This is a genomic window from Mycobacterium paraterrae, from assembly GCF_022430545.2.
GTDB classification, from domain to species: Bacteria; Actinomycetota; Actinomycetes; order Mycobacteriales; family Mycobacteriaceae; genus Mycobacterium; species Mycobacterium paraterrae.
In genome coordinates this window covers 4,736,814-4,852,156 of the sequence record NZ_CP092488.2, presented here as the reverse complement: position 1 = coordinate 4,852,156, position 115,343 = coordinate 4,736,814, and the positions used below count along the sequence as shown (strand labels likewise).

The 115,343-nt window shown below is 64.9% G+C and carries 97 protein-coding genes, 2 tRNA genes and 3 rRNA genes (2 of these 102 cut by a window edge); 61 read left to right on the top strand and 41 right to left on the bottom strand.

Translation table 11 applies throughout. The annotated features are described in order from the left end of the window. Together MKK62_RS23320 and MKK62_RS23315 are read right to left on the bottom strand one after the other, a co-directional pair. On the bottom strand, window positions 1–373 hold the 5' end (the start) of the coding sequence (locus MKK62_RS23320) for an adenylate/guanylate cyclase domain-containing protein (protein WP_240263487.1). It extends 953 nt beyond the left edge of the window; 373 of the gene's 1,326 nt are visible here — the first part of the coding sequence; the start codon lies at window positions 371–373; its stop codon lies beyond the left edge, outside the window. 77 nt (window positions 374–450) lie between these two features. Continuing rightward, entirely contained in the window at window positions 451–879 is a 429-nt protein-coding gene (locus MKK62_RS23315) for a DUF732 domain-containing protein (RefSeq protein WP_240263488.1), read from the bottom strand. 568 nt (window positions 880–1,447) lie between these two features. Between MKK62_RS23315 and MKK62_RS23310 the strand changes: the two genes are divergently transcribed. Together MKK62_RS23310 and MKK62_RS23305 are read left to right on the top strand one after the other, a co-directional pair. Further along, window positions 1,448–2,488: a hypothetical protein gene (locus MKK62_RS23310; protein ID WP_240263489.1), complete on the top strand. Its 1,041-nt coding sequence runs from the start codon at window positions 1,448–1,450 to the stop codon at window positions 2,486–2,488. 129 nt (window positions 2,489–2,617) lie between these two features. Next, window positions 2,618–3,433 (top strand): hypothetical protein, encoded by an 816-nt coding sequence (locus tag MKK62_RS23305; RefSeq protein WP_240263490.1) that lies wholly within the window; start codon window positions 2,618–2,620, stop codon window positions 3,431–3,433. A 637-nt stretch (window positions 3,434–4,070) separates the two neighbouring features. On the opposite strand, the gene MKK62_RS23300 is transcribed toward MKK62_RS23305, so the two are convergent. Next, complete coding sequence (locus MKK62_RS23300) at window positions 4,071–5,264, bottom strand: phage major capsid protein (RefSeq protein ID WP_240263491.1); 1,194 nt, start codon at window positions 5,262–5,264, stop codon at window positions 4,071–4,073. A 509-nt stretch (window positions 5,265–5,773) separates the two neighbouring features. Here MKK62_RS23300 and MKK62_RS23295 point away from each other — a divergent pair. Then, window positions 5,774–5,968: a hypothetical protein gene (locus MKK62_RS23295; protein ID WP_240263492.1), complete on the top strand. Its 195-nt coding sequence runs from the start codon at window positions 5,774–5,776 to the stop codon at window positions 5,966–5,968. A 646-nt stretch (window positions 5,969–6,614) separates the two neighbouring features. After that, entirely contained in the window at window positions 6,615–7,448 is an 834-nt protein-coding gene (locus tag MKK62_RS23290; RefSeq protein ID WP_240263493.1) for an SUR7/PalI family protein, read from the top strand. A gap of 237 nt (window positions 7,449–7,685) precedes the next feature. Here the strand turns inward: MKK62_RS23290 and MKK62_RS23285 are convergent, their stop codons facing one another. From MKK62_RS23285 to MKK62_RS23255, 7 genes are all read right to left on the bottom strand, one after another. Beyond that, window positions 7,686–7,898, bottom strand: coding sequence for a hypothetical protein (locus MKK62_RS23285; protein WP_240263494.1), 213 nt, complete (start codon window positions 7,896–7,898; stop codon window positions 7,686–7,688). 87 nt (window positions 7,899–7,985) lie between these two features. Then, window positions 7,986–8,582: a hypothetical protein gene (locus MKK62_RS23280; RefSeq protein WP_240263495.1), complete on the bottom strand. Its 597-nt coding sequence runs from the start codon at window positions 8,580–8,582 to the stop codon at window positions 7,986–7,988. Window positions 8,583–8,728: 146 nt separating this feature from the next. After that, entirely contained in the window at window positions 8,729–9,202 is a 474-nt protein-coding gene (locus tag MKK62_RS23275) for a helix-turn-helix domain-containing protein (RefSeq protein WP_240263496.1), read from the bottom strand. Window positions 9,203–9,279: 77 nt separating this feature from the next. After that, window positions 9,280–9,765, bottom strand: coding sequence for a hypothetical protein (locus tag MKK62_RS23270; RefSeq protein ID WP_240263497.1), 486 nt, complete (start codon window positions 9,763–9,765; stop codon window positions 9,280–9,282). A 745-nt stretch (window positions 9,766–10,510) separates the two neighbouring features. Beyond that, window positions 10,511–10,711 carry a helix-turn-helix transcriptional regulator gene (locus MKK62_RS23265; protein WP_240263498.1) on the bottom strand — a complete coding sequence of 67 codons (201 nt, stop codon included), beginning with the start codon at window positions 10,709–10,711 and terminating at the stop codon, window positions 10,511–10,513. Window positions 10,712–10,855: 144 nt separating this feature from the next. Next, a complete protein-coding gene (locus MKK62_RS23260; protein ID WP_240263499.1) occupies window positions 10,856–12,172 on the bottom strand; it encodes a tyrosine-type recombinase/integrase in 1,317 nt (438 codons plus the stop codon). Window positions 12,173–12,266: 94 nt separating this feature from the next. Further along, window positions 12,267–12,343 (bottom strand) — tRNA-Leu (locus tag MKK62_RS23255). Window positions 12,344–12,433: 90 nt separating this feature from the next. Here MKK62_RS23255 and MKK62_RS23250 point away from each other — a divergent pair. Then, a complete protein-coding gene (locus MKK62_RS23250) occupies window positions 12,434–13,054 on the top strand; it encodes an ANTAR domain-containing response regulator (protein ID WP_434085115.1) in 621 nt (206 codons plus the stop codon). Window positions 13,055–13,095: 41 nt separating this feature from the next. Here the strand turns inward: MKK62_RS23250 and MKK62_RS23245 are convergent, their stop codons facing one another. From MKK62_RS23245 to MKK62_RS23235, 3 genes are read right to left on the bottom strand one after another with little or no spacing between them, the layout of a single operon-like run. Further along, window positions 13,096–13,494, bottom strand: a complete 399-nt coding sequence (locus MKK62_RS23245) for a VOC family protein (RefSeq protein WP_240263501.1) — start codon at window positions 13,492–13,494, stop codon at window positions 13,096–13,098. Between the two features lie 2 nt (window positions 13,495–13,496). After that, window positions 13,497–14,699 carry a lipid-transfer protein gene (locus tag MKK62_RS23240; RefSeq protein WP_240263502.1) on the bottom strand — a complete coding sequence of 401 codons (1,203 nt, stop codon included), beginning with the start codon at window positions 14,697–14,699 and terminating at the stop codon, window positions 13,497–13,499. Further along, window positions 14,699–15,142, bottom strand: coding sequence for a Zn-ribbon domain-containing OB-fold protein (locus MKK62_RS23235; protein ID WP_240263503.1), 444 nt, complete (start codon window positions 15,140–15,142; stop codon window positions 14,699–14,701). The genes MKK62_RS23240 and MKK62_RS23235 overlap by 1 nt, the downstream gene beginning before the upstream one ends. Window positions 15,143–15,316: 174 nt before the next feature. On the opposite strand from MKK62_RS23235, the gene polA reads away from it, so the two are divergent. From polA to coaE, 3 genes are all read left to right on the top strand, one after another. Next, window positions 15,317–17,980, top strand: coding sequence for a DNA polymerase I (gene polA / locus MKK62_RS23230; protein ID WP_240263974.1), 2,664 nt, complete (start codon window positions 15,317–15,319; stop codon window positions 17,978–17,980). A 152-nt stretch (window positions 17,981–18,132) separates the two neighbouring features. Beyond that, on the top strand, window positions 18,133–19,572 hold the full coding sequence (gene rpsA / locus MKK62_RS23225; protein ID WP_240263504.1) for a 30S ribosomal protein S1: 1,440 nt from the start codon (window positions 18,133–18,135) through the stop codon (window positions 19,570–19,572). Window positions 19,573–19,649: 77 nt separating this feature from the next. Next, complete coding sequence (gene coaE / locus MKK62_RS23220) at window positions 19,650–20,858, top strand: dephospho-CoA kinase (RefSeq protein WP_240263505.1); 1,209 nt, start codon at window positions 19,650–19,652, stop codon at window positions 20,856–20,858. Here coaE and MKK62_RS23215 read toward each other — a convergent pair. Genes MKK62_RS23215 through MKK62_RS23205 form a run of 3 tightly spaced genes read right to left on the bottom strand, consistent with a single transcriptional unit; the run spans window position 20,842 to window position 22,497 of the window. Further along, window positions 20,842–21,255, bottom strand: a complete 414-nt coding sequence (locus MKK62_RS23215) for a hypothetical protein (protein ID WP_240263506.1) — start codon at window positions 21,253–21,255, stop codon at window positions 20,842–20,844. The genes coaE and MKK62_RS23215 overlap by 17 nt on opposite strands. A 17-nt stretch (window positions 21,256–21,272) precedes the next feature. After that, complete coding sequence (locus tag MKK62_RS23210) at window positions 21,273–21,776, bottom strand: DNA polymerase ligase N-terminal domain-containing protein (RefSeq protein WP_240263507.1); 504 nt, start codon at window positions 21,774–21,776, stop codon at window positions 21,273–21,275. Window positions 21,777–21,828: 52 nt separating this feature from the next. Then, window positions 21,829–22,497, bottom strand: a complete 669-nt coding sequence (locus MKK62_RS23205) for a LuxR C-terminal-related transcriptional regulator (protein ID WP_240263508.1) — start codon at window positions 22,495–22,497, stop codon at window positions 21,829–21,831. 113 nt (window positions 22,498–22,610) lie between these two features. Between MKK62_RS23205 and MKK62_RS23200 the strand changes: the two genes are divergently transcribed. Together MKK62_RS23200 and MKK62_RS23195 are read left to right on the top strand one after the other, a co-directional pair. After that, entirely contained in the window at window positions 22,611–22,766 is a 156-nt protein-coding gene (locus tag MKK62_RS23200; RefSeq protein WP_240263509.1) for a DUF6131 family protein, read from the top strand. Window positions 22,767–22,872: 106 nt separating this feature from the next. Next, complete coding sequence (locus tag MKK62_RS23195; RefSeq protein ID WP_240263510.1) at window positions 22,873–23,445, top strand: hypothetical protein; 573 nt, start codon at window positions 22,873–22,875, stop codon at window positions 23,443–23,445. Here MKK62_RS23195 and MKK62_RS23190 read toward each other — a convergent pair whose 3' ends face one another. Both MKK62_RS23190 and MKK62_RS23185 read right to left on the bottom strand, forming a co-directional pair. Continuing rightward, a complete protein-coding gene (locus MKK62_RS23190; RefSeq protein WP_240263975.1) occupies window positions 23,446–23,880 on the bottom strand; it encodes a ribonuclease FAU-1 family protein in 435 nt (144 codons plus the stop codon). A gap of 72 nt (window positions 23,881–23,952) precedes the next feature. After that, on the bottom strand, window positions 23,953–26,580 hold the full coding sequence (locus MKK62_RS23185; RefSeq protein WP_240263511.1) for an ATP-binding cassette domain-containing protein: 2,628 nt from the start codon (window positions 26,578–26,580) through the stop codon (window positions 23,953–23,955). 299 nt (window positions 26,581–26,879) lie between these two features. Here MKK62_RS23185 and MKK62_RS23180 point away from each other — a divergent pair, with 299 nt between their 5' ends. From MKK62_RS23180 to MKK62_RS23170, 3 genes are read left to right on the top strand one after another with little or no spacing between them, the layout of a single operon-like run. After that, entirely contained in the window at window positions 26,880–28,919 is a 2,040-nt protein-coding gene (locus tag MKK62_RS23180; RefSeq protein ID WP_240263512.1) for a serine/threonine-protein kinase, read from the top strand. Window positions 28,920–28,960: 41 nt separating this feature from the next. Next, the gene (gene uvrB, locus MKK62_RS23175; RefSeq protein ID WP_240263513.1) at window positions 28,961–31,120 is read left to right on the top strand and encodes an excinuclease ABC subunit UvrB; all 2,160 of its coding nucleotides are present in this window, start codon (window positions 28,961–28,963) and stop codon (window positions 31,118–31,120) included. Further along, entirely contained in the window at window positions 31,120–32,517 is a 1,398-nt protein-coding gene (locus MKK62_RS23170) for an MFS transporter (RefSeq protein ID WP_434085114.1), read from the top strand. Before uvrB ends, MKK62_RS23170 begins: the two co-directional genes overlap by 1 nt. 13 nt (window positions 32,518–32,530) lie before the next feature. Here the strand turns inward: MKK62_RS23170 and MKK62_RS23165 are convergent, their stop codons facing one another. Next, window positions 32,531–33,250, bottom strand: a complete 720-nt coding sequence (locus MKK62_RS23165; RefSeq protein ID WP_240263515.1) for an MgtC/SapB family protein — start codon at window positions 33,248–33,250, stop codon at window positions 32,531–32,533. A gap of 18 nt (window positions 33,251–33,268) precedes the next feature. Further along, on the bottom strand, window positions 33,269–34,831 hold the full coding sequence (locus tag MKK62_RS23160) for a glycosyltransferase family 39 protein (protein ID WP_240263516.1): 1,563 nt from the start codon (window positions 34,829–34,831) through the stop codon (window positions 33,269–33,271). A 313-nt stretch (window positions 34,832–35,144) separates the two neighbouring features. Between MKK62_RS23160 and MKK62_RS23155 the strand changes: the two genes are divergently transcribed. Continuing rightward, complete coding sequence (locus MKK62_RS23155) at window positions 35,145–35,585, top strand: universal stress protein (RefSeq protein WP_240263517.1); 441 nt, start codon at window positions 35,145–35,147, stop codon at window positions 35,583–35,585. Between the two features lie 24 nt (window positions 35,586–35,609). Here the strand turns inward: MKK62_RS23155 and MKK62_RS23150 are convergent, their stop codons facing one another. Together MKK62_RS23150 and MKK62_RS23145 are read right to left on the bottom strand one after the other, a co-directional pair. Continuing rightward, on the bottom strand, window positions 35,610–37,124 hold the full coding sequence (locus MKK62_RS23150) for an Hsp70 family protein (protein ID WP_240263518.1): 1,515 nt from the start codon (window positions 37,122–37,124) through the stop codon (window positions 35,610–35,612). Window positions 37,125–37,303: 179 nt separating this feature from the next. Next, window positions 37,304–37,981: an MBL fold metallo-hydrolase gene (locus tag MKK62_RS23145; protein WP_240263519.1), complete on the bottom strand. Its 678-nt coding sequence runs from the start codon at window positions 37,979–37,981 to the stop codon at window positions 37,304–37,306. Window positions 37,982–38,082: 101 nt separating this feature from the next. On the opposite strand from MKK62_RS23145, the gene uvrA reads away from it, so the two are divergent. Further along, window positions 38,083–41,001, top strand: a complete 2,919-nt coding sequence (gene uvrA, locus MKK62_RS23140; RefSeq protein ID WP_240263520.1) for an excinuclease ABC subunit UvrA — start codon at window positions 38,083–38,085, stop codon at window positions 40,999–41,001. Here uvrA and MKK62_RS23135 read toward each other — a convergent pair. From MKK62_RS23135 to lysX, 4 genes are all read right to left on the bottom strand, one after another. Further along, a complete protein-coding gene (locus MKK62_RS23135; protein ID WP_240263521.1) occupies window positions 40,998–42,155 on the bottom strand; it encodes a winged helix DNA-binding domain-containing protein in 1,158 nt (385 codons plus the stop codon). The genes uvrA and MKK62_RS23135 overlap by 4 nt on opposite strands. Before the next feature lie 17 nt (window positions 42,156–42,172). Next, window positions 42,173–42,418: a PspA/IM30 family protein gene (locus MKK62_RS23130; RefSeq protein ID WP_240263522.1), complete on the bottom strand. Its 246-nt coding sequence runs from the start codon at window positions 42,416–42,418 to the stop codon at window positions 42,173–42,175. A gap of 18 nt (window positions 42,419–42,436) precedes the next feature. Then, a complete protein-coding gene (locus MKK62_RS23125) occupies window positions 42,437–43,897 on the bottom strand; it encodes an alpha/beta hydrolase (protein WP_240263523.1) in 1,461 nt (486 codons plus the stop codon). Between the two features lie 61 nt (window positions 43,898–43,958). Beyond that, window positions 43,959–47,288 carry a bifunctional lysylphosphatidylglycerol synthetase/lysine--tRNA ligase LysX gene (gene lysX, locus MKK62_RS23120; protein WP_434085113.1) on the bottom strand — a complete coding sequence of 1,110 codons (3,330 nt, stop codon included), beginning with the start codon at window positions 47,286–47,288 and terminating at the stop codon, window positions 43,959–43,961. A 390-nt stretch (window positions 47,289–47,678) separates the two neighbouring features. Between lysX and infC the strand changes: the two genes are divergently transcribed. Genes infC through MKK62_RS23100 form a run of 4 tightly spaced genes read left to right on the top strand, consistent with a single transcriptional unit; the run spans window position 47,679 to window position 49,719 of the window. Next, window positions 47,679–48,272: a translation initiation factor IF-3 gene (gene infC, locus MKK62_RS23115; RefSeq protein WP_240263976.1), complete on the top strand. Its 594-nt coding sequence runs from the start codon at window positions 47,679–47,681 to the stop codon at window positions 48,270–48,272. A gap of 27 nt (window positions 48,273–48,299) precedes the next feature. Beyond that, window positions 48,300–48,494 (top strand): 50S ribosomal protein L35, encoded by a 195-nt coding sequence (gene rpmI, locus MKK62_RS23110; RefSeq protein ID WP_240263525.1) that lies wholly within the window; start codon window positions 48,300–48,302, stop codon window positions 48,492–48,494. Window positions 48,495–48,546: 52 nt separating this feature from the next. Further along, window positions 48,547–48,936, top strand: coding sequence for a 50S ribosomal protein L20 (gene rplT / locus MKK62_RS23105; protein ID WP_240263526.1), 390 nt, complete (start codon window positions 48,547–48,549; stop codon window positions 48,934–48,936). A 9-nt stretch (window positions 48,937–48,945) separates the two neighbouring features. Next, window positions 48,946–49,719, top strand: coding sequence for a TrmH family RNA methyltransferase (locus MKK62_RS23100; RefSeq protein ID WP_240263527.1), 774 nt, complete (start codon window positions 48,946–48,948; stop codon window positions 49,717–49,719). Between the two features lie 14 nt (window positions 49,720–49,733). Here the strand turns inward: MKK62_RS23100 and MKK62_RS23095 are convergent, their stop codons facing one another. Beyond that, window positions 49,734–50,783 (bottom strand): oxygenase MpaB family protein, encoded by a 1,050-nt coding sequence (locus MKK62_RS23095; protein WP_240263977.1) that lies wholly within the window; start codon window positions 50,781–50,783, stop codon window positions 49,734–49,736. Window positions 50,784–51,010: 227 nt separating this feature from the next. On the opposite strand from MKK62_RS23095, the gene MKK62_RS23090 reads away from it, so the two are divergent. Both MKK62_RS23090 and MKK62_RS23085 read left to right on the top strand, forming a co-directional pair. Beyond that, entirely contained in the window at window positions 51,011–51,952 is a 942-nt protein-coding gene (locus MKK62_RS23090; protein WP_240263528.1) for an adenylate/guanylate cyclase domain-containing protein, read from the top strand. Window positions 51,953–51,961: 9 nt separating this feature from the next. Further along, window positions 51,962–52,765 (top strand): rhomboid-like protein, encoded by an 804-nt coding sequence (locus tag MKK62_RS23085; RefSeq protein ID WP_240263529.1) that lies wholly within the window; start codon window positions 51,962–51,964, stop codon window positions 52,763–52,765. Here the strand turns inward: MKK62_RS23085 and MKK62_RS23080 are convergent. Both MKK62_RS23080 and MKK62_RS23075 read right to left on the bottom strand, forming a co-directional pair. Then, window positions 52,762–54,093: a M1 family metallopeptidase gene (locus MKK62_RS23080; RefSeq protein WP_240263530.1), complete on the bottom strand. Its 1,332-nt coding sequence runs from the start codon at window positions 54,091–54,093 to the stop codon at window positions 52,762–52,764. The two genes, MKK62_RS23085 and MKK62_RS23080, sit on opposite strands and share 4 nt — an antisense overlap. Continuing rightward, entirely contained in the window at window positions 54,090–57,986 is a 3,897-nt protein-coding gene (locus MKK62_RS23075) for a Pls/PosA family non-ribosomal peptide synthetase (protein ID WP_240263531.1), read from the bottom strand. Before MKK62_RS23075 ends, MKK62_RS23080 begins: the two co-directional genes overlap by 4 nt. 174 nt (window positions 57,987–58,160) lie before the next feature. On the opposite strand from MKK62_RS23075, the gene pheS reads away from it, so the two are divergent. From pheS to argH, 10 genes are all read left to right on the top strand, one after another. Continuing rightward, on the top strand, window positions 58,161–59,183 hold the full coding sequence (pheS, locus tag MKK62_RS23070; protein WP_434085112.1) for a phenylalanine--tRNA ligase subunit alpha: 1,023 nt from the start codon (window positions 58,161–58,163) through the stop codon (window positions 59,181–59,183). Continuing rightward, window positions 59,183–61,669 (top strand): phenylalanine--tRNA ligase subunit beta, encoded by a 2,487-nt coding sequence (gene pheT, locus MKK62_RS23065; protein WP_240263532.1) that lies wholly within the window; start codon window positions 59,183–59,185, stop codon window positions 61,667–61,669. The genes pheS and pheT overlap by 1 nt, the downstream gene beginning before the upstream one ends. A gap of 151 nt (window positions 61,670–61,820) precedes the next feature. Then, window positions 61,821–62,864, top strand: a complete 1,044-nt coding sequence (gene argC, locus MKK62_RS23060; protein ID WP_240263533.1) for an N-acetyl-gamma-glutamyl-phosphate reductase — start codon at window positions 61,821–61,823, stop codon at window positions 62,862–62,864. Continuing rightward, window positions 62,861–64,075, top strand: a complete 1,215-nt coding sequence (gene argJ, locus MKK62_RS23055) for a bifunctional glutamate N-acetyltransferase/amino-acid acetyltransferase ArgJ (RefSeq protein ID WP_240263534.1) — start codon at window positions 62,861–62,863, stop codon at window positions 64,073–64,075. The genes argC and argJ overlap by 4 nt, the downstream gene beginning before the upstream one ends. Window positions 64,076–64,230: 155 nt before the next feature. Beyond that, window positions 64,231–65,100 carry an acetylglutamate kinase gene (argB, locus tag MKK62_RS23050; RefSeq protein ID WP_240263535.1) on the top strand — a complete coding sequence of 290 codons (870 nt, stop codon included), beginning with the start codon at window positions 64,231–64,233 and terminating at the stop codon, window positions 65,098–65,100. Then, on the top strand, window positions 65,097–66,287 hold the full coding sequence (locus tag MKK62_RS23045) for an acetylornithine transaminase (RefSeq protein ID WP_240263536.1): 1,191 nt from the start codon (window positions 65,097–65,099) through the stop codon (window positions 66,285–66,287). The genes argB and MKK62_RS23045 overlap by 4 nt, the downstream gene beginning before the upstream one ends. Next, a complete protein-coding gene (gene argF / locus MKK62_RS23040; protein WP_240263537.1) occupies window positions 66,284–67,210 on the top strand; it encodes an ornithine carbamoyltransferase in 927 nt (308 codons plus the stop codon). The genes MKK62_RS23045 and argF overlap by 4 nt, the downstream gene beginning before the upstream one ends. Then, complete coding sequence (locus tag MKK62_RS23035; protein WP_240263538.1) at window positions 67,207–67,701, top strand: arginine repressor; 495 nt, start codon at window positions 67,207–67,209, stop codon at window positions 67,699–67,701. The genes argF and MKK62_RS23035 overlap by 4 nt, the downstream gene beginning before the upstream one ends. A gap of 26 nt (window positions 67,702–67,727) precedes the next feature. Beyond that, the gene (locus tag MKK62_RS23030; RefSeq protein WP_240263539.1) at window positions 67,728–68,954 is read left to right on the top strand and encodes an argininosuccinate synthase; all 1,227 of its coding nucleotides are present in this window, start codon (window positions 67,728–67,730) and stop codon (window positions 68,952–68,954) included. Next, window positions 68,944–70,356 (top strand): argininosuccinate lyase, encoded by a 1,413-nt coding sequence (gene argH, locus MKK62_RS23025; protein WP_240263540.1) that lies wholly within the window; start codon window positions 68,944–68,946, stop codon window positions 70,354–70,356. The genes MKK62_RS23030 and argH overlap by 11 nt, the downstream gene beginning before the upstream one ends. A 4-nt stretch (window positions 70,357–70,360) precedes the next feature. Here argH and MKK62_RS23020 read toward each other — a convergent pair whose 3' ends face one another. Together MKK62_RS23020 and MKK62_RS23015 are read right to left on the bottom strand one after the other, a co-directional pair. After that, window positions 70,361–72,661, bottom strand: coding sequence for a putative bifunctional diguanylate cyclase/phosphodiesterase (locus MKK62_RS23020; protein ID WP_240263541.1), 2,301 nt, complete (start codon window positions 72,659–72,661; stop codon window positions 70,361–70,363). A gap of 178 nt (window positions 72,662–72,839) precedes the next feature. Beyond that, the gene (locus tag MKK62_RS23015) at window positions 72,840–74,618 is read right to left on the bottom strand and encodes an ABC-F family ATP-binding cassette domain-containing protein (RefSeq protein WP_240263542.1); all 1,779 of its coding nucleotides are present in this window, start codon (window positions 74,616–74,618) and stop codon (window positions 72,840–72,842) included. A 248-nt stretch (window positions 74,619–74,866) separates the two neighbouring features. Between MKK62_RS23015 and MKK62_RS23010 the strand changes: the two genes are divergently transcribed. Together MKK62_RS23010 and MKK62_RS23005 are read left to right on the top strand one after the other, a co-directional pair. After that, window positions 74,867–77,833 (top strand): acyl-CoA synthetase, encoded by a 2,967-nt coding sequence (locus MKK62_RS23010; protein WP_240263543.1) that lies wholly within the window; start codon window positions 74,867–74,869, stop codon window positions 77,831–77,833. A 14-nt stretch (window positions 77,834–77,847) separates the two neighbouring features. Continuing rightward, complete coding sequence (locus MKK62_RS23005) at window positions 77,848–78,060, top strand: Trm112 family protein (protein WP_240263544.1); 213 nt, start codon at window positions 77,848–77,850, stop codon at window positions 78,058–78,060. On the opposite strand, the gene MKK62_RS23000 is transcribed toward MKK62_RS23005, so the two are convergent. From MKK62_RS23000 to MKK62_RS22990, 3 genes are read right to left on the bottom strand one after another with little or no spacing between them, the layout of a single operon-like run. Beyond that, a complete protein-coding gene (locus MKK62_RS23000; protein ID WP_240263545.1) occupies window positions 78,026–78,643 on the bottom strand; it encodes a TetR/AcrR family transcriptional regulator in 618 nt (205 codons plus the stop codon). The genes MKK62_RS23005 and MKK62_RS23000 overlap by 35 nt on opposite strands. Further along, on the bottom strand, window positions 78,640–79,458 hold the full coding sequence (locus tag MKK62_RS22995) for an ABC transporter permease (RefSeq protein ID WP_434084986.1): 819 nt from the start codon (window positions 79,456–79,458) through the stop codon (window positions 78,640–78,642). The genes MKK62_RS23000 and MKK62_RS22995 overlap by 4 nt, the downstream gene beginning before the upstream one ends. Beyond that, window positions 79,404–80,156, bottom strand: coding sequence for an ABC transporter ATP-binding protein (locus tag MKK62_RS22990; protein WP_240263546.1), 753 nt, complete (start codon window positions 80,154–80,156; stop codon window positions 79,404–79,406). The genes MKK62_RS22995 and MKK62_RS22990 overlap by 55 nt, the downstream gene beginning before the upstream one ends. A gap of 59 nt (window positions 80,157–80,215) precedes the next feature. On the opposite strand from MKK62_RS22990, the gene MKK62_RS22985 reads away from it, so the two are divergent. The 17 genes from MKK62_RS22985 to xerD all read left to right on the top strand — a co-directional run bounded on the left by MKK62_RS22985 (window position 80,216) and on the right by xerD (window position 99,999). Beyond that, window positions 80,216–80,827 carry a DNA-3-methyladenine glycosylase gene (locus tag MKK62_RS22985; protein ID WP_240263547.1) on the top strand — a complete coding sequence of 204 codons (612 nt, stop codon included), beginning with the start codon at window positions 80,216–80,218 and terminating at the stop codon, window positions 80,825–80,827. 53 nt (window positions 80,828–80,880) lie between these two features. Beyond that, a complete protein-coding gene (gene tyrS, locus MKK62_RS22980) occupies window positions 80,881–82,155 on the top strand; it encodes a tyrosine--tRNA ligase (protein WP_240263548.1) in 1,275 nt (424 codons plus the stop codon). Window positions 82,156–82,534: 379 nt separating this feature from the next. After that, window positions 82,535–84,067: ribosomal RNA gene (locus MKK62_RS22975) — 16S ribosomal RNA — on the top strand. Between the two features lie 330 nt (window positions 84,068–84,397). Continuing rightward, window positions 84,398–87,512 (top strand): 23S ribosomal RNA (locus MKK62_RS22970). Between the two features lie 87 nt (window positions 87,513–87,599). Further along, window positions 87,600–87,712 (top strand): 5S ribosomal RNA (rrf, locus tag MKK62_RS22965). The 16S, 23S and 5S rRNA genes sit together here, the layout of an rRNA operon. A 237-nt stretch (window positions 87,713–87,949) precedes the next feature. Then, window positions 87,950–88,546, top strand: a complete 597-nt coding sequence (locus MKK62_RS22960; protein WP_240263549.1) for an LLM class flavin-dependent oxidoreductase — start codon at window positions 87,950–87,952, stop codon at window positions 88,544–88,546. 74 nt (window positions 88,547–88,620) lie between these two features. Next, window positions 88,621–89,442 carry a tetratricopeptide repeat protein gene (locus MKK62_RS22955; RefSeq protein WP_240263550.1) on the top strand — a complete coding sequence of 274 codons (822 nt, stop codon included), beginning with the start codon at window positions 88,621–88,623 and terminating at the stop codon, window positions 89,440–89,442. 1 nt (window position 89,443) lies between these two features. Beyond that, window positions 89,444–90,433 carry an HAD-IIA family hydrolase gene (locus tag MKK62_RS22950; protein WP_240263551.1) on the top strand — a complete coding sequence of 330 codons (990 nt, stop codon included), beginning with the start codon at window positions 89,444–89,446 and terminating at the stop codon, window positions 90,431–90,433. Between the two features lie 52 nt (window positions 90,434–90,485). Beyond that, entirely contained in the window at window positions 90,486–90,695 is a 210-nt protein-coding gene (locus MKK62_RS22945; protein WP_434085127.1) for a hypothetical protein, read from the top strand. Window positions 90,696–90,703: 8 nt separating this feature from the next. Continuing rightward, window positions 90,704–91,525, top strand: coding sequence for a TlyA family RNA methyltransferase (locus MKK62_RS22940; RefSeq protein ID WP_240263552.1), 822 nt, complete (start codon window positions 90,704–90,706; stop codon window positions 91,523–91,525). Continuing rightward, on the top strand, window positions 91,522–92,445 hold the full coding sequence (locus tag MKK62_RS22935) for an NAD kinase (RefSeq protein ID WP_240263553.1): 924 nt from the start codon (window positions 91,522–91,524) through the stop codon (window positions 92,443–92,445). Before MKK62_RS22940 ends, MKK62_RS22935 begins: the two co-directional genes overlap by 4 nt. Before the next feature lie 2 nt (window positions 92,446–92,447). Continuing rightward, entirely contained in the window at window positions 92,448–94,229 is a 1,782-nt protein-coding gene (recN, locus tag MKK62_RS22930) for a DNA repair protein RecN (protein ID WP_240263554.1), read from the top strand. Between the two features lie 105 nt (window positions 94,230–94,334). Then, window positions 94,335–95,528: a putative cytokinetic ring protein SteA gene (gene steA, locus MKK62_RS22925; RefSeq protein ID WP_240263555.1), complete on the top strand. Its 1,194-nt coding sequence runs from the start codon at window positions 94,335–94,337 to the stop codon at window positions 95,526–95,528. 12 nt (window positions 95,529–95,540) lie between these two features. Beyond that, window positions 95,541–96,491: a copper transporter gene (locus MKK62_RS22920; RefSeq protein ID WP_240263556.1), complete on the top strand. Its 951-nt coding sequence runs from the start codon at window positions 95,541–95,543 to the stop codon at window positions 96,489–96,491. A 184-nt stretch (window positions 96,492–96,675) separates the two neighbouring features. Continuing rightward, a complete protein-coding gene (gene pyrG, locus MKK62_RS22915) occupies window positions 96,676–98,436 on the top strand; it encodes a CTP synthase (protein ID WP_240263557.1) in 1,761 nt (586 codons plus the stop codon). Further along, complete coding sequence (locus MKK62_RS22910; protein ID WP_240263558.1) at window positions 98,429–99,055, top strand: NUDIX domain-containing protein; 627 nt, start codon at window positions 98,429–98,431, stop codon at window positions 99,053–99,055. Before pyrG ends, MKK62_RS22910 begins: the two co-directional genes overlap by 8 nt. Next, window positions 99,052–99,999, top strand: a complete 948-nt coding sequence (xerD, locus tag MKK62_RS22905; RefSeq protein WP_240263559.1) for a site-specific tyrosine recombinase XerD — start codon at window positions 99,052–99,054, stop codon at window positions 99,997–99,999. The genes MKK62_RS22910 and xerD overlap by 4 nt, the downstream gene beginning before the upstream one ends. Here the strand turns inward: xerD and MKK62_RS22900 are convergent. After that, window positions 99,996–100,751 (bottom strand): O-methyltransferase, encoded by a 756-nt coding sequence (locus tag MKK62_RS22900; RefSeq protein ID WP_240263560.1) that lies wholly within the window; start codon window positions 100,749–100,751, stop codon window positions 99,996–99,998. The genes xerD and MKK62_RS22900 overlap by 4 nt on opposite strands. A 243-nt stretch (window positions 100,752–100,994) precedes the next feature. On the opposite strand from MKK62_RS22900, the gene MKK62_RS22895 reads away from it, so the two are divergent. Genes MKK62_RS22895 through MKK62_RS22865 form a run of 7 tightly spaced genes read left to right on the top strand, consistent with a single transcriptional unit; the run spans window position 100,995 to window position 107,153 of the window. Further along, complete coding sequence (locus MKK62_RS22895) at window positions 100,995–101,858, top strand: ParA family protein (RefSeq protein WP_240263561.1); 864 nt, start codon at window positions 100,995–100,997, stop codon at window positions 101,856–101,858. Continuing rightward, on the top strand, window positions 101,855–102,664 hold the full coding sequence (locus tag MKK62_RS22890) for a segregation/condensation protein A (protein ID WP_240263562.1): 810 nt from the start codon (window positions 101,855–101,857) through the stop codon (window positions 102,662–102,664). The genes MKK62_RS22895 and MKK62_RS22890 overlap by 4 nt, the downstream gene beginning before the upstream one ends. Next, window positions 102,661–103,416, top strand: coding sequence for an SMC-Scp complex subunit ScpB (scpB, locus tag MKK62_RS22885; RefSeq protein ID WP_240263563.1), 756 nt, complete (start codon window positions 102,661–102,663; stop codon window positions 103,414–103,416). The genes MKK62_RS22890 and scpB overlap by 4 nt, the downstream gene beginning before the upstream one ends. Then, a complete protein-coding gene (locus tag MKK62_RS22880) occupies window positions 103,413–104,168 on the top strand; it encodes a pseudouridine synthase (RefSeq protein ID WP_240263564.1) in 756 nt (251 codons plus the stop codon). The genes scpB and MKK62_RS22880 overlap by 4 nt, the downstream gene beginning before the upstream one ends. Then, window positions 104,165–104,896 carry a (d)CMP kinase gene (gene cmk, locus MKK62_RS22875; protein WP_434084985.1) on the top strand — a complete coding sequence of 244 codons (732 nt, stop codon included), beginning with the start codon at window positions 104,165–104,167 and terminating at the stop codon, window positions 104,894–104,896. The genes MKK62_RS22880 and cmk overlap by 4 nt, the downstream gene beginning before the upstream one ends. Before the next feature lie 27 nt (window positions 104,897–104,923). After that, window positions 104,924–106,327, top strand: coding sequence for a ribosome biogenesis GTPase Der (gene der, locus MKK62_RS22870; protein WP_240263565.1), 1,404 nt, complete (start codon window positions 104,924–104,926; stop codon window positions 106,325–106,327). A 49-nt stretch (window positions 106,328–106,376) separates the two neighbouring features. Then, window positions 106,377–107,153: a sulfite exporter TauE/SafE family protein gene (locus tag MKK62_RS22865; protein ID WP_240263982.1), complete on the top strand. Its 777-nt coding sequence runs from the start codon at window positions 106,377–106,379 to the stop codon at window positions 107,151–107,153. Window positions 107,154–107,157: 4 nt separating this feature from the next. On the opposite strand, the gene MKK62_RS22860 is transcribed toward MKK62_RS22865, so the two are convergent. After that, a complete protein-coding gene (locus MKK62_RS22860; protein WP_240263566.1) occupies window positions 107,158–107,838 on the bottom strand; it encodes a DUF3060 domain-containing protein in 681 nt (226 codons plus the stop codon). A gap of 64 nt (window positions 107,839–107,902) precedes the next feature. On the opposite strand from MKK62_RS22860, the gene MKK62_RS22855 reads away from it, so the two are divergent. Next, entirely contained in the window at window positions 107,903–108,928 is a 1,026-nt protein-coding gene (locus MKK62_RS22855; protein ID WP_240263567.1) for an NADP-dependent oxidoreductase, read from the top strand. Here the strand turns inward: MKK62_RS22855 and MKK62_RS22850 are convergent. Together MKK62_RS22850 and MKK62_RS22845 are read right to left on the bottom strand one after the other, a co-directional pair. Beyond that, window positions 108,925–109,335, bottom strand: coding sequence for a VOC family protein (locus MKK62_RS22850; protein WP_240263568.1), 411 nt, complete (start codon window positions 109,333–109,335; stop codon window positions 108,925–108,927). The two genes, MKK62_RS22855 and MKK62_RS22850, sit on opposite strands and share 4 nt — an antisense overlap. A gap of 5 nt (window positions 109,336–109,340) precedes the next feature. Further along, on the bottom strand, window positions 109,341–109,790 hold the full coding sequence (locus MKK62_RS22845; RefSeq protein ID WP_240263569.1) for a helix-turn-helix transcriptional regulator: 450 nt from the start codon (window positions 109,788–109,790) through the stop codon (window positions 109,341–109,343). Between the two features lie 87 nt (window positions 109,791–109,877). On the opposite strand from MKK62_RS22845, the gene MKK62_RS22840 reads away from it, so the two are divergent. Further along, a tRNA-Pro gene (locus MKK62_RS22840) sits at window positions 109,878–109,954 on the top strand. 105 nt (window positions 109,955–110,059) lie between these two features. On the opposite strand, the gene MKK62_RS22835 is transcribed toward MKK62_RS22840, so the two are convergent. The 3 genes from MKK62_RS22835 to MKK62_RS22825 all read right to left on the bottom strand — a co-directional run bounded on the left by MKK62_RS22835 (window position 110,060) and on the right by MKK62_RS22825 (window position 113,007). Then, window positions 110,060–110,698, bottom strand: coding sequence for a DUF5995 family protein (locus MKK62_RS22835; protein ID WP_240263570.1), 639 nt, complete (start codon window positions 110,696–110,698; stop codon window positions 110,060–110,062). A 132-nt stretch (window positions 110,699–110,830) separates the two neighbouring features. Beyond that, window positions 110,831–111,721, bottom strand: a complete 891-nt coding sequence (locus MKK62_RS22830) for a tachylectin-related carbohydrate-binding protein (RefSeq protein WP_240263571.1) — start codon at window positions 111,719–111,721, stop codon at window positions 110,831–110,833. A gap of 302 nt (window positions 111,722–112,023) precedes the next feature. Next, a complete protein-coding gene (locus tag MKK62_RS22825) occupies window positions 112,024–113,007 on the bottom strand; it encodes an Acg family FMN-binding oxidoreductase (RefSeq protein ID WP_240263572.1) in 984 nt (327 codons plus the stop codon). A gap of 390 nt (window positions 113,008–113,397) precedes the next feature. Between MKK62_RS22825 and MKK62_RS22820 the strand changes: the two genes are divergently transcribed. Both MKK62_RS22820 and MKK62_RS22815 read left to right on the top strand, forming a co-directional pair. Beyond that, a complete protein-coding gene (locus MKK62_RS22820) occupies window positions 113,398–114,273 on the top strand; it encodes a universal stress protein (RefSeq protein WP_240263573.1) in 876 nt (291 codons plus the stop codon). Beyond that, window positions 114,270–115,343: the start of a phosphoketolase family protein gene (locus MKK62_RS22815; RefSeq protein ID WP_240263574.1), read on the top strand. 1,350 nt of this gene lie beyond the right edge of the window; the window shows 1,074 of its 2,424 coding nt (coding positions 1–1,074); the start codon lies at window positions 114,270–114,272; the stop codon falls past the right edge of the window. The genes MKK62_RS22820 and MKK62_RS22815 overlap by 4 nt, the downstream gene beginning before the upstream one ends.

Genomic DNA, 115,343 nt, shown 5'->3' with positions numbered 1-115,343 from the left:
GCAACCCCGAGCCGGTGCCGACGAACCAGCAGATAGCGAAAATCGACAGGTAGGCGGTGCAGATGAAGGTCAACGGCGGGATGAGCTCGCCGAACCGATGCAGGAGCGGGACCGAGGCGTAGATCGCGGCACCGACGATGTTGATCACGCCCGTCCACCACAGCGTGGGGGCCGAGAAGACCTGTACGAAGCCGAAACCGGCGCTGATGAACACCGCCATGGCCGCGGTGAGGTTCAGAATGCGGCGACGACGCTCGATCCGCTCGGCATAGACCTGATTGCGGGCGCGCGGTAGTTCTCGCGCTGCTGCTACACAATCCGGTGTTCGCCGCGAACCTGCTGGTTGTTGGGCGGCGCACCGCTTAGCCACCACTGCAAAAGCGTAACCGCTGAGCGGAAGCCTGTGGGAATTCTGGCATCAAGTCACGGCCGCAGCGCAGGCCGGGGGACCTACGCGTACGGCGGAAGCTCGGCTCGATGGCTCGGGCAGTAGATGTTCACCGATGCGGTGATGAATCTAATCGCGGTTCGGGTGACGCGATCGGCGTAAAGGTGCAGGGCTGGATTGTCCGCGTACGCACGGTCCGTCTCGGCGGTGACCAATGTGTCCATCGGACTGCCGCTATTGAGTGCGGCGCAGATTTGATGAGCTCGGGCAACGACGCCCGGCACCTCGCCGGCACCAGTGGGCGGAATCTGTTCTTGTTCGAGTAACGCCAAGAACTGGTCCTGCTGGCTTGGGTCCGCGCATGCGGTGCCCGGGCACCACATTGCCGCACTCAGCATCAGTGCGGTGCTGGTGAGAAGGTTTGCGAGGCTCTTACCACCCAAGCGCACGTCAGCGTGGTAGCCCCGGGTCCAAATTGCCAGCAGAGACACGATCGGAATGCTAGCGGGCGGCCCCGAAAACCGCGCGAGTGCTGCTACAGCGGTGGTGCCCTCGGTGAGATTCGAACTCACACTGGACGGGTTTTGAAATAGCCCTTCGACGGCAGAAACAGCCTCTGGACTGCGCATACGGCACTTTTAGCCGTTGTTGGATAAGTGTTTGCTGTAGCTGGTCATTGCCGTGAAAAATGAGCTGATCAAGAGCAGGATTCAGTACTTGTCACTGTTGGTAGCTATTAGCCAGATGTGGGTGCGGTCTGGTGAGCTGCGGACTGGCTGCGGACTGGAGCGGTCCGGCGTGCTGTGCGCGGCTGGCTTGCGGAGTAGCGTCGGAACGGACCCCAACCCAACTACGACAGCCCCCGGTTCACGCCGGAAAGCTTTCGTATGCGGCTACCCGATCACCGCGCTGAGGGTGCTCCCGGCCTAGTTTTCGCTGCTTCAGCATCGAAAACATGCTGCTCCGAGGTTAACACCGGCTAAGGCACGTGATTTACAAACCGCAGGCGCTGTGTGAGTCGCAGAATCGCGCACGGCCCCGCGTATAGCGTGTGTGGACATGCGGGAATTGATCGCAACAGGTTCGCCAGGAGTCACCCAGAGTTCGGGCGCAACGATTCCGCAGTGGTTGGTAGACCTTGGTCCGCTGGGGCTAAGTGCCGTCGTCGGCGGTGTTGTGGTCGCGGCCCTCAACCATTTCCTCACAAGTCGCCGGGAGCACCGTAAGTGGATGCGTGAGCTACAAGCCGATACAAACCAAAAGTTCTACGAAGCGATAAGCACGGTCACTGATCTAGTCGGACACGACGTATCGAAAGCAATACACTTCGGCAAAGATGAAATTTTACAAGATTGCTCAGAATTGATGGCCGATCATCTCGTTAAGTTGGGCAATGCTTTCGCCGCGCTGATGGTTGTCGCAGAAGCGAACATCAAGACGTGCGCGGAAACAATTATGGAAACCTTACCGGATTTGGCATTATTGGCGATACCTCGGCCGGCGCACGTTAACGAGGCCTCGAAAAATCAACTCGCGGCAATGCTCGACGCAAGGACAGGACTTGCCGCGCATATATTACTGGTCATGCGGCGCGAGGCTGGTCTGGTCGGTTGGGCGCAGTGGCGACTACGCATGGAGCTGCGAACAGGCAAGGCGCTCCGGCTCGCAAAGATCCGGACAAAGCTGGCATTGGATCTTACAGAAGAAGACGAGCCGGGCGGACCTCCTACACCTTTCGGACTTCTCGAATGGTGGAAGGTGCGGGCGCTCGCGAGTTCGGAATTACCTTCCTCCGTGCAAGATTATAGATCAACTAATAACCCATACCGTGTCGATATAAAAGGAATAGCGCCCTTACCTTTGCCGCAAAGTCAAGCCGTGCTTATCAAAACGGTCGATTCGCCGTGGAGATTCGGGTTGGCGGATGGCCTTAGTGCGATTCTCGAAGATCGGTTAATGGCTGACGCGTGCCGCATAGTGACGGGTCACGGAGTCGTATTTCCACCCAAGCTGCGGCCGCAGCACGAACCCTTGGTCTCTGGACTCGATGTTTGGGTCTGGGCCGGGGTGGAAGATGGTACGTCTGAAAGGCTGAAATGACGGCAGATCGGCTTGTCTGCTGGCTGACCTATCATTAAGAGCGTCTCCAGGCCGAGATGCTGCATCTTCTGCGGTCGCGCCAAAGGCGATCTTGCAGATCCCGGAGACGCATCGTCGTACAAAGTTGACATGACAAAAGAGCACGTTTTTCGCCAGTCGTGGCGAGGCAGTACCGTTGATATCAGCTTTGTTCCGCGCGATCATCCACTGTACGAACGTAACTTCACTCGGTACAACATCGACGGATCGATTAGGTCGGCGCATCCTGATCCGGTGTTTGAACTAACAGTTAAGGGAGTTTGTAGCTACTGCAACAATGGTTGGATGAATCGCCTGGACTCCGTGGTGGAACCATGGGTTTTTGATCCATATGCTGAGGAATCGCAGTGTGACCCTGTGCAATTCCGCCGATGGGCAATAAAAATCGCGCTTCTTAGATCGCACCGCGAGCACCGCCTAGTCCCGCAGCCAGGCGACTTGAGGAAGCTCTACGACGGCGACGACATAGCTGACTGGCGAATATTTGTTGGCCGCATGGCACTACCTACCCACTCTCATATTTTCGTCGGCTTCGGACCGACGGACAATGTCCAGGGCGGTCGATTGTTTGGCATCACCCAGGTATCGTGGTCGCTCGGCCATACGATAGTTATTGCCCTGCGGCTGGCGGAAAAGGACCTAGCGCCGACGTGGTTCAAGATGTTCAAGCGGGCGAACCTCGAACACGGAATTTTGGTAGCCGAAGTGCTACCGACTGCCAAGCGACTTCCTAGTCTGGAGACGCTCCCCGAACTCCTGCTTAACCAAGTGGAATCGTTGACATGGTTCTACAGCACCAATCCGGCATCTCCGATACATGAGTGGGTCCGGCGGGTTGAGAGTGGTTTTCGTCAGGCGGCCGAGGATGCAGGCGTTCCGGTTCGTGAGCACTACGGTGAAGCTTGAGCGAGGCCGGACCAGGAGCAATCGCAACTTCTGACCCGGCCTCCGGGCACGGGGACAGGAGAAGAACCCGTGCAATGCCCGCGCTGCAACCTCAGTAGTGCGCTAGCGGGCAAAGTTGGTACTCCAGGAGCGGGCTATGCCAACCTCGGCACGGGGTTTAGGAAAACCCGCCCCCGGAGTTTTGTCTGGCGAATGACTGCGAGTAACACCCGATTCGCCGTCTACCCCGCCCTCTGAAAGGCACACCCGATAAATGTTGGCGGGGGAAGTTTGGTGACCGACGCCCAGGTCCCAGCTAGAGTCCGGGCGTCGGCCTGTCGCAACCAATTGCTGCGACTCGCGTCCGCGGCAACCCGAGTCAAAGGTCCCCGACGCGGTTCCCTGTCCCCGAGGGCACGGAGATGAGGGGAAACCTATTCAGCTTCAGTGACCCATTGGTTGACTAGCCATTCTTGAGCTAGTGCTTCGGGTACTTCGGCGATTTGATCTGGGAAATATCTCGCGCCCTCATGGCAGACGAGAAACGGCTTTAACACCTTCACCCGTTTGGGTTTGTCGGATACGGTGGCCGGCTCGGGCTGCTCATTGATTTCGAGGTCTTCGAGGTAGGCCAGATCAGGACGTGGTTTACGAGGTGTCATGGCGCGGTGGGCAGGTTGGAAATAGCCAGCACTGCGCTTGGACGTTCGACGGCCAGGACAAGGCGCTCCTCCATGACAATACGGGCGATGTTTCGGGTGAAATCATCGTTCGTCTGTCCGGCGTGGGTGGTGATGCCTTCTCTCAGGAGGACTCGTCCGAACTTGGTCGTGTCGAGGATCAGCCCGGTGCCTGCGGCAATGCTGGTGGTGACCAACACTCTGACGCCGAACAGTTCCCGAGCGCCCTGGTCGGTGGGGTCACCGATCAAGAAGTTGCCCAGGGTGTTCTTAAGCCGCCGCAGGGCCGAGAACGAATTCGGATGCAGCACAATGAGATTCGCCTCGGCGAACGCTGAACCAGTGCGAAGCTGGGTGATCGCCATCTCGATGGAGTCCAGGGCCGTGACGTTGGTTCCGGTGTCCGCGGAGGCATCGTGAGTCAAGATGCCCGAGGTCGAGAGAAACCCGGTCATGTGCCCGCCGGTTCCCGATCCGGTCAAGAGTTCGGAATTCTCGACATCCCCGATTTGACGGATAACTTCCTGCTGGGCGTAGCCGTAGAACGTGGGGTAGTCGGCAATCGACTCGTACGAGATACCGACGTGTGCAGCCAGCTTGATGGCCGTCAACGTCTGCTCCGTGGTGTTCAAAACCACCTCGGGCTTCAAGGCACCTTCAGCAACCGGGGCCGGAGCGCCGGTAGTCGAGTTGTGAACGATGATTTCGTAACTCGGAGCAGTGATGCTCTGGACGGGAAGGTAATCCAGCAAACGGTTTTCGTGCAGCTTCTCCAGGATGCCGGGCGCAAGCTGCGGAGGGATCAGACTCTCAACGGTCGAGAATGCCTTGACGCTCACACTCTGACGCTTTTGCAGCGCGTCATAAATGCTCTTGACCGAATTCTCGGAGAATCGCAGAGGGTTAGCCTCCGCGCCGAGAACGATTTCAGCCGGTGCATGTCCGTTGGTGCTGGAACGGTCCGCGCCGAAAGCCTTCAGCTTGGCATTCTTACCGGTCAGGTCGGAACGCGACTTCTCCCAATCGAGATGGTCGCATTCGTCAAGCCACTTCTGCATTTCTGCTTCGAGGGTTTTAATCTCGGCTTGAGAGGTGGCATTATTGAGGCGAAGATCAAGCGACTTGCCTCGGGCCTTTAATTCGGCCTCTTTTCGTTCTAAAACATTATTCACTTGTTAGTTAGTTTCTTATTCAGAGGGATGTTGAATCTCTGAACGGGACCGTTTGGTGCGGTTCAGTTCGGCATCGGTTCGCCGGGCGCGGGGCACATCGGCGGGGCCGAATTACCCCAGCTGGGGTAATTTCAGCGCGGCGTCAGTGAGCGGCGAGCGGGTGAACGTTCAGCCGGTGAATGTCTCCAATTGGAGACATTCGAAGTCTTTGGGAAATGCCCGTATTGGCGCCCAGCGTCCACGCTGAGCGATTTTTAGGCTTGTCTACGGTTTGGGTACCGGGGCGGCGCGGTAAGTTGTCAGGATGCAAAGCCCTTGGACGCGACTGCTACTGGCCGTTGTGGTGGGGCTGATGGTCAGCGGGCACGGACACAGAACGATGCATGTCGCCCTGGTCGTGCTAGCCGGTTTTGCCATCGTGATAGCTCTGGTCGGGGTCGGCCTACATCTCCTTGGCCGGGACTAGCGTCACTAACAGGTAATCGGTTGCGCGGCGGTAGGTTGCAGACATGGCGGATCGACTGTTCGGCAACGTCGAGAGTGTGTTGGCGCGGTGGATCATGTCGTTGCTGGTCCTGTGCATGGCAGTCGTCAGCGCCTTCGCGTGGATGCGTTGGGGCGACGGGGTTTTCGTCATCGGAACCTTGTTTATGGGATTCCTCGGCCTCGCGGGAGTGGTGCGACTGGTCAGGCAGCGTAACTAGCGTTTCGTCGTACCGGTGTAGCTGTCGTGACACGGTTTGCAAAGCCCGCGGCCGTGCTCGGGGTCGTTGGGGTCCAGGTGGGCGGCGACCAATTCTCGCCGGGACATCGGGAAGTGATCGGCCACGGTGGCCGGCGCATCCTCGCATACCACACACCATGGGTCGCGCTCCAAAACGGCTGCCCTAAAACGCTTTCGGTGTTCGCGGTCGTAGCCGCGCTGGGTTGCCGAAGGGCGGCGTTGGCGGTCATACTGGCGGAGATGGTCTGCACATAGGCCCCCGCGTTTCACGGGCCTTCCGCACCGCGAACACGGACGGGGAGGTTTCTGCATATGTCCTTCCAAAAGTTTGCTTTGCTGCCCTAGGCACATGTTTCAATAACGTGCTTCAACGGCTAAAGCGCCCAATGGTGGGTAGGGATGGCATCCCGGTGGAGAATCGGATGCACCCCCGCCACCCGTTTGACCAGCGGTCATGCCGTATCTAAGAGACGACCGGGGTCGGGCGCTAGTAGCTCGGCGGTAGATGTGAGGGCAACGAATTGGCCCCGTGCTGTACGTGCGGTCCTCTACGATCCGCCATATCGCATCGAGAGTTGTCGGCCAGCTCACCAGGGGTGCGCAATGATCGGTCGGAAGGAACGACGTTGAATCCGCAATACGGCAATTACGGTGGTCCGCCGATGCCACAACCTCCCGCGCCTCAGCGGCCAACCGAAGGTGAGAACACGGTAGGAATTATTGCTCTTGCCGTTAGCATTCTTGGTTTAGTCTTTGCTTGCGTCAAGGGCGTGCTAATTGTCGGATGGATTTTGCTTCCGGTCGCATTCATTCTCGGCATTGTGGCGCTATTTAAGTCTGGAAGAGCCAGATGGACTGGCATTGTTGCAATAATCGTGTCAGTGGTCGGAGCGATAGTCGGTGCGATTGTTTTCGCCACGGCTGTCACTGATTCGATTCATTCTGCGTTCGGTGGATCGAGTTTGTCGGCATCCCAACCCTTACCATCGTCTCCGACTGATGCTTCGTCGCCGACAACCAGCGTTGTTGCTGGCGCGGACAGTCCAAAGGGCAGCAGGGAAAACCCGTTCAAAATCGGGGAAACCGTCTCGAATCACGATTGGAAGATACGGCTGGGGGTACCGCACGAAGCCTGGTCCGAAATCTCGGCCACAAACGAGTTCAACGATCCGCCAAAAGCGGGCATGGAATTTTGGATGGTTCCGGTCACCGCTGAGTACACGGGCAATGCGACCGGAAATGTTCAATTCGGCGTGACAGTCAAGTTTGTAGGTTCGGACAATCGGACTTATGGAGACAGCTGTGGAGTCATTCCCAACCCGCTAAGTGATGTCGGCGATCTGTACAAAGACGGTGTTGCTAATGGGAATACCTGCGTGGCTGTTCCTGCTGGCGCAGATGGACTTTGGACGGTATCAACCGGGTTCATCGGCACGCCCGCCTTTTTCACGGCGAGGTGAGACGCTCGCTCTAGCGCGAGGAGGCGTCTGCACGATTTTCATCATGGAACGTCGCAGCTACAAGCTGTGGATAACGCTGAATGTGGGGCCTATCGCTGGCGAAGTCAGCCAGCCGGTCAATCTCGTTGGGAGACAGGATCATCAGCGAACGCGGGCCGCGGACGCAAACCGTCCCATCGGCACGTCGGTGTGCGGTGATTGGCGTGCGGAGCTTTTCACTGATCGTGGCGGTGTCGGTCACTTGAGTTCAGAGACCGCGATCAGCGTCCGCATCAGCGTGACGCATAGTTCGCGGGCGGTCTCGACGGCCATCGGAATGATGACGCTCTCGCCGCGGTGGGGATCGACTTTGAATGCTATGGCCTGACCGTATTGGGTGCTGGGGTCAACGAGCACGTCGATGAATTCGGGGAAGATTTGTCTGTGGTCCTCGGACTTAATGATGTTCAATTGTTAGGCTTTCGTTTGTAGGTATTCAGGAAATCCTTTTCCTATCTATCGGGGGATGTTGGTAAATTAATCTACCTGCGGAAATGGTTACGGCGAATGGGAAATTGTATAGCCGTGGTCGCCCCAATCGAGTTCGGCGAGTAGGAAACGGTTACCGCCGCGCAACCGCGGGCCGTCGTTTAACATCGTTGATCGCAGGGGGCGGCGCGGATAGTCGGGCATCCCGACGCCGTGGTGTAGCGAGTATGTGTTGTCGGTGGGGTAGGTCGTCGGGGCGTCGGTGCAACGTAGACAGATGCGGTTACCGGTCCCCCACACGCTCACAGATGGCTCGCCTAGCCGCCGTGCCACTAGCAGCGCGCAGTCGGGATCAACGTAGTGAAGTGGATGGCCGTGGCGGCAGATCACTTGTGGGCGTAGGCGTTCGGGGAATACGGCGGGGAATAGCTCGTCCGCAACGTGGTAGCGGCGCACGCTCCCGTCGCACGACAGCGACACCCGCCCGCGATCGGGCTTGAGGTGCTTTGCGCTAAGCCAGCGCGTCGTGCCGCCCTTGCAGGGTACCTCGCGGGGAAGGCTCCACACATCGAGTTCGATGCCGAGGATGTAGGTCGGCCAGCCGGGGATAGGCCGGTAGCCCGCGCTCTGCCACGCCTGGTTATTAGTTGAGGTCTGGAGGTTCACTGTGAGAATTCATTCCATCTGGGAAGCAAACAGTCGAGTAATCGAGAACGTGATGTTCATGCATCAATGAGCTTTTCCTAATCCGTGCGACGACGTTTCTTGAGTCGTCCGATAGAGGAGAATCAGCACGGAAGGGGAGAAACTTTTCAACCGTGCGCGCTGCACACATGATCTGGTAAATGATCTGATAGTTGATCTGGTGAGTAATGATCTGGTGGGGGGTTACCGGCTGGCTGTTGAGAGCGCCATTTCTGACTGTTGACACGCCTTGAATTCACCGGTTGACATGGCGTGAATTCACCTGTTGAGGACTCGAATTCACCCGATGACATCTCCCACGGTGTCGTCAAGGCGTACTCGGCTGCCCAGTGCGCGCCGCTGCCGCTGCGCCCGCCGCGGCACTCCCGGCGCAGCCATCCCTCAGCCACAAGGTCTTTCAACGCGTCCTTGACTGTGGACAGCGATAGGCAGGTGTCAGCCGCCAGGCGGTCGTTGCCGGGGTACGCGCCCTGCCCGTTCTCGTCGGTGTAGTCGAACACGGTCATCAGCACGCGGTAGGCGCTGGGCTTCATGTCGCAGCCGCGAAGTTCCTTGTGCCAGAGCAACTTGCTGAATGTCATTGCACTTCATTCCCATTAGCTGTGGTGGTCCCAGGCCCCGCCGTGGCGCTGAGGCTCGACGGGGCCTGGGGATGGTTTCACTGTGCGCGTGCGTAGAGCATGTCGTTAATCGTTTCCTGCCACGTCTTGTGACTGGCGCTGTGATACATGTCGGCCCCGATGGCTTGCAATTGGCGCGCTAGCACCTGGATGGTGTGCCACTCGCGCTCCAGTTCACGCCACCACGTCATTTCGCGGCGCTCCTGAAGTTGGGCGACAGTCATTCGTGAGGCTTCAGCAATCTCGGCCGCCATCGCTTCATCCTGTCTGACAAGGTATTTGAACAGTTCGTCGTCGCCATCGACATCGGCGTATAGCGCCTCGTTGACGTAATCACTGAACGGCGTGTCGTCGGCGTCCACAGCGTCCAGGTCGTCCAGCGGCCACTTCAGTCGTGCCTCGGCCCACGACGCCGCGAACGTGATGAACGGATAGTCCCACCGCTTCGCGCTGTAATGGGTGTAACCGCGTCCATCGCTCCCGACGATATTGATGGAATGAAGTTGTCCGCCGCCGCGCATCAATACGGCGACAGCGCGTCCGGCCTCCCGGTGGGCAGTTATCTCACGTTGGGCGAGGTTCCTCATTTGATATCTCTCCTGTTTTGTTTAATTAGGTCACCCGGTTAGGCGACCTCAGACCACCGGTTTAGGTGGTCTCGATCTGGTGGCCGCAGCAGGCGGCGAGCCGGACGCAAACTTTCCTCGGCACGAACGATTCGCTAGACATCCAGGAAGTGTTCGGGCCAAACGGTTTCGGCGTGCGCCCAAACTTTGTGAGCGCCGTGTTGAGCGCGCAAGCGGCGCTCTGCGAGAGTGGTCATGGTTTCTCCTGGCATAAAAAAGAGCCACACCCGAGGTGGGTGCGGCTCAAATGGGTTGTAGAACGACGGATTACAGCAATTTGCTGGTGAGGGCAGACTTCTCCTGGGGCCTGCCCGATAAGGGACCCGTGCTTAGTCGCACTGCGGGAGGTATCAGCCTAGGATTTCTCCAGGCCAGCGGTTTTACGTCCGCTGCGCGAGTCACGCTCGACCGATCTGATACCCGTTACCTTTTCAGGTGCCGCATACGGCAGATAGTTGCTCCTCGGGTTTCCCCGAGACCAACGGCTCAAAGACCGCTGCGCGAGTCAGGCTCGACCGATCAACTACCCGTTACCCCTTCCGGGGGTGCCGGTGTTAGGGACAGTACATCGGCGGTGGGCACCGGTCAACACTTTGTAATCCGTTGGGGTGCAACCGATGTGTATACCTCGTATACGCCGATGTCAGGCTTCATTATCACCCTCGAACGCCGCGTCGATCCACGCCTGCACGTCGCTGCGACGGTAGACCACCCGGCGTCCCAGCTTGCCGGAGCGAGGGCCGGTGCCGACGTGCTTCATCCAACGGATGGTGGCTGGCGATTTGCGGGTGAGGGCGGCAACCTCTTCGGTTGTCAGCAGGTCGGAGTCGAATCGCGTTGTCATTGATGCTCTTTTGCTCGATACGGTCATCCGTTCCGGATGATTGCCGAGCAGGATGTGGATTTGCTAGGCCCTTGCATATTAAGCAGCCTTGAGGGCGACACGCCGGAACACAACAGTTTGTGTTTTTGGGCTGCTGTGGGCGGTCTACGGAGAGCTAGTGGCCTTATCCATCGCCGCCGCGAGGCGGTCGAAGTCGTCGGGGAGCATGTGGCTGTAGCGGTTCATGGTGGTCGTGGCGTTCAGATGACCCAAGAGTTTTTGCACGGTGACGACCGACGCTCCGGAGGCCAGCGCCAACGAACCCGCCGAGTGGCGGAGCGTGTGGGGCGTGACCCCCTCGACGCCGAGCTTGGCGACCGCCTTGTCGAACCGAGCGCGGAACCACCCGACCGTCATGGCTTCGCCGTCGGGGCCGGGGAACAGGAACTCCGACGCATCACGCCCAGCGACCCACTGTTTCAGTTCGTCCGCGAGTGCAGTGGTCAGTATTGGGGCGCTTCGGCGTGCGTGCGTTTTCGTTTCACCAAGGACCAGGCCCTGCCCGCGAACGCGGGTAATGGACTTGCCGACGAGAATGCGGCGCTTTTTGATATCGACATCGCCCACTAGTAGGGCGGCGCACTCGCCGAATCGTAGACCCGCGTAGGCCAAGAGACGAACCATCGTGCCGAGCGCCTCCGGCGTCGTCCGGGGCGCGGCAGTGTCGCTGCGGTGCCGGATCGCATCCTCAGCCGCGGTCATCTCCTTCGCAAGCTGCCGCACTTGGTCATGAGTGAGGGCGAGGTCCGTGCTCTGCGGCTTGCTGGGCAACTCGATGTCGGTGGCCGGGTTGACGGCCACATATTTCGCCCGGATCGCGTAGCCGAAAATTTGATTGACAAGCTGATGAGTCTGAATGACTCGCGACGCGGAAAGGCCGGCGTTTGGGTCGCTTTTGCGAACATGCTGGCGCGCAGCGGGATTGGTGGACAGCCACGTAATCCACGTTTGGATGCCTTCGTGGGTGACGTCACTCAACGGCTCCGGCCCCCATTTGGGCAGGATCACGTTGTCCAAGACTTCCCGGTACCCGGCAACCGTTTTCGGTGCCCGCTGGGCTTTGGTGGCGAACCATGCCTCAGCGATCACCCCGAACGTCACCGCGGAGCGCCGCGGGTCAGAGTACGTGCCGGTGCTTACGGCGACGGTCATTTCCTCGATGTGCTTTTGGGCGTCCGCCTTGCGGTCGAATGCCTTGGTGCGCTCCTGGCCGTCGCGGGCCACCCACCGGGCTAGCCATCGCTTGCCCTGGCCGTGCCGAGCCGAACAGACCAGCGTGCCCGAGTTGCCGTGCTTGGCGTCGATGCACCACGTAGGGCCATCGGTCTGATCGGCGGGCCAGGAGACCCGTTCACCGCTACGCGCTGGCCGGTGCCAGCGGTCCTCAACACCTGCGCGAACGCCGCGCTTAAAAGCCGTCACAGTCCGCAGTGTAAATCCTTCTGCGGACTGTGTGCGGACTGTCGTGTGCGTTTCGTACGGGCATTCCGCCGCGCAGGACTTTGACCTGGCGTTTTGGTGCCCTCGGTGAGATTCGAACTCACACTGGACGGGTTTTGAATCCGTTTCCTCTGCCAGTTGGGATACGAGGGCCTGCGAACTACGGCCTCCCACCATAGAGGATGGGATCGTGCGAGCCGACTCACAGCCCCGCAGTCGAGCTTTCCCGTGGTTCACGACAGAATGTGCTGCATGACCGACGACGACACTCGCCCCCCGCACCGGGTCCTGATCGCCGAGGATGAGGCGCTGATCCGGCTGGACTTGTCCGAGATGCTGCGCGAAGAGGGCTACGAGATCGTCGGCGAGGCCGGCGACGGGCAGGAGGCCGTCGAGCTGGCCGAACAACTGCGGCCCGATCTGGTGATCATGGACGTCAAGATGCCCCGCCGCGACGGTATCGACGCCGCCTCCGAGATCGCCGGCAAGCGCATCGCGCCGATCGTCGTACTGACCGCGTTCAGCCAGCGCGATCTGGTGGAGAAAGCTCGTGACGCGGGCGCAATGGCCTACCTGGTCAAGCCGTTCACGATCTCGGACCTCATTCCGGCAATTGAGCTGGCGCTCAGTCGATTCAGCGAAATTCGGGCACTGGAGCGCGAAGTCGAGACGCTGTCCGACCGGCTGGAAACCCGCAAGCTCGTCGAGCGGGCCAAGGGCCTGCTGCAGGCCAATCAGGGCATGACCGAACCCGAGGCGTTCAAGTGGATTCAGCGGGCGGCCATGGATCGCCGCACCACGATGAAGCACGTCGCCGAGGTCGTCCTGGAAACCCTTGACACACCCAAGGACGCGAAAAGCTGACGTCCGCGAGGCGCCGAGCGTGCGGCTTCGTTCGGGGGGTTTCAGTCCCGGTCGTAGTGGCACACCGCCTCGAGCATGATGCCGAACGGGTCCAACCAGAATGTCGCGAAATACGGCGGCGGGTATTGCGGGAACGACTGCGGCTCGTGCACGACCACGCCGCCAAGGCGGGTGACCAACGCATGCACGTCGCGCACCGCGGAGCGGGTTTTCACCATGAATGCCAGGTGCTGCAGGCCCGCTCGGTGTCGGGAATAGCCGCCCACCTCAGTCGACGGGTAGACGAAAAGATACGTTCCCGGTTTCCCACCGGCAGGGCGAAACGCGACTTGGTCATCGGCGTCCAGGAACAACTCGAAACCGACACACGGCATCAGCTCGCCGTAGTACCGCTTCGCCAGCGCGAGGTCGGGCACGTTGATCCCGAGGTGCCCGAGCATGGCTAGCGCGCGACGATCACCGAGGAGCCGTGGCCGAACAGACCCTGGTTCGCCGTGACGCCGACTTTGGCGTTCTCCACCTGCCGGCCGGTCGCCTGACCGCGCAGCTGCCAGGTCAACTCGCACACCTGCGCGATGGCCTGCGCGGGGATCGCCTCGCCGAAGCAGGCCAGCCCGCCCGACGGGTTGACCGGCACCTTGCCGCCGATCGTGGTGGCGCCGCTGCGCAGCAGCGCCTCGGCCTCGCCCTTCGGGCACAGCCCCAGGTGTTCGTACCAGTCGAGTTCCAGGGCGGTCGACAGGTCGTAGACCTCGGCGATGCTGACGTCCTCGGGACCGATACCGGCTTCGGCGTACGCCGCGTCGAGAATTTGGTCCTTGAACACCCGCTCGGGGGCAGGAGCCACGGCGGTGGAATCGGTTGCGATGTCCGGCAATTCGGGTAGGTGCTGGGGGTACTGCGGGGTGACCGTGCTGACCGCCCGCACCGACGGCACACCGTCTAGGGAGCCGAGGTGTTTGCGGGTGAACTCGGCACTGGCGACGATCAGCGCGGCCGCGCCGTCGGAGGTGGCGCAGATGTCGAGCTGCCGCAACGGGTCGCTGACGACGGGGCTTGCCAGCACGTCCTCGATCGAGGATTCCTTGCGGTAGCGGGCGTTCGGGTTCTGCAGGCCGTGCTGAGAGTTCTTCACCTTCACCTGAGCGAAGTCCTCGGCCGTCGCGCCGTAGAGGTCCATCCGGCGGCGGGCCAGCAGGGCGAAGTACACCGGGTTCATCGCCCCGATCAGGTGGAAGCGCTGCCAATCCGGGTCGTTTTTCCGCTCACCGCCGACCGGGGCGAATGCGCCTTTCGGCGTGGTGTCGGCGCCGATCACCAGCGCGACGTCGCAGAACCCGGCCAGGATGTGCGCGCGGGCGCTCTGCAGCGCCTGCGAGCCGCTGGCACACGCGGCGTAACTCGAGCTGACCGGCACGCCGTTCCAGCCGAGCTTCTGCGCGAACGTCGACCCGGCGATGAAGCCCGGGTAGCCGTTTCGGATGGTGTCGGCGCCGGCGACGAACTGGATCTGCCGCCAGTCCAAGCCGGCCTCGGCCAGCGCGGACCGGGCGGCGACGACGCCGTACTCGGTGAAGTCGCGGCCCCATTTGCCCCACGGGTGCATGCCGGCGCCGAGGATGTACAGCGGTTCGGGAGTACTCATCAATCAGCAGGCTTCCACGCGTGGACGAGACGTTCGACGCCGTCGTCGTCGGTGTACAGGGTCATGGTGGCCAGCTCCATCTCCATGCCGACTTTCAGGTCGGCGGCCAGGGTGCCCTCGACCACCTTGCCGAGCACGATGATGCCCTCGTCGGCGAGCTCGACCGCGGCGATCGCGAACGGCTCGAACGGATCCGGGGCGGGGTAGGGCTTCGGCGGCGGGTAGCGGTTCTCGGTGTAGCTCCACAGCTTTCCGCGCCGCGACAATGCGACGGCCTCTAGTGCGTCGCTGTCGCAGGCCGGATTGGGGCAGTTGTTCTCGCGCGGCGGGAACACATAGGTGCCGCACTTCGGGCACTTGCTGCCGATCAAATGGGACTGTCCGGCGTCATCGGTGGCGAACCATCCGTCGATTGCCGGTTCTGGGCTGGTGACCTCGGGCACCGGGTCAGCCTACCCAGCAACAGGACAAAACTGAAACGTGTTGCAGTTCGTCCCGACGGACGTCGCCGCTACTCGGCGTCGGACCCAGTGCCTAGAGTTGAGCGCGTGAGCCCAGCGAGGACCGCGAGCAAGAAGACCGATGCCGGCAAGACTGCCGACGACACGCCGACGCTGATGCTGCTGGACGGCAACTCGCTGGCATATCGCGCTTTCTACGCCTTGCCCGCCGAGAACTTCAAAACGCAGGGCGGGCTCACCACCAACGCGGTCTACGGGTTCACCGCCATGCTGATCAACCTGCTGCGCGACGAGGCGCCCACGCACGTGGCCGCCGCCTTCGACGTGTCCCGGCAGACATTCCGCTCCGACCGCTACCCGGAATACAAAGCCAACCGTTCCACCACGCCCGACGAGTTCCGTGGCCAGATCGACATCACCAAGGAAGTCCTTGCCGCCCTTGGCATTACGGTGCTGGCCGAACCGGGCTTCGAGGCCGACGACATCATCGCCACCCTGACCACGCAGGCCGAGAAAGAGGGTTACCGGGTCTTGGTCGTCACCGGTGACCGCGATTCACTGCAGCTGGTCACCGACGACGTCACCGTGCTCTACCCGCGGAAGGGGGTCAGCGAACTCACCCGCTTCACCCCTGACGCGGTCCTCGAGAAATACGGTCTGACGCCCGCCCAGTACCCGGACTTCGCCGCGCTGCGGGGCGACCCGAGCGACAACCTGCCCGGCATTCCCGGCGTCGGCGAGAAGACCGCGACCAAATGGATCAGCGAATACGGCTCGCTGCAGGCGCTGGTCGACAACGTGGATTCGGTGCGAGGCAAGGTCGGTGACGCGTTGCGTGCGCACCTGTCCAGCGTGGTGCTCAACCGCGAACTCACCGACTTGGTCCGCGACGTGCCGCTGGCCCAGACGCCGGACACGCTACGAATGCAGCCTTGGGACCGCGACCAGATCCACCGACTGTTCGACCAGCTCGAGTTCCGGGTTCTGCGCGACCGGCTGTTCGACACGCTGGCCGCCGTCGAGCCGGAGGTGGACGAGGGCTTCGACGTCCGCGGGGGAGCGCTGGAACCCGGCGAAATCACGCAATGGCTGGCCGACCACGCCGCCGACGGCAGGCGCGCCGGCCTCGCGGTTGTCGGCACCCACCTGCCCTACGACGGTGACGCGACCGCGCTGGCCATCGCCGCCGCCGACGGTGACGGCGCCTTCATCGACACCACGACGCTGACCGCCGAGGACGACAAGGCATTGGCGGCGTGGCTTGCCGACGCCGGCCAGCCCAAGGCGTTGCACGAGGCCAAGTTGGCGATCTACGACCTCGCGGGGCGGGGCTGGACGTTGACTGGAATCACCTCCGACACCGCGCTGGCCGCCTACCTGGTCCGCCCGGGCCAGCGCAGCTTCGCCCTCGACGATCTGTCGCTGCGCTACCTCCGTCGCGAGCTGCGCGCGGAAACATCGGAGCAGCAACAGCTTTCGCTTCTTGATGACAGCGAGGGCGTCGATGAGCAGGCCGTGCAGACCGCGGTGCTGCGTGCCCGCGCCGTCGTCGATCTGGCCGACGCGCTGGACGCCGAACTGGACCGCATCGACTCCACCAAGCTGCTGGCCGAGATGGAGTTGCCGGTGCAGCGCGTGCTGGCCGCCATGGAGGCCGTCGGCATCGGTGTCGATCTGGACCAATTGAGCACACTGCAAAGCGATTTCGGCGATCAAATCCGCGACGCCGCCGAAGCGGCCTACAGCGTGATCGGCAAACAGATCAACCTCGGCTCGCCGAAACAGCTCCAGGTGGTGCTGTTCGACGAGTTGGAAATGCCGAAGACCAAGCGAACCAAAACCGGTTACACCACCGATGCGGACGCGCTGCAGACGCTGTTCGACAAGACGGGGCATCCGTTCCTGCAACATCTGCTGACGCACCGCGACGTCACCCGGTTGAAGGTGACGGTGGATGGCCTGCTGAATTCCGTTGCGGGCGACGGCCGGATCCACACGACCTTCAACCAGACGATCGCGGCCACCGGTCGGCTCTCGTCGACCGAGCCCAACCTGCAGAACATCCCGATCCGGACCGACGCGGGGCGCCAGATCCGCGACGCGTTCGTGGTCGGCGGCGGTTACACCGAGCTCATGACCGCGGACTACAGCCAGATCGAGATGCGGATCATGGCGCACCTTTCACGCGACGAAGGCCTCATCGAGGCCTTCAACACGGGGGAAGACCTGCACTCCTTCGTCGCGTCGCGGGCGTTCGGCGTGCCGATCGAGGAAGTGACGGGCGAACTGCGGCGCCGGGTCAAGGCGATGTCCTACGGGCTGGCTTACGGCCTGAGCGCCTACGGGTTGTCCGCCCAGCTCAAGATCTCGACTGAAGAAGCCAAGGAACAGATGGAGCAGTACTTCGCCCGCTTCGGGGGCGTGCGCGACTATCTGCACAACGTCGTCGAGCAGGCCCGCAAAGACGGCTACACGTCCACCGTCTTCGGACGGCGCCGCTATCTGCCCGAGCTCGACAGCAGCAATCGCCAGGTCCGTGAGTCCGCCGAGCGCGCAGCACTCAACGCCCCGATCCAGGGCAGCGCCGCCGACATCATCAAGGTGGCGATGATCGAGGTCGACAAGGCCATCGCCGACGCGGGACTGGCCTCGCGGATGCTGCTCCAGGTGCACGATGAGCTGTTGTTCGAGGTCGCCGAGGGCGAACGTGAGCAACTCGAGGCGCTGGTGAGAGACAAGATGGGCGGCGCGTACCCGCTTGACGTGCCGTTGGAGGTTTCCGTGGGCTACGGACCCAGCTGGGACAGCGCCGCGCACTGACCCCGGCGCCCGACGACCCCCGTGGGGCGAGTTTGGCCTGCGTAGGCCTAGTCGAGTAGCCTCACTAGATAGTCCGGTGAGCACTTCCGGGCGATTGAATAGAAACCAGCACTGTCCCTACGACCTCAACCTGTCCGGAGCAACCCAACAATATGCCGAGTCCCACCGTCACCTCGCCGCAAGTAGCCGTCAACGACATTGGCTCGAGCGAGGACTTTCTCGCCGCCATCGATAAAACAATCAAGTACTTCAACGATGGCGACATCGTCGAAGGGACCATCGTCAAGGTCGACCGGGACGAGGTTCTCCTCGACATCGGCTACAAGACCGAAGGCGTCATTCCTTCCCGCGAACTGTCCATCAAGCACGATGTCGACCCCAACGAGGTCGTTTCCGTGGGCGATGAAGTCGAAGCCCTGGTCCTCACCAAAGAGGACAAAGAAGGCCGCCTGATCCTGTCCAAGAAGCGCGCTCAGTATGAGCGTGCCTGGGGCACCATCGAGGCTCTCAAGGAGAAGGACGAGGCCGTCAAGGGCACCGTCATCGAGGTCGTCAAGGGTGGTCTGATCCTGGATATCGGCCTGCGCGGCTTCCTACCGGCATCGTTGGTCGAGATGCGCCGGGTCCGCGATCTGCAGCCGTACATCGGCAAGGAGATCGAGGCCAAGATCATCGAGCTGGACAAGAACCGCAACAACGTGGTGCTGTCCCGTCGCGCCTGGCTGGAGCAAACCCAGTCTGAGGTGCGCAGCGAATTCCTCAACCAGCTGCAGAAGGGTGCCATCCGCAAGGGTGTGGTGTCCTCGATCGTCAACTTCGGCGCGTTCGTGGACCTCGGCGGTGTCGACGGTCTGGTGCACGTGTCCGAGCTGTCCTGGAAGCACATCGACCACCCGTCCGAGGTTGTCCAGGTCGGCGACGAGGTCACCGTCGAGGTGCTCGACGTGGACATGGATCGCGAGCGGGTTTCGTTGTCGCTCAAGGCGACTCAGGAAGACCCGTGGCGCCACTTCGCCCGCACCCACGCCATCGGCCAGATCGTGCCCGGCAAGGTCACCAAGCTGGTGCCGTTCGGTGCCTTCGTCCGCGTCGAAGAGGGCATCGAAGGTCTGGTGCACATCTCCGAGCTGGCTGAGCGCCACGTCGAGGTGCCCGACCAGGTGGTCGCCGTCGGTGACGACGCGATGGTCAAGGTCATCGACATCGATCTCGAGCGTCGTCGGATCTCGCTGAGCCTCAAGCAGGCCAACGAGGATTACACCGAAGAGTTCGACCCTGCCAAGTACGGCATGGCCGACAGCTACGACGACCAGGGCAACTACATCTTCCCCGAGGGCTTCGACGCCGAAACCAACGAGTGGCTGGAAGGCTTCGACGCCCAGCGCACCGAGTGGGAGGCCCGCTACGCCGAGGCCGAGCGCCGGCACAAGATGCACACCGCGCAGATGGAGAAGTTCGCCGCTGCCGAGGCCGAAGAGGCCGCCCGCCCGCAGTCCAGCAGCTCGTCGAGCGACGACGCGCCCACCGGTGGCTCGTTGGCCAGCGATGCGCAGCTCGCCGCCCTGCGGGAGAAGCTGGCAGGCAGCGCCTAACCGTCAGTCCCTGTCGAACGCCCCGGCTCACCCGAGTCGGGGCGTTCGTCGTTGCGGCGCTTTGACAGACTGGGGCGGTGCTGCGCATTGGTCTGTCCGGCGGAATCGGCGCCGGAAAGTCGACGGTGTCCTCGACCTTCAGCGAGCTCGGCGGGGTCGTCGTCGACGGCGACGTGATCTCCCGCGAGGTCGTCGAGCCGGGCACTGAGGGGCTGGCCAAGCTTGTCGAGGCGTTCGGCGAGCAGATCCTGTCCGACGACGGCTCGCTGAACCGGCCGGCGCTGGCCGCGATCGCGTTCAGCGACGAGGACAAGCGCCAGACGCTGAACGGCATCGTGCATCCGCTGGTGGGTAAGCGCCGATCGGAGCTGATTGCCGAAGCCGGCCACGATGCGGTGATCGTCGAAGATATCCCGCTGCTGGTGGAATCCGGTATGGCGCCGATGTTCCCGTTGGTGATCATCGTCAACGCCGACGAGGAACTACGGGTCAAGCGGCTGATCGAGTATCGCGGCTTCACCGAACAGGACGCCCGCGCCCGGATCAAGGCGCAGGCCACCGAGGAACAACGGCGCGCGGTCGCCGATGTCTGGCTCGACAACACCGGCAGCGCAGAGGAATTGGTGGAGCAGGCGCGCACACTGTGGCGACAGCGGATCCTGCCGTTCGAGCAGAACCTCGACGGCGGCGAAGCGGCCCGCGCGCAACCGGTCCTGGTGCCCTACGACCAGTCCTGGCCGGACCAGGCACGTCGCATCGCCGCGCGGCTGAGTACTGCCTGCGGCCATCGTGCCGTGCGGATCGACCACATCGGGTCGACCGCAATTGCGGGCCTCGACGCCAAGGACGTCATCGACATGCAGGTCACCGTCGCTTCGCTCGACGACGCCGACGCGTTGGCCGAAGCCTTGAACGGCGTCGGCTACGTCCACCTTCCGATCACCTCGGACGAGGCGAAACCGGACGTCCGCAGCACCGTTGCCGAGTTCGACCATGCCGACGATGCGTCGTTGTGGCAGAAGCGAATTTACGCCTCGGCCGATCCGGGCCGGCCCACCAATGTTCACCTGCGGGTCGACGGCTGGCCTAACCAACAGTTCGCCCTGTTGTTCGTCGACTGGCTCAGGGCCAATGCTGCCGCCCGCGAGCGATATCTGGCCGTCAAACGCGACGCGGAACGTGGGACCGACTATGTCGCGGTGAAGGAACCGTGGTTCGTGGACGCCTACCGCGACGCGTGGGCGTGGGCGGACGAGTCCGGGTGGCGCCCTACGGAGCCGGATTAGGCAGCGCCGCGCCGCAGGCCACCACACCGTTCATCGGGTCGGTGCTGCCGGCAACGGGGTGGGCAACCTCGTCGACTTGGACCAACGCCTTGTCGTCGACATCGATCTCGCAGTGCACATTCGCCGAATACGGCCACTTCACGGCGATCTGCATGCCGGCGTGAGCGGGATCGGGCAGTACCGCGTTGGCCTGGAAAGAGTTGCCCGCTAACGCGCCGAGCTGCGCCATGTTCGTCTGGTTGTCGGCGGTGATGAAGGTGGCGACGCTACCGGGGGCCACCCCGTCGACCCGCGCGACGTAGGTGATGTTGTGCAGATCGGCGCGCGCTGTCGCGGGCATGGCCTGCGCGCCGGCAACCACCGCCGCTGCCGCTATCCATCTCTGCAGACTGCCCATGACCGCACAGATTACCGCTACCGATTGAGGCGACTCATTTCGTCGGCAACGTCGTCGCGACGCTTGACCAGCAGCCATGTCTCCTGTTCGCCCTCCCGGATCCGGGTCAAGGCATAACAGCCGTTGAGTTTCTCGCCGTGCAACAGGAAAGACAAATGCCCACGACCCAGGCACACCGTCATCTCGTGCCCGGTCTTGTTGGCGTAAGTGCCACAGTCCCAGACGACGACCCGCTCATCTTCTTCGGCGATGTCGGCGTCGACTTCGCCCAGTGGAAGATCCGCGTTGCGGCGGGCCATTCGCCGTTCTTGCGGATTGACCTCCGCGCCGCGGGGAATGTCCCACGACACCACCGTTCCGTCGATTTCCAGACGGAAGTCGTAGTAGCCCTGACGCGCCTGGTGGTGCTGAATGACGAAGCGGGGCCCTCGCTCGCCCGTTCGCCGCCGTTGTGTCTGACGTCCCCGGGCCGCGGGGCTTTGTCCGGTCCGCCGATGCGGCCGGTGGTTACTCAAAGCCATCCATCTCCCGTACCCGGCCGGACGGGTAGCGGAAACTGCCAAGTGCTTGCGATCAGGGCCCGCCGCGCCAGTGCTCGATCCGGTGGTGGTCCGGGGTGAAGCCGTGGTCGACGCCCCACAAGACGGCTTGCGTGCGACTCGCCACGCCGAGTTTGCGATAGATCGTGCGGATGTAGGACTTGACGGTGTTGGGACTCAGATAGGTCAGGCGGGCGACGTCGGCATTGCTCATGCCCTGGGTGATGAGCGCCAGAACTTCCGCTTCGCGTTCACTGAGCCCTTCGCCCCGACCGGGCCAATCCAACCCTGCCGCACTGCGGGTGCGCGGGCCCGCGTCACTGATGACGATCTCACCGGCATGGACGGCCTCCAGGGCGGCGACCAGTTCGCGCGCAGGCAGAGTCTTCGACAGGTAACCCTCGGCGCCGTGCTGTCGTGCGCTTTGAATCAGGTCGGGGTGAAAGTTCCACGTGTAGACGACGACTCGACGTGCCCTCGGATTGGCCACCAGGACTTTGATTTCTTCGTGGTCTGATTCGGGCTGAGCGAACGAGTCGTACAACACGATGTCTACTTCGTCCTTGACGGCCATGCTCGAATCGAGTTCCGCCACCACTACGCGGTCGCGGTACGGGTCCAGCATGTTGGCCACACCCTTGACGACGACGTCGTAGTCGTCGACGAGCGCCACAGATATCGGCGCGCCATCCGTTCGCGGCATGCGGGGAGATTACCTCCCTAGGGGTGTATTCGTACCTCCTCGACGGTGATCAACTGGTTCCACGGCCAGTTCACCCGAACTCCGGCCCGTCAACGAAGAGGAAGGCGCAACTGATGATCACTCTCGGCATCCTTTTGCTCATTGCCGGCTTTGTTCTGAAGATCTCGATTCTGTGGACACTGGGAATCATCCTTCTCGTCATTGGAGCGATCCTGGCGATCCTCGGCAGTACCGGACGGGCCATCGGCGGACGCCGGCACTACTTCTGACGCATGACCGCTGCCCGGGAACGCTCGCGCTGACCCGAACTGGGTACAGCAAAGTTTGCGCAGCTGATCGCGCGGATACTCGACGCGCGTATGAAAGGAGCCCCTGATGAGCAGTTGGGTGTGGGCTTTCGTTGCGGTCGCCGTCATCATCGCCATACCGGGTTCGATCGTGGCCCTCGGCATCGCGCGTAATCACAGCACCACGCGGCGGCTCAGACAGCATTACGGACCTGAGTACGACCGATTGGTCGCCGAGGCCGGCAGCGAGAAAGCCGCGAACCGCGAACTGACGACGCGGGAAAAGCGGCGCGAAGGCCTCGACATCGTCCCGTTGAGCCCGGCGGCCATCGCGAATTTCACCAACGGCTGGCAAGAAGTGCAAGCCAGCTTCGTCGACAATCCGGCAAGCGCGGTACAGGCCGCCGATCGTTTGGTGACCGAGGTGATGCGCGAACGCGGTTATCCCGTCGACGATTTCGATCGCAGGGCTGCGGACGTCTCGGTGGACCACCCGGACATCGTCGACAGCTACCGCGCCGCCCACGACGTCAACTCCGCGGGCCACGACAAGGTCAGTACCGAGCAGCAACGCGATGCGTTCGTGCACTACCGCACGCTTTTCGAGAAGCTGTTGGCCGGCGCGCAGGACGACACCACACCGAAGGAAGCCAGCGCCTAGTCATCGCCAATGCAAGTGGATGCCGTCGCAGGCCAACCACGCATTGAGATCAAAGTCATTGCGCGCCAAGCCTTCGACCGCGTGCATCGCGCGGCGAACTGCCAACTCCCCGGCTTGCGGCGTCAGCAAGCCGTGCCGGACCGCGTCGAGGAGTTCGTCGACGTCGGTCAAATCCACGCCGGTGTGCGTGCGAACCTCGAGGTCCAGGTAGTGGTCTTCAGATGCCCAGGAGTCCGGGCCCGGCGTGTATTCGCCGACGTCGAGGTAGAAGTCGTGATCGCGCTCGTGGCCGGCGTTGTAATGAAACACTGTGGCGCGCAGCCCCAGCGAGGGCAACAGCCACGACTCCAGGTAATGAAACTGGGCGCGTCCGGGGGTCGGTCGGGCAACGTAGAGACCCCACGGGCGCACGGTGTACTCGTCGACCGCACGCACGATGCCTTTGGGATCGGTGTTGGTGCGGGCGCGCAGGTCGAACATCTCGTGCTTGGGTGGATGCATCGCTCGTCAGCGCCTGAGCCGGATCTTCCAGCGGACGAACAGGCCGAAGAACGCTGTCAGGCCGGCCAACATGCCCATGTCGAGCAGCCAGAAGTGCCTGGTGTGCTGCCAGAACTGGTCCTGGGGAAGCAGCGTCGGCGGCACCAAATGCCGCAGGTCGACCGTGGATGCGGCCGCCGCGTAGCCCCAGCGCGCCGGCATCAACCAGGACAGCTGGTCGAGCCCGAGCCGCCCGGTGACCGGGACCATGCCGCCGCACAGCACCAGCTGAGCCATCACCGCCACCACGAACAGCGGCATGATCTGTTCGCTCGATCGGACCAGTGACGAGATGGCCAGCCCCAGGACCGCCGAAGCGACGCACGCCGCGGCGACGGTGAGGAACAACTCGCCGGTGGCGGCGGCGGTCGAGTGGCCGAGCAGCACCGCCCCCCGGCTAGGCGTCCCCTTGCCGCCGACCACGATCGCGGTGACGATCGCGGCCTGCAGCACCGCGAACCCGCAGAACACCAGCGTTTTGGCCAACAGATATGCCGTCGTGGACAGCCCGACCGCTTGTTCTCGCTGGAAGATCGCGCGTTCGCCGACCAGGTCGCGGATGGTCAGCGCGACACCCATGAACGCCGCGGCCGGCAGCAGTAGCGCCAGGATCTGGGCGGATTCGTCGGGTGTCCCGGTGTGCGGGCCGGTGGGCCGGAACCCTGTGTTGCCGGGCACGGTCAGCGACAGCGCCCCGAGAATGAACGGCAGCAGGGCCAGGAAGACGAAATAGGCCCGGTCGGCGATGACGAGCCGGACCTGCCGCCGCGCGATCGTCGAGATTTGGCGCGGGACGCTGGTGTGCACCGGTTCGCCCAGGTCGGCAGGCTTGTCGGACTTCGACGGGGGCTGAGGCTGCTCCCTTTCACGGAAGCGGCGGTTGGCCTCCTCCGGATCGGCGCCGACCTGGCTGAAGATCTTGGCCCAGTTCGTCGTGCCCATCACTTCGCCGATGCCGTCCGGCGGACCGCAGTAGGCCGTCTTTCCGCCGGGGGCGACCAGCAGCACCTGGTCACAGACGTCGAGGTAGGACAGCGAGTGGGTGACCACCAGAACCACCCGACCGGCATCGGCAAGTTGCCGCAGCATCGTCATGACCTGCAGGTCCAGCGCCGGGTCCAGGCCCGAGGTCGGCTCGTCGAGAATCAGCAACGACGGTCCGGTGAGCAATTCCAGTGCCACCGAAGCGCGTTTGCGCTGACCGCCGGACAGCTTGTCGACCCGCGTATCGGCGTGCTTGGTCAAGTCGAGTTCCTCGAGCACCTGGGAGACCACCCGGGTCCGGTCGGCTTTGCTGGTGTCGGGTGGCAGGCGGAGCTCGGCGGCGTAACTCAGCGCCTGGTTCACGGTCAACTGACGGTGCACGACGTCGTCCTGGGGGACCATGCCAATCCTGCTGCGCAGCGAGGCGTACTCGGCGTGGATGTCATGGCCCTCGAACGTCACCGAGCCGGAGCTGGGAGTCGTGTATCCGGCGATGAGCCGGGCCAGCGTGCTCTTCCCGGCGCCCGATCCACCGATCACGGCGGTCAGGGTTCCCGGCCGCGCGGTCAGTGAGATGTCGCTGAGTAGTTGTTTGCCGTTGTCGACGACGTATTGAACGTCGCGAACTTCGAGGCCGCCCGTGCTGGTGGCTGCCTCGGTTTCGCTGCGACAGACCAGCAGGCCGCCGTTGACGACGAGGTCGATGTTTCCGACGGTGACGACGTCACCCTCGCTCAGGATTGCCGAACCGACGCGGGTGCCGTTGACGAAAGTCCCATTGACGCTCGTGTCCCGGATCTCGGTGCCCAGCGGGGTCAAAGTGAGTGTGGCGTGGTAGCGCGAGGCCAGGACGTCGGGAACCACGATGTCGTTGTCCGCTGCCCGTCCGACAGTGACGGAGCCCGCCGGCTTCGCCGATGGTGTCGCGCGGGGCGCGAGACGCTTGACGAAGCGGGTTGCGAAGTTCGCCCCGTCCGAAGCGCGGGCGTCGAGCATGGTGACCTCGGTCGGCGGCACGTCGTGCTGCGCCGGCGCTGACCGCGCGTTGACGACCGTCACCTGATCGGGCGGCGGTCCGGTGGGCGGTCGCCGGCCCTGCACGGTCGTCGGATATTCCGATGGCGAGATCGGCGGCGCCGGGCGGGGCCGTGGGGCACTCCGCGGCGGGGGCCCCGGCGGCGTCTTGGCCGACGACGCGGATGGCGGCCCCTGCGGCATCGGCCGCCCCGGTGTCGACCAGGTGACGGTGTGCGGCGGTCCGGGCGCCGGTCCGCCCGGCGCTGGCCGAGCTTCCTTGCCGCGAGGAGCGCCGATCTCGAATGTCAGCTGTGGGCCGCCCGCATTACCGATGTTGATGCTTTGTCCGTCGTGCACATCGATCACCGGTCGCCGGTAACCGTTGACGAAAGTGCCGTTCACCGAACCGTTGTCGATCGCCACCCATTTGCCCTGTTCGAACCGAAGGATCAGGTGGGCGCGCGAGATCCGCGGGTCGGCGATCCGCACGTCGGCGCGCAGATCGCGGCCGATCACCACGTCGTGCCCGGGCAGGAACGTACTCTCGGATCCGTTATGCCAGATCCTCAGAACGGGCGGGGCTGATCGACTCACTCTTCCAGTATCGACTCCGCAACCGCGTGGGTTGCACGGCGCGCACTGTGATTCGGTTATATATCGTCGCGAACTGCTTCAAAGCCGTTGATTCACAGCTGTTTCATAAGCCGCGCAACAAGAGTGCACCGCATTTCGCGGCATGATCGTGAAGGGTGAACCCAGTACTGCGTGCTGGGTGGCGCCTGGGGGAACGGTGAAAGCGCCCGGCCCGCAAGTGATTGGCGATCTCGATCCGGCGGGTAACGGGACATGTGGCGAAGCACACGCCAATCGAGAGTTGTGAGGGGGAAGCGGTAATGGACGAGGCGACCAGGGCCACCGAGCGCTGGGACGCCCACTCCGGGCCGTCGGTCCCGCCGGCCGACCCGCCGCGCTCTCGCAGTCTGCTGGAGCGGGGGTATGCGTCGCTACCGGAGTCGGCCATCACCCGGTTGCTGACTAAGGTGCCGCTGATCGGGTCGCGGCCATCCCGGGAAGCGGCGAAGGCGCGTCGACCCGCATCCGGCGCCCCCTCCGACAGTGCGTTGGCGGCGCCGACATCGTTCGCGGGCTATACGATCCTGCGGCCGCTGGGATCAGGCGGGATGGCTGATGTCTACTTGGCCAAGCATCCCCGCCTGCCTCGCCGGGATGCGTTGAAAATCCTCAGTGAAGGCACCACCGCCGACCAAGAGTTCCGCGAGCGGTTCAACCGCGAAGCGGATCTGGCTGCGACGCTGTGGCATCCGCACATCGTCGCGGTGCATGACCGGGGCGAATTCGACGGTCATCTGTGGATTGCGATGGATTACGTCGAGGGCACCGACGCCGCGCGATTGATGCGCGAACGGTTCCGCGGGGGCATGAGCGAAACGGACGTGTGCGCGATCGTCACCGCCGTCGCGGGTGCCCTTGACTATGCGCACGCGCGGGGTCTGCTGCACCGCGACGTCAAACCCGCCAACATTCTGTTGACCCATCCCGACGAGGATGATCGTCGAATCCTGTTGGCGGACTTCGGTGTTGCCCGTCAGCTCGCCGACATCAGCGGCATCACCGAGACCAACGTCGCGGTCGGTACGGTCGCCTACGCGGCCCCTGAGCAGCTCGTCGGGTCGACCATGGACGGCCGCGCCGATCAGTACGCGTTGGCCGCCTCGGCGTTCCACCTGCTCACCGGTGTCCCGCCGTTCCAGAATTCCAACCCCGTCGCGGTGATCAGTCAGCACCTGCACGCGGCCCCGCCGCGGCTAAGCGACTACCGGCCGGACTTGGCCGGGCTCGACGAGGTGTTTCTCAAGGCCTTGGCCAAGGAGCCGGGCGACCGGTTCGATCGGTGCCGGCAGTTCGCCGCGGCGTTCAGCGAGCAGGTGTCCGGTTGCGCCGACAGCGCGCGCCGGCGGCCTCCCGTACGGCGCCCCCGGGCCAGGACCGGCCGGCGGAGGTTGTCGCTGAGATCCGGTCTGCTGGTGGCGATGGTCCTCGCGGTGCTCTCGCTGTCGGTGACGTGGGCGATCTCGTTTTTCTCGTGGAACGATCAACCGCCGGCCAGTCCCGGTACGCCGCCGAAAGTGAGCAAGACGTCGTCGTCGGGGTCGGCGCTCGCAGCACCGCCGTTGAACGGCCGTTACCGGCTTGACTACGACCGGGCGAAGCAGACGTCGAACGGTGTCATCCGGACCAACGGCGGTGTGACCAGTTGGTGGGCCTTCACGTCAGCGTGCACCGCCAACGGATGCGCGGCGACCGGCACGAAGCTGGACGAGACGAGCCACACCGAGGCCAAGGCGACCGGCACCGGCAATACCGGTGTCCTGCATTTCGTCGACGGCAATTGGCAGGCCGAGCCGCGCCAAATCCAGGTTGCGTGCCGAACGTCGCGCGGAGGACCGATGTCCACTCAGTCGGAGACGGTGGTGTGGACGTTGACCCCGGAGCCGGATGGCACGCTGCGTGGCGTCCAGAGCCAGACCGTGCAGAGCAACGAATGCGGTTCTCAGGGCGCGACTCTGCGAACACCCGTCGTCGCGTCACGGACCGGCGACGTGCCCGAGGGCGTGACGATTGCCGATCCCGCGCAGGCCGCCAACACCACGGCATCGCCGGCTGCGGCCGTGACGCCCGCCGTGTTGGGCGGACCGTGCACCGACGTCGACAAGGTCGCCTTCGATCCGACAGCCAATCAGCAGGTCGTGTGCGAGGGCAACGTCTGGGACAAGGCGCCGGCAACGAGCGGCGTCCACCCGGTCGGGACCTCGTGCACCGATATCCCGGTGTTCACCATGTCGAAGTCCGAGGACGGACACCTGATCGAATGCGATCCCGGTACCCGGGTGTGGAGCAGCCAGCACGGCTGAACCGTGGGCCGCATGTCGGTGGTGCGCTCTACCCTGGTGACATGGCGTTTGCTACCGAGCATCCCGTGCTTGCGCACTCCGAATACCGCCCCGTCGAAGACATGGTTCGGGCTGGCGGCCGCTTTGAAGTGGTCAGCCCGTACGAGCCTGCCGGTGACCAGCCGGCCGCCATCGACGAGCTGCAACGTCGCATCGAGGCGGGGGAGCGCGACGTCGTGCTGCTCGGTGCCACCGGTACCGGTAAGTCGGCCACCACGGCGTGGCTCATCGAGCGGCTGCAACGCCCGACGCTGGTGATGGCGCCAAACAAGACGCTGGCCGCGCAGTTGGCCAACGAGTTGCGAGAGATGTTGCCGCACAACGCTGTCGAATACTTCGTCTCGTACTACGACTACTACCAACCCGAGGCCTACATCGCGCAGACCGACACCTACATCGAAAAAGACAGCTCGATCAACGACGATGTCGAACGGTTGCGGCACTCCGCGACGTCGTCGCTGCTGTCGCGACGCGACGTCGTGGTGGTCGCATCGGTGTCCTGCATCTACGGCCTGGGCACGCCTCAGTCTTACCTGGACCGCTCGGTGGAGCTGAAGGTCGGCACCGAGGTGCCGCGCGACGGCCTGCTGCGGCTGCTGGTCGACGTGCAGTACACGCGCAACGACATGTCGTTTACCCGCGGCTCGTTCCGCGTCCGCGGTGACACCGTGGAGATCATCCCGTCGTATGAAGAGCTGGCGGTGCGCATCGAGTACTTCGGCGACGAGATCGAAGCACTGTACTACCTGCATCCGCTGACCGGTGATGTTGTGCGACAAGTCGATTCGCTGCGAATATTTCCTGCGACGCATTATGTGGCCGGCCCGGAACGCATGGCGCAGGCGATCTCGACCATCGAGCAGGAGCTCGAGGAACGGCTCGCCGAGCTCGAGGGCCAGGGCAAGCTACTCGAGGCCCAGCGCCTTCGGATGCGGACCAACTACGACATCGAGATGATGCGTCAGGTCGGGTTCTGCTCGGGCATCGAGAACTACTCGCGGCATATCGATGCGCGCGGACCCGGGTCGCCGCCGGCGACGCTGCTGGACTACTTCCCCGAAGACTTCCTGATGGTGATCGACGAGTCGCACGTCACGGTGCCGCAGATCGGCGGCATGTACGAGGGCGATATGTCCCGCAAGCGCAACCTGGTCGAGTACGGGTTCCGGCTCCCGTCGGCGTGTGACAACCGGCCGTTGACCTGGGAGGAGTTCGCCGACCGCATCGGTCAGACGGTGTACCTGTCGGCGACGCCGGGTCCCTACGAGCTCAGCCAAGCTGCCGGGGAGTTCGTCGAGCAGGTGATCCGACCGACCGGGCTGGTCGATCCCAAGGTCGTGGTGAAGCCCACCAAGGGACAGATCGACGACCTGATAGGCGAGATCCGCAAGCGTGCCGACGCCGACGAACGAATCCTGGTCACCACGCTGACCAAGAAGATGGCCGAAGACCTCACCGACTATCTGCTCGAGCTCGGCATCCGGGTGCGCTACCTGCACTCCGAGGTCGACACGCTGCGCCGCGTCGAGTTGCTGCGCCAACTGCGGCTGGGTGACTACGACGTGCTGATCGGTATCAACCTGCTCCGCGAGGGGTTGGACCTGCCCGAGGTGTCGCTGGTGGCGATCCTCGACGCGGACAAGGAAGGTTTCCTGCGCTCGTCGCGCAGCCTGATCCAGACCATCGGCCGCGCGGCCCGCAACGTGTCGGGTGAGGTGCACATGTACGCCGACTCGATGACCGACTCGATGAAGGAAGCCATCGACGAGACCGAGCGCCGCCGGGCCAAACAGATTGCCTACAACGAGGAGAACGGCATCGACCCGCAGCCGCTGCGCAAGAAGATCGCCGACATCCTCGATCAGGTGTATCGCGAGGCGGACGACACCGAGAATGTCGCGATCGGCGGGTCAGGTCGCAACTCGTCGCGGGGGAGGCGTGCCCAAGGTGAGCCGGGCCGGGCGGTCAGCGCCGGCGTCTTCGAGGGACGCGACACCACGAACATGCCGCGTGCCGAGTTGGCCGATCTGATCAAGGACCTCACCGAGCAGATGATGACCGCGGCCCGAGACCTGCAGTTCGAGCTGGCGGCCCGGTTCCGCGACGAGATCGCCGATCTGAAGAAAGAGCTGCGGGGGATGGACGCCGCCGGCCTGAAGTGATCAGCACACCGGCGGACGACAGCTGGCGCGCGCTACTGGGCCCCAGACATCTGGGTACGTCGACGCTGCTGGCCGGTGGGGTGGCGCTGTACGCCACCAACGAGTTCCTGACCGTCAGCCTGCTGCCGAGCGCGATCGCCGAAATCGGCGGCGAGCGCCTCTTCGCCTGGGTGACCACCCTCTACCTGGTCGGCTCGGTAGTGGCGGCCGCATCGGTCAACGCGATCTTGCTGCGACTCGGGGCGCGATGGTCGTTTCTTTGGGGGCTCGCGGTATTCGGGGCCGGCAGCCTCATCTGCGCGGCCGCTCCGGGGATGGGCGTGATGCTGGTCGGCCGGACGCTCCAAGGAGCGGCCGGCGGACTATTGGCTGGGCTGGGATATGCGCTCATTTCGACCACCCTGCCTCGAGCGCTATGGACCCGGGCGTCGGCGTTGGTGTCGGCGATGTGGGGGGTGGCCACCGTGATCGGCCCGGCCGCCGGCGGGCTGTTTGCCCAATTCGGTTTGTGGCGTTGGGCATTCGGCGCCATGGCGATCCTGTCCGTCGCGATGGCGGCGCTCGTCCCCCTGGTGTTGCCGGCCGGGCATACACGCCCCGATGAACGGTCAGCGGGGCTGAAGGTGCCGGTGTGGTCGGTGCTGCTGCTCAGCGGCGCGGCGTTGACGGTCAGCATCGCCCAGATTCCGACCGGCGTCGCACTGACCGTGATGCTGTTGGCGGCGAGCGCGATCCTGGTGGTCGTTTTCGTACTTGTGGACCGTCGGGCGGCGGTAAAAGTGCTGCCGCTGAGCATGTTTGGTCCCGGGCCGTTGAAGTGGATCTATCTGGCCTTGGCGGTGCTGATGGCCTCTGCCATGGTGGACATGTACGTTCCGCTGTTCGGGCAGCGCCTGGCGCATCTGGTGCCTGTGGTGGCCGGTTTTCTCGGCGCCGCGTTGGCAATCGGCTGGGCGGTCAGTGAATTCGTCAGCGCGTCGTTGAAGAGCGGCAAAGCCGTCAAGCGCTTGGTGGTCGCCGGCCCGCTGGTCGGTGCTGCCGGCTTTGTCTTGGCCGCCGTGACGCAGGCCGACCATGCGCCGGTGGGCCTCGTCGTTACCTGGGCGGCGGCGCTGACCGTCGCCGGAGCGGGGATGGGAGCGGGCTGGCCGCACCTGTCGGCGTGGGCGATGCAGTGCGCCGACGAGCGGGAAGGCGCCGCGGCGGGCGCGGCGATCAACACGATCGAGATGATCGCGGGGGCGTTCGGTGCCGGCCTGGCCGGCGTCGTGGTCAACAGCGCGGAAGGGGACCTGGTGATCGCCGCGCGCGCCTTATTTGCGGTGTTCGCGGTGGTGGGCCTGCTGGGCGCCATCGCCTCGCGCCGCGCGGCCCGCAATGTGGGCACACCGCCATGACTTCCGGGTAGACCTAGTCGGGATCTTCGTCGGCGCTCAGCACACCGGAAACGCCGTCGATCTCGGACAGGACCTGCGCGGCGTTGGTGATCTTGGCGCCTGACAGTGTCATCGACACCGTGACCTGGTCGCGGTCGATGTTGCCGTCGTCGGCGTCGAGCTCGGTGAGTTGCCAGTTCCGTTGGCCACAGGCGCGCAGGATCGCGCGAAGTACACCCCGGCCGTTGTCGTAGACGATCTGCAACCGGACCGTCCCTCGCAGCCGTGCGTTGAGTTGCCGCTCCACCGCGTTGAAGGCCAGCGCGCTGACAAAGTGCAACGCCACAACGGCGGCGGCCAGCAACAGCAGCCCGGCGCCCGCCGCCAGGCCGATGGCCGCGGATTCCCACACCGCCGCGGCTGTGGTGAGCCCGTGAATCGCGCCGCGGCGCGTGATGATGATCCCGGCGCCGAGAAACCCGATACCCGAGACCACCTGTGCCGCAACCCGAGACGGGTCGAGCACCAGGGTCTGCGCCGCCAACACATCGCCGAATCCGTACTTGCTGACCAGCATGATCAACGCCGACGACGTACCGACGATGGTCTGGGTCCGCAGCCCGGCGACTTTGCCCTGGATGGTGCGTTCCAAGCCGATGATCGCCGTCAATCCGAACGCGGCGAGCAGCTCCATGAGATGGCGGCCGTTCTGCACACTGCCGCCGAAGAGCGGGTCGGCAAGCCAGATCTCCATCCCCGTCAAGCTACGTGATCAACGTGTCGACTTGATGACCTCAGTTCGGTGAAACTGCCACCGCTCGACGATGTGGAAGCCCACGTTCTTCGGAACCTGGTACGCCGGCGCCCGGCTGAAGTCGCGTCCGGGCGGCAATGACGGCCCGGCCTGATGAAGTGGCAGCTTGGTGTCGTGCGTCGTGATAGTCCACAACGTCCTGCACTTGTACAGCCGGCCGACGATCAACCACACCGCGACATGACCGTCCCATAGAGTCTCTCGCTTCGGCGCAGGGACGCCTCGGCCGATGTCGACCAGCGGACGAAATGCGGCCGGCCGGGCGGCCAGCAGCGCACGGACCGGGCCGGGCAACCAGCCCACCGTGTTGTCGACGAGCAGGCAGTCACCTGCGGATGCGCGGGCGGAGATCAGGTCTGCGACGTCGCTATAGTCCCACCCCTCCTTGGCATAACGCTGCCGTTGAGAGAGAAGATAATTCGGTAACGCCGCGACGGCGAGGGCGACCAGCGCCAGCGCGATCCACCGCGGCCGTTGGCCAATGGCCACGATGCAGGTCGCGATCACGATCGCCATCGCCGGGGTGGTGAAGAACAGGTACCGCGGATAGTAGAACGGGTCGCTCAGCGCCGAATAAATCAGGCTGATCCCGGTGGGGACGACTATCCAGGCTGCGCAGATGATCAGCATGCGACGGGTGTCGCCGGCTGACTCCCAGCGGCCGGTGAGCCGAATCGCCAGCGCGACAACGAAAATCAACGCCGTCAGGACCGCGAACGGCACACTGTTGTCGAAGTACTGGTGCAGGAACACGTCGAGCATGGTGTGCCAGGTCAACGAGTGGATCCAGGCCACCTGGAAGCTCTGCCCGTGCGCGAACAGCATCAGCGGCGTCAGCGCTGCCACCGCCACGGCCGAGGTGATCGCCCACCAGACCACGACGGATCGTTGCCGCCGGAGCATCGGCGTGATGACCGCATAAGCCGGCACCAGCAACACCAGGTAGACGTTCAGCAATATCGAGACCATCAGGGCAAGCCCGTAAAGGACCCACAGCCGCCATTGATGACGGCGTATCGCAGTGATCAACAGCACGGTCAGCCATACGGCCGCGACCGCTTGCAGTGCATACGACCGTGCTTCGACAGCCGCCCAGGTCACGCGCGGCAGGATGGCAAACACGATGCCGGCGTAGATCGCGGTGCGCCGCGGCAGGAATTGCCTGGCCAGGACCACCACGCCGGCTGCCGCGAGGCCGACGGCCAGACAACTGGGCACCCGCGACCAGAATTCGGTCGCCGGGAAGAGGCAAAACCAGCCATGCATCAGCAGGTAGAACAGCCCGTGGACGGCGTCGATGTGGGTGAGCAGCTTCCACAGTTCGGGCACCGATCGGCTGGCCGAGGCCGAAATGGTTGCGCTCTCGTCGAACCACAGCGACGGACGGCTCGCAGCGACACCCCCGACGAGCGCGGTCAGCAACGCGATCGCGAGCGGGTCGGAGAACCTGCCCGCGCTCCGCGGGGGCGTGACGGGTACAAGGACCGCTTTGGTGGGTTCCTCGACTGTCGTTGCAACCATGATGTGTGTCACTGTAGGGCCACAGTGGTGAACCTGCTTACCCGTACTGCCTGCTCACGGAGCACTTTTCCTCATAGTTTGAACTTGCGCAACAAAAGCATAGCGTTATCCGAAAAACGAAAAGGGTTGCGCAACAACAAGATTTACGGTTGCGTGCAAGTGCCGTGATTGAGACGAAAGTCTCAGAACGCGCGCGCCGTAGTGCCGGTGGGCAATTGCGGGCCGAAATCGGTGTGTCCCCAATTCGGCCATCAGTCTGCGACGAAGCGTTACTGTCTTTGGTTGGCGTAGCAACCAACACCTGGGAGGGTAAATGAGCGCCTATCAGACCGTGGTGGTAGGAACCGACGGATCGGATTCGTCGCTTCGCGCGGTGGAGAAGGCAGGGAGCATCGCCGGGGCGGACGCGAAACTGATCGTTGCGACGGCGTATTTACCTCAGAACCAAGATGCTCGCGCCGCCGATCTGCTGAAGGACGAGAGCTACAAGGTGTCGGGCAGTGCCCCGATCTACGCCATCCTGCGCGAGGCCAAGGAGCGGGCCAGCGCCGCGGGGGCCAAGAACGTCGAAGAGCGGTCGATCGTCGGCGCCCCGGTGGACGCCCTGGTCGGGCTCGCCGAGGAGGTCGATGCCGACCTACTGGTGGTCGGCAACGTCGGCCTGAGCACCATCGCCGGCCGACTGCTGGGCTCGGTACCCGCCAACGTGTCGCGGCGCGCCAAGGTCGACGTGCTGATCGTCCACACGTCATAGCCATCACGCGTTCGCGCAGCGGGGCTATGCGCTGGCGAGGTCGCGGCGCTCCAACCGGAAGGTGCGGGTCAGCTGGTCCGGACGCGTGGTGAGGGTCACCTCGACCGTTCCACCGTCGGTGATGACGTAGCGCTCCTCGACGTCTGGGCCGTCATCGCGGCGGTATACCGGCCGGCGCGGCAGGTCGCCGTCGTCGCCCAGAGCCGGATCGAACGGAAAGAACACCGGATCGTATGGGGTTACGTCACCGTCGGGCCGGCCGTCTAGTAACCGGCTGCACTCGACGAAGCGGAAGTGACCGATGTTGTGCGCCGCGCGGTAGGTCCGGGTGACGACGATGGGTGGCTGCCCCGCCGTCGGCAGTTCGGCGCCTTTGGGCACGATCGGATCGAAGTACACCTCTTCGCCTGCCCGGGTTTCCCGGAAGACTCCGAAATGATGCGAAAGACGTTCGGAGAGCGCGAATCCGGCCTCTTTGTCGAGGAACGCGGCGAGTCCGATCGCCGTGGCGGCGAACGGATGCAGCGAGCGCTTGACGCGCTTCTCGTCGAACGCGGCGCGTAAGGCACGCGCGACCGGAGGAAAGCTGCCGGCACCACCCACCACATAGACCCCGGCAACCTCAGACCAGTCCACCTCGCTGCCTGCCCGGTCGCGCAACACGCGGGGAAGTATCGTAATTGTCTTGTCTACCAACGAATTACATGCCTTGTAGACGTCGTCGATTGGGCAGGTGAACGGGGGCTTGGCGGCCGCGGTGAGGTCGACGAGGAACCGGCGGGTGTTGGGGCTGACCGCCTCTTTCCGCGCGGCGCACTCCTCGCGCAATTGCTCGCGGACACCCGTCGGGAGCCGACGCAGACCGGCGCGGGCGCGCACCATCTTGAGGATGGCCTCGTCGAAGTCGTCACCACCGAGGCGCTGGATGCCTTCGCTGAATATGACTTCGTTGAGTCGCCCGGTCATCTTCAGCAGAGATGCGTCGAAGGTGCCGCCGCCGAGGTCATAGATCAGCACGTATTCCCGTTTGGCGGTGATCGTCGAGCGGTATCGGTGGGCGTACTCGAAGCCCGCCGCCGAGGGTTCGTTGAGCAACGCCACCACCTGGAAGCCGGCCTGCGCGAACGCATCCAGGGTCAAAAAGCGTTGTGAGCTGGACGCGTTGGCCGGCACACTGATCGCCGCCTCGACGCGCTCACCAGCCGCCAGGTCGGCGTTCGACCGATGGTGCAGATCGCTTTTCAGCTGGGCCAGAAATCCGGCGAACAGGTCGGCCAGTCGATGGGAGCGTCCCGCCAGTTCCACGGTCGTCCTGGGGCCGGCGTCGTTGAGCAGGCGCTTGAACGAACGCAGCACCGACCAGGCCGGGTCGTGCCGGACCGCGGCGGCAGCGGGGCCGAACCGCAGCTCTCCGGAGGCGTCGCCGGCGATCAGAGAGGGCCAGGAGTCGACTCCGTCGAACGACACCACGGGGTAGTTGCCCCGGTCGACGACCGCAACGACGGTGTGTGTTGTGCCGAAGTCGACGCCCACGCGCATCGGCTAAGCGTAGGCGCTGCACCGGGTTTCGCGGCGCAATTTACTCACCGCTTACGTACCGGTCAGGGTGCCGTCTGGTTCGGGAATCGGGGTTCAGAAGGACTGGAAGGTGCTGTCCAGCGGTAGGAAGTAGTCCGCAAAGTCGGTCCCGGCATCCAGGGTTGGAGGTCTCACGCGGTTTACCAGCCGCGTTCGCGCCACTCGGCGAGATGCGGCCGCTCAGCGCCGATCGTGGTGTCGTCTCCGTGGCCGGGATACACGACCGTGTCATCGTCGAATCGGTCGAACACCCGGGCGGTGACGTCGTCGAGCAGCTGATCGAAATCGCCAGGTTGCCAGGTCTTACCGACTCCTCCAGGAAACAGGCAGTCACCGGTGAACAGTTGAGTTACACCGCCAGTCGCAGGACCGTCGAGCGCCAGCGCAACCGATCCCGGGGTATGACCGCGCAGATGAATCACGTCGAAGGTCAGCTCGCCGACCTCGATGGTGTCGCCACCGGCCAGCAGGCGGTCCGGCGTGACCGGCAGGGGCTCGGCGTCGATCTCGTGTGCGGCCGTGGATGCTCCCGTCGCACCGGCGACGGCTTCCAGCGCCTGCCAATGGTCGAAGTGCTGATGGCTGGTCACGATCAGCGACACCTTGGGCGCGTGCTCGCGAATGAGTTCGATCAGGGCGTCCGCGTCGTTCGCCGCGTCGATGAGCAACGTTTCCCCGGTCGCGGAACAAGTCACCAGGTAGGCGTTGTTGTCCATCGGGCCGACCGACGTCTTCAGGATCGTCGCTCCCGGAAGAGTCCGGCGAGCGGCGCTGCCCGATTCGACATGGCCGGTGTAGTTCTCGTCGAGGACGGTCATACCCCTCACCGTACTGGCCGGACGCTGTTTGTCGGTGCGGGCACATAGCATGGGAGTGACTTGTCCGGGCGGCGCCCGGAAACGGCGCAGAGAGGGATTGCGTGGCTGATCGCCTTGTTGTCAAAGGTGCGCGAGAGCACAACTTACGCAGTGTCGATCTTGATTTGCCGCGCGACGCATTGATCGTCTTCACCGGCCTATCGGGCTCGGGAAAGTCTTCGCTGGCGTTCGACACGATCTTTGCCGAGGGGCAGCGGCGCTATGTCGAGTCGCTGTCGGCCTATGCGCGGCAATTCCTGGGGCAGATGGACAAGCCCGACGTCGACTTCATCGAGGGCCTGTCGCCGGCGGTGTCCATCGACCAGAAGTCGACCAACCGCAACCCACGGTCGACGGTGGGAACCATCACCGAGGTGTACGACTATCTACGTCTGCTGTACGCCCGAGCCGGCACGCCGCACTGCCCGGTGTGCGGCGAGCGTATCGCCCGGCAGACCCCGCAGCAGATCGTCGACCAGGTGCTGGTGATGCCGGAAGGCACCCGGTTCCAGGTGCTTGCTCCGGTGGTGCGGACGCGCAAGGGCGAATTCGCCGACCTGTTCGAGAAACTGAACGCGCAGGGCTACAGCCGGGTGCGGGTCGACGGCGTGGTGCATTCGCTGACCGATCCGCCCAAGCTGAAAAAGCAGGAGAAGCATGACATCGAGGTGGTCGTCGACCGCCTGACCGTCAAGGCCAGCGCCAAACAGCGGCTCACCGATTCGGTCGAGACTGCGCTCAATTTGGCCGACGGCATCGTGGTCTTGGAGTTCGTCGACGAAGAGCACGACGCGCACAACCGCGAACAGCGGTTCTCCGAGAAACTGGCCTGCCCCAACGGACACCCGCTGGCGGTCGACGACCTCGAGCCGCGGTCGTTCTCGTTCAACTCGCCCTACGGCGCCTGCCCGGAGTGCGCCGGTCTGGGCATTCGCAAAGAGGTCGACCCGGAACTCGTAGTGCCCGACCCAGACCGCACCCTGGCCGAGGGGGCGGTGGCACCCTGGTCGATGGGGCACACGGCGGAGTACTTCACCCGGATGCTGGCCAGCCTCGGCGAGGCGATGGGCTTCGACGTCGACACGCCGTGGCGCAAGCTTCCCGCCAAGGCGCGCAGGGCAATTCTCGAGGGCTGCGACGAACAGGTGCACGTCAAATACCGGAACCGGTATGGGCGCACCCGGTCCTACTACGCCGACTTCGAGGGCGTGCTGGCGTTTCTGGAGCGCAAGCTCGACCAGACCGAGTCTGAGCTGATGAAGGAGCGCTACGAGGGTTTCATGCGCGACGTCCCGTGTCCCGAGTGCCACGGAACGCGGCTCAAGCCGGAGATCCTGGCGGTCACCATGGCCGCCGGCAAGCATGGCGCCAAGTCGATCGCCGAGGTCTGCGAGCTGTCGATCTCGGACTGCGCCGAGTTCCTCAACGCGCTCACCCTGGGCACCCGGGAACAGGCGATCGCCGGCCAGGTGCTCAAGGAGATCCAGTCGCGGCTGGGCTTCCTCCTCGACGTCGGACTGGAATACCTGTCACTGTCGCGGGCGGCGGGCACCCTGTCCGGCGGCGAAGCGCAACGCATCCGACTGGCCACCCAGATCGGGTCCGGTCTGGTTGGCGTGCTGTACGTGCTCGACGAGCCGTCCATCGGGCTGCATCAGCGCGACAACCGTCGGCTCATCGAAACCCTCACGCGGCTGCGGAATTTGGGCAACACCCTGATCGTCGTCGAGCACGACGAGGACACCATCGCGCACGCCGACTGGGTGGTCGACATCGGTCCCGGAGCCGGCGAGCACGGCGGCCACATCGTGCACAGCGGCACCTACGCCGACCTGTTGACGAATAAGGAGTCGATCACCGGCGCCTTCCTGTCCGGCAAGGAACGCATTGCGGCGCCGTCGATTCGGCGTCCGGTGGACAGGAAGCGGCATCTCACGGTGGTCGGTGCCAACGAGCACAACCTGCGTGGCATCGACGTCACGTTCCCGCTCGGCGTGCTGACCTCGGTGACCGGCGTGTCGGGTTCCGGCAAGTCGACGTTGGTCAACGACATCCTTGCGGCGGTGCTGGCGAACCGGCTTAACGGCGCTCGTCATGTTCCGGGCCGGCACACCCGCGTCACCGGTCTTGACAACGTCGACAAGCTGGTCCGGGTCGACCAGTCGCCGATCGGCCGCACGCCGCGGTCCAACCCGGCGACCTACACCGGCGTCTTCGACAAGATTCGCACCTTGTTCGCGGCGACCACAGAGGCGAAGGTGCGCGGCTACCAGCCGGGCCGATTCTCGTTCAACGTCAAGGGCGGTCGCTGCGAAGCGTGCACCGGTGACGGCACGATCAAGATCGAGATGAACTTTCTGCCGGACGTGTACGTGCCCTGCGAGGTATGCAACGGCGCACGCTACAACCGCGAGACACTCGAGGTGCACTACAAGGGCAAGACGATCTCCGAGGTGCTCGACATGTCGATCGAGGAGGCCGCGGAGTTCTTCCAGCCGATCACCGGGATCCACCGCTACCTGCGTACCCTGGTCGACGTCGGGCTTGGCTACGTGCGCCTCGGCCAGCCCGCGCCGACCCTGTCCGGCGGTGAAGCGCAGCGGGTGAAGCTGGCGTCGGAATTGCAGAAGCGCTCCACGGGTCGCACCGTCTACATCCTCGACGAGCCGACCACCGGCTTGCACTTCGAAGACATCCGTAAGCTACTGGATGTCATCAACGGCCTTGTCGACAAAGGCAATACGGTGATCGTCATCGAGCACAACCTCGACGTCATCAAGACCTCGGACTGGGTCATCGACATGGGGCCGGAAGGCGGCGCCGGGGGCGGCACGATCGTCGCCGAAGGTACGCCAGAGGACGTGATGGCGGTCCCGGAGAGCTACACCGGCAAGTTCCTTGCCGAAGTGCTGACCGAGGCCAACAAGCCCGCGGCGCGCCCGCAGAAGCGAGCGACCAACCGCCGCAAGGTCAGCGCCTAGTCGGCGGCTTTCGACAACGGCGAGGGGAACCGCGGTTTGATCCGCACACCGTCGAGCCACGACGTCAGCTCAGCGGCTCGTCGCGTCAAGGCTCGTCGGCCGTCCCGGCCGGGGTCCTCGAGCAGTTGCACGTGCACCTGCGCGCCGTCGTCCTGATACCAGCCGCCGACCACGCGTCCGTTCCACCAGGCGGTGGGTCCGGCGTTGCCGTTGCGGTCAAAGACTTGACCGCGATGCCCGTTCAAGTACCAATCACGCTCGAACCAGCCCATCGTCGTGACATCGAGGCCGGGCAGTAGGGCCGCGACCGGTTCGGGGTCGGATTCGTCGTCCAGATCTTCGGCCAGTGCAAACCCCGGGCCTGAGCCCACGTCAACCTCCACAGCACCAATGGCGCCCAACGCTTTTCGGGTTGCGGTCAGCGTGGTACCGAACCACCATTTGACATCTTCGGCGGTGGCCGGGCCGAACGTCCGCAGCCAGCGCTGCAACAGGGCAGAGAATGGTTCGAGTGGCGCGGTGGCGAGCGCCAACCATTCCGCGGTCGACGCCCACCTGGGCCGTGACGTGGTCCAGCCGCCGTCGTTGGGGCCCCGCACGATCGCCCCGCGGGCCGAGAGCACAGTCAGAACGCGGGGCGCCACCGGAACATGACCGCCCCACGATTTTCCCGGCGCCGGATCGTAGGTCCCACCGATCTCGGGGAGGGCCGACCGCAGTTCGGTGCTCGTCAGCGGCCCGTGCTCAGCCAGGTGGTCCAGTACCGCCGAACATGCCTTCGTCAGCCAGCCTTCGCCATCCGTTGTGATGCCGGCCTTCTGCAGGTCGCCAACCAGCCGGCGATGCTCGTTGGCGGCGACCCGGTCGCTGGCCGCTGCCTGGATGACCGGCAGATCGCTGGCGGCCACCACCCACAATGTGCGCCGCATCGCCAGATGCCGGGCCACGGTTCGATTCTCGTACAGTTCGCGTTCGAGGTCAGAGGCGACGAAGCCTGGACACCGCGCCCACAACGACAGGAACGGCGTGGCGGGATCGGTGGCGTGCAGTCCGATCAGTTCGGCGGTCGCGTCTGGGATGACACGGTCGGCGAGCGACACGAACTGCCGCTCGACCAGCCGACGCCGGCGTTCCTCCGCGGTGAAGTGGCGCACCGTGCCCGAGCCGGAGGTCAGCTGTGTCCGTCGCGCATCGATTCGCGGATTTGCGCGAGTCGGTCGGCGGCCGCCCGTTGCCGCGTCTCGAACTGCTCCTCGATGGCACGACCTTCGGCGCTCTCGGAGTCCAATTCTCCCGCGCCGATGGAGGATTCGTAGCGCGACTCGATCTTCTCGCGAACCGAGTCGAAAGTAGGCACCCCGGAATTCGTGTAGCCGGCGTCGGGCTCAGCGGGGGAGTTGTCCGGCTCGTCGGGCATCGATTCACACTACCCGCGTCAACGCCCGACCGGTGTGGCGTGGGGTATCAGATCCGGCGTCACCGGCCAGCTCGACGGCGTGGGGATCCGCGGCGCCCCGGGAGTGGCCAGTCGACCGGCCAGCCAGGGCAGCGCCGCGGCGAACGCATTGCTCGCGAAGGGCCAGTCATGATTTCCCGGTTGCGCGACGATCGTGCAGTCGATGCCGTGCGCGCGGCCGAGGCCGCACAACGCCTCGGCCGCGGCGATCTGATCGCCCGGAACGGGGGTGGCGTTTCGACCGCCGCGGGTGGTGTCGCCCGCATCGGTCACCGATATGCCGTGACGACGGGCGCTCGACGAGACGTCGAACCATCCGGAGACCCCGTGATACAGGCCGTGTTTGGCGATCACTGTGGCGGGATCGAAGGCGGCCCAAGCGGTGGCGTTGCCACCGAATAGCCGCGCGATGGTTTGGGCTTTGGTTCCGGATTCGGGTCCCGCGCTACCGGCAATGTCGACGAACGAGCTGAACAGCTCCGGGTGCATGACGGTGAGGTCCAAGGCGCAAGTCCCGCCCATCGACCAGCCGACGATACCCCAGTTGGCTGCCTCGTGGCTGACGCCGAACTTCGAAACAACATACGGCAAAACATCTTTGGTTAGATGGTCAGCCGCGTTGCCGCGACTGCCGTTTACGCACTCGGTGTCGTTGTTGAACGCTCCGCCGGAGTCGACGAACACGAACACCGGGGCGTTGCCGGCGTGCGTCGCGGCCAACGCGTCGATGGTCTTGGCGGCGTTGCCGGCACGCAGCCAGTCGGCGGGCGTGTTGAATTCGCCGCCGATCATCATCACCGCGGGCAGCGGCGGCGGTGGATTGCTGGAGAACCACGCTGGCGGCAGGTAGACAAGCTCTCCGCGATGCTTGAAATGTGAGGCGGTGTCGGGGATCGTGACCGGCACCACCATGCCGTGGGCGGGCGGCAGGCCGGCGGCTGCCAAAGCGGCAACTCCGGCGGCGTCGGTTTGGTGGGGAAGCGGTCCGGAGGTCAGCTGATCCCACGCGGTCTGCACGGTAGGGAAGTAGCCGACCCATAGGTTGAGCGTCAATGCGGCGCTCAGTAGGCACATCGGTACGGCCACCAGCGACGCCGCCCGGCGCCACCACCGTGCGCTGTGCCAGCCGAGGATCAGGATCGCGGCGGCCGCACCGCTACCGGCGATCCACCACCACAGCAGGTCAGGCGCGGGATCGTCGGCCAAGCCGGCGCTGGCGATGTACCAGCTGGAGCAGGCGGCTAACGCGGCGCCCAGAACCGCCGCCACCGGCAGATGGAACAGCCGCCACATTCGGTTACGCCATCCGACCGCCAACAGCAAGAGCGCCACAGACAGCGCCTGCACCACGCCGGGCACCCAGCCGTGCATCAACGAGGTGTGGTTGTCGGCCAGCACCACAACGGGGAGGTTCGCCGTTGAACCTGTCACGCAGTCCATTGTGGTACGGAATGCCTGCTTTAAGCCGTATTTCCGCTCACCGAGATGTCAGTGGATTGGTTTAGCGCGGCTTTGCTAGCGGGAACGGCAGCGTTTCGCGGATGCTGCGGCCCGTGACCAGCATGACCACCCGGTCGACACCCATGCCAAGGCCCCCGGTCGGCGGCATGGCGTATTCCATGGCCTGCAGGAAATCCTCGTCGAGCTCCATGGCTTCGGGGTCACCACCAGCGGCCAGAAGCGACTGCTCCTCGAGGCGTCGACGTTGCTCGACGGGGTCCGTGAGTTCGCTGTACGCCGTGCCCAGCTCGACGCCCCACGCCACCAGGTCCCAGCGCTCGGCGAGACCGGGCTGGCTGCGGTGCGGCCGCGTCAGCGGTGAGACCGAGGACGGGAAATCGATGTAGAACGTCGGGTGCTCGGTGCGGTCTTCGACCAGGTGCTCATACAGTTCGAGCACGACGGCGCCGGCATCCCAGCGCGCCAGGTACGGGATCCCCGCAGCGTCGCACAGCCGGCGCAGCGTAGCCAGATCGGTAGTGGCGTCGACGTGCTCACCGAGCGCCTCGGAGACCGCTTCGTGAACGGTTTTCACCGGCCAGACACCGGAGATGTCGACTTCTTCCAGCGACCCGCTCGGCGTGGGTCGCAGCACGACGTGAGCGCCGTTGGCGGCCAGTGCGGCGTTCTGGATGAGTTCGCGGCTGCCGTCGATCCAGTCCTTGTAGTCGGCGTGCGCCTGGTAGGCCTCCAGCAGTGTGAACTCAGGGTTGTGGCTGAAGTCCACGCCCTCGTTGCGGAATGCCCGGCCCAACTCGAAGACCCGCTCCATGCCGCCGACACACAACCGCTTGAGGTACAGCTCGGGCGCGATCCGCAAGAACAAATCGAGGTCGTAGCTGTTGATGTGCGTGACGAACGGGCGGGCGGTTGCGCCGCCGTGGACTTGCTGCAGAATCGGGGTTTCGACCTCGACAAAACCTTTGTCGTTCAATGTGTCTCGGATCGCGCGGAGCACACCGCTGCGGGCAGTGATCAGTTCGCGTGATTCGGCGTTGACGGCCAGGTCGACGTAGCGACTGCGGACCCGCGCTTCAGGATCGGTCAACCCTTTCCACTTGTTAGGCAGCGGGCGCAGACACTTCCCGATGAGCCGCCACCGGTGCACGATCAGCGAACGGGTTCCGGTCTTGCTGTATCCCATTTCACCGGTGACCTCGACCAGATCGCCGAGGTCGATGGCCTTGGTGAAATCGGCGGTACGACCGTGCCCCAGGATCGAGTTCTCCAGCAGCAGTTGCACTTCGCCTGACCAGTCGCGCAGCTCGGCAAAAAGTACCCCGCCGAAGTCGCGGATCCGCAGCACCCGGCCCGACACCGAGACGTCGGCCTGGTCGGCGGTGTCCAAGGCCTGAGCCACTGTGTGGGTCGGCGGCCGGCCCACCGGGTAGGCGTCGATCCCACTGTCTTGCAAGGCTTTCAGTTTCGACAGCCGGACGCGCATCTGCTCGGGCAGCCGACGTCCGCGCTCTTCCTGGTCACTGAGGTCGGCTTGTTGCAACGCTGCGACGTCCGGGGCGGAGCCGTCGTCGTGCAGCAGTCCGGTTGCCAGCAGTGTCGGAGGGACCGACGGGTGCTGGCCGGTGTGTTGTTCGTCGCGCCGGACGAAGGGCAGCACTAGGAAGCCCTCGGCGATCACCGACGCGACGCCCACCCGCGGGACCATCCGGGCGTCTTCGTAGCAGGCGTATCGCGGCACCCAGTCGGGCTGATACTTCATGTTGGAGCGGTACAGCGTCTCCAGCTGCCACCACCGTGAAAAGAACAACAGGAATCCGCGCCACAGCCGAGCCACCGGTCCGGCGCCGAGCTGTGCGCCCTGCTCGAAGGCGGACCGGAACATCGCGAAGTTCAGCGAGATTCGCGTGATACCGATGCGCTCGGCGTGCAGCGCAAGCTCGCTCACCATGAGCTCGATGGTCCCGTTGGGTGATTGCGGCGAGCGTCGCATCAGATCCAGCGACACCCCGTTGCGCCCCCATGGCACCAACGACAGCATCGCGACCACCGTGTCGTCCGGGTCGACAGCTTCGACCAGCAGGCAATCGCCGTCGGCGGGATCACCGAGCCGGCCCAGCGCCATCGAGAACCCGCGCTCGTTGTCGGTGTCGCGCCAGGCATCCGCCCGCGACGTCACCTGGGTCATTTCGGCGGGTTCGATGTCGTGGTGCCGGCGAATGCGCACGGTCAGCCCGGCGCGGCGGGCCCGCGTCACCGCCTGACGCACGCCTCGCATCTCTCGCCCGGATAGCCTGAACTCGGCGGTATGCAGGATCGCCTCGTCGCCGAGTTCCAACGCGTTGAGGCCGGCCTCGCGAAAAGCTTTGGCGCCGGCCGAGCTTGCGCCCATGTTGCCGGGCGTCCAGCCGTAGGTCTGGCACAGTGCCAGCCACGCGCCGATCGCCTGCGGCCACGCCCGCGGATCGCCAATCGGGTCACCACTGGCCAGGCAGACCCCGACCTCGACGCGGTAGGTGATCGCGGCGCGTCCGCTCGGCGCGAACACCACCGACTTGTCCCGGCGGGTAGCGAAGTAACCCAAAGAGTCGTTCTTGCCCCACATTTCGAGCAGACCGCGAATAGCTGATTCGTCCTCACCGGTCAGCGCGTTGTCGGCGCGCTGCGACTGGAACAGCACGATCGCCGCGGCGATCAACGCCATCGCGCTGAATAGCCCCATCAGCGCGTTGAGGAAGACCGGTGGCCGGCCGGTGAATTGCGCCGATTCCACGACCGCGAACCCCACCACCCGGTTCACCACGTAGAACAGCCGGTCCTCGGCGGCAAGCGTGCGCGGGAACGCCTCGATCAGCCCCCACGACAGCACGATTCCGATCGCCCAGCCGGTGATTAAAACTCCCGCCGCTTTGAACAAGGCGCCCGCGCGCACCTTGGCCCAGAACTCCCGGTAGGCGAGGGTCGCCACGACTATCGCCGCGAGGTGCAGACCCAGGCCGAGCGTCTCGCCGAAGGTCTTCGCCGGGCCGGGATGATCGGCGACCAGGCCGGCCACGTTCAATCCGGCGGCCAGCAGCAGGTTGAGTTGCAGCACCCACCACGCCACGCGTTTGCGGGCGGTCAGCGCGCCCGCCAGCAGTGCCAGCACGAATGACCACGCGAAGCTGGTGTCGGGGAAGTTGAAGACGTAGTCGTTGATGAACTCGCGGGGCACCCGGATCGCCCACCGGATCACTGGCGAGACGCTGGCGATCAGCGACAGGGTGGCGATAATCCCGACGATCCAGCCGGCCGTCGCCGGCACCCAGCGGAGCCGAGTATTCGACTCGCTGCGTGGGCGGGCGGCGGTGAGGGTCACAGACGGCGAGGATATTCGGTATTGCTAGGGAATGCCTATGATCCGGCTGGCAGCGAATCGCTGGTGTCGGCTATGTAATGCCGTCGCGACGAGGCCGCCGGGCAGCGACGTGACCGAGCACGGTGTCTTGACTGGTAGACTCCCATACGCGACCGTCTCCGGCTAAGCCTGAGACAGCAAGTGGAGTCCCGCTCCCACCGTTGGCTAACTAGGCTCAGCGGTCCGGTCACCAGCACACCCGATGTGCAGGTTCTGCGTTTCGCAGGCGGCGTCATGCCGTGATCGGTCGGCACCGGGCCCTGCTTATGCAGGGCTTTTTTGCTGATGGCGTGGAATCCCAACCGCTGTCTCCCCGTGGAGCAGGTGACGGTGGCAATTGACCAGAAGATCAATGAGGGAGGCCCCATCAGCACTGAGACACGCGTCAACGAACGCATCCGCGTACCTGAAGTCCGACTCATCGGCCCGGGAGGGGAGCAGGTAGGCATTGTGCGTATCGAAGACGCCCTTCGCGTCGCCGCGGATGCCGACCTCGACCTTGTTGAAGTAGCGCCAAATGCCAGGCCACCGGTCTGCAAGATCATGGACTACGGCAAGTTCAAATATGAGGCGGCGCAAAAGGCGCGTGAGTCTCGCAAAAACCAGCAGCAGACCGTCGTCAAAGAACAGAAGTTGCGACCCAAGATCGACGATCACGACTACGAGACCAAAAAGGGTCACGTCATCCGCTTCCTCGAGGCGGGATCGAAGGTCAAGGTCACCATTATGTTCCGCGGACGCGAGCAGTCGCGGCCCGAGCTGGGCTACCGACTGCTGCAGCGCCTGGGCGCCGACGTCGCCGACTATGGATTCGTCGAGACCTCGGCCAAGCAGGACGGCCGCAACATGACGATGGTGCTGGCACCGCACCGCGGCGCCAAGACGCGAGCCCGGGCGGCCGAGCAGGCCGGGGGCCCCGCGTCGCAGCCCGCCGGCGACGCCGAACCGTCACCGAACTGACCCAACAAGACAGAGGACCTGAAAGAGATGCCCAAGGCCAAGACCCACAGCGGAGCGTCGAAGCGATTCCGGCGCACCGGCACCGGGAAGATCGTGCGTGAAAAGGCCGGCCGTCGGCACCTGCTCGAGCACAAGCCGACCAAGCGGACGCGACGCCTCGACGGGCGTACCGCGGTGGCGGCGAACGACACCAAGCGGGTCAACAAGATGCTGAACGGCTGACCGGCAGCCCAGCGCCGGAACAACCACTTCCCAACCAGATAGGAACACCCTCATGGCACGCGTGAAGCGGGCAGTCAACGCCCAAAAGAAGCGCCGCACCATCCTCAAGGCTTCCAAGGGCTATCGCGGCCAGCGGTCCCGCCTCTACCGCAAAGCCAAAGAGCAGCAGCTGCATTCGCTGACCTACGCCTACCGCGACCGTCGTGCGCGCAAGGGCGAGTTCCGCAAGCTGTGGATCTCCCGGATCAACGCTGCGGCTCGCGCCAACGACATCACCTACAACCGGCTGATCCAGGGTCTCAAGGCCGCCGGTGTGGAGGTCGACCGTAAGAATCTCGCCGAGATCGCCGTCAGCGATGCGGCGGCATTCACCGCGCTGGTCGAGGTCGCCCGTAAGGCGTTGCCCGAGGACGTCAACGCGCCGTCCGGAGAGGCCGCCTAACCGCGTCCGGTGCTCACCGAACGATCGACCCGGGTCGTCACCGCGGCCAAGCTGCACCGGCAGGTGGCCCGTCGCCGCAGCGACCGTTTCCTGGTCGAGGGCGCCAACCTGGTCGAAGCCGCCGCCAGGCGGGGACTGATCCGCGAAATGTTCGTCACCGAAGCGGCGGCGCAGCGCTATGCGGGTCTCGTCGACCGGCACGGGACGGCGGTGCACGTCGTCACCGAGCGGGCCGCAAAAGTGTTGTCGGACACCGTGACTCCGACCGGCTTGGTGGCGGTGTGCGAGCATCCCAGCGCGGGTATGGCCGATGTACTCGCGCAGTCTCCCCGGCTCGTCGCTGTCGGCGTGGAGATCGGCGAGCCCGGTAACGCCGGGACGCTGATCCGCATCGCCGACGCGATGGGGGCCGCGGCCGTGGTGTTCATCGGTCACACCGTCGACCCATACAACGGCAAGTGCCTGCGCGCCTCGGCGGGCAGCATCTTCTCCATCCCCGTCGTCGTCGCCCCGGACACCGAAGCCGCGATCGCCGCGATGCAGGGTGCCGGACTGCAGGTGCTGGCCACCACCGTAGAAGGTGAGTTGTCGCTTGACGACGCCGAACTCGCGCCCGCGACCGCGTGGCTGTTCGGCTCGGAAGCCCACGGATTGTCGGCCCAGGTCGCCGAGCTGGCCGACGCCCGGGTGACGATTCCGATGTTCGGGAGCGCGCAAAGCCTCAATGTCGCTGCGGCTGCTGCGATCTGCCTTTACCAAAGCGCAAAAACGCAGCGCGGCTGACTAGAAGTGCGGGGCTAAGCCGCTTTCCCTCGACCACGCGGCGGGCGCAACCCCGCCAGCGAGAACGTCGTGTGCACGAGTGAACCCGCTCGTTCGATGATGGATTTGCGGGGCGGGAAGTAGTGCATCGGCATTCCGCGTCGGTCCGGCGGCGGCGCGGTGAACCGCGGCGCCTGGACCAGTGGGGCGTCGGCTGAGTCGCGGCCCGCGGCCCGTCGGTAGGCCGCGAGCGCTCGCGGATGCAACCGGATCTCGTCGGGAACAGCAAGAAACGCCAGCTCGACCAGTTTTCCGAAGAGCCTGAGGATCACCTCATCGCCCGGAGTCCAACGCATGCCTGCCTTTTCGCGTACCACTGGCTCGAACAATCCGGCCGCAATCCAACGCTGGCCCGCGACAAGCGGTTTGAACAGCTGATCCCAGACCGGGGTGGGTAAGAGTACGAATTTTGGCTTGGGAATCCGGATTTGGAAGATATCCAGCGTGGCCTGGTTGATTTCCAGTTCGTCCCGACAGACCCGCTCCCAGTACTCCTGGAACTCCTCCCATGAGGTGGGTACTGGCCGCATGCTCATGCCGTACATCCGGTACCACTGGACGTGCTCGTCGAAGAGTTGGCGCTTCTCGGCTTCGGTCAACCCGCCGCAGAAGTATTCGGCGACCTTGACCACCAGCATGAAGAACGTGGCGTGCGCCCAGTAGAACGTCTCGGGATTAAGCGCGTGATAACGGTGGCCGCTGGCGTCGGTTCCCTTGATCGTTCGGTGGTAGCGCTTGATTTGCTCGCCGGTCGCCGACGCCCGTCCGCCGTCGTAGACCACGCCCATGATCGGGTACACCGACCGCGCCACCCGCTGCAACGGCTCGCGCAACAGGATCGAATGCTGCTCGACGCCGGCCCCTAGTTCGGGATACATGTTCTGGATGGCGCCGATCCAGACGCCCATCATTCCGGTGCGCAGGTCGCCGAAGTACTTCCATGTCAGGGAATCGGGGCCGAGGGGAGCGGCGGGCGGCGGGGTGTCGCGGGCCGCCGGGGCGGACTCATGCTGTGTCGGCGGCATCGACGTCACTGTCATCGCAGCCTCCTGGTCCCGATCAGCGCTGATCCATCCACGATAGAGATGACAACATCTGTTGTCTACGGCGCTATTGGCGCGTCGCGCGCGTCGTTATCGAGCCTCGACTGCCGCGTCGCAAGCCTGTGATCAGCCGGTTTATCGCGCATGGTGGCCGACGCCACGACGGCGGTCGTTGCCGGGCCTTTCGACATGCACCTACTCTGAGGGTTGTGGAACTCGGGCCAAAAACAGTGTCCGGCGAGCCCGAGCAAACGGTGACCACGCCGGATTCATCTTCGTCGCGACAGCATTCGCCGACATCCCTGCGTGGCGCGGCGAAGTGGCTGCGCAGCACCAACCAGAGCCCCGGCCTGATCTCGCTGGTCCGGCGGGCTCGCCGGGGCTTGCCGGGGGATCCGGATTTCGGTGACCCGCTTTCGACGGCCGGCCAGGGCGGTCCGCGCGCTGCGGCCCGCGCCGCCGGCCGTCTCCTGGGCGAACGCGGCGGCGCATCGCGGGAGGTCAGCCTGGGCGCGCTGCAGGTGTGGCAAGCCCTGACCGAGGCGGTGTCTCGCCGACCCGCGAACGAAGAAGTCACCATCGTCTTCACCGATCTGGTCGGCTTCTCCGATTGGTCGCTGCGTGCCGGTGACGACGCCACGCTCAAGCTGCTGCGACGAGTGGCTCGCGCGATCGAGCCGCCACTGCTGGATGCCGGTGGCCACATCGTCAAACGGATGGGTGACGGCACCATGGCGGTGTTCGACGAGCCGCTTGTAGCAATTGCCGCGGTGCTGGAAGCCAAGCGAGCGCTGAAATCCGACGTGGATATCGACGGCTACCGCCCGCGGATGCGGGTCGGCATCCACACCGGGCGCCCGCAGCGGTTGGCGGCCGACTGGCTGGGTGTCGACGTCAACATCGCCGCGCGGGTGATGGAGCGGGCCACCCGAGGCGGAGTGATGGTCTCAGGGGCCACACTGGACCTGCTCGACCCCGACGACTTGGTCACACTCGGGGTTGTAGCCAAGCGCGTTCACTGGTCGGTTTTCGGTGGCAAACCCGCAGGTCTACCCCCTGATCTGTCGGTATACCGGCTCAAGCCGTCGGGGGAAACTGTTAGCGACTTATCAGCATTGGACAATCCGGGTGGGGACGGCTCGCAGGCATAGTAGATAGCGATGATCGTGCAGGTGCTGTCGAGGCTTTCGCGTGTGCGGATTACGCTCGCCTACGCGGTCGTGCTGATCGGTGTCAGCGCGGCGCTTGTCGAGCTCGGTCCGCGTGTGCGCGCGCATGTGATCGCTCAGGCCAGTACGAACCTGCACAACTTGGCTCACGGGAATTTCGCCACGCTGCTGGGCAGCGCGTTCGTCACCGACGCCGGCCCGATGTACTTCTGGCTGCCGTGCCTCGTCTGCCTGCTCGCCTTGGCCGAGTTGATCTGGCGCAGCGGACGGCTGGCGATTGTCTTCATCACCGGCCACATCGGCGCCACGCTGTTGGTCGCGGCCGGCCTCACCGCTGCGATCGAGTTCCACTGGTTGCCCCTGTCGGTATCGCGCGCCAGCGACGTCGGGGTGAGCTACGGTGCCGTCGCGGTGCTGGGCGCGTTGACATCGGCGATTCCTCGCCGCTGGCGTCTGGCCTGGGTCGGGTTTTGGGTCCCGGTCGGCCTGGCAGCTGCGCTGTTGGGCGAAGACTTCACCGATGTCGGCCATGCCGTCGCGCTCATCCTCGGCCTGCTGGTTTCCACCCGCCTGGACGGCCCGGCCCGCTGGACGCGGGTCCGGTGCGCCCTATTGGCGGTGTCCGCGGCCTTCGGTTTCCTGATGCTGGCGCATGACACCTGGTCGATGCTGGGTGCCGGTGCTGTGGGCGTGGCGGGCGCGGCGATCATCGAGCTGCTGACCCGCCTACCGCTGACGCGGCGCCGGCTCGCGCCAGAACTGGCACCCGAGCCAGCTCTGACCGCCGAGTGCTAGGGCACGGCTCGCGAATACAGCCAGCTCTCCCATAGCGGCGTCAGTAATTCGTCGCAATACCCGGCGGCCAGGCCGATGAAATCGTCGGTGGCGGCGTTGGCGTGGCGGTAGCGGGTGGTCCACTCTTTCAGCAGTGCGAAGAACTTCTCGTCGCCGAGTCGTCCGCGCAGGGCGTGCAGTGTCAGTGCCCCCCGCTTGTAGACGCGATCGTCGAACATGTCCCGTGCACCGGGGTCGGCCAGCAGCAGATCCTGCGGCGAGTCGCGCAGCTTTCGGTGGTAGTGGCGCGCCCACTCGTCGGCGCTGCGTCCACCACTGTGCTCCGACCACAACCACTCGGCATAGCAGGCGAATCCCTCGTGAAGCCAGATGTCGCGCCACTGCCCAACCGTGACGGAATTGCCGAACCACTGGTGGGCTAGCTCGTGGGCGATCAGGCGTTCGCTGCGCCGTGTGCCATCGCAGTGGTTGGCGCCGAATATCGAAATCCCTTGTGCCTCCAGCGGTATTTCGAGGTCATCGTCGGTGACGACCACCGTGTAGCCGTTTGCCAACGGATACGGTCCGAAGAGCTCGACGAATAATTCCATCATCTCGGGCTGCCGCCCGAAGTCCTCGTAGAAGTCGTGACGGAGGCGCTCGGGCAATGCGGCCCGCATCTGAACCGGTGAGGTGCCCAACCGGGTCAGCTCGTACATCCCGACCTGCAGGGTGATCAGGTAGGTCGAGGTCGGCTCGGGTTGTTCGTAGGTCCAGACGGTCTGAGCTGCGCGCGACCGTCGCGACGCCAACCGACCGTTGGCAACTACCCGGTAGGGGTTGTCGACGCTGATCTGGATGCGGTACGACGCCTTGGCGCTGGGGTGGTCGTCGCACGGGAACCACGACGGGGCGCCGTTGGGTTGTCCGGCGACCAGCGCACCGTTGGTCAGTTCCTCGAAACCGACCGCTCCCCAAAGAGTTCGGAGCGGTCGCGGTGCGCCGTGGTAGTGCACGGCGATCGAGATCTGCGTGCCCGACAGGACCGGCGACGACGGGCGGATACGCAGTTTCTTGTCGCGACAAGCGAATTGGGCCACGCGCTTACCGTTCACCAACACCTTCGTCACCGTCATCGCATCGGAGAAGTCGAGGGTGAAATCCTCCAGATCTGCCATAGCCTCGGCGGTGAGGGTCGCCGATCCGGACAGCCGGTTGCTGGCGACCTTGTACTCCAGGACCATGTCATAGTGCGACGCCCGATAACCGAGGTTGCCGCTCTTAGGCAGGTACGGGTCGATCACGGTCGAAGCCCGGCTGGTTGCCGGCTTCTTGGCAGCACGTTTCACGCGGCGGCCTTCTTGCCGGTCTTTTCCCGGGCCGAATTCCAGGGCCGGATCGGATTACCTTGCCAGCGAGTCGATTTCGGCACCGAGTCACCGCGCACCACGAGCGATGCGGGACCGACGGTCACCCCTGCGCCGAGCCGGGCCGACGGCAGCGCGACGCCGTGCGGGCCGAGTGTCGAGCCCTGCTCGAGAACGACTTCGTCCATCCGCATGATGCGGTCGTGGAACAAATGGGTCTGCACCACGCAACCGCGGTTGACGGTGCTGCCGGTACCGAGCGTGACGAGGTCGGCCTCTGGGAGCCAGTAAGTTTCACACCACGCCCCGGACCCGACTTTCGCGCCGAGCGCCCGCAACCAGACGTTTATCACCGGTGTCCCACTTGCCGCGCGGGCGAACCAGGGCGCGGCGACCGTCTCGACAAAAGTGTCGGCCAGCTCGTTGCGCCACACGAATGACGACCACAGCGGAAATTCACCGGCCCGAATGCGACCGACGAGAAGCCATTTTGCGGCCACGGCGACCAACGCGGCCATCGCACCGGCCGCCAGCAACACCAACCCGCCGCCAAGCGCGGCCGCCCAGATACCGAAAATGCGGGCCAGCGCCTGGAGTGCACCCAGCACCGCCAACCCGATCGCGGCCGTCACCATCACCGGGACCATCCGGAACGCCTCGACGGCGGCCCGCATCCCCTTCAACCGCCACGGCGGCTCGTAGGTACGGGTGGCGTCGGCCTCTGCGGGCCTTCGACGCAACCGCATGGGCGGGCTGCCCAGCCAGGACGAACCGCGCTTGGCCTTGGGCGGGGCCGCGGACAGCACCGCGACCAGTCCGTCATCCGGTACCCGCCGGCCCGGCTGGGTGATGCCCGAATTACCGAGAAAGGCCCGCCTCCCAACCGTCGTGGTGGCGGCGTAAATCCAGCCGCCGCCAAGCTCGTAGGAGGCCACCATGGTGTCGTCGGCTAGAAACGCGCCGTCTTCGATGACTGTGAACTTCGGTGTCAGCAGCACGGTGGAGATCTCGGTGTCGCGGCCGACCTGCGCGCCCAGCATCCGTAACCACGTCGGCGTCGCGAGGCTGGCGTAGAGCGGGAACAAGTAGTTGCGCGCACCGTCCATCAGGCGCTCAGTGGCCCACAGCTGCCACCCACTGCGGCTGCGCACCGGGTGATAACCCTCCCGCAAGCCGATCGACAGCAACCGCACCGTGACAACGGTCATCACCGCGTAGGCAGCCAAGCCAGCCACGGTCGCGACCGGCGTCCAGCAAATCGCCGGCAATACTGCCTGCGACAGGCGGTGCGTATCGTGCACGGCGACACCGACCACGGCCAGTCCCACGACCAAGGCGGTCAACGGCATCGCGGCCAGCAGGATCGAGGTCATCGCGTAAATGCCGACCCAGTGGGTGCGGCGGGCGGGCCGCTCGTCGGGCCACGGGTGGTTGACCCGGCCCGACTTCACCGCGGGCGAGCCTTTCCAGTACTGCCGGCTCTTGACCTTGCCGACCACTCCCGAGCCGGGCGCGATATCCGCGTTCTTGCCGACGACCGCGCCCGGCAGCAGCGTGGTGCGGGCGCCGATCGTCGCGTCGTTGCCGATAGTGATCGCGCCGACATGGAACGTGTCGCCATCGATCCAGTGCCCGCACAGGTCCACCTCGGGCTCGACCGCGCTGCGGTGCCCGAGAGTTAGCAGACCGGTGACGGGCGGCACCGAGTGCAGATCGACACCCTTACCGATGTCGGCGCCCAGCGCACGGGCGTAGTAGACGAGCCACGGCGCGCCGGCCAGATTTTCGGCGCCGCTGGCTTCGGCGAGCCGCTCGGCGAACCACACTCGCAGATGCAGCCAGCCCCCGCGTGGATAACTTCCGGGCTGGACATCCGGCAACAGGAGCCGTGCGACCAGCACCGCGATGCCCATCCGGCCCACCGGTGTGACGAAAACGACGAATGCCGTCGCGACCAGCCACCAGTTCACTTCGACCGTCCATGACACCAGGTGCAGCGCACGAGCGATGTTGTTGCCCAGCGCCAACCACGTCACCCACTGCAATGCCGCCACGGTCGCCAATGGCACCGACAGGGCAATCTGTGCGAGCTGGGTCAGGCGCGGTGTCGGGCGCACCCGGCGCTCGACCACGTCCGGGGGTTTCTCCTGCTCGTCGAGGAAGCCGGCGAGCGACCCGAGCCGTGGGTGGTCGTACACGTCGGCGACGGTCACCTGCGGGTAGCGGTCCCGCAGCGCGGCGACCAGCTGGGCGGCCGCGAGCGAGCCGCCACCTAGGGCGAAGAAGTCGGCCTCCGGGCCGTCGATGCTCGCCCCCAGCAGGTCTCGCCACAATCCGGCCAGCCAGCCGACCGTGCCGACGAGCTCGACCGTTGCCTCCGCATCGCCACCCGCCGGCGGCCAGGGCAGCGCGTCGCGGTCGACCTTGCCTGATGTGCGGGTGGGCAATTCGTCGACCCGGACCAGTCGTGGCACTAAGGCGGCGGGCAGCTGCTCGGCGAGCGTGGCCCGGGCGGCGGCCATGTCGAAATCGGGTTCTGCACTGGCCACGTAGCCGACCAGCACCGGCGTGCCCGCCCCGGTCCGGCGAACCGCCGCGGCGCCGCCGCTGACGCCCGGCAGGTGCACCAACGCCGAGTCCACCTCGCCGAGCTCGATGCGCCGACCGCCGACCTTGACCTGGTCGTCGGCGCGGCCGCAGAAGATCAGGCCGTCACTTTCCAGCCGCACCAGGTCGCCGCTGCGGTAGGCGCGTCGCCAGCCCAGCGTCGGCATCGGAGCGTACTTCTCGGCGTCCTTGGCGTCGTCGAGGTAGCGGGCCAGGCCGACGCCACCGATCACCAGCTCTCCGATACCGCCCTCCGCCACCGGGTGGCCGTCGCCGTCGACGACGGCGAGGTCCCAGCCCGGCAGCGGCAACCCGATGCGCACCGGCCCCTCGCCGCTCAGCTTGGCGGCGCACGCGACCACGGTGGCCTCGGTGGGGCCGTAGGTGTTCCACACTTCGCGGCCATCGACGGCCAACCGTGCCGCGAGCTCGGGGGGACAGGCCTCGCCGCCGAAGATCAACAGCCGCACCGCCTCGAGCGCCTCCGCCGGCCAGAGCGCGGCCAACGTGGGCACGGTCGAGACCACCGTCACGTCACGGCTGACCAGCCACGGTCCGAGATCCATCCCGCTGCGCACGAGCGACCGCGGCGCAGGGACCAGGCAGGCGCCATGCCGCCAGGCCAGCCACATTTCTTCACAGGACGCGTCGAACGCCACCGACAGCCCGGCCAAGACCCGGTCGCCCGGCCCGATGGGGTTGTCTCGTAGGAACGTTTGTGCCTCGGCGTCGACGAATGCGGCAGCGCTGCGGTGGGTGACCGCAACTCCCTTCGGTGTCCCGGTCGATCCGGAGGTGAAAATGATCCAGGCGTCGTCGCGGGGGAGAGGAGCCCCGGCCCGCCATCCGCGCGAGGAGCCAGGGCCCCGGGACATGCCGGCTTCGGTGACGATCGCTGCGACTCCTGCCTCGCGGAAGACGAGGTCGGCCCGCTCGTCCGGATCGTCGGCGTCGACCGGGACGTAGGCCGCACCGGTGGCCAACGTCGCAAGGATCGCCTCGTAGAGCGCGAAGCTGCCGGACGGCATCCGGATACCGATGCGGTCGCCGCGGCCGATACCGCGGGCGGCCAGCCAGGCGACGCTGGCCTCGATATCGCTGATCAGCTCGCTGTAGGTGAGCTGCACTGTGCCGTCGTCGATCGCCGCGGCCTCCGGGAAACAGGCGGCGGTGTCATAGAGGATGTCGATCAGCGTGCGCGGATCCGCGGCGCGCGGCGACAACAGGTACTGCGCCGGGATGCGCTCGGGAGCTTGGGGCGTCGCCACCCGTACGAAAATACTCAAGCCCGTCCGCTTCACCGGTTGGCGCGCGCACGGCGGGTGGGAAAAGTCGCTGACGTGACCACATATGATCGGCAGTTGCGCGGCACGTCGTGCCGCCCGCCCGCCAAGAAGGAGAGTGTCACCGCGTTGGGTGCCCAGCCCCCGTCAACGGAAGCCTTGTCGCCGGAGGCGTTGACCGCCGCGGTCGACGCCGCCCGGCTGGCCTTCGCGGCCGCGGCCGACCTCGATGCGTTGGGGCGGGCCAAGACTGAGCATCTCGGCGACCGCTCGCCAGTGGCTTTGGCCCGCCAGGCCCTGGGCTCGGTGCCGAAGGCGGAGCGGGCCGATGCCGGACGGCTGGTCAACACCTCGCGTGCCGAGGTCCAGCAGAGCTATGACGAGAGACTGGCGACGTTGCGCGCCGAGCGGGACGCCGCGGTCTTGATCGCCGAGCGCATCGACGTGACCTTGCCCTCGACGCGGCAGCCGACAGGTGCGCGCCACCCGATCACGATCTTGGCTGAACACATCGCCGACACCTTCATCGCGATGGGCTGGGAGCTCGCCGAAGGACCCGAAGTCGAAACCGAGCAATTCAACTTTGACGCCTTGAACTTCCCGGCCGACCATCCCGCGCGTAGCGAGCAGGACACCTTCTACATCGCGCCGGACGGCTCCCGGCAGTTGCTGCGTACCCACACCTCGCCGGTGCAGGTACGCGCGCTGCTGGAACGCACCCTGCCGGTGTACGTGATCTCGATCGGTCGCACGTTTCGCACCGACGAACTCGACTCCACTCACACGCCGGTTTTCCATCAGGTGGAAGGGCTCGCGGTGGATCGTGGACTGTCGATGGCGCATCTGCGGGGAACGCTCGACGCTTTCGCCCGTGCTGAATTCGGACCTCAGGCCCGCACCCGGATCCGGCCGCACTTCTTCCCGTTCACCGAGCCGTCGGCCGAGGTCGACGTCTGGTTCGACAACAAGAAGGGCGGCGCCGGCTGGGTGGAGTGGGGCGGCTGCGGCATGGTGAATCCAAACGTGTTGCGCGCCGTCGGGATCGACCCGTTGGAATATTCGGGCTTCGCGTTCGGCATGGGCTTGGAGCGCACGCTGCAGTTCCGCAACGGCATCCCCGACATGCGGGACATGGTCGAGGGCGACGTCCGGTTCTCGCTGCCGTTCGGGGTGGGTGCCTGATGCGCATCCCCTACAGCTGGCTGCGGGAGGCCGTCAGCGCCGGTGCGCCCGGGTGGGACGTGCCGCCGGAGGATCTCGAGCAGGCATTGATCCGCATCGGTCACGAAGTCGAAGACGTGATCACCCTCGGCCCCGTGGAGGGGCCGCTGACGGTGGGGCGGGTCACCGAAATCGAGGAGCTCACCGAGTTCAAAAAGCCGATCCGGGCCTGCAAGGTGGACGTGGGGGAACCGCAGCCACGCGAGATCGTTTGCGGTGCAACGAACTTCGTTACCGGCGATCTGGTGGTCGTCGCCCTGCCGGGCACTACACTGCCGGGCGGATTCCACATCGCCTCCCGCAAGACCTACGGCCACACCTCCGACGGAATGATCTGCTCGTCGGCCGAACTCGGTTTGGCCGCGGACCATTCCGGCATTCTGGTGTTGCCGCCCGGGACGGCCGAGCCGGGAGCCGATGGGGTTGAGGTACTCGGACTCGACGACGTGGTATTCGACCTCGCCATCACCCCCGACCGGGGCTACTGCATGTCGGTGCGCGGGCTGGCCCGCGAGATCGCATGCGCGTACGAACTCGACTTCGTTGACCCCGCCGACGTTCCCGCGCTGCCTGCCCAGGCCGAGGCCTGGCCGCTGACAGTGCAGCCGGAAACCGGGGTTCGCCGCTTCGCGCTGCGTCCGGTGTCGGGCCTCGACCCGGCCGCGTTGTCGCCGTGGTGGTTACAGCGTCGCCTCCTCCTCAGCGGAATCCGGGCCATCTCGCCCGCCGTCGACGCCACCAACTACGTGATGCTCGAACTGGGTCATCCGATGCACGCACACGATCTCAACCGGATCACCGGCGGCTTGGCGGTGCGCTTTGCCAAGCCGGGGGAAAAGGTCGAGACGCTCGACGACATCGAACGCATCCTCGACCCGGCCGACGTGTTGATCGTCGACGACGTCGCGATCGCCGCGATCGGCGGCGTGATGGGTTCGGGCAGCACCGAAATGCGCGACGACTCCACCGACGTGCTGTTGGAGGCCGCGGTCTGGGACCCGGCGGCGGTGTCGCGGACGGCGCGGCGGCTGCGTCTGCCCAGCGAAGCGGCCCGCCGATACGAACGTGCGGTCGACCCGGCCATTTCCGTTGCCGCACTGGATCGTTGCGCTACCCTGCTCGCCGAGATCGCTGGTGGCTCGGTATCGCCGGCCCTCACAGACTGGCGGGGCGATCCGCCGCGCGACGACTGGGCCGGGTCTGCGATCGAACTGGCCGCGGACCTGCCCGATCGAGTGGCGGGGGTGAGCTACAGCCCGGGCACGACCGCGCGTCGGCTGACGCAAATCGGCGCCGAGGTGAAAGACGGCGGCGACGACCTCATCGTCATTCCGCCGAGTTGGCGCCCAGATCTGTTGCAGCAAGCCGACTTGGTCGAGGAGGTGTTGCGGCTGGAGGGGCTGGAAGCCATTCCGTCGGTGTTGCCGCCGGCGCCGGCCGGTCGTGGACTGTCTGCCGTCCAGCGCCGCCGCCGCGCGATCGGCAAGTCGCTGGCGTTGTCGGGCTACGTCGAAATCCTCCCGACACCGTTTCTGCCGGCGGGCGTGTTCGACGCCTGGGGATTGCCCCCCGACGACCCACGACGGCACACCACTCAAGTGCTCAACCCGCTGGAGGCCGACCGGCCGCATCTGGCCACGACGCTGCTGCCTGCGTTGCTTGAGGCGTTGGCGCGCAACGTATCTCGCGGAATCGTCGACGTGGCTCTGTTCGCAGTCGCGCAGGTGGTCCAGCCGACCGAGCGCACCAAGGGCGTCGCGGTGATCCCGGTGCACCGCCGTCCCACCGACGACGAGATCGCCGCCCTCGATGCGTCGCTGCCGAATCAGCCACAGCATGTGGCCGCGGTGCTTGCCGGGCTGAGAGAGCCGCGTGGGCCTTGGGGCGAGGGCCGACGCGCCGACGCCGCCGACGCGTTCGAGGCGGTCCGAATCATCGGCCGCGCCAGTGGAGTTGAGGTGACGCTGCGGGCCGCCCAGCACCTGCCGTGGCATCCCGGTCGCTGCGCCGAGGTGCTCGTCGGCGACGTCGTGGTCGGACATGCCGGCCAGCTGCATCCGGCGGTGATCGAACGGTCCGGCCTGCCGAAGGGCACCTGCGCCGTCGAGCTGAACCTCGATGCCATCCCGATCGTCACGACGCTGCCGGCGCCACGGGTGTCGCCGTTCCCGGCGGTGTTCCAAGACGTCAGCCTGGTCGTGGACGCCGACGTGCCGGCACAGGACGTGGCGGATGCGGTCCGCGACGGCGCGGGGGAGCTGCTGGAAGAGGTCCGGCTGTTCGATGTCTACACCGGCCCGCAACTCGGCGAGGGCCGCAAATCACTGACCTTCGCGCTCCGGTTCCGCGCCACCGACCGCACGTTGACCGAGGACGAGGCCAGCGCGGCCCGGGATGCTGCGGTGAGCCGCGCGGCCGAGCGGGTGGGTGCGGTCCTACGCAGCTGATCTGATGGTTGGCTGACCTAAAGGCGTCGAGTGTGTAGCGCAGGCGTCCAGCGTGGACTGCAGGGCTGCATTCGCGTTGCCGGTTCGCGGCCGACCGGTCCACAAAGAATGAGTTTGCATAGGCTTGCATACTCATGCAACGATGGACGCCATGACCGAGGCGATACGGGTGGCTGTGGCGGGCGCCAGCGGCTATGCCGGCGGCGAGATCCTGCGGCTGTTGCTCGGGCACCCCGCCTACCACGACGGCCGTTTGACGATCGGCGCGCTGACTGCCGCCGCCAGCGCCGGCACGACGCTCGCCGATCATCACCCGCATCTGCTGCCGCTGGCTCAGCGGGTGCTCGAGCCCACTGAACTCGAGGTGCTCGACGGCCACGACGTGGTGTTCCTGGGATTGCCGCACGGCCACTCGGCGGCGCTGGCCGAACAGCTCGGGCCCCAGACGTTGGTGGTGGACTGCGGCGCCGATTTCCGGTTGACCGATGGGGCCGCATGGGAGCGTTTTTATGGCTCACCGCATGCCGGAAGTTGGCCGTATGGGCTGCCCGAGTTGCCGGGTAACCGCGACGCGCTGCGCGCGGCCCGCCGGATCGCCGTGCCGGGCTGCTATCCGACCGCCGCCGTCTTGGCGTTGTTTCCCGCGGTGGCGGCCGACCTCGTCGAGCCTGCCGTCACCGTCGTCGCGGTGAGCGGTACGTCCGGGGCCGGCCGGGCCGCGAAGGTCGACCTGCTCGGATCGGAAGTCATTGGCTCGGCGAGGGCCTACAACATCGCTGGCGCGCATCGGCACACCCCCGAGATCGCGCAGGGGCTTCGTCAGGTCAGCGACCGCGATGTCTCGGTGTCGTTCACGCCGGTCCTGATTCCGACCACTCGTGGCATCCTGGCCACCTGCACCGCGCGAACCACATCCACCCTGTCGCAGCTGCGCTCGGCGTACGAAAAGGCTTACCACGACGAGCCTTTCGTACATCTGTTACCCGAAGGTCAGTTACCTCGCACGGGCTCGGTCGTCGGTAGCAACGCAGCGCAGATCGCGATCGCGGTGGACGAGGACGCATCCACCTTCGTTGCCATTGCGGCAATCGACAATCTGGTCAAGGGCACCGGGGGCGCCGCCGTGCAGTCGATGAACCTGGCGCTGGGATGGCCCGAGATCGAAGGTCTTTCGGTGGTCGGGGTGGCGCCGTGACCGACCTGGCGGATGCTGCCCGGTTGGTCCGCGCCCAGGGCGTGACCGCGCCGGCCGGCTTCCGGGCCACGGGTATCGCGGCGGGCATCAAGGCATCCGGCAAGCTCGACCTCGCGCTGGTTTTCAACGAGGGTCCCGACCACGCTGCCGCCGGGGTGTTCACCCGAAACCAGGTCAAAGCGGCGCCGGTGTTGTGGACCCGCCAGGTGCTCGTGGACGGACAGCTTCGCGCGGTGGTGCTGAATTCCGGTGGTGCCAATGCCTGTACGGGGCCGGGCGGATTCCAGGACACCCATGCCACCGCCGAGCGATTGGCAGCGGCGCTATCGGAGTGGGGCACCGAGACCGGAGCGATCGAGGTCGCGGTCTGCTCGACCGGCCTGATCGGGGATCGGCTACCGATGGACAAGGTGCTCGCCGGAGTCGTCAACCTGGTGCAAGAAATGGCCGGCGGTATCACCGGCGGCGACGAGGCCGCCCGGGCCATCATGACCACCGATACCGTGCCCAAACAGGTTGCGCTGCACCATCCGAACAACTGGACCGTCGGCGGCATGGCTAAAGGCGCCGGCATGCTGGCCCCGTCGCTGGCCACCATGCTCTGCGTGCTGACTACCGATGCCGCTGTTGACGCCGAGGCGCTCGAGCGGTCTCTTCGCCACGCCACCGCGAAGACGTTCGACCGGCTCGACATCGACGGTGCCTGCTCCACCAACGACACCGTATTGCTGTTGGCCTCGGGCGCAAGCGCGATCACGCCGAGCCAAGCTGATCTCGACGACGCGGTGCTGAGAGTCTGCGACGACCTGTGCGCACAGTTGCAGGCTGACGCGGAGGGAGTCACTAAGCGCATCACGATCCGGGTCACCGGTGCGCTGACCGAAGACGACGCGGTCACCGCGGCCCGGGTAATCGCGCGGGACAGCCTCGTCAAGACCGCGCTGTTCGGTTCCGACCCGAATTGGGGACGTGTCCTGGCGGCCGTCGGCATGGCGCCCGTGCAGCTTGATCCCGACCGAATCGCCGTGTCGTTCAACGGTTCCGCGGTCTGCATCGACGGAGCCGGGGCTCCGGGTGCCAGGGAAGTGGACCTGTCGGCCACTGACATCGACGTGGTGGTCGACCTCGGGGTCGGCTCCGCGGGAGCGGCTATTCGGACCACCGATCTGTCGCACGCGTACGTCGAAGAGAACTCGGCGTACTCCTCATGATGTCCCACCTCCTTCGCATCGCTGCGCTCTGCGTCGTCGGCGGTGGTCGATGATGTCCCACCTCCTTCGCATCGCTGTGCTCTGCGTCGTCGGCGGTGGTCGATGATGTCCCACCTCCTTCGCATCGCTGTGCTCTGCGTCGTCGGCGGTGGTCGATGATCTCGACCGACGTCAAGGCGCAGGTGCTGGCCGAAGCGCTGCCATGGCTCACCGCGCTGCACGGCAAGATCGTGGTCGTCAAGTACGGGGGCAACGCGATGACCAGCGACACTCTCCGGTACGAATTCGCCGCGGACATGGCATTTTTGCGCAACTGCGGTATCCACCCGGTCGTGGTGCACGGCGGTGGGCCGCAGATCAGCGCCATGCTCAAACGACTCGGCATCGCCGGCGACTTCAAGGGCGGGTTCCGGGTCACCACACCGGAAGTGCTCGACGTGGCGCGCATGGTGTTGTTCGGACAAGTCGGCCGTGAACTGGTGAACGCGATCAACGTCCACGGCCCGTACGCGGTCGGAATCACCGGTGAGGACGCGAAACTGTTCACCGCCGTACGACGCAGCGTCATCGTCGAGGCTGTCGACACCGACATCGGCCTGGTCGGCAACATCGCCCACGTCAACCCGGCCGTGGTGCTGGATCTCATTGCCGCCAATCGGATTCCGGTGGTATCGACCCTGGCGCCCGACGTCGACGGCGTGGTGCACAACATCAACGCCGACACCGCCGCGGGTGCGCTGGCCGAGGCGCTTGGCGCCGAGAAGCTGCTGATGCTCACCGATGTCGAAGGCCTCTACACCAATTGGCCCGACAAGAGCTCACTGGCGAGCGAAATCGACACGCAGACTTTGACGCAACTCCTGCCGACCCTGGAAACCGGCATGATCCCCAAGGTCGAAGCCTGCCTGCACGCGGTGAAGGGCGGCGTACCCAGCGCGCACGTCATCGACGGCCGGGTCGAACACTGCGTGCTGGTGGAATTGCTCACCGATGAAGGCTCCGGAACGAAAGTGGTGAGCGCATGACCAGCACGGCAGACATCCAGCAGCGGTGGTCCGCGGTGATGATGGACAACTACGGAGTTCCGCCGATCGCCTTGGTCAGTGGCAGCGGCGCGGTGGTCACCGACGCAGACGGCATCTCCTACCTCGACCTGCTTGGCGGCATCGCGGTCAACGTCCTGGGTCATGGGCACCCAGCCGTCCTCGAGGCCGTCACACGCCAGATGTCGACGCTGGGGCACACGTCCAATCTGTACGCTGCCGAACCGGGCATCGCGCTCGCCGAGGCGCTGGCCGGCCTGCTCGGTGCCGATACCGAGACCCGCGTGCTGTTTTGCAATTCCGGAACCGAAGCCAACGAGGCCGCGTTCAAGCTGTCGCGTCTCACCGGTCGGTCGAAATTGGTTGCGGCGCAAGGTGGTTTCCATGGTCGTACGATGGGCGCCTTAGCCCTGACCGGCCAGCCGAGTAAGCAGGCGCCTTTCGCGCCGCTACCCGGTGAGGTCACCCATGTCCCGTACGGCGACGCCGGCGCGCTGACGGCGGCGGTCGACAATGAAACCGCCGCGGTTTTTCTCGAACCGATCATGGGAGAGAGCGGCATCGTCGTACCCCCCGACGGCTACCTGGCCGCAGCCCGCGACATCACTGCGCGCCACGGCGCGTTGTTGGTCATCGACGAGGTGCAGACCGGAATGGGCCGTACGGGAACGTTTTTCGCCCACCAGCACGACGGCATCACTCCCGATGTCGTCACGATGGCCAAGGGCCTCGGCGGCGGGCTGCCGATCGGCGCGGTCCTGGCGACTGGTCGCGCCGCGCACCTGCTGACACCCGGACTGCACGGCAGCACCTTCGGCGGCAATCCGATCTGCGCGGCGGCGGCGTTGGCCGTGCTGCGGGTGATCGCCGAGGACGACCTGATACGGCGGGCGGAGGCACTCGGAAAGACGTTGCACCACGAAATCGAAGCGTTGAGCCACCCTGCGATCGATCACATCCGGGGCCGCGGGCTGCTGTGCGGCATCGTTCTGTCCACTCCGGCCGCCAAGCAGGTCGAAGCGTCAGCCCGCGCGGCCGGATTTCTGGTCAACGCCGCGGCACCCGACGTCGTCCGGCTGGCGCCGGCCCTGATCATCACCGAGCATCAGCTCGACGCGTTCGTCACCGCGTTGCCGAGCATTCTGGACACCGCCGAGGAGACTGCATGACGCGACACTTCCTGCGTGACGACGACCTGACGCCGGACGAGCAGGCCGAGGTCCTACAGTTGGCCGCCGAGTTGAAGAAGGACCCCTTCGGTCGACGGCCGCTGGACGGCCCGCGCGGCGTCGCGGTGATCTTCGACAAGAACTCCACCCGCACCCGGTTCTCCTTCGAGGTCGGTATTGCCCAACTCGGCGGACATGCCGTCGTGGTCGACGGCCGCAGCACCCAGCTGGGGCGCGAGGAGACGCTCCAGGACACCGCAAAAGTGTTGTCCCGCTATGTCGATGCCATCGTGTGGCGTACCTTCGGTCAAGCCCGGCTCAGCGCGATGGCCGAGACGTCGACGGTGCCGATTGTCAACGCCCTCTCCGATCAGTTCCACCCCTGCCAGGTGCTGGCCGACCTGCAAACGATTGCCGAGCGCAAGGGATCGCTGCGCGGGCTGCGGCTGTCGTATTTCGGTGACGGTGCCAACAACATGGCCCACTCATTGATGCTCGGCGGCGTGACCGCTGGCATGCACGTGACCGTCGCCGCCCCAGCGGGTTTCGCGCCGGACCCGTTGTTCACCGCCGCCGCCGAGCACCGTGCCGCCGACACCGGGGGCTCGGTTGCCATCACCGACGACCCGGTAACCGCGGCCTCGGGGGCCGACGTGCTGGTCACCGACACCTGGACGTCGATGGGCCAGGAAGACGACGGGCTTGATCGAGTACGACCCTTCCGGCCGTTCCAGCTCAACGCTGGCCTGGTCGCCAAGGCCGACTCGGAAGTTGTTGTGCTGCATTGCCTTCCGGCTCACCGTGGCCACGAGATCACCGACGAGGTGATCGACGGGCCGCACAGCGCGGTGTGGGACGAAGCCGAGAACCGACTGCACGCGCAAAAGGCGCTGCTGGTGTGGCTGCTGGAGCACCGCCCATGACTCGCTCGAAGACCGCGCCGGAGATCACCCGCGTCGGGCGTCAGGCTCGCATCGTGGCAATCCTGTCGTCGACTGAGGTCCGCAGTCAGAGCGAACTGGCGGCGTTGCTTGCCGCCGAAGGCATCGAGACCACCCAGGCCACCTTGTCGCGCGACCTCGAAGAGCTCGGCGCGGTGAAATTGCGCGGCGCCGACGGAGGTGTCGGCGTCTATGTAGTGCCCGAAGACGGCAGCCCGCTGCGCGGTGTCTCCGGCGGCACCGCGAGGCTGTCCCGGCTGCTCAGCGAAGTGCTGGTGTCCACCGACGCCACCGGCAACCTGGCCGTACTGCGGACGCCACCGGGTGCTGCGGATTACCTGGCCAGCGCGATCGACCGGGCCGCGTTGCCCTACGTTGTCGGAACCATCGCCGGGGATGACACCATCTTCGTGGCGGCCCGCGAGCCGATGACCGGCGCAGAACTCGCAACCCTGATCCAGAACCTCACGTAACCGCACGACTAAAAGGAGATCAACCCATGTCCGAGCGCGTCATCTTGGCGTATTCCGGCGGTTTGGACACCTCGGTGGCGATCAGCTGGATCGGCAAGGAGACCGGTCGCGAGGTCGTCGCGGTCGCGATCGACCTCGGGCAGGGCGGTGAAGACATGGAGCTGGTGCGCCAGCGCGCACTCGACTGCGGTGCAGTGGAAGCCGTCGTGGTCGACGCCCGTGACGAATTCGCCGAGGAATACTGCCTGCCGACCATCTTGTCCAACGCGCTCTATATGGACCGCTATCCGCTGGTGTCGGCGATCAGCCGCCCGCTGATCGCCAAGCATCTGGTGGCCGCCGCCCGCGAGCACGGCGGCAGCGTCGTGGCGCACGGCTGCACCGGTAAGGGCAACGACCAAGTCCGCTTCGAAGTCGGATTCGCCTCGCTGGCACCAGATCTCGAGGTGCTCGCACCAGTCCGCGACTACGCCTGGACTCGGGAGAAGGCGATCGCGTTCGCCGAAGAGAATGCCATCCCGATCAACGTCACCAAACGCTCGCCGTTCTCCATCGACCAGAACGTGTGGGGCCGCGCCGTGGAAACTGGCTTCCTGGAACACCTATGGAACGCTCCGACCAAAGACGTCTACGACTACACCGAAGACCCGACCGTCAACTGGAACACGCCCGACGAGGTCATCGTGGGCTTCGAGCGCGGTGTGCCGGTCACCATCGACGGCCGCTCCGTGTCGGTGCTGCAGGCGATCGAAGAACTCAACCGTCGCGCCGGGGCGCAGGGTGTCGGACGGCTGGACGTGGTCGAGGACCGGCTGGTAGGTATCAAGAGCCGGGAAATCTATGAGGCGCCGGGAGCGATGGTGTTGATCACCGCGCATACCGAACTCGAGCACGTCACCCTCGAGCGGGAGCTGGGCCGGTTCAAGCGGCATACCGACCAACGCTGGGCGGAGCTGGTGTACGACGGATTGTGGTACTCGCCGCTGAAGAAAGCGCTGGAGGCCTTCGTCGCCAACACCCAGCAGCACGTCACCGGCGAAATCCGAATGGTGTTGCACGGCGGGCACATTGCCGTCAACGGCCGCCGCAGCGCCGAGTCGCTGTACGACTTCAACCTGGCCACGTACGACGAAGGCGATACGTTCGACCAGTCGATGGCCAAGGGGTTCGTCCATGTGCACGGGCTATCGTCCAAGCTCGCCGCGCGCCGCGACCTGCACTCCGAGCAGGGAGACCTCCCGGTTGAGCACTAACGAGGGTTCGCTGTGGGGCGGCCGGTTCGCCGACGGTCCCTCGGAGGCGTTGACCGCGCTGAGCCGCTCGACCCATTTCGACTGGGTGCTGGCGCCCTACGACGTCATCGCGTCCAGGGCCCACACAGAGGTGTTGTTCAACGCCGGCCTGCTGACGACCGACCAGCGCGACGGCCTGTTGGCCGGTCTGGACAGCCTGGCCGAAGACATCGCGGATGGCAGTTTTGGCCCACTGGCCACCGATGAGGACGTCCACGCCGCTCTGGAACGCGGTCTCATCGACCGGGTCGGTCCTGACCTAGGGGGCCGGTTGCGGGCCGGACGATCACGAAACGATCAGGTGGCCACGCTGTTTCGGATGTGGCTGCGCGACGCGCTCCGGCGGGTGGCCGACGGCGCCCTTGACCTCGTCGCGGCGTTGGCGAAGCAGGCCGCAGCTCACCCGGACGCCATCATGCCGGGCAAGACTCACCTGCAGTCCGCCCAGCCGATCCTGCTAGCGCACCATCTGCTGGCGCATGCGCATCCGCTGCTACGTGACGTCGACCGGCTCGTCGACCTCGATGCGCGTACGGCGGTGTCGCCGTACGGCTCCGGTGCGCTGGCCGGGTCGTCGCTGGGGTTGGATCCCGACGCGATCGCCGAGAGCCTCGGATTCATGGCGGCCGCTGAAAACTCCGTCGACGCCACTGCAGCCCGGGATTTCGCCGCCGAAGCGGCATTTGTGTTCGCGATGATCGGCGTCGACATGTCACGGCTGGCTGAGGACGTAATTCTCTGGAGCTCAACAGAATTCGGTTATGTAACGCTTCACGACTCGTGGTCGACAGGCAGTTCGATCATGCCGCAGAAAAAGAATCCCGACATCGCAGAACTGGCTCGCGGTAAGTCGGGCCGGCTGATCGGAAACTTGGCCGGCTTGTTGGCGACGCTGAAGGCTCAGCCGTTGGCTTACAACCGCGACCTGCAGGAGGACAAGGAGCCGGTATTTGATTCGGTGGCGCAGCTGGAGTTGCTGCTACCAGCGATGGCCGGCCTAGTGAGCAGTCTGACCTTCGACCTCGAGCGGATGGCCGCTTTGGCACCAGCCGGCTACACGTTGGCCACCGACATCGCTGAATGGCTCGTGCGTCAAGGTGTTCCGTTCCGGGACGCACACGAGGCCGCCGGGGCAGCCGTCCAGGTCGCGGAGAAGCTCGGCGTGGGGCTCGAGGAGTTGACCGACGCTCAGTTGGCGGCCATCAGCGACGCCCTCACGCCCCACGTTCGGGAGGTTCTCACGATCGAGGGTTCGGTTTCGTCGCGGGACGCTCGCGGTGGTACCGCGCCGTCTGAAGTTGCCCGCCAACGTGATTCGGTGCTGGCAACCGCCGAGAGGCTTCGCGCGCAGCTGAGTCGATAGTCGGCTACTGGGTATTACGCATAGGTAGCGCAGGGACGTGCGGGATCTCTCCGGCAGGTAGCGGGCCGCAGTAATAGTTGCCCTGCACGACATCACAGCCGAAGCGCCGTAGCCACAGCGCCGTCTCTTCGTTCTCGATCCCCTCGGCGACGCTGGCGATGTCGAACTCCTCGGCGAGTTCGATGACCGACCGGGCGATGGTCGCGGCTCGGCGGTCGAACAGGATCGGCGCAATCAGCTGGCGGTCGAGTTTGACTTCGTCAATCGGCAACTCCCGTAGATACGTCAGCGTGGAATAGCCACTGCCGAAATCGTCGATCGATACCCGGATGCCATTCTCCCGCAATCGATTCAGCACTTCACGTCCCTTGACGAAGTCGGCGACCATCAATTCTTCGGTGATCTCGACTGTCAGCAGGCTCGGTGACATACCGTGCGCGTCGAGCACACTTATGATGCGTTCGGGCAAGGTGTCGTCGTCGAGGGAGCGGGCCCACAAATTGACCGCCACCGGGATCATGATTCCGGCCGTATGCCAGGCCGCACCGTCCGCGACAGCTCGCGACAACACGAGATCGGTGACGGCGTCCATCAATCCGTGCTCGCGAACCAACGGAAGAAATTCGCGCGGCTCCAGCGTGCCCAGAGTCGAATGTTCCCATCGCAATAGCGATTCGGCACCACACACCGCACCACTCAACATCGCGAATTGCGGTTGGTATACCAATGTGAGGAGGCGATCGTCGATCGCGCGCCGCAAATCCCAGAGCAGTTGGAGGCGGGCGATCCCGTCCCGGAAAGACTTTCGCCTGCCGAGATGGGCGTCTCGTTCGGGGCTGAAGGTCTGGACGTCGGTTGCGGTGGTCTGTTCGGCGCGCGAGCGTGCCGCTTCGGCTTGATTCAGCAGAGCGGCCGCGGTCATCGCGACTTCTTCGTCGGGCTGTGCCGTCGCCACACCGATACTCAAGTGCACGTAGACGCGGGTTTCTGCGATGTCGAGCGCGGTGTCGAACGCACGCGCGACCCGCTTCGCCACCTGCATTGCCACGTCCGGGCGGTCTTCGACGAGGATGGCGAACTCGTCACCGCCCATCCGCGCCACCGTGTCACCGGCACGCACGCTGCCCTGTAGACGGGTCCCGACGGTCCGCAGCAGCTCGTCGCTTGCCGCGTAGCCCAACGTGTTGTTGATGACGTTGAAGTCGTCCACGCGAATGCTCAGCACGCTCAGCGGCACGTTGAGTCGGTCGTGCAGCTGCGCGGCATGCGCCAGCCGTTCGTCGAGCAGTCGCCGGTTGGCTAGACCGGTCAGGGTGTCGCGAAAGGCGGCCTCGGCCATTGCCTCGATCAGCCGTCGTTTCCGGTCGAGGGCCAGTAGATGGCGGGTCACCACGGTAGCGGCAACGACCAGGCCCGTCGAGTAGAGCAACCTCTCACCGCGATCGGCCGGCCAGAAGTGCACCGCACCGACGATCGCCGCGAAACCGAGCGGTAGATAGGGCAGCAACATGGACAACCGCGACGATCGTCGCGCGAGTCCGCTGTCGAGGTCTGGTCCCGGTCGGGACGCGAGCGCCGACATCGCAAAAAAGTATGCGCCGCCGATCCACCCCGCCGCGACCACGTTGTCGGGAACGCTCAGCGGATTCCTGCCGGAGATATGCACCAACCCGCCGATGCCGATCGCTGCGAAGCCGGCGGCCATCAGCGCCGGCGAAAGCCGCCGGGCGGGCTGGGCTTTCCGCGTCACCATCAGCACCATGACAAACAACGCCAGATAAGCCGCGGTGATCACGGCCAGCAGAATTCTGGAGAAGTCGACCGAGTCAGCGGTACTCAGCGTCAGGGTGCCGATCACCTCTAGCAACGACGCGCCGACGAGAACGCCGTCGAGTACCAAACTGACGCCGTAGCGGGAGTCCTCGTGACTGGGCACCAAAAGGCCTGCCGCCAAGGCGAATAGCGGCAGAACCGCATATCCGAGCTCAGCAACCGAGCGGTCCGCGATGGGTACCGCCCCTCCGCCCGCGACGTAGAGCCACATCGCGTTGCCGAAGGTCCAGCCGCCTAACCCGACTGTTACCACAATCCACGAACCGCGCTGCCCACCCCGCGACCCCTTTGCTGAGGCTGCCGCGCAGCCGGTTGCGAACATCCCCATGATGACGGTCCCGAGGGGGCCGACGCGATCGAGGCCAGTCGGCCCCAAATCGCTTACGCCACCTAGCAGCATCGCGGCAAAGGAGACGGCTCCCGCCGTCGCAAAGGCGGCCAGCGTGACGTGCCGTGACCTTGATGCGGACATCCCTCTACCTGTCAAACGGGGTCGCGAATTCCGGGTAAGCAACGTTCGCGTGCTTGCATACTAAGAGACGTTGCCGCTGGCCTGCGCACTATCGGGCTGGCTCACCCTTTTTGCAGCGGGCCAACAGCTAACACGCTGCCGGCCGGGGCGGAGTTCGTCGCCGGGTCCGTGCGAAAGGTCACTCGAGCAGTTCAGAGACTTGCATCCACCGGCTCTCCTGGTCGGCGACGTCGCTTTCCAAGTGTCGCAATTGCTCGGTGAGCCGGGTGATGCCGACATGGTCGGATTGATCATGCGTGGCCAGTTCTTGGTGCTTGGCTTCGATTTGCTCGGCGAGTCGCGCGAGCCTTCGGTCGATGGTGGCCATCTCCTTCTGCGCGGCGCGTAGTTCGGCGCCGGACACCGCCGGGACGTCCGCCGGAGTGGCCGCTGGGGCGGTATCTGGCCGGCTCTCGGTTTGCTCGGCTAGTCGCAGGTATTCGTCGATGCCACCGGGCAGGTGCCGTAGCCGGCCATCGAGAATCGCGTACTGCTGGTCCGTCACCCGCTCCAGGAGGTAGCGATCGTGTGAGACCACGACCAACGTGCCCGGCCACGAGTCGAGCAGGTCTTCGGTGGCGGCCAACATGTCGGTATCGACGTCGTTGGTCGGCTCGTCGAGCAGCAATACGTTGGGTTCGGCCAACAATGTGAGCATCAGCTGCAGGCGACGCCGCTGCCCGCCCGACAACTCGCTGACCCGCGCGGACAGCTGACCACCGGCGAATCCGAGTCGCTCGAGCAATTGAGCGGGCGTGACGTCCCGGCCGTCGACCTCATAACCGGCGCGCAATCGGCCCAGCACGTCGGCCACCCGATCGTCGGCCAAAGGCACCAATTCGTCACCGCGTTGGTCGAGCATGCCGAGCCGAACTGTCTTGCCGCGCTTGACTCTTCCGCTCTCCGGTTGGATCGCGCCGGTGATCAGTGCCAGTAGCGTCGACTTGCCGGCGCCGTTGGCGCCGACGATTCCCGTGCGTTCGCCTGGACCGATGCGCCACTCCACGTCGCGCAGCACCTGCCGTCCGTCGAAGGAGACCGATACCTCCAGTAGGTCGATGACATCCTTGCCGAGTCGCGCGGTGGCGAGCTTGGCCAGCTCCACCGGATTGCGCAACGGCGGCACGTCGGCGATCAGTTGGTTCGCCGCGTCGATGCGGAACTTCGGTTTCGACGTGCGCGCGGGCGGACCGCGCCGCAGCCAAGCCAATTCTTTGCGCATCAGGTTCTGTCGCTTGGATTCGGCGACGGCAGCCATCCGATCTCGTTCGACGCGCTGGAGAATGTAGGCGGCGTAGCCGCCTTCGAACGGCTCGACGAGCCCGTCGTGCACTTCCCACGTGGTCGTGGCCACCTCGTCGAGGAACCACCGGTCGTGGGTCACCAGCAGCAGGCCGCCGGTGTTGCGGGGCCAGCGGTCGCGCAGGTGAGCTGCCAGCCAGGTGATGCCTTCGATGTCGAGATGGTTGGTGGGCTCGTCGAGCGCGATGACGTCCCAGTCACCGATCAGCAGAGCCGCCAGCTGTACGCGTCGTCGTTGTCCGCCGCTGAGGGTGCCGATTACTGCGTCCCACGCGATGTCGGAGACCAGGCCTTTCACGACGTCCCGGATCCGCGGATCGCCGGCCCACTCATGAGCGGCGCGGTCGCCGACCAGCGTCCATCCCACCGCGGCATCGGGGTCGAGAATGTCGGCCTGGCTCAGCGCTCCGACCCTGAGTCCGCTGCGACGGGTGACCCGTCCGGCATCCGGGCGCAGCTGTCCGGTCAGCAGGCCCAGCAAACTGGATTTGCCGTCGCCGTTGCGTCCGACGATGCCGATGCGGTCGCCGTCACTGACGCCGACAGTCGTCGACTCGAAGACGACGCGACTCGGGTATTCGAGATGGATCGCCTCGGCGCCCAGCAGGTGTGCCACTGGGCCGAGCGTAGACCGGCGACGATGCATCGCGCGCAGCGCGATGAGGAGGAGCCGGTCCAGTCGAACCTAGACCGGCGACGATGCAGCGCGTGCAGCGGCCTCTCGGCAGGCCGGTGGCTAGGCTGGGTAGCCGGGCCGGCAACGCGACCAAAGCAACGGGTGCAGCCCTCGCGATGTGCCATGATGAGCGCGCTGTCAGGCCCACGCGCAGCACAGCACGGTCTTCGTTTCGAGGGAGCGGCGGCATGGATCTGAAGTTTTCGGCGGTCACCAGGCCGGTTGAGCGCCTGGTGGCCACGGCGCAGAACGGGCTCGAAGTTCTGCGACTCGGTGGTCTGGAAACCGGCAACTCACCGTCGCCGTCACAGACCGTCGAGAGCACAACGATGTACAAGCTCCGGCGCTACTATCCGCCAGACAGCCGGCCGGGACACCCGCCAGCGGGCGAACCGGTGCTGCTGGTGCACCCGATGATGATGTCGGCAAACATGTGGGACGTCACCCGGCACGAGGGCGCTGTGGGTATTTTGCACGCCGCCGGGCTGGATCCTTGGGTGATCGACTTCGGCTCACCCGACGAGATCGAAGGCGGCATGCGCCGCACTCTGGCCGACCACATCGTCGCGCTCAGCGAAGCGCTCGACGTCATGGCCGACACTACCGGGCGGGACACCCATCTCATCGGTTACTCGCAAGGCGGCATGTTCTGCTATCAGGCGGCCGCTTACCGGCGATCCAAAAGCATCGCCAGCATCGTCACATTCGGCTCACCGGTCGACACCCTTGCGGCGCTGCCGATGGGCCTGCCGCCGAACATCGCTCCCGGTGTGGCCACGTTCATGGCCGACCATGTGTTCAATCGACTCGACATCCCAGGTTGGTTGGCGCGCACCGGCTTTCAAATGCTCGACCCGCTCAAGACTGCGAAGGCGCGGATCGATTTCCTGCGCCAGCTCCACGACCGCGAGGCGTTGCTGCCCCGCGAGGCTCAGCGCCGATTCCTGGAGTCCGAAGGATGGATCGCCTGGTCGGGCCCGGCGATCTCCGAACTGCTCAAGCAGTTCGTCGCGCACAACCGGATGATGACCGGCGGCTTCGCCATCAACGGTCAACTCGTGACGCTGACCGACATCACGTGCCCGATCCTGGCCTTCGTGGGCGAGGTCGACGACATTGGCCAGCCGGCCGCGGTGCGGGGCATTCGGCGTGCCGCACCCAATGCCGAGGTTTACGAATACCTCATCCGGACTGGGCATTTCGGCCTGGTCGTCGGATCGAAAGCAGCGCAGGAATCGTGGCCGACCGTCGCCGACTGGGTGCTCTGGATCTCCGGCGAGGGCAAGAAGCCGAATGACATCTTCCCGATGGCCGACCAGCCGCAAGAGCCTTCCGACCGGGGCGTCGCGCTCAGTTCCCGGGTAATGCACGGGCTGGGAGAGGCCTCCGAAGTGGCGCTGACACTCGCGCGTGGCGCAGCCGACGCCGTGGTTGCCGCGAACAAGTCGATGCGCACACTCGCCGTCGAAACCGTGCGTACGCTGCCTCGTCTGGCCCGGCTCGGGCAGATCAACGACCACACTCGAATCTCGTTGGGCCGCATCATCGGTGAGCAGGCGCACGACGCCCCCAACGGGGAGTTTCTGCTTTTCGACGGCCGGGTGCACACCTACGAAGCGGTGAACCGCCGCATCGACAACGTGGTGCGCGGTCTGATCGCAGTGGGCGTGCGCCAGGGCGAGCGCGTCGGCGTGCTGATGGAAACGCGTCCCAGCGCGCTGGTCGCCATCGCTGCGCTGTCGCGGCTGGGCGCCGTCGCGGTGCTGCTCCAACCCGACACCGACCTGGCCGCGTCGGTGCGGCTCGGGCAAGTGAGCGAAATCATCACCGACCCAGCCAATTTGGAGACCGCAAGGCAATTGCCGGAACTGATTCTGGTGCTCGGCGGTGGCGAGTCGCGCGACCTGCACCTGCCCGACGACGCCAACGTCATCGACATGGAGCAGATCGATCCCGATGCCGTCGAGCTCCCGGCGTGGTACCGACCAAATCCCGGCTACGCGCGCGACATCGCCTTCATCGCGTTCAGCACCGCGAGCGGGCAACTCGTCGCCAAACAGATCACGAACTACCGGTGGGCGTTGTCAGCGTTCGGCACCGCCTCGACCGCCGCGCTGGGACGCAACGACACCGTCTACTGCCTCACCCCGTTGCATCACGAATCGGGACTGCTGGTGAGCCTTGGTGGCGCGGTGGTGGGCGGTACTCGGATTGCGTTGTCGCGCGGATTGCGGCCCGACCGATTTGCCGCTGAGGTCCGTCAGTACGGCGTCACCGTCGTCTCCTATACGTGGGCGATGTTGAGTGGTGTGATCGACGACCCCGATTTCGCGCTGCACAACACTCCGATCCGGTTGTTCATCGGCTCGGGTATGCCCACCGGCCTGTGGCAAAGAATCTCCGACGTTTTCGCACCGGCCCGCGTGGTCGAGTTCTTCGCGACAACCGACGGACATGCGGTGCTAGCCAACGTTTCCGGCGTCAAGGTCGGCAGCAAGGGCCGACCGCTGCCGGGCGCCGGTCGCGCTGAGCTAGGCGCCTACGACGCCGAGCACGACCTGATCCTGGAGGACGAGCGGGGGCTGGTCCGCATCCCGGAACCCAACGAAGTCGGGGTCCTGCTGGCCGAGCCGCGAGGGCCGATCGATCCCACCGCGTCGGTCAAGCGCGGCGTCTTTGCCCCGGCCGACACCTGGATCTCCACCGAGTATCTGTTTCGTCGCGACACCGAGGGCGACTTTTGGTTGGTGGGCCGGCGCGGATCGACGGTGCACACCGCGCGCGGGGTCGTCTATTGCGAACCGGTCACCGACGCGTTGGGACTGATTCCCGCGGTCGACCTGGCGGTGACCTACGGGGTGGCGATGGACGGACAGCAGGTGGCGGTTACCGCGGTGACGACGCGCCCGGGTGCGACGATCACGGCTGCGGATCTCACCGAGGCGATCGCCGCCATGCCGTTCGGGTTGGGGCCTGACATCGTGCACGTCGTGCCGCAAATGACGCTCAGCGCCACGTACCGCCCGACCGTCAGCCCGCTGCGCGCGGCCGGCATTCCGAAGGCGGGGCGGCATGCCTGGATTTTCGACGCCGAAGCGAATCAATTCCGGCGGTTGACCGGGCCGGCGCGCGCAGAGCTGGCAAGCGCACAGTGACATTGGGAGGCAACGTGATCGACGACAATCTGCTGAGCATTCTGGTGTGCCCAGCCGATCGCGGACCGCTGACGCTCGTCGATCAGCAGCTCTACAACCCACGGCTTCGCCGGGCCTACCGCATCGAAGACGGTATCCCGGTGTTGCTGGTGGACGAGGCAATCGAGGTCGACGACGACGAGCATGCGCGGCTCATCGCGCGGGGAACTCCGGCAGATCCCCAGTGAGGTAGCGCTGCAAGTTAGGTGCGACGGTGTCTGCCACCAGCTGCGCGGGCAACGACGCGAAAGGCTCGAGCCCGAGGATGTAGCGCGCCATCACCACGCCGACCAACTGCGAAGCGACGAACTGGATGCGGATGATCCCGCTGCCGATCGGACTGTCGACTCGTGGGCCCACTTCGACCGCGATGACGTCCTCGATGAAGGTTCGGAAGAGGTTGGCTTGCGACCCGGCGAGAATCGAGCGCAGCGTCGCGATGAAGCTCGCGCCGATTTCGGAGTCCCACAGCGCCAACAAGATCGAGGGTATTCGGTGGCCGAGTTCGTCGACCGGCACCTCGCGCAGCGGGCCGACTACGTCCATGGGATCGATGGGAATGTGGATCGCCGCGGCGAACAACTGCTCTTTGGTGCCGAAGTAGTGGTGCACCAACGCCGAGTCGACCCCGGCCGCCGCCGCGACCGCGCGTATCGACGTGTTCTTGATTCCGTTGCGAGCGAACAGCTCTCGGGAGCTGGCAAGGATCCGCTCACGGGTGTTGGAATTGCCCGCGGGTCGGCCCGGTCTTTTGCGGCCGGAGTCGCTCATGGCGTCTGACGCCGCAGCGTTGCGGCGGCAAAGCACAGCGCCGCCAGTGCGAAGCCCACCACGATCACAATGTCCCGGATTGCGGTACCGGTCAATTCGGTGTGGGCACCCACTTCTTGCAGGGCCTCCAGCGCGTAGCTGGCCGGCATGAGGTTGCTGATCCATTCCAGCCAGGTCGGCATCGTGGCGCGCGGGGCGATGATGCCGGCAAGCAGCAGCTGCGGCACCATCACCAGCGGGATGAACTGCACGGCCTGAAACTCCATGCGCGCGAACGCACTACACAGCAGGCCAAGTCCGACCCCAAGCACCGCGTTCACGATCGCAATCACGAACACCCATAGGGGACTGCCCGCAGTGTCGAAGCCGAGCAGCCAGAACGAGACACCGCACGCCAGGGTGGCCTGTATCACCGCGGCGATCGAAAACGCTGTGCCATAAGCGATCAACAGATCCAGTCGGCGCAGCGGGGTGGTCAAGATTCGCTCCAACGTCCCCGACGCACGCTCTCGCTGCATCGTGATGCACGTGATGATGAACATCATGAAGAGGGGAAACAGGCCGAGCAGAATTAGACATGCGTTGTGGAACGGCGTTGGGCTAGCGGGGCGGTGCGGCGCGTTCTCGAACATGAAATAGATCAGGGTGATGACCAGAATCGGCACGAACAAGATCATCGCAATGCTTCGTGGGTCGGCCATCAACTGGCGCAGGATGCGAAAAGTCGTAGCTGCGAACGGTTTCAGCTGACTTCGAAGCCCTAACTGGCTCGGCGCGTGATGATCGACAGGAAGGCGTCCTCCAGTGACCGACATCCGGTGTCCTCTCGTAGTTGAGCCGGGGTGGTGTGCGCGATCAGATGGCCCTCGCGCATGAGGATGAGGTCGCCGCAGTGATCGGCTTCGTCCATCACATGGCTCGACACCAGCAATGTGGTTCCGCCACGGGCCAGCTCGTCGAACCGTTCCCACAAGTTGGCCCGAAGCACCGGGTCCAGTCCGACGGTGGGCTCGTCGAGCACCAACAGCTCCGGCCGACAGACCAGTGCGCACGCCAGCGATACCCGAGTGCGCTGACCGCCGGACAGGTTGGCGCAGTAGGCAGTGCTGTGATCGCCTAGCCCCACCAGTTCGACCGCCGACTCGGCGGCGGCATCGTCGAAGCCGTAGAGCGCTGCGAAATAGCGGACGTTGTCGATGACGCGCAGGTCGTCGTAGATCGTGGGGTTTTGTGGGACGTACCCGACCCGATGCCGCAGCGCCGCCGATCCAGCTGGAAAGCCGAGCACCCGCACCGAACCCGAAGTGATCAGCTGTGTGCCGACGATGCAGCGGATCAATGTGGTTTTTCCGCAGCCCGATGGGCCCAGCAGCCCGGTAATGCTGCCGCGCGCCACCCGGGCCGAGAAGTCACGCAGCGCAGGCCGTTTTCCACGAATGACCCGTAGGTGGTTGATGTCGATCGCTGCCTCGTGACGGTGATGCAATAATTCATCATTTGATGAAGTCATCATGCGATGAATAATCCGCCCCTGCTGGTCGGGTGTCAAGGACCACGTGCAGAATCTGTTGGGTGGGCGCTGACCAACTCGCGGTTGACCCGGTTGAAGCGGCGTACCGCCTTCTCGGCGCCACCCTCAGCGGTCGCGGCGTCAGCGCGACGATCGTCGAGGTCGAGGCTTACGGCGGCATTCCGGACGGACCGTGGCCGGACGCCGCCGCGCATTCGTACCGCGGCGTGACCGAGCGCAGCGCCGTGATGTTCGGCCCGCCCGGTCGGCTTTACGCCTACCTCAGCCACGGCATCCATGTCTGCGCGAATGTGGTCTGCGCCACCGACGGGACGGCGGCGGCGGTACTGTTGCGCGCCGCTGCGATCGACACTGGACTCGACGTCGCCCAACTGCGGCGTGGCCCCACGGTCCGGCCTCGGGCGCTGGCGCGCGGACCCGGGAATCTGTGCGCGGCTCTAGGAATCAGGTTGGCGGACAATGGGATCGATCTGTTCGACGCCGACAGTCCGATCCGCTTGACACTCAATGGCGTCGTAGACGCAACCGCGGGGCCTCGCGTCGGGGTCAGTCAGGCCGCTGACCGCGCGTGGCGCCTGTGGATGCCGGGACGAGCCGAGGTATCGGCTTATCGACGCAGCCCCCGTGCTCCGGCGCCGGGTGCCAGCGACTGAGTCGTGCGCGCCCGCCCGTGAGGCGGCTTGCAGGTGCGAGAAGATTAGTGATCGTGGGCGCTGAAATCATCGAAGAGCTGGGCTGGCGTGGGCTGATTGCGCAGTCGACCGACCTCGACGCGCTGGCTGCGGACGCCGCGAGGGGTCCGATCACGCTGTACGCGGGATTCGACCCCACCGCGCCCAGTTTGCATGCCGGGCATCTGGTGCCGCTGCTGGCGCTACGTCGGTTTCAGCGGGCCGGTCACCGGCCCATCGTTTTGGCCGGTGGCGCGACAGGCCTGATTGGCGACCCGCGCGAAACCGGCGAACGAGTGCTCAACACGGCCGACACCGTTTTGGAGTGGACCGGACGGATCCGAGGGCAGCTCGAGCGTTTCGTCGACTTCGACAAATCGCCGACGGGGGCCATCGTGGAGAACAACCTCGAGTGGACCGGCGCGATGTCTGCGATTGAACTACTGCGCGACATCGGCAAACACTTCTCGGTCAACGTCATGCTTGACCGCGACACCGTCAAGCGTCGCCTGGAAGGTGAGGGCATCTCCTATACGGAGTTCAGCTACATGCTGTTGCAGGCGAACGACTTCGTCGAGTTGCATCGGCGTCATGACTGCGTGCTGCAGATCGGCGGTTCCGACCAATGGGGAAACATCATCGCCGGTGTCCGGCTGGTTCGGCAGAAACTGGCGACCTCCGTGCATGCGCTGACGGTCCCGCTGGTGACCGCGGCCGACGGCACCAAATTCGGCAAGTCCACCGGTGGTGGGAACCTCTGGCTGGATCCGGAGATGACGAGCCCTTACGCCTGGTACCAGTATTTCGTCAACACCGCCGATGCCGACGTCATCCGGTATCTGCGGTGGTTCACCTTCCTGCCGGCCGATGACTTGGCGGAGTTGGAAGCGTCCACTGCCGAGCGTCCGCAGCAGCGCGCGGCCCAACGACGCCTGGCGCGCGAGCTCACCACTTTGGTCCACGGTGAGCAGGCGACCGAGGCGGTCGAACACGCCAGTAGTGCCCTGTTCGGACGCGGCGAACTGACGCGGCTGGATGACGCCACGCTGCGCGCGGCGTTACAGGAGACGTCGATTGCGCAGTTGCGGCCGGGAGCGCCGGACGGGATCGCCGAGCTCTTGGTGGCCAGCGGCCTGGTGCCGAGCAAGGGGGCCGCGCGGCGCACCATCGCCGAAGGCGGGGCATACGTCAACAACACCAAGATCGTCGACGAGTCGTGGACGCCGCAGCCTTCCGATTTCCTTCACGGACGGTGGCTGGTGCTGCGTCGCGGCAAGCGGAACATTGCCGGCGTCGAACGCGTTGACTGATCTTGAGCCGGCTGAAACACGCCGTCTAGCAGCTTGTTTGACTCTTAGTTTGCGGTCACGTAACTTAATCGAGTCGCTGCGACCCGGCCAGGCCGGAGAGCGCGGCGGCATCCCAGAGGGACACCCATTTCGGTGGGGTTCCTCGACGTCCGAGGAGCGAGCATGCGGGTAAAACCGCAGGGCTTGTTGCGCGGCCGGGGAGGGTGTTGTTTGAGAACTCAATAGTGTGTTTGGTGGTTTTGTTTTGTTGTTGTTTTTGTCATGCCTCCGTGTTTTCCCGTTTGTGGGGGTGTGATGTTTTTTGATGCCGGTTTTGGTGTCTTTTTTGTTGGGATTGGATTGTTCTGATTCGGATTCTGCCGGGTTGTTCCGGGGTTTTTGTTTGGAGAGTTTGATCCTGGCTCAGGACGAACGCTGGCGGCGTGCTTAACACATGCAAGTCGAACGGAAAGGCCCTTTCGGGGGTACTCGAGTGGCGAACGGGTGAGTAACACGTGGGTGATCTGCCCTGCACTTTGGGATAAGCCTGGGAAACTGGGTCTAATACCGGATAGGACTACGGCCTGCATGGGTTGTGGTGGAAAGCTTTTGCGGTGTGGGATGGGCCCGCGGCCTATCAGCTTGTTGGTGGGGTGATGGCCTACCAAGGCGACGACGGGTAGCCGGCCTGAGAGGGTGTCCGGCCACACTGGGACTGAGATACGGCCCAGACTCCTACGGGAGGCAGCAGTGGGGAATATTGCACAATGGGCGCAAGCCTGATGCAGCGACGCCGCGTGGGGGATGACGGCCTTCGGGTTGTAAACCTCTTTCACCATCGGCGAAGCCGGTAGCTTTTGTTGCCGGTGACGGTAGGTGGAGAAGAAGCACCGGCCAACTACGTGCCAGCAGCCGCGGTAATACGTAGGGTGCGAGCGTTGTCCGGAATTACTGGGCGTAAAGAGCTCGTAGGTGGTTTGTCGCGTTGTCCGTGAAATTCCCTGGCTTAACTGGGGGCGTGCGGGCGATACGGGCAGACTGGAGTACTGCAGGGGAGACTGGAATTCCTGGTGTAGCGGTGGAATGCGCAGATATCAGGAGGAACACCGGTGGCGAAGGCGGGTCTCTGGGCAGTAACTGACGCTGAGGAGCGAAAGCGTGGGGAGCGAACAGGATTAGATACCCTGGTAGTCCACGCCGTAAACGGTGGGTACTAGGTGTGGGTTTCCTTCCTTGGGATCCGTGCCGTAGCTAACGCATTAAGTACCCCGCCTGGGGAGTACGGCCGCAAGGCTAAAACTCAAAGGAATTGACGGGGGCCCGCACAAGCGGCGGAGCATGTGGATTAATTCGATGCAACGCGAAGAACCTTACCTGGGTTTGACATGCACAGGACGCCGGTAGAGATATCGGTTCCCTTGTGGTCTGTGTGCAGGTGGTGCATGGCTGTCGTCAGCTCGTGTCGTGAGATGTTGGGTTAAGTCCCGCAACGAGCGCAACCCTTGTCTCATGTTGCCAGCGCGTTATGGCGGGGACTCGTGAGAGACTGCCGGGGTCAACTCGGAGGAAGGTGGGGATGACGTCAAGTCATCATGCCCCTTATGTCCAGGGCTTCACACATGCTACAATGGCCGGTACAAAGGGCTGCGATGCCGTGAGGCTTAGCGAATCCTTGAAAGCCGGTCTCAGTTCGGATCGGGGTCTGCAACTCGACCCCGTGAAGTCGGAGTCGCTAGTAATCGCAGATCAGCAACGCTGCGGTGAATACGTTCCCGGGCCTTGTACACACCGCCCGTCACGTCATGAAAGTCGGTAACACCCGAAGCCAGTGGCCTAACCCTTGTGGGGGGAGCTGTCGAAGGTGGGATCGGCGATTGGGACGAAGTCGTAACAAGGTAGCCGTACCGGAAGGTGCGGCTGGATCACCTCCTTTCTAAGGAGCACCACGAAAAACATCCTCAATTGGTGGGGGTGTGGGCCGTGAGGAATTCGTGCGCTGTAGTGGCGCCGGGTTTGGTGCACAACAACATGTCTGACCTGTGATGCCTGCGTGGGAGAGCCGTGGGTGGGTTGGCGGATCATCAAACACACTGTTGGGTCCTGAGGCAACACCTGCTGTTGTCCTGTGGTCGTTGGATCGCAGGGGTGGGGTTGTCGCCCTGACTTGGTGGTGGGGTGTGGTGTTTGATTTGTGGATAGTGGTTGCGAGCATCTTTAGCAATTGACTGTTTTTTCAGTTTTTTGTCGAGAGTGTTTTTTGTGTTTGTAAGTGTTTAAGGGCACATGGTGGATGCCTTGGCATCAGGAGCCGATGAAGGACGTGGGAGGCTGCGATATGCCTCGGGGAGCTGTCAACCGAGCGTGGATCCGAGGATGTCCGAATGGGGAAACCCGGCACGAGTGATGTCGTGTCACCTGTATCTGAATACATAGGGTGCAGGGGGGAACGCGGGGAAGTGAAACATCTCAGTACCCGTAGGAAAAGAAAACAATAGTGATTCCGTGAGTAGTGGCGAGCGAAAGCGGAGGATGGCTAAACCGTGCGCATGTGATACCCGGCGGGGGTTGTGTGTGTGGTGTTGTGGGGTTTGTGTTCTGTGGTCCGCCGATCGCAGCATCAGTAGTGGCGTGTTAGTCGAAGTGGCCTGGGATGGTCTGCCGTAGACGGTGAGAGCCCGGTAGGTGAAAACATGTTGCCTGGTGTCGCAAATACCCGAGTAGCAGCGGGCCCGTGGAATCTGCTGTGAATCTGCCGAGACCACTCGGTAAGCCTGAATACTTCCTGATGACCGATAGCGGATGAGTACCGTGAGGGAATGGTGAAAAGTACCCCGGGAGGGGAGTGAAAGAGTACCTGAAACCGTGTGCCTACAAGCCGTCAGAGCCTTCCCTTTTGGGTGGGGTGATGGCGTGCCTTTTGAAGAATGAGCCTGCGAGTCAGGGACATGTCGCGAGGTTAACCCGGGTGGGGTAGCCGCAGCGAAAGCGAGTCTGAATAGGGCGTATCCACCGTTGTGGTGGTGTAGTGGTGTGTTCTGGACCCGAAGCGGAGTGATCTACCCATGGCCAGGGTGAAGCGCGGGTAAGACCGCGTGGAGGCCCGAACCCACTTAGGTTGAAGACTGAGGGGATGAGTTGTGGGTAGGGGTGAAAGGCCAATCAAACTCCGTGATAGCTGGTTCTCCCCGAAATGCATTTAGGTGCAGCGTTGCGTGTTTCTTGCCGGAGGTAGAGCTACTGGATGGCCGATGGGCCCTACTAGGTTACTGACGTCAGCCAAACTCCGAATGCCGGTAAGTCAAAGCGTGGCAGTGAGACGGCGGGGGATAAGCTCCGTGCGTCGAGAGGGAAACAGCCCAGATCGCCGGCTAAGGCCCCTAAGCGTGTGCTAAGTGGAAAAGGATGTGCAGTCGCATAGACAACCAGGAGGTTGGCTTAGAAGCAGCCACCCTTGAAAGAGTGCGTAATAGCTCACTGGTCAAGTGATTGTGCGCCGATAATGTAGCGGGGCTCAAGCACACCGCCGAAGCCGCGGCAACGTATTTATACGTTGGGTAGGGGAGCGTCCTGCATCCAGTGAAGCCACCGAGTGATCGAGTGGTGGAGGGTGTGGGAGTGAGAATGCAGGCATGAGTAGCGATAAGGCAAGTGAGAACCTTGCCCGCCGAAAGACCAAGGGTTCCTGGGCCAGGCCAGTCCGCCCAGGGTGAGTCGGGACCTAAGGCGAGGCCGACAGGCGTAGTCGATGGACAACGGGTTGATATTCCCGTACCCGTGTGTGCGCGCCCATGACGAATCAGCGGTACTAACCACCCAAATCCCGGATCATCGGCGACCTTCGGGTCAACGAGTTCTGGGGGCTGCGTGGGATCTTCGCTGGTAGTAGTCAAGCGATGGGGTGACGCAGGAAGGTAGCCGTACCAGTCAGTGGTAATACTGGGGCAAGCCCGTAGGAAGACATTCAGGTAAATCCGGGTGTCACATATTCCGAGAGGTGATGCATAACCGGATGAGGTGAATTCGGTGATCCTATGCTGCCGAGAAAAGCCTCTAGCGAGCTCACACACGGCCCGTACCCCAAACCAACACAGGTGGTCAGGTAGAGAATACCAAGGCGTACGAGAGAACTATGGTTAAGGAACTCGGCAAAATACCCCCGTAACTTCGGGAGAAGGGGGGCCCACACACCGTCATGGCCTGCGCGGCCGGCAGCGGGAGTGGGTCGCAGAAACCAGTGAGAAGCGACTGTTTACTAAAAACACAGGTCCGTGCGAAGTCGCAAGACGATGTATACGGACTGACGCCTGCCCGGTGCTGGAAGGTTAAGAGGACCCGTTAACCCCTTTGGGGGTGAAGCGGAGAATTTAAGCCCCAGTAAACGGCGGTGGTAACTATAACCATCCTAAGGTAGCGAAATTCCTTGTCGGGTAAGTTCCGACCTGCACGAATGGCGTAACGACTTCTCAACTGTCTCAACCATAGACTCGGCGAAATTGCACTACGAGTAAAGATGCTCGTTACGCGCGGCAGGACGAAAAGACCCCGGGACCTTCACTATAGCTTGGTATTGATGTTCGGTACGGTTTGTGTAGGATAGGTGGGAGACTGTGAAACAATTACGCCAGTAATTGCGGAGTCGTTGTTGAAATACCACTCTGATCGTATTGGACCTCTAACCTCGAACCGTATATCCGGTTCAGGAACAGTGCCTGGTGGGTAGTTTAACTGGGGCGGTTGCCTCCCAAAATGTAACGGAGGCGCCCAAAGGTTCCCTCAACCTGGACGGCAATCAGGTGTTGAGTGCAAGTGCACAAGGGAGCTTGACTGCAAGACCTACACGTCAAGCAGGGACGAAAGTCGGGACTAGTGATCCGGCACCCCCGAGTGGAAGGGGTGTCGCTCAACGGATAAAAGGTACCCCGGGGATAACAGGCTGATCTTCCCCAAGAGTCCATATCGACGGGATGGTTTGGCACCTCGATGTCGGCTCGTCGCATCCTGGGGCTGGAGCAGGTCCCAAGGGTTGGGCTGTTCGCCCATTAAAGCGGCACGCGAGCTGGGTTTAGAACGTCGTGAGACAGTTCGGTCTCTATCCGCCGCGCGCGTCAGAAGCTTGAGGAAACCTGTCCCTAGTACGAGAGGACCGGGACGGACGAACCTCTGGTCCACCAGTTGTCCCACCAGGGGCACCGCTGGATAGCCACGTTCGGACAGGATAACCGCTGAAAGCATCTAAGCGGGAAACCCCCTCCAAGACCAGGCTTCTCACCCATTAAGTGGGATAAGGCCCCCCGCAGACCACGGGATCAATAGACCAGACCTACAAGCCCAGCAATGAGCTCAGGGAACTGGCACTAACCGGCCGAAAACTTACACACACGCAACCACTAACCCACAACAACCAAACTGCTGCACCCCACCACCAAAAACACCACGAACCACACCCAAAAACGGGTGAATAAAGTTACGGCGGTCATAGCGACAGGGAAACGCCCGGACCCATCCCGAACCCGGAAGCTAAGCCTGCCAGCGCCGATGATACTACCCACCCGGGTGGAAAAGTAGGACACCGCCGAACACACACAACACACCCGTGCCCCCCAAAACCTTTGGGGGGCACGGGCATTTGTGCATTAACAAAATTTCCCCGCAACACCGAACCGGCCGGGTACTCGAAGCGCAGCGTTTGTTCAGCTAGTCCGGCCGCGAACACTTCAGCCCCGCAACAGAAATCGATGATGCCCCGAACCAACATCCTGCTGGCCCGCTCTATCCGCCGACCATTTTGGCCAAGCAACTTGCGAGCCTTGCGCTGGTGGCGGGCGGCCGGCTGGCGATCGGCGTCGCGGTCGGTTCCCGAGCGGACGACTACGTCGCAGCGGGAGTGGATTTCGAGAAGCGTGGCCGGTTGCTCGATCAGGAAGTGACTACCATGCGCGAAGTCTGGAGCGGTAAGCCGGTGGTCGGTGACAGCCCGATAGTGCCTGAGCCGGTGGACATTCCGCTGCTGTTCGGTGGCCGGGGTAAGGCGGCGCTACGCCGTGCGACGACTGTCGGCGACGGCTGGGTCGCCGGAGCGCTGCGTGACTACACGGGCCAGGCGCAGTTCCTTGATCGGGTCCGGCAGGGCTGGCGTGAGGCCGGACGCGTCGGCGAGCCGACGAATCACGCATCGGTGAACTTCGCGATCGGAGGCGCTGGGGTAGCCGACGCCGGCCGCAGCCATCTAGCGCACTACTACGGATTCAAGCCTGACTACGCCAAGCTCAATGTTGACGACATCATCACCACACCACAGGATGCGCGCGACACCGTCCGCGCCTACGCCGACCTGGGCTTCGACCGGGTGCTGTTCCACCCAGCCGTCTCGTCACTCGAGCAGGTGGACCGGCTGGCCGATGCCGTGCTCTGACCGACAGACCGGGATTACCGGGACCAGTGCCGGGGGCCGTATCCTGGCACGAGGTTTCGTGGCGAAAGGTTTCCGTGGTCGACAACAGAACAGGTGGTGATCGTCGCCCGTCTCGCGAGCGGGGCGGGGACGGCCCGCGGGGACCGCAGCATCGCGGCAGGCGTCCCGAGGGGCCGTCGTCACGGTCGGCCGGTGACCGCAGACCACAGCCTCGAAACGGCGCCAACGACGAGGCCAAGGGCCCGCCGATCCCACCCGAGATCGAAGCCAAGCAACTGGCCCCCGAAATCCGCCGGGAACTCAGCACTTTGGACAAGGCCAACGCCGACGCCGTGGCCCGTCATCTCGTTGCGGCGGGGACATTGCTCGACGAGGACCCAGAGGCCGCGCTCAGCCACGCCCGCGCCGCCCGGGCGCGCTCCGGGCGGATCGCCGCCGTGCGGGAAGCCGTCGGCATCGCGGCCTATCAGTGCGGCGACTGGTCCCAGGCAATCGCGGAACTGCGCGCGGCACGCAGGATGGGCAGCAAATCGCCGCTGCTTCCGTTGATCGCCGACTGCGAACGCGGACTGGGCCGCCCGGAACGCGCCCTCGAACTGGCCCGTGGTGACGAGGCGAGCAAGCTGACCGGTGATGAGGCCGACGAGATGCGGATCGTCATCGCCGGCGCCCGCACCGATCTCGGCCAGCTCGAGCAGGCACTGACGGTGCTGTCGACTCCTCAGCTCGACCCCGCTCGCACCGGCACCATTTCCGCACGGCTGTTCTACGCCTACGCCGAGGTGCTCCTGGCGCTCGACCGCAAAGACGAGGCGCTGCAATGGTTCTTGCACGCCGCCGAGGCCGACATCGACGGGGCCACCGACGCCGAGGACCGAGTGAGCGAGCTCGGTTGACGTGGGAACCCTTGCGCGGGAACATGATTGTCTGCTTCTCGATCTCGACGGAACGGTCTTTCGCGGTCATGAACTGACCGAGGGCGCGGTCGAGGCGCTGGAGAAGGCGCCGGGCCGAGCGTTGTTCGTCACCAACAACGCCTCGCGCAGCGCCGGTGAAGTCGCCGCACACCTCCAAGACCTCGGCCTGCAAGCTGCCGACGACGACGTCGTCACCAGCGCGCAGAGCGCAGCTCACCTGCTGGCAAGCCAATTGCCGTCGGAGTCGCGGGTCCTGGTGGTCGGCACGGAATCGCTGGCCGCCGAAGTCGCGGCAGTCGGGCTCAGGCCGGTTCGCAGCTACGACGACGGTCCCGGCGCCGTGGTACAGGGCCATTCACCCGAGACCGGGTGGGCGAACCTTGCCGAGGCGGCGCTGGCCATCCGGGCCGGCGCAGTATGGGTCGCCGCCAATGTCGACGCCACGCTGCCGACCGAACGCGGCCTGCTCCCGGGAAACGGATCGATGGTGGCCGCCCTCAAGGCGGCTACCGACGCCGAGCCGCAGGTGGCGGGAAAGCCAGCGCCCACATTGATGCGAGATGCCTTGGCGCGCGGTGACTTTCGCACACCGCTGGTGGTCGGCGACCGGCTCAACACCGACATCGCCGGCGCCAACGCGGCCGAGCTGCCCAGCCTGATGGTGCTGACCGGGGTCAACTCCGCGTGTGACGCGGTGTACGCGGTGCCCGAGCAGCGCGCTTCTTTCATCGGTCACGACCTGCGAGCGCTTCATCAAGACGCCGAAGAGCTGAAAGTGGGCCCGCAGGATGCCTGGACGGTCGACACCGACGGCGGTACAGCGGTTGTAAGAGCGGCGCACCACGACGACGGAGACGGCCTCGCGATTGTCCGTGCCGTCGCCCACGCCGTGTGGTCCGCTCAGGCCACCAGCGTCCGAGCCGGCGACGATACCGCACACGCCGCCCTACAACGATGGTCTCTGGCGTAAATCCCGTACCGTGGTAACGCGATGAGTCGCGCCGACGACGATCGGCAGCGTAGTGGGATGCCAACGAGACAGGAGAAGTGGCGCAATCAGTACCGACCCTGAAGAGATTCGTGCACGGATCGACGCCGCGATCGCCGAGTTGCCGGATCCCGCCGACACCGAGAACGGACCCGCCGAAGCCGATCTCGAAGAGATCGCGCGCAAACTCTCCCAGGCGCACGACATGTTGGTGCAGGCGCTGGAGTCGGCGGAGAAGGCCTGAGGGCTGTCGTGCCCCGGCGCACCCGTGTTGATGCCGAGCTTGTCCGCCGCGGGCTCGCCCGGTCACGACAGCAGGCTGCGGAACTGATCGGCGCCGGCAAGGTCAGCATCGACGGGATGCCCGCGGTCAAGCCTGGTACGGCGGTCGCCCCCACCTCGGCGCTCAAGGTCACCGACGACACCGAACGCGGCTGGGTGTCGCGCGGCGCCCACAAGCTCATCGGCGCACTGGACGCTTTCGGAATCGACGTCGAGGGACGACGCTGTCTCGACGCCGGTGCGTCGACCGGCGGTTTCACCGAGGTGCTGCTGGATCGCGGGGCGCGCGAAGTGGTGGCGGTCGACGTCGGATACGGACAGCTGGCCTGGTCACTGCGGTCCGACGACCGGGTCGTGGTGATCGAGCGCACCAACGTACGACAACTCACTCCAGAGGCGATCGACGGCACGGTCGATGCTGTCGTCGCTGACCTTTCGTTCATTTCGCTGACCACGGTGTTACCGGCGTTGACTGGCTGCGCGTCCGCCGACGCGGATATCGTGCCTATGGTGAAGCCGCAGTTCGAGGTGGGTAAAGGTCACGTGGGAGCCGGCGGCGTCGTTCACGATCCCGAACTGCGGGCGAGTGCCGTGCTCCACGTCGCCCGTCGCGCCGAAGATCTGGGATGGCACGCGATAGGGGTCGCCCCCAGCCCGCTGCCCGGCCCGTCGGGCAACGTTGAATACTTCCTGTGGTTACGCGCCGAAACCGATCGGGGTCTGTCTGCTGATGAGTTGGAACGTGCGGTTCGCGGCGCAGTCGAGTCAGGTCCGGGAGGGCAGTCACAGTGACGACTGAGCGCACCGTCCTGCTGGTGGTCCACACCGGTCGCGAAGAAGCGACTGAGACCGCTCATCTAATCGAAAAAGTGTTGAGCGCCAACGATATTCGGCTTCGCGTCCTGTCCGCGGAAGCGGTTGACCGCGGTCCGGTGCCACTCGGTCCGGACGACGAGCGCGCGTTGGGCGTCGATATCGAACTCGTCGACGCCGATCCCGACGCCGCGGAGGGCTGCGAGCTGGTCATCGGCTTGGGCGGCGACGGCACGTTTCTGCGTGCTGCCGAGCTTGCCCGCAACGCCAACGTCCCGGTGCTCGGTATCAACCTCGGGCGGATCGGATTTCTGGCCGAAGCCGAGACCGAGGGCATCGACCGTGTTCTCGAGCACGTCGTCGCTCGGAGTTACCAGCTCGAGGAACGGTTGACCCTCGACGTTGCGGTGATGGTCAAGGGCGAGGTCATTTCTCGCGGGTGGGCGCTCAATGAGGCCAGCCTGGAGAAGGGCCCTCGCCTCGGAGTGCTCGGCGTCGTCCTCGAGGTCGACGGCCGTCCGGTGTCGACATTCGGCTGTGACGGTGTGCTGGTCTCGACACCGACGGGTTCGACGGCCTACGCGTTCTCCGCAGGTGGGCCCATCATGTGGCCCGACCTGGAAGCGCTGCTGGTCGTGCCGAACAATGCCCACGCGCTGTTTGCTCGTCCGATGGTCACCAGCCCGGATGCGCGCATCGCGATCGAAATCGAGGCTGACGGGCACGACGCGCTGGTGTTCTGCGACGGTCGCCGTGAGATGCGGGTACCCGCGGGTGCGCGGCTGGAAGTGCAGCGCTGCGACGCTTCGGTGAAATGGGCTCGGTTGGACAGCGCGCCGTTTACCGACCGACTGGTGCGCAAGTTCCGGCTGCCCGTCACCGGCTGGCGCGGACGGTAGCTGTGCTCTCCGAGATTCGGATCGAGTCGCTTGGCGCCATCAGTGTCGCGACGGCCGAATTCGGTCGCGGTTTAACGGTTTTGACCGGTGAGACCGGTACCGGAAAGACCATGGTGGTGACCGGGTTGCATCTGCTCGGCGGAGCCCGCGCGGACGCGAACCGGGTTCGTTCCGGGGCTGAGCGCGCCGTCGTCGAAGGTCGTTTCACCACAGCCGATCTCGACGACAAGTCCGTTGCGTTGCTCGACGAGCTGCTCGACGGCTCAGGGGCCGAGCGCGACGAGGACGGCAGTATCATCGCGCTGCGCTCGGTCAGCCGTGAGGGCCCGTCGCGGGCCTACCTGGGCGGGCGCAGTGTCCCGGCGAAATCTCTGAGCGGTTTCACCGCCGAGCTGCTGACGCTGCATGGCCAGAACGACCAGCTGCGGCTGATGCGGCCCGACGAGCAACGCGGTGCGCTCGACCGGTTCGCCGGAGTCGACGCCAAGCTGGAGAAGTATCGCAAGCTGCGCGACGCCTGGCAGACGGCCCGCCGAGACTTCGTCGACAGGAGCAACCGCGCCCGTGAACTGGCGCAGGAAGCTGATCGGCTGAAGTTCGCGCTCGACGAGATCGGTACCGTCGATCCGGCTCCCGGTGAGGACGACAGCCTGGTGGGCGAAATCCGTCGGCTCTCCGAGCTGGACGCGCTGCGCGAAGCGGCGTCCGGCGCCCGCGTCGCATTGGCCGGCGCGGCGGATGACGCCAGTGCAGACCCGACGGCGCAATCCGCGTCGGCGGCCGACTGTCTGGGGCGCGCCAAGGCGGCATTGGAGTCGACCGATGATTCCACACTAGGTGGACTGGCCGCCCAGCTCGATGAGGCGCTGACCGTCGTCGGCGATGTCTCGCGCGAGCTCGGCGGCTATCTCGGCGAATTACCTTCGGACGCCAGCACTTTGGATGGCAAGCTGGCCCGGCAGGCGGAGCTGCGCACCCTCACCCGCAAATACGCCGCCGACATCGACGGCGTGCTCGCGTGGGCCCGCGAGGCGCGCGAGCGATTGGCTCAGCTCGACGTCTCCGAAGAGGCGTTGGCGGGCCTGCAACGCCGCGTCGAAGAGCTTGCACTCGAATTGGCTGGCGCCGCAGCCGAGCTCAGCAAGGCGCGCACGCAGGCCGCCAAGCGGCTCGCGAAGGAAGTCACCAGGGAGCTGTCGGGTTTGGCGATGGCCGATGCCGAGTTCACCATTTCGGTGTCGACAATGCCGGCCACCGCCGACGACCCCGCGGCGCTCACGCTCAGTACTGGTGCGCGGGCCCATGCCGGTGGCGATGGCGTCGACCTTGTCGAATTCGGCTTCGCCGCCCACCGGGGAATGACCGTTCTGCCGCTGGCGAAAAGCGCGTCGGGCGGCGAGTTGTCGCGGGTGATGCTGGCCTTGGAGGTGGTCCTGGCGACGTCGTCCTCGCGGACTGCCGGCACCACGATGGTGTTCGACGAGGTCGACGCCGGCGTCGGCGGGCGGGCGGCCGTCCAGATCGGCCGACGGCTGGCGCGGTTGGCTCGCACCCGGCAGGTGATCGTGGTGACTCATCTCCCGCAAGTCGCTGCCTATGCCGACATCCACCTGATGGTCGACACCAACGGAAAGAACGGCGCCAGCGGCGTACGGCGACTGGACGGCGACGATCGGGTCAACGAGCTCGCCAGAATGCTGGCTGGGCTAGGCGATTCGGACACCGCGCGCGCCCATGCCCGGGAACTGATCGAGGCTGCGGACTGTGATCGGATCGCGACCTGAACTGGGCTACGGCCCTGTGACAGATGTGACAAGATATTACTTCTGAGGCGGTTGTTACGGCGCGCCTCCCCGGTCCGGTTCGGGATCCCCGACAGAATCGCCTCCATGAGCGTGACCACCACTTTGTCCTCGTTGTTGTCCCGTAACACCTCGCGGCCGGGCGTTGTTGGCACCGCCCGGGTCGATCGCGACATCGACCGACTGCTGCGCCGCGTCGGCCCTGGCGACATCGTGGTCCTCGACGTGCTGGACTTAGATCGGATCACCGCCGATGCGCTCGTCGACGCCGAGATCGCCGCCGTTGTCAACGCTTCTCCGTCGGTGTCGGGCCGTTATCCCAATCTCGGCCCCGAGGTGCTGCTGGCCAACGGTGTCACGCTCATCGACGAGACCGGTACGGACGTTTTCAAGAAGGTCAAGGACGGCTCCAAAGTCCGCCTGTACAACGGTGGAATCTACGCTGGAGACCGTCGGCTGATCCGCGGCACGGAGCGCACCGACGAAGAGATCGCCGCCTTGATGCAGGAAGCCAAGAGCGGTTTGGTCTCGCATCTGGAAGCGTTCGCCGGCAACACCATTGAGTTCATCCGCAGCGAGAGCCCGCTGCTCATCGACGGGATCGGCATTCCTGACGTCGACATCGAACTACGCCGTCGCCATGTCGTGATCGTCGCCGACGACGAAGACGCCGCCGACGACCTCAAACGGCTCAAGCCCTTCATCAAGGAATACCAACCGGTCCTCATCGGCGTCGGTACCGGGGCAGACGTCCTGCGTAACGCCGGATATCGCCCCCAGTTGATCGTCGGCGATCCCAGCAACCTGAGCGCCGAAGTACTCAAGAGCGGAGCACAGGTGGTCCTGCCGGCCGACGCGGACGGTCACGCACCGGGCCTGGAGCGCATCCAAGATCTCGGTGTCGGGGCGATGACGTTTCCCGCCGCCGGTTCCCCAGCCGACCTCGCGCTGCTGTTGGCCGACCACCATGGTGCAGCGCTGCTGGTGACCGCCGGCCACCGCGCCAACATCGAGACGTTCTTCGACCGCACCCGCCAGCAGAGCAACCCCTCGACGTTCCTCACGAGGCTGCGCGTGGGCGAAAAGGTGGTGGACGCGAAAGCCGTTGCCACGCTGTACCACAACCGCATCTCCGGCGGCGCGATCGCGTTGCTGATCCTGACAATGCTGCTCTCGATCATCGCCGCGCTATGGGTGTCGCGCACCGACACGGTGGTGCTGCACTGGGCAGGCCTGTACTGGAATCATTTCTGGCTCTGGTTGCAGCACTGGATTCACTAGGACGGTAGCGACGTGATATCTCTTCGCCAGCACGCGATTTCGTTGGCCGCTGTGTTCCTGGCTCTGGCGGTGGGAGTCGTCCTGGGGTCAGGATTTCTTTCCAACACCCTGGTGTCGGGGCTGCGCGACGAGACGCGCACTCTGCACAACGAGGTCAACGGCCTCAACGGCCAGAAGGACCAACTGGCCGCAAAGCTTGCATCTGCCAACGCTTTCGACACACAGATGGCTGGCCGGATGGTGCACGACGCACTCAACGGCAAGTCACTGATCATCTTCCGCGCGCCCGATGCGAAGGACGAAGACGTCGATGCGGTGGCAAAGATCGTCACGCAGGCCGGGGGAGGGGTCACCGGCACGGTGAGCCTGACCCAGGAGTTCGTCGATGCCAATTCGGCGGAGAAGATGCACTCGGTGGTCACCTCATCGGTGCTCCCCGCCGGTGCGCAGCTGAGCACGAAACTGGTCGACCAAGGATCCCAGGCCGGCGACCTGCTGGGCATCGCGTTGTTGATCAACCGCGATCCGGCCACGCCGCCGGTCGACGACGGACAACGCGACACCGTACTCGCGGCGCTGCGCGACACGGGTTTCATTTCTTTCCCGGAACACGGAAATCAGCACCTCGGCGCGTCGAATGCTGCGGCCGTCATCACCGGTGGCGCGCTGGCCAACGACGCCGGCAATCAGGGGCTCAGCGTGGCCCGGTTCGCCGCGGCGCTGGCGCCACATGGGTCGGGCGTGGTGCTCGCCGGACGTGATGGCTCGTCGGACGGACCCGCCGCGGTCGGCGTGGCCCGCGCTGACGCCGCGGTGACCCCGGCGATCAGCACCGTCGACAATGTCGATGCCGAGTCCGGGCGAGTGACGGTGGTGCTAAGTGTCGCGGACCTGATCAACGGTGGTCACACCGGTCAATACGGCACCGGCCACCGCAGCACCGGCCTCACCGTCGCGCAGTAGCGGGGTCCGCCGCGAAGCCGACGCTGGGGCGGTTCGAGCATGCCCGTGTAGGGCCACCGGGCGTGTCAGCGACGAGCCGGCTGAGTGTTTGTTAAGGTGGGTTTCCGTGGGTCGGCAGGCCCAAAGCTGGAAAACAGCCCTCACCAGAGGCTAGCCCTGCGCCGTCTTCACGGAGGTCGCCACATTGCGTAAGCATCCGCAGACCGCCACCAAGCATCTGTTCGTCAGCGGTGGTGTCGTTTCGTCGCTGGGCAAGGGGTTGACGGCAAGCAGCCTGGGACAGCTGCTCACCGCTCGTGGGCTGCAGGTGACGATGCAGAAGCTGGACCCCTACCTCAACGTCGATCCCGGGACGATGAATCCGTTCCAGCACGGCGAGGTATTCGTGACCGAGGACGGCGCCGAAACCGACCTCGACGTCGGTCATTACGAACGATTTCTCGACCGCGATCTGTCCGGCTCGGCGAATGTCACTACCGGACAGGTCTATTCGACCGTGATCGCGAAGGAGCGGCGCGGCGAATACCTCGGCGACACAGTGCAGGTCATCCCGCACATCACCGACGAGATCAAAAGGCGCATCTTGGCGATGGCCGAGCCCGGCCCCGACGGTCGTCGGCCCGACGTCGTCATCACCGAGATCGGAGGCACGGTCGGCGACATCGAATCGCAGCCGTTCCTCGAAGCCGCACGGCAAGTCCGCCACGACATCGGGCGTGAAAACGCGTTTTTCCTGCATGTCTCGCTGATTCCCTACCTGGCACCGTCCGGAGAGCTGAAAACCAAGCCCACTCAGCACTCGGTCAACGCGCTGCGCAGCATCGGTATCACCCCCGACGCGCTGATCTTGCGCTGCGACCGCGACGTGCCCGAACCGCTGAAAAACAAGATCGCGCTGATGTGTGACGTGGACATCGACGGCATCATCTCCACGCCCGACGCGCCGTCGATCTACGACATCCCGAAAGTGTTGCACCGCGAGGAATTAGATGCCTATGTCGTGCGACGGCTCAACCTGCCGTTCCGCGATGTCGACTGGACCGAATGGGACGACCTGCTCCGCCGAGTACACGACCCACAAGAGACGGTGCGAATTGCGTTGGTGGGCAAATACATCGACCTCTCGGATGCTTATCTGTCGGTGAGCGAGGCGCTGCGGGCCGCCGGTTTCAAGCATCGCGCAAAGGTCGACATCCGGTGGGTGGGTTCCGACGACTGCCAGACGCCGGGCGGCGCGGCCGCGGTGCTTGACGACGTGCACGGTGTGCTGATCCCCGGTGGATTCGGAATACGCGGTATCGAGGGCAAGATCGGCGCCATCTCCCATGCGCGGGCCCGCGGCTTACCGGTGTTGGGGCTGTGCCTGGGAATGCAGTGCATCGTGATCGAAGCCGCGCGCTCGGTCGGTCTGTCCGATGCCAACTCGGCGGAGTTCGACCCGAACACCGCCGACCCGGTGATCTCCACGATGGCCGACCAAGAGGACATCGTCGCCGGCGACGCCGACCTCGGCGGGACCATGCGGTTGGGAGCTTACCCGGCTGTCCTCGAACCGGGATCGATTGTGGCCCAGGCTTATCAGACGACCGAGGTGTCCGAACGGCACCGGCACCGCTACGAGGTCAACAACGCCTACCGGGACAAGATTGCCGAGAGCGGCCTGAAATTCTCCGGAACGTCGCCGGACGGGCATCTGGTTGAATTCGTCGAATATCCGCCGGAGATGCACCCGTTCGTCGTCGGCACCCAGGCGCACCCTGAACTCAAGAGTCGCCCGACCCGCCCACACCCGTTGTTCGCCGGCTTCATCGGTGCGGCAATCGACTACAAGGCAGCCGAGCGACTGTCGCTGGAGATTCCCGAGCACCGGGCCAACGGTAATAGCGAGCAGCATGACGGGGCGGGTTCGTCGCTGTCCGAGCCCGAACCTGTCACTCGTGGGTGAGCACGACTTCGAGACGATATCGTCCGAAACTCTGCACACTGGAGCGATTTTCGCGTTGCGAAGCGATCGTGTCCGGATGCCGGGCGGCAACATTGCGACTCGAGAGGTGGTCGAGCTTTACGGTGCCGTGGCCATCGTCGCCATGGACAACCATGGCCGGATTCCGCTGGTGTACCAATACCGCCATCCCCTCAGGCGGCGCCTGTGGGAATTACCCGCGGGATTGCTGGACGTCGAGGGCGAAGCACCTCACCTGAGCGCTGCCCGCGAGTTGCGCGAGGAGGTCGGCCTACAGGCAGAGACCTGGCAGACGCTCATCGATCTCGATTCCGCACCCGGGTTCAGCGACGAATCGGTCCGGGTTTTCCTGGCCACCGGTTTGAGCGAGGTCGAGCGGCCCGAGGCGCACGACGAAGAAGCCGACATGCGCATGGCTTGGTGCTCCCTCGCCGACGCCGTGCAGCGGATCTTCCGCGGTGAAATCGTCAATTCCCTTGCTGTGGGAGGCATTTTGGCGGCTTACGCGGTCACCGAGGGTATCGCGGAGCCGAGGCCGGTCGATGCGCCATGGATCGACCGCTCGACGGCGTTCCGCGCGCGAAAGGCCGCCGACCGATGACCACGCTCGCGCCGCCACTAGAGGGGCAGCTGCAGGGCTACCTCGATCACCTCACCATCGAGCGCGGCGTCGCGGCCAACACGCTGAGCTCCTACCGTCGGGATCTCCGGCGGTATTTCGAGCACCTGACCGCCCGCGGCGTCGACGACATGGTCAAGGTCACCGAAGACGATGTCAGCGAATTTTTGATGGCGCTGCGCCGCGGTGACCCGGAGTCCGGGGTCTCGCCGCTGTCGGCGGTGTCGGCCGCGCGGACGCTAATCGCGGTCCGGGGTTTTCATCGATTCGCCGCAGCCGAAGGGTTGGCCGAATCCGATGTGGCGCAAGCCGTCAAGCCGCCCACACCGGGCCGGCGGTTGCCCAAGAGCCTTAGCCTCGACCAGGTGCTCGCGCTGCTGGCCGGCGCCGGCGGGGACAGCCCGTCGGACGGCCCGCTGACGTTGCGCAATCGGGCGCTGCTCGAGCTGCTCTACTCCACCGGCGCACGGATCTCCGAGGCGGTGGGACTCGACATCGACGATGTCGACGCTCAGGCCCGATCGGTGCTGCTGCGTGGTAAGGGCGGCAAGCAGCGCTTGGTTCCCATCGGCCGGCCGGCGGTGCAGGCATTGGACGCCTACTTGGTTCGCGGGCGTTCGGAGCTGGCGCGCCGCGGCCGCGGTACCCCGGCCATCTTCCTCAACGCCCGCGGCGGGCGGCTCTCGCGGCAGAGTGCGTGGCAGGTGCTGCAGGATGCTGCGGAGCGCGCCGGCATCACCTCGGGGGTATCACCGCACACGCTGCGGCACTCGTTCGCGACCCACCTCCTCGAAGGCGGGGCCGACGTCCGCGTCGTCCAAGAGCTGCTGGGACACGCGTCGGTCACCACGACGCAGATCTACACCATGGTGACCGTGCATGCGCTGCGCGAGGTCTGGGCCGAGGCCCACCCCCGGGCTCGCTAACCACCTAGGTACTGCGACTCGAGCACCAAGTCTGAGACCAAGCTTTGGTATTCCAGATGTGCCTTGTGCTCGATGGTGTTCCATAGCGCGCCCTGCTGCCGGCGCATGTATTCGCGGTATTTTGGGGCGCCAGGAATTCGGACGTTGTCGGCGACCGCGATTGACCCGGGATGCAGCCACCCCCGATCCATGATGCTCAGCAGGTCGTCCAAATACGCGTCCTTGTCGTGGTCAAGGAAGACGAAATCCACTGTGCCGGAGCTAAATCCGTGCTCGCTCGCGAGCGCGTCGAGCGTCCGGTCGCCGTCGCCGATGGTGCCGACCACACAGGTGATCCGATCCGCGACACCGGCATGCGCCCAAATCCGTCGGGCATTAACCGCGTTGGCCTCCGCGAGCTCGACCGAGAACACCCTGGCACCCGGCGCGGCGCGGGCGATGCGGAGCGCGCCATAACCGCAGTATGTGCCCAGCTCCAGTGCCAGCTTCGGATCAGCCCGGCGGACGGCCGCGTCGAGCAGCGCGCCCTTCTCGTCGCCGACATTGATCAGCATCGATTTCTCGTAGGCGAACCGGTCGACGGTTGCTATGACGTCGTCGATATCGCCCGCGCGGGCGTGGGTCAGGACGTATTGAATGGCGGCGGCTTCGCGACCGTCACCGATCTGGCCGGTGGTGGTGATATTTCGGGCACCGGTCGCCATCCGCCAGAAAGACCACCGCAGCAGGGGGATGCGCTGCTTCAAACTCATGATCGCCACCCTAGCCCGCACGACTACGCACACCAGCGCCCTAAATTCGCAGGTGACGTTGTTGCGGGTCTTCCGGCAGGAGCGCTCGTAACCGTTAGACTCATCTGCCATGTCCGCAGTTGCCCGACCGCCGCGCACGAGGCGGTCGCCGGCGACGATGCCTCGCGTAGCGATGCTGAGGAGCGGCGCAGACGAGTGCGCCGGCGACGATGCCTCGCGTCGAGACGCTGAGGAGCGGCCCAGATGACTGACGGGGCGGATAGCAACATCGAAGTCGGCCTGACCGGCCGTCGCCCGCGGACGATTCCCGAGCCCAAGCCGCGCACGTCGCACGGCCCGGCCAAAGTCATCGCGATGTGCAACCAAAAAGGTGGCGTGGGAAAAACCACGTCGACGATCAACCTGGGTGCCGCGCTCGCCGAATACGGCCGTCGGGTGTTGCTGGTGGACCTGGACCCGCAGGGCGCGCTGTCCGCGGGCCTGGGCGTGCCGCACTACGAGCTGGAGCACACGGTCCACAACCTGCTGGTCGAGCCGAGGGTGTCGCTGGACCAGGTGCTGATGCACACCCGGGTAAAGAACCTGGATTTGGTGCCGAGCAACATCGATTTGTCCGCTGCGGAGATCCAGTTGGTCAACGAGGTCGGCCGCGAGCAGACGCTGGCGCGTGCGCTGCATCCGGTGCTGGACCGCTACGACTATGTCCTGATCGACTGTCAGCCGTCGCTGGGCCTGCTCACGGTCAACGGCCTGGCGTGCGCCGACGGCGTTGTCATCCCGACCGAATGCGAATTCTTCTCACTGCGCGGCCTGGCCTTGCTGACCGACACCGTGGAGAAGGTCCGCGACCGGCTCAACCCGAAGCTGGACATCAGCGGCATCTTGATCACGCGTTACGACCCGCGGACGGTCAACTCCCGCGAGGTGATGGCTCGCGTCGTGGAGCGCTTCGGCGACCTCGTGTTCGACACCGTCATCACCCGTACCGTCCGCTTCCCGGAGACCAGCGTCGCCGGCGAACCGATTACGTCGTGGGCACCGAAATCGGGCGGCGCGGCCGCCTATCGGTCGTTGGCCCGCGAGGTGATCGACCGGTTCGGCGCGTGACCGGCGGAGCGACCTGCGAGGCATCAACTCAGAACGGCTTCCAGGTCAAGCTGAACAATTTCGAGGGTCCGTTCGATCTCTTGCTCCAACTGATCTTTGCTCACCGTCTCGACGTGACCGAGGTGGCGCTGCACCAGGTCACCGACGACTTCATCGCCTACACCAAGGCCATCGGCGCGGCGCTCGAACTCGAGGAAACCACGGCATTTCTCGTCGTCGCCGCGACGCTGCTCGACCTCAAAGCCGCCCGGCTGTTGCCGTCGGGCCAGGTCACAGACGAGGAAGACCTGGCGCTACTGGAGGTACGCGACCTGTTATTCGCCCGGCTGCTGCAATACCGAGCCTTCAAGCATGTCGCGTCCATCTTCGGTGAGCTCGAAGCCGCCGCCCTACGCAGCTATCCACGCGCGGTGTCGCTGGAGGACAAGTTCGCCGACTTGCTTCCGGAGGTGATGCTCGGAGTCGACGCCCAGACCTTCGCGGAGATCGCCGCGACCGCCTTCACTCCCCGTCCGGTCCCGACCGTCGGCACCGAGCACCTGCACCAGGTGTACGTATCGGTTCCCGAGCAGGCCAAGCGGCTGCTGTGGTTCCTCGAACAGCGCGGAATAGGGCAGTGGGCGTCGTTTTCCGATCTCGTCGCCGACTGCGAGCCGATCGAGATCGTCGGCCGCTTCCTGGCTCTGCTCGAGCTGTATCGTTCGCGGGCGGTAGCATTCGACCAGGCAGAACCGCTTGGTGCCCTCCAGGTTTCGTGGACCGGAGAACAGCCGACCAGCGCAGAATTACGGGACGAATATCAATGACCTCCAGCGACGATGCAGAAGTGGGCATCGACGTACCTGTCGACTCATCCACTTCGAACCCCGACGCGGACCTCGACTCCGGGACGAACCTCGGTATCGACGTCGCGACGGCGCCCGAGCTCGAGGACGGCGAGTTGGGTGCAGTGCTCGAAGCGCTGCTGCTGGTCGTCGACACTCCCGTCCCGGTCGAGGCGCTGGCCGCAGCCACCGAGCAACCCGCCTTCCGGGTGGCCGCCAAGCTGCGGCAGATGGCCGACGACTTCGCCGAACGCGACAGCGGCATCGACCTGCGCGAGGCCGGGGGCGGCTGGCGGCTCTACACCCGCGCGCGCTTCGCGCCCTACGTGGAGCGGCTGCTGCTGGATGGCTCACGCTCGAAGCTCACCCGGGCCGCACTGGAAACGCTGGCCGTGGTCGCCTACCGGCAACCGGTGACGCGAGCGCGGGTGAGCGCGGTCCGCGGCGTGAACGTCGACGCGGTGATGCGCACGCTGCTCGCGCGAGGGCTGATCACCGAAGCCGGCACCGATGCCGACACCGGCGCGGTGACTTTCGCGACCACCGAGCTGTTTCTGGAACGGCTTGGGTTGTCGTCGTTGACCGATCTCCCCGATATCGCACCGCTGCTCCCCGATGTCGACACGATCGACGATTTGAGCGAATCCCTGGACGAGGAGCCACGTTTCGCGAAGCTTTCCGGCGCGACAGTGACCAGCGACCAGCCGCTGTCGTTCGACGTGGACACCGAATGACGCCGGGAACCGCCGAATCCGACGGGGTTCGCCTTCAGAAAGTGTTGTCGCAGGCCGGTATTGCCTCACGACGGGTTGCGGAGCGGATGATCACCGACGGTCGCGTCGAGGTCGACGGTCAGGTGGTGACGGAACTGGGCACCCGGGTCGATCCGGATGCATCGGAGATCCGGGTCGACGGTGCGCGGGTGATCCTCGACGACTCGCTGGTCTATCTGGCGCTCAATAAACCGCAGGGCATGCACTCGACGATGTCCGACGACCGCGGCCGGCCATGCATCGGCGACCTGGTGGAGCACCGCGTCCGGGGCAACAAGAAGCTGTTCCACGTCGGACGGCTCGATGCCGACACCGAGGGCCTGATTCTGTTGACCAACGACGGTGAGCTCGCCCATCGTCTGATGCACCCGTCGTACGAGATACCCAAGACCTACGTCGCTACCGTCAACGGAGCTGTGCCCCGGGGTCTGGGCAAAAAGCTCAAGGCGGGAATCGAATTGGATGACGGTCCCATCGCTGTCGACGACTTCGCGGTGGTGGACGCGGTGCCGGGTAAGACGCTGATCCGGGTCACGCTGCACGAAGGACGCAAACGCATCGTGCGCCGGATGCTGGCCGCGGCGGGCTTCCCGGTCCAAGCCCTGGTCCGCACCGACATCGGCGCGGTGACACTGGGGGACCAGCGGCCGGGCAGCATCCGGGCGTTGCGCCGCAACGAGATCGGCGAACTCTACAAAGCGGTCGGGCTGTGAGCGGAGCGAACGCAGCGAGCGACGGGAGTGCAGCGAACCATCCGGCACCGAGCGTGGTCGTCGCCGTCGACGGGCCGGCAGGAACCGGAAAGTCTTCGGTATCAAGGGGATTAGCGCGTGCGCTGCACGCCCGATATCTCGACACCGGCGCCATGTACCGCATCGCGACCTTGGCGGTGCTGCGTGCCGGCGTCGACCCGGCGGATTCCGACGCCGTTGACTCTGTCGCTGCCACGGCGAACATATCGGTGAGCCACGACCCCGGCGAGGACCGCAGTTACCTTGACGGCGAAGATGTTTCGTCAGAGATTCGCGGCGACGAGGTCACCCGCGCGGTGTCCGCGGTGTCTTCGGTGCCCGCGGTGCGCGGTCGTCTCGTCGAGTTGCAGCGGGCCCTCGTCGATGGGCCGGGCGGCGTCGTGGTCGAGGGCCGCGACATCGGCACCGTGGTACTGCCCGACGCTGACCTGAAAGTGTTTCTGACCGCCTCGGCCGAGACGCGGGCACGTCGTCGCAACGACCAGAACGTCGCCGCCGGCCAGCCCGACGATTATGCGGGCGTACTTGCCGACGTACGGCGCCGCGACCACCTCGACTCCACTCGCGCCGTGTCGCCGCTGCGTGCCGCCTCGGACGCGGTGGTGGTCGACACCAGCGAGATGACGGAGTCCGAAGTGATCGACCACCTGCTGGATTTGGTCAAGCAGCGAAGCGAGGCCAGCCGATGACGCCCGCCGACAAAGCGAGACCAGCCGATGAGTGAAGACGGTACGTGGGTCGACGAAAGCGATTGGGAGTCGGCCGAGTTCATCGAAAACGTCGACGACGAGTTCAGTGGCCCACCGCCGGTGGTAGCGGTGGTAGGCCGGCCGAACGTCGGTAAGTCGACGCTGGTCAACCGGATTCTGGGCCGACGAGAAGCGGTCGTGCAAGACATCCCCGGGGTGACGCGCGACCGAGTGTCCTACGACGCGTTGTGGACCGGGCGTCGATTCGTCGTGCAGGACACCGGCGGCTGGGAGCCCGACGCCAAGGGCCTGCAGCAGCTGGTGGCCGAGCAGGCGTCGGTAGCGATGCGGACCGCCGACGCGGTGATCATGGTGGTGGATGCCGTCGTCGGCGCGACCGCGGGCGACGAAGCGGCGGCGCGCATCCTGCGGCGCTCGGGCAAACCGGTGTTCTTGGCCGCTAACAAAGTCGACAGCGACAAGGGGGAAGCCGACGCCGCCGCCTTGTGGTCGCTAGGCATCGGTGAGCCCTACGCGATCAGCGCGATGCACGGCCGCGGGGTCGCCGATCTGCTCGACGCCGTCGTCGGTGCGCTGCCCGAAGTCGCGGAATTGGCCTCCGCGCAGGGCGGCCCGCGGCGGGTGGCGTTGGTCGGCAAGCCCAACGTCGGCAAGAGTTCGCTGCTGAACCGCTTGGCCGGCGACGAGCGTTCGGTGGTGCATGACGTAGCCGGCACTACCGTCGACCCTGTCGACTCGCTGATCGAATTGGACGGCAAAATTTGGCGATTCGTCGATACGGCCGGTCTGCGCCGCAAGGTCGGGCAGGCCAGCGGGCATGAGTTCTATGCCTCGGTGCGCACCCACGGCGCGATCGATGCCGCCGAGGTCGTGATCGTGCTGATCGACGGTTCGGAGCCGCTGACCGAGCAGGACCTGCGAGTGCTGTCGATGGTCATCGAGGCCGGACGGGCGCTGGTGCTGGCGTTCAACAAGTGGGATCTGGTCGACGAGGATCGTCGCTATCTGCTGGAAAAGGAGATCGACCGCGAACTGGTGCAGATTCGCTGGGCCCAGCGGGTGAATATCTCTGCCAAGACCGGCCGCGCCGTTCAGAAGCTGGTTCCTGCGCTGGAAAATGCGTTGGCGTCGTGGGATGCCCGCATCGGTACCGGCCGGCTGAACACCTGGATCAAAGAGGTCGTGGCGGCAACGCCGCCGCCGGTACGGGGCGGCAAGCAGCCGCGCATCCTGTTCGCCACGCAGGCCGCATCACGTCCACCGACCTTCGTGTTGTTCACCAGTGGCTTCCTGGAAGCCGGCTATCGTCGGTTCTTGGAACGCCGCCTGCGCGAGACCTTCGGCTTCGAAGGCAGTCCTATCCGGATCAACGTGCGCGTGCGCGATAAGCGCAAACCGAAGTCGCGCTGACTGTGACGTAGTCGCCGAAAACGGGCCAACTACAGTTGTTTCGGTGCCCATGACTCACGCGGCCCTGATTGCGCTCGCCGGCATGGCCGCGGGCGCGATCAACGCTTTGGTCGGATCGGGCACGTTGATCACCTTCCCGACGTTGGTCGCGATGGGCTACCCACCGGTCACCTCCACGATGTCGAACGCCGTCGGTCTGGTCGCCGGCAGCACGTCGGGGACCTGGGGCTATCGCCGGGAACTGCGCGGTCAATGGGACCGATTGCGCTGGCAGATCCCGGCGTCGGTCCTGGGCGCCGCGGTGGGCGCCTGGTTGCTCCTGCATCTTCCCGAAACGACGTTCGCCCGGATCGTGCCGGTGCTCCTCGTCGCGGCACTCGCATTGGTCGTGGTAGGACCGCGGATTCAGAGCTGGGCCCGGAAACGCGCCGAGAAGGCCGGCCGCGCCGCCGACGAGGTGTCACCGCGCCGGATGGCGGCCCTAGTGGTGAGCACGTTCGCAATCGGTGTCTACGGCGGATATTTCACTGCGGCGCAAGGAATTATGCTGGTCGCAGCGATGGGCGCACTGCTGCCCGAATCGGTGCAGCGCACCAACGCCGCGAAGAACCTTCTGGCGTTGCTCGTCAATATTGTTGCAGCACTGGCCTATACGTTCGTGGCCTTTCACCGGATCAGCTGGGCGGCCGCGGGCCTCATAGCTTTCGGATCGTTGATCGGCGGCTGGCTCGGGGCACACTATGGTCGGCGGCTGTCGCCGAACGCGCTGCGCGCCACCATCGTCGTCGTCGGACTGATCGGCCTTTACCGGCTACTCGCGGTGTGAGCTGTCAGCCCTTCTGCACGACGTTGTTCAGGCCAGAGTTCCCGACTTTCGGGGATCCGTTGTGATAGGTGACGTGGTTGCCAGAGCCGGAGACTTGGATCCTGTCGGCCGCGTCGGCAATGACTTCGTTCTGGATGCCGGACACAGTGACGCTCGTGCAGTGCCCGGAGATGGTGACGTTGTTGGTGATGCCGCTGACGCTGACGCTGCCCCCGTTGCAGGCGATGGTGCGGACCTCGCTGATCCCGGACACCGTGATGTTCTCACCCGCCGGTGCGCTCGTTGCCGAACTCGTCGGTGGCGACACCGATACCGAACCCGGCGCAACCGCTGACGGCGAGGGACTGATCGACGAGACACTCGGCGCCGGCAGGAGGGTGGTCAGGCCGCCCCGCGACATCTGATGCGTGCTGAACACAAAGATCCCGATCGGCAGCGCGATCATGCCAACGACGAACAGCGCAAGCAGGATCCATAGCCCTCGGCCCTGTCGTCGGGCGCCCGTCGGTAGGGGCTGAAACGAACCGCCGTAGGGCAGCGTGGTCGGTGGCGACAGGGGAGGCCCGGGCGGCGGTGCCCATTTACCCGGTGGTGGATTCGCTGCGGCTTCGGACGCGCGCGCGGCGTCGGCCAGCGGCTGCTCCAGCTCGCGGATGCGCGCTTCTGGGTCATCCTCGGATTTCATTTCTTGATGCTCGCATACCACGATCACCCCGAATAGGGCATTTGTGTTCGGTAGTTTCTGCATCGTGCCCGACTTAGTCAATCGCCAAGTCCTGCTACGCCGTCGCCCGAGTGGTTTGGTCCAGCCCGGCGACACCGAATTGGTGAGCACGCCGGCACCCGAACCCGCCGACGGCGAAGCGCTGGTCCGCACGACATACGTAGGTCTCGACGCCGCGGTGCGGACCTGGCTCAACGACCAACAGGGGTATCTGCCGCCCGTGCAGCTGGGCGACGTCATTCGCGCCGCCGGGATCGGTGAGGTCGTGGCGTCGCGGTGTGACGCGTACAAGGTGGGCGACGTGATCACCACGCTTACCGGTTTCCAGGAATATGTGATCATCCGCGATGACGTGTTCAGCACGCCCATTCCCGGCGAGACCGACCAGCTCGCGATCATGTCGGTCTACGGTCCAACCGGTGCGACGGCGTACATCGGGATGACCGATGTGGGTAAGCCGCAGGCCGGTGACACGGTGGTGGTGTCGGCAGCCGCGGGCGCCACTGGCTCAATCGCCGGGCAGATCGCCAAGATCGCCGGAGCCCGAGTCGTGGGTATCGCCGGCGGGCCGGAGAAGTGCCGGGCGGTGGTCGAGGACTTCGGTTTCGACGCGTGTATCGACTACAAGCACGACGACCTCGAGGCGGCGCTCAAACAGCACTGCCCGCAACGGGTCAACGTGTACTTCGACAATGTCGGCGGCCCGATCCTCGACGCCGTGCTGGGCCGCTTGGCGATGAACGCACGAGTTGTGTTGTGCGGCATCATTTCCAGCTACTTGACTGGCGACCACCCCGGTCCGGCTAACTACGTCAACCTGCTGTCCAAGACCGCGACGATGCAGGGATTCAACGCGCTCGATCAGTGGAGCCGTTTCGACGAGGCATCGGCCGCTCTTCGCAAATGGGGGCATGAGGGCCGAATCAACGCGCGCCAGACCGTCTTCGAGGGCATCGATTCCTGTGTCGATGCCCTCAACGGGCTCTTCACCGGCGCCAACATCGGCAAGATGCTGGTCAAGTTGAGCGAACCGACGGCCTCAGACACCTAGGCCAGTTCCTGGATGCGGATCATGGTGCCCGCGGGATCCCGCACGGCGCAGTCGCGGATTCCGTAGGGCTGCTTGGTGGGCTCTTGCACGATGTCGGCGTTGCCGGCCTGAAGCCGCTCGAACGTGCCGTCGAGGTCCTTCGTCGCCAAGACGATCATCGCGTAGGTGCCCTTAGCCATCATCTCGGTGATCATTCGACGCTCGTCATCGGTGATGCCGGGGTTGGCGGTCGGCGGGCTCAAAACAATAGACGTACCAGGCTGATTCGGCGGTCCGACGGTGATCCAACGCATCGCACCCTTGCCGACGTCGAGTCGGACCTCGAAGCCCAACGTGTCGCGGTAGAACGCCAGCGATTCTTCTGGATCGAGATGGGGCAGCATGCTCGAATGAATGGTGATGTCCATGACGGTCACGCTAGGTGCAGCGAGGTCGCGGGCGCTTCTCGATTCCTGACCGGTTTGGTCACCTGCTTCTCCACGCAGGACGGCAGCCCCACGACGACGTGTGCCGTCTGGTCTCGATAGTGGCTCGGCGAGATGCCGACCAGTTCGGTGAACCGGGTGCTGAAGGTGCCGAGCGACGAGCAGCCGACGGCGAAGCAGACCTCGGTGACGCTGAGATCGCCGCGGCGCAGCAGCGCCATCGCGCGCTCGATGCGGCGGGTCATCAGGTAGGAGTAGGGCGACTCGCCGTAGGCGATCCTGAATTGGCGACTCAGGTGACCGGCGGACATATTCGCGTCGCGGGCCAGCGCCTCGACGTCGAGTGGTTGCGCGTAGTCGCGGTCGATACGGTCCCGGACGCGACGCAGGCGTACCAGGTCGCGCAGACGCTGATCGTCGGTTGGTTTGCCGGCCACGCGCGCGATCGTGCCACCTCCGGTTCGGGTTGGGGTCGCCTTTGTGGTCTGCTGTAGGCTTTCCACCTGCTGCCGGTTCGGCGGCAACGGGCTGTGGCGCAGTTTGGTAGCGCACTTGACTGGGGGTCAAGTGGTCGCAGGTTCAAATCCTGTCAGCCCGACCATGTGATGTCTCAAGACATCGGAATGGTTCCGAACCTGCGTTAGGTTCGGAATTTTTTCCGTTTGGGGCCCTTTGGTGGGAATCTGTCCGACTTGGCGGTTCGCGATCAGATGAGCGGGGTCAGCAACAACCGCGACCCCATCCCGACGGTTCGGGCCAGCGTGGCGATATAGATATCGGACAATGTGCGCGCCCGCCTCAGTTCCCACAGTGTCTGCGCTGTCAGCCAGGCAAAATCTCGGGCCTTATCGATGTCCCACGACGTGACCAGGTGCGCGACCGGCTCAAGGTGGTCGTCGATAGAGTTTTCGACCGTGTTGAGGAATTGCCGCCGAATCTCGGCCTCGACGCTGGCCAAGAGTTCGTTGACCTTCTCGTAATCGTCGCGGATACCCGGGCTGTCGGGCGTGCACCTTCGGGCCGCGCAGGTCGCGACCACGGCGAGCGGCAGATCGTTCTCGATATGCGTGTTCATACCGGCGAGTGCGAATTGGATCGGCAATATGGCTTTGCACGTCCGCGATGCGAACAAGGGCTCCCACGCCTTGGGCTTGTCGGACGCGGCGTTGTACGCGTCGAACCAGTAGCCGGCGAACCGCACATCGAGGTCAGCGATGAACGCGTCGTCGTGAAAAAAGTGGCCCGATGTCAAGCAATCCTGCACCGCCTCGGTCACGCGCAGATAGACGCTGTTGAAAACGCCAGCGCCGTCACCCGCGGGCACGTCGGACTCGATGGCGCGCATTTGCGTAAGCACATCGGCAACGGAATTTGGGCTCATTCGTTCATCACAGCAGACTGATTCCGACGCAGTGCGCAATTGTGTCGCTCAATAGTGTGGAACCTCGCAATCGACTGTGCCCGGGGGGCGACAGCTCTACCAGCCGTGCCCGATCTTCGTGCCTGATCGCGGGTGCCAGCCGGTCGAACCGGTTGGGTCATTTTCGCCATCGCCGGTGTACTTGTACCAGTACAGATCACCATTCGGTTCGACCGCGTATAGAGCCACACCGAAGCCGCCGTTGTCGTCCGGTCCGCCGACAATTCGCGTGAATCGGTCCCATCCCCGCCCGATGATGTTGCGAGAGTTGGGATGCCACCCGGTACCTCCACTGCGGTCCTGCGTGCCGTCACCCTCGTACAAGTACCAGCGCAGGTCGCCGTTGTTCTCTACCCCGAGCAGAACGTCCGAGGCGGCGGTGAGTATCGCGAAGTCTTGCCACCCGTTACCGATGGTGTTACCGGAATTCGGTGCCCAACCAGTGTTGCCGGATCGGTCTTCTTTCCCATCGCCGACATAGCGGTACCAGCGCAAGTCGCCGTTAGGCTCCACCCCATAGAGCGTGCTAGCCGGGTTATTGGCGATCCTGCCAGCCTTGGGCGTACACACCAGGCTGACGAAGCCTTGCCAGCCGTTGCCGATGATGTTGCGGGAGTTTGCATCCCAGCCGCGAGAGCCGGCACGGTCCGCGACTCCGTCACCCGCCGTGTATTGATACCAGCGCAGATCACCATTGGGTTCGACCCCGAACAAAATGCCGTCCCCGCCGCCACAGAAGAATTTGAACCCTGCCCATCCGTTGCCGATGATGTTGCGTGAATTAGTCGCCCAATCTCCGGGACTCTCGCCGTGGAGGCCCGATCCGTCGTAGCGATACCAGCGCAGGTCGCCGTTGTTCTCCACTCCGTAGAGTTCGCCCACTCGGGGCAGCCCGCTGTCGACGGGCACTGTTCCTGCGCCGCCACAGGTCAAATGTTTGAACGTCATGATTGACTCCTTCCGCTGAGTTCACGTTAGGAACGTCGAAGAGGCGCATCGTCAGTAGTCGGCTACTGCATTCTGGGTCGCACACTGCAAGGCCAGAGCGGCTGCGCCGGATGGAGCGGTGACTCACAGCGGCCAGCGCCCGCGTCCTGCACGTGGGACTACCGGCTGTTTTCATCATCCAAAATCGTTGCGCGCAGCCCGATGACGTCGAGATGCTGATCCACGAGTGCATTGCCGCCAAGATCGGAGGCCAGCAAGTCGCTTAAGCGGGCGTGACGCCGCTTTGCGCAGCCCGCGCTCCGTCATTCGTTTTCGAACCGGAGAATCTCCGACAGTGGTCGTCGGGGAGTGGGCGGTGGTTGCTTCTCGCCAACGGGAACAACGCCGACGCGGACCAGCACTTGCGGCGTCGCTTCGCGGTCGAGCAGCGCTTTGATCAGGTCGCGGGTGACGTGCAGCTCGGTCACGTGAGTGACCGGGCAGGTCGCCAGGCCGGCCATCGTGCATTCCAGCAGAACAGATGAGAGCGCCTCTCCGGATGCCAGCGCCTCGGCGCGACCGTCGCCGTCGGTGGACAGCAACACGATTGCGGCGTTGTCTTCCGGTATCGCTTCGCGTCGCTTCGGCCCTCGATGACCTGGGAAGGTGCGGTCGAAGGCGACTCGGCCAGCTTCGGAGGCCGAGCCGAGGGCGCTGTAGGGAATACCCTCAGATGACTCGAAAGGGGCTGTCCACCAGCATAGTTCGTCATGGTAGACGGTGTTGTACCACCGCAGTGATTCGGCGGTTTGGGAAGCCTCGATAAGCTGCGGCCGCAGACTCTCGGGGAGCAGATCTATATGGACCGCCTCGCTCGCGCTTGCTGCGCGCAGGATCGGTTCGATCGATTCCCGGTCACTGACTGAGCTGAAGGGCAGCCGATCGGTGTGACGTTCCCAGACCGCGCGCGCACGCCGCCGGTCGCGCTCGGCCACATACGGCGAGCGGGTGAAGCCGATTGACGCTAGATGGTTCTTATTCGCGGGATAGGGAAACCGGTCGACGTCCGTATGCCAACCGGCCGCGGCCATCGCAACGCGAAGATGGTCGAGTGCTGCCCCGCAACTGATGAGGGCTTGGCGCGCGCTGGTATCGGTGGTCATCACGCGGCTCGGATCCAGGAACAGCTGAAGTTGCCCGCGATCGAGAACCCACTGCCAGGGTTGGCTGTTGTGCAGCGAGGGTGCGCGGCATGCCGAACGCACTGCCTCGGTGATAGTGCTGTTGACTGACTCCGTATCGAGCATCGTGGCCCCTCCGTATCGAGCTTCAAGCAATCGTTGTCGCCCCGCCTGCGTGCGGGGAGGGCCATTGGTCCTAGATCCGCGGACCTTATGTCGAGTGCGACAGCAGATCGAGTAGCTCGAGGCACTGACACAAAACCGGATTAGCCGATGCTGACGGGCATTTGACCTCGCTCGGGTGGCGCCATCGCGTGACTGCAGTCTCACGACATTAATTACGCGACGAGTCAGCGGAGCAACGTAGGTAGCCACCAAAATGCTGCAGAAACTCTGCATGACCCAAGCCTTCGTAGGGTCCAACGTCCACTGGCGCGGAGTACTTACGCCTCCTGTCTGACGCGAATGAGGTGGATAGCGTCGTAACTGACTTGCTGCCGGCCCCAGGAGCGCTTCATGAGCGATGACTCATCACCTCGACCAGTGGTTGTCGCCGTGGACGGTTCCGATGCGGCGCTAAGCGCGGCATCGTGGGCGGCCAAAGAAGCCGTCCATCACGACGTTCCGCTGAAAATCGTGTATGTCGCCCACTACACATGCGGCTCATCAGGCGGCGCAACGCTCGACGGTGCGGAACAGCAATACGCGGAAAGCTGCCTGCGCGAAGCTTCTTCAGCGGTGAAAGCGGCTGGCCTTCTCGTGACGATCGAGACCGAGGTGCTGCGCGGTGACGTCGGGGCAACACTGGTGGCCGAGTCGGTGGGCGCGACCCTCGTCTGCGTGGGCTCAACGGGTATCGGTCGCATGGTTGCTGCCGCGTTTGGCTCGACTGCGATAACGCTTGCCGAGCGAGCGCACTGCCCAGTGGCGATCATCCGGTACGACGCTCCCCACCGCGGTTCCTCGGAAGCGGGCTTCATCGTGGCGGTGCTCGACGGCCTCTCCGACGGCGATGCCGCATTGGTTTGGGCGATGGAGGAAGCGCGAGTGCGCCGGGCTCCGGTGCTCGCGCTCGGCATCTTTCCCTGGCCGCCGTTCGATACCAACAATGACCGCTTCTACGACCACCTGGATCACTGGTTGCGTCGATATCCAGACGTCACCGTGGAGGTCGCGACGACGCGTATGAGCGCGCGACGTTATCTCGAAAGCTTCGCTGGTGCGATTCAACTCGTGGTCATCGGGCAGGGCGACGCAGCCACTGTCACTCGTCTCATCGGTCCGCGCCGATTGCCTATTACCGCGCACGCGAATTGCTCAGTGCTGATCGCTCATTCGGCCGGGCACCAGGTCGGCAGTCCCTCGCGAGTGCGGGAAACACAAGCCTCGTGAACACATCTCCCAGTCTCGCCGGCCGCACGTTGGAGCCCGGCCCCCTCTCTGACGATGAACTACGACTGATCGATAGCTACTGGCGCGCCGCCAACTACTTGTCCGTTGGACAGATCTACTTGGTGGCGAACCCCCTATTGGACCAGCCGCTTTTGGCAGAGCACGTCAAGCCGCGGTTGCTGGGTCACTGGGGTACGACGCCGGGGCTCAACCTCATCTACGCACACTTAAACCGGATCATTCGACAACGTGACGCCAACGTCATATACGTGACCGGGCCAGGCCACGGTGGTCCTGGGCTGGTCGCCAATGCCTATTTAGAAGGCACCTACAGTGAGGTCTATCCGGAGATCGGCCAGAACGCAGAAGGTCTCCGAAAACTGTTTCGCCAGTTCTCTTTTCCGGGCGGAATCCCCAGTCATGTCAGTGCACAGACGCCCGGCTCCATACACGAAGGCGGCGAGCTGGGTTATTCGCTCGTGCATGCCTACGGCGCAGCATTCGACAACCCCGCCTTAATAGTCGCATGCGTCGTCGGTGACGGTGAAGCCGAAACCGGGCCGCTTGCTGCCAGCTGGCACTCCAACAAGTTTCTCAATCCCGCCACTGACGGAGCTGTGCTGCCGATTCTGCACCTCAACGGTTACAAGATCGCCAATCCATCTGTCTTGAGCCGCATTCCGGCTGCAGAACTTGAAGCGCTCCTTCGCGGGTACGGGCACCGGCCCATCACCGTGGCCGGCGACGACCCCGCGACCGTCCACCAGCGGTTTGCCGCCGCGCTTGACGACGCATTCGACGACATCAACGCGATTCAGAGCGCAGCCCGAACACGGGGAGTGGCCGAACGGCCGGTATGGCCCATGATCGTGCTCCGCACACCCAAGGGCTGGACAGGTCCGAAGAGCGTCGACGGCAATCCTGTCGAAGGCACCTGGCGGGCCCATCAGGTCCCGCTCACCGAAACACGCAACGATCCGGCTCATCGCGCGCAGTTGGAGAGCTGGCTGCGCAGCTACCGTCCCCAGGAACTGTTCGACGAGCGCGGCACACTGCGCCCGGAACTTCGA

Excerpts from the sequence above, each read along its gene's own strand:
- MKK62_RS23310 (WP_240263489.1), top strand. The coding sequence starts at position 1,448 with ATGCGGGAATTGATCGCAACAGGTTCGCCAGGAGTCACCCAGAGTTCG.
- MKK62_RS23305 (WP_240263490.1), top strand. The coding sequence starts at position 2,618 with ATGACAAAAGAGCACGTTTTTCGCCAGTCGTGGCGAGGCAGTACCGTT.
- MKK62_RS23295 (WP_240263492.1), top strand. The coding sequence starts at position 5,774 with ATGGCGGATCGACTGTTCGGCAACGTCGAGAGTGTGTTGGCGCGGTGG.
- MKK62_RS23275 (WP_240263496.1), bottom strand. The coding sequence starts at position 9,202 with ATGACATTCAGCAAGTTGCTCTGGCACAAGGAACTTCGCGGCTGCGAC.
- MKK62_RS23265 (WP_240263498.1), bottom strand. The coding sequence starts at position 10,711 with ATGACAACGCGATTCGACTCCGACCTGCTGACAACCGAAGAGGTTGCC.
- MKK62_RS23250 (WP_434085115.1), top strand. The coding sequence starts at position 12,434 with ATGTGCTGCATGACCGACGACGACACTCGCCCCCCGCACCGGGTCCTG.
- MKK62_RS23245 (WP_240263501.1), bottom strand. The coding sequence starts at position 13,494 with ATGCTCGGGCACCTCGGGATCAACGTGCCCGACCTCGCGCTGGCGAAG.
- MKK62_RS23240 (WP_240263502.1), bottom strand. The coding sequence starts at position 14,699 with ATGAGTACTCCCGAACCGCTGTACATCCTCGGCGCCGGCATGCACCCG.
- polA (WP_240263974.1), top strand. The coding sequence starts at position 15,317 with ATGCTGCTGGACGGCAACTCGCTGGCATATCGCGCTTTCTACGCCTTG.
- rpsA (WP_240263504.1), top strand. The coding sequence starts at position 18,133 with ATGCCGAGTCCCACCGTCACCTCGCCGCAAGTAGCCGTCAACGACATT.
- MKK62_RS23215 (WP_240263506.1), bottom strand. The coding sequence starts at position 21,255 with ATGGGCAGTCTGCAGAGATGGATAGCGGCAGCGGCGGTGGTTGCCGGC.
- MKK62_RS23210 (WP_240263507.1), bottom strand. The coding sequence starts at position 21,776 with ATGGCTTTGAGTAACCACCGGCCGCATCGGCGGACCGGACAAAGCCCC.
- MKK62_RS23205 (WP_240263508.1), bottom strand. The coding sequence starts at position 22,497 with ATGCCGCGAACGGATGGCGCGCCGATATCTGTGGCGCTCGTCGACGAC.
- MKK62_RS23200 (WP_240263509.1), top strand. The coding sequence starts at position 22,611 with ATGATCACTCTCGGCATCCTTTTGCTCATTGCCGGCTTTGTTCTGAAG.
- MKK62_RS23195 (WP_240263510.1), top strand. The coding sequence starts at position 22,873 with ATGAGCAGTTGGGTGTGGGCTTTCGTTGCGGTCGCCGTCATCATCGCC.
- MKK62_RS23180 (WP_240263512.1), top strand. The coding sequence starts at position 26,880 with ATGGACGAGGCGACCAGGGCCACCGAGCGCTGGGACGCCCACTCCGGG.
- uvrB (WP_240263513.1), top strand. The coding sequence starts at position 28,961 with ATGGCGTTTGCTACCGAGCATCCCGTGCTTGCGCACTCCGAATACCGC.
- MKK62_RS23165 (WP_240263515.1), bottom strand. The coding sequence starts at position 33,250 with ATGGAGATCTGGCTTGCCGACCCGCTCTTCGGCGGCAGTGTGCAGAAC.
- MKK62_RS23160 (WP_240263516.1), bottom strand. The coding sequence starts at position 34,831 with ATGGTTGCAACGACAGTCGAGGAACCCACCAAAGCGGTCCTTGTACCC.
- MKK62_RS23155 (WP_240263517.1), top strand. The coding sequence starts at position 35,145 with ATGAGCGCCTATCAGACCGTGGTGGTAGGAACCGACGGATCGGATTCG.
- MKK62_RS23150 (WP_240263518.1), bottom strand. The coding sequence starts at position 37,124 with ATGCGCGTGGGCGTCGACTTCGGCACAACACACACCGTCGTTGCGGTC.
- MKK62_RS23145 (WP_240263519.1), bottom strand. The coding sequence starts at position 37,981 with ATGACCGTCCTCGACGAGAACTACACCGGCCATGTCGAATCGGGCAGC.
- MKK62_RS23130 (WP_240263522.1), bottom strand. The coding sequence starts at position 42,418 with ATGCCCGACGAGCCGGACAACTCCCCCGCTGAGCCCGACGCCGGCTAC.
- MKK62_RS23125 (WP_240263523.1), bottom strand. The coding sequence starts at position 43,897 with ATGGACTGCGTGACAGGTTCAACGGCGAACCTCCCCGTTGTGGTGCTG.
- rpmI (WP_240263525.1), top strand. The coding sequence starts at position 48,300 with ATGCCCAAGGCCAAGACCCACAGCGGAGCGTCGAAGCGATTCCGGCGC.
- rplT (WP_240263526.1), top strand. The coding sequence starts at position 48,547 with ATGGCACGCGTGAAGCGGGCAGTCAACGCCCAAAAGAAGCGCCGCACC.
- MKK62_RS23095 (WP_240263977.1), bottom strand. The coding sequence starts at position 50,783 with ATGCCGCCGACACAGCATGAGTCCGCCCCGGCGGCCCGCGACACCCCG.
- MKK62_RS23085 (WP_240263529.1), top strand. The coding sequence starts at position 51,962 with ATGATCGTGCAGGTGCTGTCGAGGCTTTCGCGTGTGCGGATTACGCTC.
- pheT (WP_240263532.1), top strand. The coding sequence starts at position 59,183 with ATGCGCATCCCCTACAGCTGGCTGCGGGAGGCCGTCAGCGCCGGTGCG.
- argC (WP_240263533.1), top strand. The coding sequence starts at position 61,821 with ATGACCGAGGCGATACGGGTGGCTGTGGCGGGCGCCAGCGGCTATGCC.
- argB (WP_240263535.1), top strand. The coding sequence starts at position 64,231 with ATGATCTCGACCGACGTCAAGGCGCAGGTGCTGGCCGAAGCGCTGCCA.
- MKK62_RS23045 (WP_240263536.1), top strand. The coding sequence starts at position 65,097 with ATGACCAGCACGGCAGACATCCAGCAGCGGTGGTCCGCGGTGATGATG.
- argF (WP_240263537.1), top strand. The coding sequence starts at position 66,284 with ATGACGCGACACTTCCTGCGTGACGACGACCTGACGCCGGACGAGCAG.
- MKK62_RS23035 (WP_240263538.1), top strand. The coding sequence starts at position 67,207 with ATGACTCGCTCGAAGACCGCGCCGGAGATCACCCGCGTCGGGCGTCAG.
- MKK62_RS23030 (WP_240263539.1), top strand. The coding sequence starts at position 67,728 with ATGTCCGAGCGCGTCATCTTGGCGTATTCCGGCGGTTTGGACACCTCG.
- MKK62_RS23020 (WP_240263541.1), bottom strand. The coding sequence starts at position 72,661 with ATGTCCGCATCAAGGTCACGGCACGTCACGCTGGCCGCCTTTGCGACG.
- MKK62_RS23010 (WP_240263543.1), top strand. The coding sequence starts at position 74,867 with ATGGATCTGAAGTTTTCGGCGGTCACCAGGCCGGTTGAGCGCCTGGTG.
- MKK62_RS23000 (WP_240263545.1), bottom strand. The coding sequence starts at position 78,643 with ATGAGCGACTCCGGCCGCAAAAGACCGGGCCGACCCGCGGGCAATTCC.
- MKK62_RS22995 (WP_434084986.1), bottom strand. The coding sequence starts at position 79,458 with ATGTCGGTCACTGGAGGACGCCTTCCTGTCGATCATCACGCGCCGAGC.
- MKK62_RS22990 (WP_240263546.1), bottom strand. The coding sequence starts at position 80,156 with ATGATGACTTCATCAAATGATGAATTATTGCATCACCGTCACGAGGCA.
- steA (WP_240263555.1), top strand. The coding sequence starts at position 94,335 with ATGAGCGTGACCACCACTTTGTCCTCGTTGTTGTCCCGTAACACCTCG.
- xerD (WP_240263559.1), top strand. The coding sequence starts at position 99,052 with ATGACCACGCTCGCGCCGCCACTAGAGGGGCAGCTGCAGGGCTACCTC.
- MKK62_RS22900 (WP_240263560.1), bottom strand. The coding sequence starts at position 100,751 with ATGAGTTTGAAGCAGCGCATCCCCCTGCTGCGGTGGTCTTTCTGGCGG.
- MKK62_RS22895 (WP_240263561.1), top strand. The coding sequence starts at position 100,995 with ATGACTGACGGGGCGGATAGCAACATCGAAGTCGGCCTGACCGGCCGT.
- scpB (WP_240263563.1), top strand. The coding sequence starts at position 102,661 with ATGACCTCCAGCGACGATGCAGAAGTGGGCATCGACGTACCTGTCGAC.
- MKK62_RS22880 (WP_240263564.1), top strand. The coding sequence starts at position 103,413 with ATGACGCCGGGAACCGCCGAATCCGACGGGGTTCGCCTTCAGAAAGTG.
- der (WP_240263565.1), top strand. The coding sequence starts at position 104,924 with ATGAGTGAAGACGGTACGTGGGTCGACGAAAGCGATTGGGAGTCGGCC.
- MKK62_RS22865 (WP_240263982.1), top strand. The coding sequence starts at position 106,377 with ATGACTCACGCGGCCCTGATTGCGCTCGCCGGCATGGCCGCGGGCGCG.
- MKK62_RS22860 (WP_240263566.1), bottom strand. The coding sequence starts at position 107,838 with ATGAAATCCGAGGATGACCCAGAAGCGCGCATCCGCGAGCTGGAGCAG.
- MKK62_RS22850 (WP_240263568.1), bottom strand. The coding sequence starts at position 109,335 with ATGGACATCACCATTCATTCGAGCATGCTGCCCCATCTCGATCCAGAA.
- MKK62_RS22835 (WP_240263570.1), bottom strand. The coding sequence starts at position 110,698 with ATGCGCGCCATCGAGTCCGACGTGCCCGCGGGTGACGGCGCTGGCGTT.
- MKK62_RS22830 (WP_240263571.1), bottom strand. The coding sequence starts at position 111,721 with ATGACGTTCAAACATTTGACCTGTGGCGGCGCAGGAACAGTGCCCGTC.
- MKK62_RS22825 (WP_240263572.1), bottom strand. The coding sequence starts at position 113,007 with ATGCTCGATACGGAGTCAGTCAACAGCACTATCACCGAGGCAGTGCGT.
- MKK62_RS22820 (WP_240263573.1), top strand. The coding sequence starts at position 113,398 with ATGAGCGATGACTCATCACCTCGACCAGTGGTTGTCGCCGTGGACGGT.